Origin of the sequence: Streptomyces sp. NPDC046931, assembly GCF_040644655.1 — a bacterium.
Classification (GTDB): Bacteria; Actinomycetota; Actinomycetes; order Streptomycetales; family Streptomycetaceae; genus Streptomyces.
In genome coordinates, this window is the sequence record NZ_JBEYWX010000015.1 from 108,417 (window position 1) to 206,067 (window position 97,651).

The following is a 97,651-nucleotide window of genomic DNA, read 5'->3' on the forward strand; positions in this document are numbered from 1 at the left end:
GCCCTGATCGTCCTTGCGGTCTGCCTGGTGTGGTTCCCCACCGTCGCGCTGCTCGTGGACCGGCTGGGCCGGTGGCTGCGCCGCCCGGGGACGTCGCGGGCCCTGGAGGCGATCACCGGGGGCGCGCTGACCGGACTGGGTCTGCTGCTGGTTCTCGAGCCCGTCGCGAACTGAGGAGCGTGCGCCGCACCAGCAGCGGCAGGATGTGCCACAGGCCCACGCACACCAGGAGCGTCGCCACGGCGGCGGTGATGCCGGCGGTACGGCCGAGGGACACGTCCACCACCAGCAGGACCGCGCCGGTGAACGCCAGCGACAGCACCACCGTCCCGGTCCCGGCGAAACGGGACGAGATCCGTACGATGACGGGTTTGGCGTTCCGCTGGAAGAGCATCCGGTGCAATGCGGCCGGTGCCGTGAACAGGGCCGCGGCCACCACGGACAGCAGCAGGGTGACGACGTAGATGATGCGCTGACCCATGTCGAGGGACGGAAAGCGCTGGGTGAACGCAAGGGTCAGCAGGAACGCGAAGAGGATCTGCACCCCGGTCTGGGTGACGCGAAGTTCCTGCAGCAGCTCGGCGAAGTTGCGGTCGGCGCGCTCCAGCGGTGTCTCGTCCCGTGCCTGCGGGGGTGGTCGGTCGGCCATGGTGAACTAGTAACCGCTGATGTTCTCTTCACGCCCCCGAGGGGTGACGGCGCACCGACGCCGTCACCCCCGCCCTCCGGGTCAGCTCACCCGGCCGTACCAGACGCTCTTCGTCCAGATCTTCTCGAGCCGCACGACGGAACCGGTTTTGGGGGAGTGCCAGATCTTTCCCTTCCCGGCGTAGATGCCGACGTGGTAGACGTTCCGACCCGAGTGGAAGAACACCAGGTCGCCCGCCTTGCGGTGGGAGGCGGAGATGTGGTGCGTCTTGTTGTACTGAGCCGCTGCCGTACGGGGCAGGGGCTTGCCCGCCTTCTTGTACGCGTAGAGCGTGAGCCCGGAGCAGTCGAAGCGACGCGGCCCGGCGGCCCCCCACTTGTAGGGAGCCCCCTTCTTGGAGGCCGCGATCTGGAGCGCCTTCGTCGCCGGAGACGCGGCGGACGCGTCTGAGGCGACGCCGGGAACCACGATGCTGCCGCCGACGGCGGCGAGGGTGAGGGCCGAGGCCGTGCCGGCCCGGGTCAGCAGCGACGGGACACGATTGAGCGCAGTCATGCGCAACCCTTCGTCAGCCGCCTGTGAAGGATGACCTGTCGGATTCGGGCTGGCGAAGTAGCCCGGCCGCTTGCGCGGCTTCACCCCAAGGACCGTCCGGATCTCTCCGGTGGCCCGCCTTGCTGGGTCCTCCACTCCTGCCGATCCACTCCTGTCGACCGGTCATCCGGGCGGCGGCAGGATTCGGCGTCCGCCCGGACCGCCCCGCCGCGGTGGCGGGGGCTTGTCGTCAGGAAGGGATCTTCACTCAGGCGTGTCGGAAAATCACAATGGAATCGGGGGTTTGTGGCATTACTCACCACTCACCCGTTCGGCTGGACACCCTTGTGTTCGGGGGCCGTTGGAGGGAACGACGAGCCTCGGACCTGCGACGGAGCGCCTCCTTGCCCCTGGGCGGCAGGCGCTTTGACCGGCTGTTCCGGGCTCCCGGCCGGAGCGGGGTCTACGCCGACCAGGGGTACGCCATTTGGTCCGTTTCAACACGGGTCCAGGCGCACCGACGACCGCGCGGGCCGTCTGCGGGGGGTGACCGGACCGTGGTCAACTCCACACCCGGGGCCCGCCGGTCACTGCCTGTCAGTCCGGTCCCGGTGGCACCGCGATCCGGGCCGTGCGGCGCTCGCCGTCGAGGACGCGCAGGGCCCGGGCCAGCGTGGTGCCGTGCAGTTCGTGCTCCCCGCGCTGGTGCATGACCGTCAGCGCGTCGCGCAGGGCCACCGCCTTGGCCGCCAGGGCCTGGGCGGCGCGCAGTCCGCGGTAGGTGTCCCCGGAGTGCACCGGGTTGATGCGTCCGAGCAGATCGACGACGTCGAGGTATCGGTCGATCAGCTCGGCCTCGGCCCGGGTCAGCGCGGGCAGCGGGGGCAGTTCGGGCGGCAGCATCGGCGGCTCACCTCGCGTCGGACGCGGCGCGCGACGCCTTGCGACTGGGGATGATGCCGTCGATCAGTCCATACTCCACCGCGGCGGGCGCGTCGAGGATCGTGTCCCGCTCGATGTCGGCGGCGATCCGCTCGGGGCTCTGGCCCGTGTGGCGCACCAGCATCTCCTCCAGCCGCCCCCGGACGCGTGTCAGTTCCTCGGCCTGGATCGCCAGATCACTGGCCTGTCCGTGAACGGGTTCCGGCAGGGATGGCTGGTGGATCAGCACGCGTGCTCCGGGCAGTGCGTATCGCTTGCCCGGTGTGCCCCCCGCCAGCAGCACGGCGGCCGCGGACGCCGCCTGGCCGAGGCAGACCGTCTCCACGTCACAGCCGACGTACTGCATCGTGTCGTAGACGGCGGTCATCGCGCTGAACGAGCCACCCGGGGAGTTGATGTACAGCGAGATGTCGCGGTCCGGATCCAGGTACTCGAGATGCATGAACTGCGCCATCACATCGTTCGCCGACGTGTCGTCGACCGGCGTCCCCAGGAACACGATCCGCTCGTCCAGCAGTTTCGCGTAGGGATCGAGGGTCCGGTGCCCGTAGCCGGTCCGCTCGGTGAACTCGGGCAGCACATGACGGGCGGACGGTCGGTTCATGGCACGGCCTCCTCGGAATCGCTCTCCTGTTAAAAATGTACAGGACGTACATTACCTGGAGGGGTGCTGCACGCTGAGAGCGAAAAGGGCGGGTCGCAGGTCCGCGTGATCTTCGCCCCGGAGGCTTGCCGGGGCCTCGGTCTAAGCTGGACCTCATGGCCTACGAGATTCCGGTGACGCAAGCCAGGGCTGAGCTCGCCGATCTGATCAACCGCGTGGTGTACGGCGGCGAGCGTGTCGTCGTGACGCGGCACGGGAAGCCTCTCGTCGCCCTGGTCTCCGCCGCCGACCTCGAGCGGCTCGCCGCACTGGACGCAGCGGAGGAGCAGGTGATCAGCTCGGTCTCCGGCGTCCGCGAGGTCCCCACGGTCCCGCGTGAGCGCCACCGCTTCGGCATCACCGCGGAACACCGGGGGCCGAACGCCTCCTGACCATCGGCGGCGGGGCGAGGTCCTTCGCCCCGGCCCCGTACGGCGCCGGACCCCGGTGGCGCCGTCCGACGCGGCGGTCGGCGCCCAGTCGTCCCGCCGCAACCGGCGTCAGGCGACCCGGGTGCAGCGCTGCCGGGCCGGCCGCAGTGAACGGCCCAGCTCGCGCACCAGGTCGGCGGGACGTGCCGTGCCCGCCGGGAACCGGCGCCGGTCCAGCACCGTCAGCGCCGCGCACTCCAACAGAAGGGTGCGCACGAGAGTCTCGTGCGCCGCACCCAGCGGTCCCGGTCGAGCGGGCCGGTGAAGCCGCTCCCGCCGTGCCCGGCGGCGTACGCGGCGATGACGACGGCCCGCTGCCCTCCGCTCGCCTAGGGCCTCGATGGGCGCCACGACGTCGCCGAGGTGCGGGACCGTGTAATCCTCGATCCGCTCCGGGCGCGAGGTGCGGCCGTGGCCGCACCGGCCCGGTACGGCTCCGGTCGACGCGGCCGGAAGGCGCGGGCGGTCGGTGGTGTGGCGCGTCGAGGCTGATGCCCGCTCGGCAGCGGTCCCGGAGCGGGATGGATCGCGACGAGCACGTTAACGCGCTCGAAACGCGGTCCAACTAGCCTGCCCATCCATGCCACCAGGGACTTTGCCCTGTGGCTGCGGCAACCGGGCCCCGCACGGTCCGGAGCGAGGACGGTGAGTGGAGCATGCAACTGACCCCGCATGAGCAGGAGAGGCTCCTGATCCACGTGGCGGCCGACGTGGCCGAGAAGCGCCGCGCCCGCGGACTCAGGCTGAACCATCCCGAGGCGGTCGCACTCATCACGTCGCACATCCTCGAAGGCGCCCGGGACGGCCGTACGGTCGCCGAACTGATGGCTTCCGGGCGCAGGCTGCTCACCCGGGACGACGTCATGGAGGGGATCCCGGAGATGATCCGCGACGTCCAGGTCGAGGCCACCTTTCCGGACGGCACCAAGCTCGTCACCGTCCACGACCCGGTCGTCTGACGGGGAGCGGCCGCCATGATTCCCGGAGAGATCCTGTTCGCGCAGGAGCCCGTCGTCTGCAACGAGGGCCGCGAGGTCACCCGGCTGACCGTGCTCAACACCGCCGACCGGCCCGTCCAGGTCGGATCCCACTACCACTTCGCCGAGGCCAACCCGGGACTGGACTTCGACCGCGCGGCCGCACGCGGCAAGCGGCTGAACATCGCCGCGGGCACCGCCGTGCGCTTCGAGCCCGGCATCCCCGTGGAGGTGGAACTCCTCCCGCTCACCGGCGCCCGTGTCGTCCCCGGTCTGCGCGGGGAGACCGGAGGTGCGCTCGATGCCTGAGATCTCGCGCGCCGCGTACGCCGACCTGTTCGGGCCGACCACCGGCGACCGCATCCGGCTCGCCGACACCGATCTGCTCGTCGAGATCGAGGAAGACCGTTCCGGCGGTCCGGGCCTCTCCGGCGACGAGGCGGTGTTCGGCGGCGGCAAGGTCATCCGTGAGTCCATGGGCCAGTCGCGGGCGACACGTGCCGAGGGCACTCCCGACACCGTCATCACCGGTGCCGTCGTCATCGACCACTGGGGCGTCGTCAAGGCAGACATCGGCATCCGTGACGGCCGGATCTGCGCCCTGGGCAAGGCCGGCAACCCGGACACGATGGACGGCGTCCACCCCGACCTGGTGATCGGCCCGGAGACGGAGATCATCGCGGGCAACGGCCGCATCGTGACCGCCGGAGCCATCGACGCCCACGTCCACTTCATCTGCCCCCGGATCGCCGACGAGGCGCTCGCCGCGGGCATCACCACCCTGGTCGGCGGCGGCACCGGACCCGCCGAGGGCTCCAAGGCGACCACCGTCACCCCCGGACCCTGGCATCTGGCCAGGATGCTGGAGGCGATGGAGGCGTACCCGCTCAACCTCGGGCTCCTCGGCAAGGGCAACACCGTCTCGCACGACGCGATGCTCTCCCAGATCCGCGGCGGCGCCCTCGGCCTCAAACTGCACGAGGACTGGGGCTCCACACCCGCCGTCATCGACGCCGCACTGACCGTCGCCGACCGCACCGGCATCCAGGTCGCGATCCACACCGACACCCTCAACGAAGCCGGGTTCGTGGGCGACACACTCGCCGCCGTGGCCGGCCGCGGCATCCACGCCTACCACACCGAGGGAGCGGGCGGCGGGCACGCGCCGGACATCATGACCGTGGTGTCCGAGCCGCATGTGCTGCCCAGCTCCACCAACCCGACCCGTCCGTTCACCGTCAACACCGCCGAGGAGCACCTCGACATGCTGATGGTGTGCCACCACCTGAACGCTGCGGTGCCCGAGGACCTCGCCTTCGCGGAGTCACGGATCCGGCCCTCCACGATCGGCGCGGAGGACATCCTGCACGACCTGGGCGCGATCTCCATCATCTCCTCCGACTCCCAGGCGATGGGCCGCGTCGGCGAGGTCATCATGCGCACCTGGCAGACGGCCCATGTGATGAAACGGCGACGCGGGGCCCTGCCAGGCGACGGCCGCGCGGACAACCACCGCGCACGTCGCTATGTCGCCAAGTACACGATCAACCCGGCGCTCGCGCAGGGCCTCGCCCACGAGATCGGCTCCGTGGAGACCGGCAAGCTCGCCGACCTGGTGCTGTGGGAGCCCGCGTTCTTCGGCGTCAAGCCGCAGCTCGTGATCAAGGGAGGCCAGATCGCGTACGCGCAGATGGGCGACGCCAACGCCTCCATCCCGACCCCGCAGCCGATCCTGCCGCGCCCGATGTACGGGGCGATCGGGCGGGCACCGGCCTCCAACTCGGTCAACTTCGTGGCGCCTCTGGCCATCGAGGACGGGCTGCCGGAACGGCTCTCGCTCGGGAAGAGGTTCGTGGCCATCGAGTCCACACGCGGGGTCACCAAGGCGGACATGCGCGAGAACGACGCCCGGCCCCGGGTGCGGGTCGACCCCGACAGCTTCGCCGTACACATCGACGGGGAGCTGGTCGAGGCCACACCGGCCGCCGAACTGCCCATGGCCCAGCGGTACTTCCTCTTCTGATGCCAACGTCAGCACTTCTCGTCCTGGCCGACGGCCGCTTCCCCGCCGGAGGGCACGCACACTCCGGCGGGGCCGAGGCGGCCGTTCGTGCCGGGCGGATCACCGGGGCCGCAAGCCTGGAGGACTTCTGCCGCGGACGGCTGCACACCACCGGGCTGGTCTCGGCCTCCCTCGCCGCGGCGGCCGCGCTCGGTGCGGACCCGGTCACGCTGGACGCCGCAGCGGACGCCCGTACACCGTCGTCCGCGCTCCGCGTCGCCTCGCGCAGGCTGGGACGGCAGCTGATGCGGGCGGCGCGGGCCGCCTGGCCATCGGGGGAACTCGACGCCCTGGCGCGCCGGTTCCCCAAGGGCGCGCACCAGCCGGTGGTCCTGGGACTCGCGGCCCGGGCCGCGGGACTCGGGGCGCAGGACGCCGCGTACTGCTCCGCGTACGAGAGCGTGAGCGGACCCGCGACCGCGGTCGTACGGCTGCTGAGCCTGGACCCCTTCGACGCGTCGGCCGTGCTCGCGCGGCTGGCGCCCGAGCTGGACCGGGTGGCCGACCGCGCGGGCGAAGCGGCCCGCCGTGTGCCGTCCGACGGGGTCGAGGCACTGCCCGCCGCGTCCGCCCCCCTGCTGGAGATCACAGCGGAGGACCACGCCACGTGGCCTGTACGTCTGTTCGCGTCGTAGGGCCCTCCCGGCCCGTGCCCGGGGCTCCGACCCCGGACCCCCGTTCCCCTGAACGGCCTCGTCCCCTCTCGCCGGACGGGCCGGTTCGACCAGCCCCGGCTGAACTGGAGCCGCAATCATGCACCTCGACCACACCCACGACGGTCCCACCGCCGTCTCCGCCGACGCCCACCGCCCCGACGGCAGGCGCCGTGCCCTGCGGATCGGTCTCGGCGGGCCCGTCGGATCCGGCAAGACCGCCACCGTCGCCGCGCTCTGCCGGGCCTTGCGGGACGATGTGTCCCTCGCCGTCGTGACCAACGACATCTACACCCGGGAGGACGCCGAGTTCCTGCTGCGGGAGGCCGTGCTGCCGCCCGAGCGGATCACCGCCGTGGAGACGGGAGCCTGTCCGCACACCGCCATCCGGGACGACATCTCCGCCAACCTCGAAGCGGTGGAGGACCTGGAGGACGAGGCCGGGCCGCTCGACCTGATCCTCGTCGAGTCCGGCGGGGACAACCTCACCGCGACCTTCTCCAAGGGGCTCGTCGACGCGCAGATCTTCGTCATCGATGTCGCGGGCGGGGACGACATTCCGCGCAAGGGCGGCCCCGGTGTCACCACCGCGGACCTGCTCGTCGTCAACAAGACCGACCTCGCACCGTACGTCGGGTCCGATCTCGCCCGGATGGCCGCCGACGCGAAGGCCCAGCGGGCCGGACTGCCCGTCGTGTTCCAGTCCCTGCGGACCGAGACCGGCGTCGGCGAGGTGGCCGGCTGGGTGCGGGCGCGGCTCGCCGCGTGGACGGCGTGACGACGGGGGTACGGGCCACCGCGCGGATCGTGGCCCGGGACGACGGCCGGGGCGGCACGTCCCTGCCGGTGCTGGCGGGCGAGGGACCGCTCGCGCTCCGCCGGACGCGCGCGAGCGGGGACGAGGCGCGGGTCGTGCTCGTCGGCGCGATGAGCGGGCCGCTCGGCGGGGACCACTTCACCCTCGAGGCGGACGTGGGCGGCGGCGCCCTGCTCCACGTGGGGTCGGCCGCCGCCACCCTCGCGCTGCCCGGCCAGGCCAAGGGCGAGGCCCGCTACGACGTCCGGCTCGAGGTGGCCGCCGACGGCGAACTGCGCTGGCTGCCGCAGCAGTTGATCTCGGCCCGGGGCAGCGAGCTGTATGTCTCCTCGCGCATCGACCTCGCGCCGGGCGCCCGCCTGGTGTACCGCGAGGAGCAGGTCCTCGGGCGCGTCGAAGAGGAACCCGGACGGCTCACCAGCCGTCTGACCGTACGCCTGGCCGGGCGCCCGCTGCTCGACCAGGAGATGGCCTGCGGTCCGGGTGCCCCGGGCGGGTGGGACGGGCCCGCGGTCCTGGCGGGACATCGGGCACTGGGGCAACTCCTCGTCGTACGGCCCGAGTTCGGCGAGTCTCCGGCCAGGGCACGGATGCTGGGGGAGTGGGCCGCGCTCACTCCGCTCGCCGGGCCCGCCGTGCTCGTCACCGCGGTCGCGCCGGACGCGCTGCGGCTGCGCCGGCTACTGGACGAGGCGCTGGGGGCCATGCTCTGACCGGTGTTGCCCGCTGGGCGGAGCCCTGAGTACCGGTTATCGGATTGGTAAAGAAGCCCAACCCCCTCTGTTCTCAGGGAACTCAGAGCAGAAAGGATCCCGTACGAATCACAACCTTGTACGGGGAGGTCCCACTTGAGGGGAATCAGACCGACGAGACGAGCGACCGCGCTCGGCTCAGCGGGGGCGCTCGTCACGGCGACGCTCATAGCCGGTGCCGTGGCGGCACCGTCGGCCACCGCCGACTCGCGCCACGGCCAGGACCGGGAGGCCCGCGGCGTCGCCATCGCCGCCGCACGCGCCGCCAAGGCCGGGATCGACTGGCGTGACTGCCCGGCCGACTGGGGACTGGAGAAGCCCATCCAGTGCGGCTGGGTCAGCGTCCCGGTCGACTACGCCCACCCGAACGGCAAGCAGATCAAGCTCGCCGTCGACCGCATCGGGAACACGGGCACCAAGAAGGAGCGCCAGGGCGCCCTCGTGTACAACCCCGGCGGCCCCGGCGGCTCCGGGCTGCGCTTCCCGCGCCGGATCACCACCAAGAGCCCGCTGTGGGCAAATGTCTCGAAGGCGTACGACTTCGTCGGCTTCGACCCGCGCGGAGTCGGCCACTCGGCGCCCATCTCCTGCACGGACCCGCAGGAGTTCGTGAAGGCGCCCAAGGCGGACCCGGTCCCCGACTCCTACGCGGACAAGCTCGCCCAGCGCAAGCTCGCCCGTCAGTACGCGGAGGGCTGTGCCGAGCGCACCGGCCGGGCGATGCTCCAGCAGATGACCACGCCCAACACCGCGCGCGACCTGGACGTCATCCGGGCCGCTCTCGGCGAGAAGAAGCTCAACTACCTGGGCGTCTCGTACGGCACCTATCTCGGCGCCGTCTACGGCACCCTCTTCCCTGGCCACGTCCGCCGCATGATCGTCGACAGCGTGGTCAACCCGTCGCGGGAGAACATCTGGTACCAGGCCAACCTGGACCAGGACGTCGCCTTCGAGGGCCGCTGGAAGGACTGGGAGGACTGGGTCGCGGCGAACGACGCCTCCTTCCACCTGGGCGCCACCCGCGCCGCGGTGCAGGCGAAGTGGCTCGAGCTGCGTGCCACGGCGAAGAAGAACCCGATCGGCGGAGTCGTCGGCCCCGCCGAGCTGATCTCCTTCTTCCAGAGCGCCCCGTACTACGACTCCTCGTGGGTGCCGGTCGCCAGCGTCTTCAGCAAGTACGTCGCCGGTGACACCAAGGCACTCGTCGACGCGGCCGCACCCGACCTGTCGGACACGGCGGGCAACATCGCCTCCGAGAACGGCAACGCCGTCTACACGGCCGTCGAGTGCACCGACGCCAAGTGGCCCACCAGCTGGCGGAAGTGGGACCGCGACAACACCCGGCTCAACAAGGACTACCCGTTCATGACCTGGGCCAACGCCTGGATGAACCTGCCGTGCGCCACCTGGCCGGTCAAGCAGCGGACCCCGGTGGACGTCAAGACCGGCAAGGGTCTGCCCAGCGTCCTGATCGTGCAGTCCACGCGTGACGCCGCCACGCCGTTCGGCGGCGCCGTCGAACTGCACAAGCGCTTCAAGGGCTCCCGCCTGATCATCGAGAAGGACGCGGGCTCCCACGGCGTGACCGGTCTGGTCAACCCGTGCATCAACACCCGGGTGGACGCGTACCTGCTCACCGGCAGGACGGACCACGCGGACGTGACCTGCACGCCGCACGCCACGCCGAAGCCGTAGGCGTCATCCCGCGCACGCGACGTACGCGTACGTCGTAGGCACACGTCGTTCACACGCGACCTACGGGTATGTCGTGCGCAGGCGCGAAGGGGGCGGCCGGACACCGGCCGCCCCCTGATCGTGTCCGGGCTCGGTCCAGCGCCGGACTCAGCCCAGCGGCATCCGCGGCAACCTGGACGCCCTCTCGCCCGCCTTCCCGGCCTCCTCGGCCTTGACGACCGCCGCGTACCGGTCGACGTACTCCTGCTCGGAGAGGGACAGGATGGCGTACATGATCTCGTCGGTGACGGCGCGCAGCACGGCCTTCTCGTTCTCCAGGCCGGCGTAGCGGGAGAAGTCCAGGGGCTTGCCGAAGCGGATCGTCACGGGGTGGATACGGGGGAGGGTCCGGCCCGGCGGCTGGGCTTCGAACGTGCCGATCATCGCGCAGGGAACCACGGGGACCTGGGCCTTGAGAGCCATCACGGCGACCCCGACCTTGCCCTTGTACAGACGCCCGTCGTGGGAGCGGGTGCCCTCCGGGTAGATGCCCAGCAGCTCGCCCTTGCGCAGTACGCCGAGGCCCTCGCGGATCGCCGCCTGTCCGGCCTCCTTGCCGGTGCGGTCCACCGGGATCTGGCCGGCGCTGCGGAAGAACGCGGCGATCAGACGGCCCTTGATGCCGGGCCCCGTGAAGTACTCGGCCTTCGCGAGGAACGTGATGCGGCGTTTGAGGATCGCGGGCATCAGGAAGTGGTCCGAGAAGGAGAGGTGGTTGCCGGCCACGATGGCCGGCCCGTCGGCCGGCACATGTTCGAGGCCCTCGATCCTCGGCCGGAAGACCAGTCTCAGCAGGGGGCCGAGAATGACGTATTTGAGCAGGTAGTAGAACAAGGGCATCGCTCCTCACTCCGGCGGATCGGCTCGACCGCCGTGTTCCAGCAGCTCAACCGGCATGTGATGGGGAGTCAGTGTACGGTTGGGCGCGATCGGCGGGAACCGGGCGGACCGGACTCGCGCCGGGCCCCCGGGCGGGGGCCCGGGCCGGGGTGAGGGAACGGCGGTGGCCGAAGACACCGCGAAGGGAACGGCCGGCGCACATACCGATGGGCCGTGACCGATCACAGATAGTATTCGTCCTCCTGCTTCGGGTAGACGGACGACGACTCGCCGCTCCCGCGACGGCCGTGCTGCTGCTCTTCCAGCCGGTGCTGGCGTTCCTGGCGCGCCTGTTCCTGGGCGCCGAGGGTCTCCTCGGTCATGTCCCGAAGGTGACCCGACTCGTCCTCGAACGGGTGGCGTTCCCGGTCGGTCATGGCGGCTCACTCCTCGACGAGGTGAGACAAGGGGGTATGGCTCCGCCCCGATCAGCGTGGCATGAGTCGCAGGGCCCTGCATATCGGTCGGCGGGAAAGGCGATCGCGGCGGGCTTGCGCTGAATGGCGTGCTCCGACGCGGTCCCGCCCGCTAGGCCCTGCCATCCGCGTCCCGCCTGCCCCGCGCCGCCGGCCGCGCGACTTCGGGCGGACCGAACGCGGCTTCGGCCGGACCGAACAGCGCCCGGGTCTCGGTCAGCGCGAGCAGCCTCCGCACGGCCGGTCCCGTGGCGCCCAGGACGAGGGCCTTGCCGTCCTCCAGGGCCCGGCGCCGCACACAGAGCAGGACATTGAGGCCGGAGCAGTCACAGAAGTCCACGGCCCCCAGATCGAGATCGACACCGCTCACCGAACGGCGCAGGGCCTCCCGCAGGGCGCGGTGCAGCGCCCTCTCCGTGTCGAGGTCGACCTGGCCCGACACCACCGCGGCCACCCGGTCCCCCGCGTCATGCGTCTCCACGGTCAGGCCCGGCGACGTGCGCTCCGTCATGGCAGCCTCCCGAACCGGCCCGCACGAACTCCCAGCGGCTCCAGGCTCTGCCCGTCCCGAGTCGCATGTCAAGGCATACCGGAAATGCCTTTCGTCCTTTTGTATTCATGTACGGGGCCGCCTACCCTCGGGGCTATGGGTGGAGTGCCTGAACCGCACACCGGGTGGACGTTCCTCACCAACCACGCACGCGTTCTGGCCGCGATCGCCGACGACCGGACCAGCCGGATCCGTGACATCGCCGCCCACTGCCGGCTGACCGAACGCGCCGTCCAGAAGATCATTTCTGATCTGGAGCACGACGGCTATCTCACGCACACCCGCGAAGGGCGCTCCAACACCTACCGCATCCAGCCGGGCAAGCTCCTCAGGCACCCGGCCGAGGCGAGCCTGACCGTCTCCGACCTGCTCGCGCTGCTCGCCCGGCACGAAGCCCGGCACACCAGCAGGCAGCAGCACCAGCACCAGTGACGCCACGCGGGGTGTGCAGCTCCCGCGCGGACCGGGTACTCGCACGTCCCGGTCACGAGAGGAGCGCACAGTGAGCACCGCAACGGGTAAGAAGATCGTGGTCACGGGTGCCACCGGCAACGTGGGCACCAGCCTCGTACGCCTGCTCGCCGAGGACCCGGACGTGGACAGTGTGCGGGGCCTCGCGCGCCGCGTCCCCGACCTCGGCCCCGACCGGGTGCAGTGGTCGCAGGCCGACATCACGTCGAAGGCGGCCGACCTGGTGAAGGAGTTCGAGGGCGCCGACGCGGTCGTGCACCTGGCGTGGGCGTTCCAGCCGACGCACGATCCCGTCGCGACCTGGGAGACCAATGTGCTCGGCAGCATCCGGGTCTTCGAGGCCGTCGCCGCCGCCGCGGTGCCCACCCTGGTGTACGCCTCGTCCGTCGGCGCGTACTCCCCGGGTCCCAAGCATGACGCCGTCGACGAGTCCTGGCCGACGCACGGCTGGCCGGACGCCGCTTACACCCGCGAGAAGGCCTACCTCGAGCGGTTCCTCGACGGCTTCGAGCACGAGACCCCCTGGACCCGGATCGTCAGGATGCGGCCCGCCTTCCTTTTCAAACGGGAGTCGGCGAGCGAACAGCGGCGGATCTTCGGCGGACGGTTCCTGCCCGGACCGCTGGCCCGGCCCGAACTGCTGCCATTCCTGCCGGACATCGCCGGTCTGCGGGTGCAGGCCCTGCACACCGACGACGGGGCCCGCGCGTACCAGCTCGCGATCCACAGTGACGTGCGAGGGGCGTTCAACCTGGCCGCCGATCCGCCCCTCGACGCGGCCGTCCTGGGCGAGCTCCTGGGGTCCCGTCCCGTACGGCTGCCCCGCACCGCCGCACGGTCGGCGCTCGCCGCCGCGTGGGGACTGCGTCTGCTTCCCGCCTCACCGCATCTCTTCGACGCCGTACTGCGCCTGCCGCTCATGGACTGCGCCCGCGCGCACACCGAACTGGGCTGGCGGCCGCAGCGGACGGCGACCGAGGTGCTGGAGGAGTTCATTCAGGGGCTCCAGGAGGGCGCCGGCGCGCCGACCACACCGCTGCGCGGCCGCAAGGTCGGCTGAGGCGCCGTCCGGGCGGCGGGCCATGGCGTTGCAGGTGGCGGTGTGCGGGCCGGCGCGGTGCGGGGAGAGCGAGTGGGATCTCGCCCACGAACTGGGACGTCTGCTCGCGGAGCGCGGAGCCGTGGTGATCTGCGGAGGGCACGGCGGGGTGATGGCCGCCGTCGCGGCGGGCGCCCGGTCGCGCGACGGCGTGGTCGTCGGGATCCTGCCGGGGGCCGACCGCAGCGGGGCCGGGCCGGATCTGAGCGTTGCGATCGCCACCGGCCTCGGGCAGGCACGCAACAGCGTGATCGTCCACAGCGGGGACGCCGTCGTCGTGGTCGGGGGCTCCTGGGGCACGCTCTCCGAGCTGGCCCTGGCCATGCGCCGGGGCGGGGTGCCCGTGGTCCAGCTCGGCGACGGCTGGCGGCTCGTCGACGCCGAGGGACGCCAGGTGCCGGGCGTACGGCACGCGCGGACGCCCGCCGAGGCGCTCGACCTGACGGGGCTGTGGGCCTGACCGGCGCACGCCCGGCCGGGGCACGGGCGGGACAACGGCACCCGGAGCCCGTAGGGGCCGGGCTTCCGGGTGCCGTTGCCGGCGATCAGGCCGTCAGGACCCGCTCCAGCGCCTCCAGCGCCGATCCCAGCTCCTCGCCCGTGATCGTCAGCGGCGGGGCCAGGCGAATCGTCGAGCCGTGGGTGTCCTTGGCGAGGATGCCCTCCCGCATGAGGCGCTTGCTGATCTCACGGCCGGTGCCGATCGCGGGGTCGATGTCGACGCCCGCCCACAGCCCGCGCGAGCGGAAGCCCACGACGCCCTTGCCGAGGAGCGCGGTGAGACCGTCCCGCAGCACCACGCCCAGCTCGGCCGCCCTGCGCTGGAACTCGCCCGTCTCCAGGAGACCGACGACCGCCGAGCCGACGGCCGCGGCCAGCGGGTTGCCGCCGAACGTCGAACCGTGCTCGCCCGGCTTGAGCACGCCGAGCACCTCACGGCGTGCGACCACCGCGGACACCGGCACGATGCCACCGCCGAGCGCCTTGCCGAGCAGCAGCGCGTCCGGCACCACCCCTTCGTGGTCCACGGCCAGGGTGCTGCCCGTCCGGCCGAGGCCCGACTGGATCTCGTCGGCGATGAACAGGCAACCGGCGCGGTGGGTGAGGTCACGGACCCCGGCGAGATAGCCGTCGTCGGGGATGATCACACCCGCCTCGCCCTGGATGGGCTCGATCAGCACGGCCGCCGTCGTCTCGTCGACGGCCGCCTCCAACGCGGCCAGGTCGTTGTACGGGACGATCCGGAAGCCCGGGGTGAACGGGCCGAAGCCCGACCGCGCCGTCTCGTCCGTCGAGAAGCTGACGATCGTCGTCGTACGCCCGTGGAAGTTGCCGGCCGCCACCACGATCGTCGCCCGGTCGGCGGGCACGCCCTTGACCTCGTACGCCCACTTGCGGGCCACCTTCACGGCGCTCTCCACCGCCTCGGCGCCCGTGTTCATGGGCAGGACCATGTCCAGACCGGTCAGCGCGGCCAGGGACTCCGCGAACTCGGCGAGCTGGTCGTTGTGGAACGCGCGGGAGGTGAGCGTCAGGCGGTCCAGCTGGCGGTGCGCCGCCTCGATCAGCACCGGGTTGCGGTGCCCGAAGTTGAGGGCCGAGTAGCCGGCGAGCATGTCGAGGTAGCGACGGCCCTCGACGTCCTCCACCCAGGTGCCCTCGGCGCGCGCCACCACCACGGGCAGCGGGTGGTAGTTGTGCGCGAGGACCGGCTGCTCGGCGCTGATCAACTCGTCGGACGAACGCGTACGGGCGGGAGCGGTCATGAACGGATCTCCTGAGTGCAGCACTTGATGCCGCCGCCGGCCTTGTGGAACTCGGAGAGGTCGACGGGGACGGGGTCGTAGCCGTGGTCGGCGAGCCGGGCGGCGAGCGCCTCGGCGCGGGGGGCGATGAAGACGTGGCGTCCGTCGGAGACGGAGTTGAGGCCGAAGGCCATCGCGTCCTCGCGGGTCGCGAGCACCGCGTCCGGGTACAGCCGGGCGAGCACCTCGCGGCTGCCGGGTGAGAACGCCTCCGGATAGTACGTGATGTTGTCGTCGTCGAGGACGAACAGCGCCGTGTCCAGGTGGTAGAAGTACGGGTCCACCAGGGTCAGGCTGATGACCGGGTGACCGAAGAACTCCTGCACCTCGCGGTGCGCCTCCCGCGTCGTGCGGAAGCCGGTCCCGGCCAGGAGATACCGTCCCGTCCAGACCAGGTCGCCCTCGCCCTCGCAGACGGACTCGGAGCGGTGCACGTCATAGCCGGCCGCCTTGAACCACGTCTCGTAGTGCTCGGACTCGGGGCGCCGCTCGGGAGCGTGGAAGAGGGAGCCGAAGACACGGCCGTCGACGACGACCGCCGAGTTGGCGGCGAACACCATGTCCGGGAGGCCGGGGACCGGGTCCACGGCGTCGACGGCGTGTCCGTGGTCGTGGTAGGCGCGGATCAGCCCCTGCCACTGCTCCCGGGCGAGGTCCACGTCGACCTTCGTGTCGGGATGCATCCACGGATTGATCGCGTACTGCACGGCGAAATGTCTGGGTTCGCAGACGAGGAAGCGCCGCCGGCGCGGCACACGGGTGTCGGTCACAGAGGGGTTCCTCCGCTTCCTGGGATGTCGAGTGAGGGTTGACCTAAAGGTAGGAAGCCGCGGAGACGGCCGACAAGAAACGATGACTGCGTCTTCACGCAGCAACACTGCGTCTTCCGGCTGGTCAGCGCACGTCTGCTGCGCGGCCGGGCGCGGCCTGGCTCGCCGCCGCCTCCGGGCTCTCGGGGAGGAGGTGGGACAGCACCATCACACTGATGGTCTTCCGGATGAAAGGCTCCGCGCGGATGCGCTCCAGCACCTCCTCGAAGTGCTCGACGTCCCGGGCCCGCACATGCAGCAGCGCGTCCGCTCCGCCCGTCACCGTCATCGCCGCGGTGATCTCCGGATGGTTGCGCACGACCTCCGCCAGGCGCCGCGGCGGCGCCGCGCCCTCGCAGTACACCTCCACGTACGCCTCCGTGCGCCAGCCCAGCGCCGACGGCTTCACCGTGGCCGTGAACCCGGTGATCACCCCCGACTCGCGCAGCCGGTCCACCCGGCGCTTGACCGCCGTCGACGACAGGCCGATGGCCGCGCCGATCTCGGCGAAACTGGTCCTGGCGTTCGCCATCAGAGCGGTGATGATCTTCCGGTCGAGCTCGTCGAACGGCCCTGGCCTGCTGTTCATGCGGGCACTGTATCCAGCAGGAACGTCCATGTTCCGCACATGTCCAGGCGTACGGAATGCTCCTACACTCCACGTTCATGCTGCGCGCGCTCGCCGTCGACGACGAACTCCCCTCGCTGGAGGAGCTGCTCCACCTGCTGCACACGGATCCGCGGATCGGCAGCGCGGAGGGCGCGGGCGACGCGACCGAGGCGCTGCGGCGCATCAACCGCGCCCTGCAGTCCGGACCGGACGGCCCCGACGCGATCGACGTCGTCTTCCTCGACATCCACATGCCCGGGCTCGACGGCCTGGAGATGGCCCGGCTGCTGACCGGCCTCGCCGAGCCACCGCTCGTCGTGTTCGTCACCGCGCACGAGGGCTTCGCCGTGCAGGCCTTCGACCTGAAGGCCGTCGACTACGTCCTCAAGCCGGTGCGCCGCGAGCGGCTCGCGGAGGCGGTGCGCCGGGCCGCGCAGCTGCGCCGGACCACGCCTCCGATACCGGTCCACGAACCCGACCCCGACCACATCCCGGTCGAGCTCGGCGGGGTGACGCGGTTCGTGCCCGTCGAGGACATCACGCACGTCGAGGCGCACGGCGACTACGCCCGACTGCACACCCCGCAGGGCAGCCACCTCGTCCGCATCCCGCTGTCCACCCTGGAGGAGCGCTGGCGCACGCGAAGTTTCCTCCGTATCCACCGCCGCCACCTCGTCGCCCTGCGGCACATCGACGAACTCCGCCTCGGCGCGGGCACGGTCAGCGTTCTCGTCGGCTCCGTCGAACTCCAGGTCAGCCGCCGGCACACCCGCGAGCTGCGGGACCTGCTGATGCGCCGGACCAGCGGCCGGTGAGGAGGACGGCGTGCCCCAGGACCCCACCCAGCGCCGTGTCGTCGTCACCGGGGCGCCCCGGCACCCCCGCCGGGCCTCCGGCTACTACCGCCCACGGACCGAGATCGACGAGCAGACCACCCTCGGTCACACCTACGTCCGCTCGTTGATGCGCAGTCAGCTACGGGCCGCACTCGCCGTGTTCGCGGTCCTGGTGCTCCTCGTGGGGCCACTGCCCCTGCTCTTCGCCGCCACCCGGAACAGGGGCCTGGAGTGGGCCGTCCTCGGCTTCTGCCTCTACCCGCCGCTGGTCCTGCTCGCCCGCTGGTATGTGCGACGTGCCGAGCGCAACGAGAGGGACCTCGTCCGTCTCGTCGAGGACCGCTGAGGCGCGGCCGTGAACCAGAACTACGCGGTCCCCGCGGTCGCCCTGGTCGTCCTCGCGACCGTCCTCGTCGGCGCCTTCGGCCTGCGCGTCTCCCGCACCACCTCGGACTTCTACGTCGCCTCCCGCACCGTGGGCCCCCGCCTCAACGCGGCCGCCATCAGCGGCGAGTACCTCTCCGCCGCCTCCTTCCTGGGCATCGCCGGACTGGTCCTCGTCCAAGGCCCCGGCATGCTCTGGTACCCGGTCGGCTACACCGCCGGCTATCTCGTCCTGCTCCTGTTCGTGGCCGCACCGCTGCGCCGCTCGGGTGCCTACACCCTGCCCGACTTCGCGGAGGCCCGGCTCGCCTCGCAGCAGGTGCGCCGGCTCGCCGGCGGCTTCGTCGTCGGGGTCGGCTGGCTGTACCTGCTGCCCCAACTCCAGGGCGCGGGACTCACCCTGGCCGTGCTGACCGGCGCCCCCGAACCGCTCGGCGGGGTCCTCGTCGCGGTCGTGGTGGTCGCCACGGTCGCCGCGGGCGGCATGCGCAGCATCACCTTCGTCCAGGCCTTCCAGTACTGGCTGAAACTCACCGCCCTGCTCGTCCCAGCGCTGTTCCTGGCGGTGGCCTGGCAGGGCGACGGCGCGCCCCGCGCCGCGTTCGCCGAACCCCCGGCCTTCCGCGACCACCAGGTGGTACGGATCGACGACACCCTCGATCTGAGACTGGCCGGCCCCCTCGCCGTGACGGCCACGGGCACCGTCGACGGACGGCGCTACGCGGGCCGGCGCGTACGCCTCACCGCCGGTGTCCACCGCATCGGTCACGGCACCCGGCTGGCCTTCGACCGGGGCGACCGGGTCCCCGCGCCCGTCGTCGGCCGGGGCGGCGACGGAGGCATCACGGCCCCGGCGGCGTCGGGCCCCGAGGAGCGCCCGCTGTACGCCACCTACGGACTGATCCTCGCCACCTTCCTCGGCACCATGGGCCTGCCGCATGTCGTGGTCCGCTTCTACACCAGCCCGCACGGGGTCGCCGCGCGCCGCACCACCGTCGCGGTGCTCGCCCTGATCGGCGCCTTCTACCTGCTGCCGCCCGTCTACGGCGCGCTGGGGCGGCTCTACGCCCCCGAACTCACCCTGACCGGTAACGCCGACGCGGCCGTCCTGCTGCTGCCCGGCCGGATGACCGGCGGGCTCGGCGGGGACCTGCTGGGCGCCCTGGTCGCCGGCGGGGCCTTCGCCGCGTTCCTGTCCACCGCGTCGGGTCTGACCATGGCGGTCGCCGGAGTGCTCACCCAGGACGTCCTGCCGTCCCGGGGCGTGCGGCACTTCCGGCTCGGGACGCTGCTGGCGATGGCGGTGCCGCTCGCGGCCAGCGTCCTGGTCGGCGGACTGCCCGTGGCCGACGCGGTCGGTCTCGCGTTCGCCGTGTCCGCGTCGTCGTTCTGCCCGCTGCTCGTCCTCGGCATCTGGTGGCGGCGGCTGACCCCGCCGGGCGCGGCCACCGGAATGCTGGTCGGCGGCGGCTCCGCGTTCGCCGCGGTCGCGATGACCATGGCGGGCCACCCGGGCAACGGCACCCCGCACACGCTGCTCGCCTGGCCGGCGCTCTGGTCGGTGCCGCTGGGATTCCTCACCATGGTGCTGGTGTCCCTGGCGACGCCGGGCCGGGTTCCCGCGGGGACGGACGCGATCCTGGCGCGGTTCCATCTGCCCGAGGAACTGAGGACGGAGGCGGAGGCATGAGCGGATTCCTCGCCGGCCTGTGCGTGGCCGTGCTCCCGCTGCTCGCCGCCGGTTTCTGGCTCGGCCGGCGCACCGCGCGCCCCGAGAGGCTCGGGGGGCTCGGCACGCCCGTCGAGCACGCCACCTTCCAGACCCTGCACACCGCCTCCCTGGCCGCGCCGCCGCTGCGCGCGGGGCTCACCGAGGACACGGCCCGCAGGTCCGCGCGGCGGCTGCGCACCCTGCTCGGCACCGACGCCCTCTGCCTGACCGACCGGGAGGCCGTGCTGGCCTGGGACGGCGTGGGGGAGCACCACCGGGACGAGGTGCTCCGGCGGCTCGGCGGCCCGCTGGAGAACGGCCGCGGTGAGGCCTTCCGCCTCCGTTGCGAGGCCCCCGACTGCCCGCTGCGCTGGGCCGTCGTCGCTCCCCTCACCGTCGACGACCGGGTGCACGGGACGCTGGTGGCCTGCGCGCCCCGGGAGTCCGCGGTCCTCGTCCGGGCCGCCGGCGAAGTCGCCCGCTGGGTCTCCGTGCAACTGGAGCTGGCGGACCTCGACCGGTCCCGTACCCGGCTCATCGAGGCCGAGATCAAGGCGTTGCGCGCCCAGATCTCCCCGCACTTCGTCTTCAACTCGCTCGCGGTGATCGCTTCGTTCGTGCGCACCGACCCCGAGCGGGCCCGCGAACTCCTCCTGGAGTTCGCCGACTTCACCCGCTACTCGTTCCGCAGGCACGGCGACTTCACCACGCTCGCCGACGAACTCCACGCCATCGACCAGTACTTGGCGCTCGTCCGGGCCCGCTTCGGCGAACGGCTCTCCGTCACCCTCCAGATCGCCCCCGAGGTGCTGCCGGTCACCCTGCCGTTCCTGTGCCTCCAGCCGCTCGTCGAGAACGCCGTCAAACACGGCCTCGAGGGCACCACCGACAAACGCCACATCAGCATCACCGCCCGGGACGCGGGCGCCGAGGCCCTGGTCGTCATCGAGGACGACGGCGCCGGAATGGACCCCGGGCTGCTGCGCCGCATCCTCGCCGGAGAAGCCGGCCCCTCCGGCGGCATCGGCCTGTCCAACGTGGACGACCGGCTGCGCCAGGTCTACGGCGACGACCACGGGCTCGTCATCGAGACCGCCCCGGGAGCGGGCATGAAGATCACCGCCCGGTTGCCGAAGTACCAGCCGGGAGTGCACTCGGCCGGGCGGCCGCCCCGGCAGTGAGCCTCAGGTGTCCCGGGTGAGCACCATGGCGAAGGTGAGCAGGCCGAGCACCACCCAGCCGAACCACAGCCAGCCGCTGCTGCCGAGCGCCACCGTGTAGGCCGTCACCACGACGAGCCCACCTACGGTCAGCACCCCCATCGTCTTCGTGGAACCGGGCATCGCAACACCCTCCTCATGGTTCGTCCTTCCCCATGGTGCCCCCGTTCTGCTTGCGCACGGTGCATACGACCAGATGAGTTCCGGTCTTCCACGCGGCGTTTCCCGCCCATGACGCGGCCTCGTAGCGTGACGGGTCGTAGCCGTAGTCCTTCGGCGGGACGTCCCGCGCGCACGCCGTGTCCGACAGGCTCTTCGCCCGAGTCAGGGTGGTGTCCGGGGCCAGCCGGGTGAAGCCGAGCACCTGCTGGTCGTGGGGCCCGGCACAGGAGACCAGCCGTGCCGCCGTCGGTGACAACGCATCCAGACAGTCCCGTTTCTGCATGTTCGCCGTGTCGACGAACCTCAGCCCCGGCCTGCGGTGGTCGCCGAGCGGCCCGTACACCGGCCCGTGCGCGCCCAGCACCAGACACGCGGTGCGCCGCCCGGCCGCCGCGAAGCCCGAGCGGGTGGGGACCACGGCGTAACTGCGCACGTCCGCGAGTTTGTCGCGGACCTCCCGGGTGCGCTGCTCACACGCGGCGGGACCCCGCCGGCGCGCCTCGTCGGCGGACGCGCTGGGGACCAGGGCCATGACCTGCCCGTCCGGGTTCCCCTCGGCGCAGCTCGGATCCACGGTCAGCCGTGGAGGGGCGTCGTCGAACGCGCGCCCGGGCCAGACGGCGACGACGCAGTCGCCGTTCTGGAGCGGGCGGGTGAGCGCGACGTCCGCACCGTACGGCTGCGCCGTCCCGCCCGACGCCGGGCGGTGCACGGCGTACCAGACCCCGCCCAGGGCGAGGACCAGCCCGAGGAGGCAGGCGACGAGGGCCCGCAGGAGATGTGACCGCCTCGGATGCGGCTCGCTCCGGCCGAGCGGCGGGCCGAAACCCGCTCCTCCGAGCACGTCCGGCCCGTACGACGAGCCGGGCGCGGCCGGAGCACCTGTCCGTACCCAGCCGGGAGGCGCCGCTCCCGAGGCCGGTGGAGCCTGCCCGGAACCTCCGTATCCGGCGGTGGGGACGGCGTCCGGCAGCGGCCGGCGCCGCGAGGTCTGGGTCGTCGCGGCGAAGCCTTCCCACGCCGGATGCGACCTCGGGTCGACCCGGGTGCGCGTCCGTGACACCGGGGTGACGACCGCGGCCAGCGCGGGTGCGGTGTCGCCCGCCGTGATCCGCAGCGCCGGGTCCTTGACCAGCATCGCGGACAGCAGTGGCGCCAGCGCCCCAGCTTGCTCCGGGGGCCGGGGCTCCTCCAGGACCACCGCGGTGACCTCCGCGATCTGTGTGTCACGTTCGAAGGGCCCGCACCCCTCCACCGCGAAGTACAGCGTGCAGCCCAGCGAGAACAGGTCCGCGGCGGCGGTCGGGGGCCCGCCCGTCGCTCGCTCCGGCGCCAGATAGCCCGGCGTCCCGACCAGCGCGGACGTCAGCGTGTACCGGGTCTCGCCCGCGTCCGGCTGCACCGCGATGCCGTAGTCGGTGAGCAGGACACGGGCGTACGGCGTCCCGGAGCGGTCGGGCGCCAGCAGGATGTTCGCCGGCTTCACGTCCCGGTGCATGACGCCCCGCTCGTGGCCGGCGGTGAGCGCGTCCAGCACGGCCAGCCCGATACGCGCGCATTCGGCGGGGGCGAGGGGGCCCTGCCGGTGGACCCGCTCGCGCAGGTCCAGCGCGCCGGGCACGTACTCCATGACGATCCACGGCAGACCCTCGTGCTCCAGCACATCGTGCACGGTGACCACGTGCGGGTGGCCCCGCAGCCCGGCCGCGAGCCGGGCCTCCGCGCGGGCACGGGCGACCCGGGTCGCCCGTTCCTCGGTCGCCTCGACCGAATCGCGGAACACGATCTCCTTGAGGGCGACCTCGCAGGCCAGCCGCTCGTCGTGGGCGAGCCACACATGGCCCATCGCGCCGCCGCCGAGCTGGTTGAGCAGGCGGTAGCGGCCGGCGATGACCCGGCCCACTCCGGACTGCGGTGATCCTGATGCCATCGCTCGCTCCCGAATCCAGGTCGTGTCCAGGTGGTGCCTAGGGCGCGCCGGTGGTGGGCGAGCCCTTCACGGGGGCGCGCGTGACCGGCGGCTCACGGGTGGCCGGGGCGCCGGTGACAGGCGCGCCGGTCGCCGGCCCGCTGGTGGCCGGTCTGCCGGACGTCGGACTGCTGGAAACGGAGACCGAGCCACCGCGCGGAGCGGAGGGCGAGCTGCCGGCGGTTGTGGTGGGTGGGCTGCTGTGTGGTGGTTTGGGAGAGCTGCCGGCGGTTGTGGTGGGTGGGCTGCTGTGTGGTGGTTTGGGGGAGCTGCCGGCGGTTGTGGTGGGTGGGCTGCTATGTGGTGGTTTGGGGGAGCTGCCGGCGGTTGTGGTGGGTGGGCTGCTATGTGGTGGTTTGGGAGAGCTGCCCGCGGTTGTGGTGGGTGGGCTGCTGTGTGGTGGTTTGGGAGAGCTGCCCGCGGTCGTGGTGGGTGGGCTGCTGTGTGGTGGTTTGGGGGAGCTGCCCGCGGTCGTGGTGGGCGAGCTGCCCCGTGGTGCCGAGGGAGATCCGCTTCCGGCTGCCGAGGACGAGCCGCCCCGCGGCGTCGTGGAGGACTCCCTGCCGCCCGTCGGAGACGATCCGCTTCCGGCAGGCGAGGAGGAGCCGGCCGCGGCGGGTGACGACGAGCCGCCCGTGGTCTGCGGCGAGGAGGCCCTCCCGCTGTCACTCGGCGTGGCGGAAGAGCCACCCGTCTTCCCGGACGCCGAGCCGCCCGGCGACGGGGAAACGGACCTTCCGGTGTCCGGGCCCCGGCCCGTGGCGCCGTCGGTCCCTGGGACCGTCCCCGTCCTGGACGCGCCGGATCCGCCCGGCATCCCGGGTCCGTCCGTCCCGCCCGTGTTCACCGACAACGTCACATACTGCCCGAACGCCAGCTCGGTGCCGGGCGCAGGATCCGAGCCCGTGACCGCTGCCTCGTCGGGTGGCGCCCCCCGGCCGGCGTAGGCGACCGCCAGCCCCTGCGCCGCGAGCCGCCGACCGGCCTCGGCGAACCGCAGCCCCGTCACATCGGGCACCTTGTGCCGTGCCCGGGTGTCGAAGGGGGCGTCGTGCCGGCCGGTCGTGCCGACGGGCCGGTCGAGCCCCCGGTGCCTGTCGTCCACGTCGACGAGCGCGAGCCGGGTCAGCGGCTGCGGCGCGGGGCGGACCGCCACCACCGAGGAACGGTCGTACCCGGCCCATTTCTCGTTCCGGCCCTCGAACTTGACGGAAATCCGGGTCGCGTCACCCCGGAAGGGGCGCAGTGGATTTCCGCACGAGCACTTCACCGTCGGCTGCCCCTGCTCGTTCACCAGTACCGCGATTCCGGCCTGGAGCAAGGAGTCGAATGGTGCGGCCTCGCCCTTCTTGTAGTCGTGGTTCTGTACGAGGGTGTCGTGACGTAGAAGGACGGGTGTGAGCCGGTCCAGATAGTCAGGGATCTCTGTCTGGGCAATACCTTCGACCTGCGCCCAGACCTTGGCCTTTCGGTCGTTCCTCGGGTCCCTGAGGAATTCCTTCAGTCGTGTGACGTCACAGACCGTCGGTTTCCGCGAGCCCCCGTAGAGCCCCGGCGTATTGCCCGCCTGTAGGCCACCCGGCGTCCGGCCTGCCCGGATCGTGGTGTCGTGGCCGAGTCCGCTGCGCTCGCCGAAGAAGGGGGCGAGCGACGGAACTCCGGCGGCGACGGCCTTCACCGCGAACACCTGTGCGTTTCTGCTGCATCCGCTGAGGATCAGCACGGCGGCCAGCAGAAAGCCGATCCTCCGGATCGCTGATTTTCCGTTCCTTTGCAGGAATACATGACGTGTCATCACCGCTCCCCCCGGCGGTCCCCCCGCGCCCTGCCGAGCGGAGGCAGGGCGCCGGGCACCAGGTTACCGAATGCGGGAGCATTTCAGGTGCCTTGAAAGGACTTGAGAGGAAAGGGAATTCAGCGGTGTGGCGGAACTCAATTGCCGCGTGCGTTGAGTGAGGCCAGATAGGCGTTGTACGCCTCGAGTTCCTTGTCGCCGTCGCGGTCGGCGGCGCGGTCCTTCCGCTTGGCCTGCCGCTGTTCCGAGCCGTACCACTGGAACAGCAGCGCCAGGAGCACCAGCACGGAGGGCACCTCGCTGAACGCCCAGGCGATGCCGCCCGCCGAGGTCTGGTCCGCCAGGGCGTCGATGCCGAGCGAGGCCGGCGGATGCCGGTAGGCCTCGACCATAGGCGTGGACGCCATCATCAGCGCGATGCCGAAGAACGCGTGGAACGGCATACCCGCGAACAGCTCCAGCATCCGCATCAGGTAACCGGGCCGGTGCGGACCCGGGTCGACGCCCATGATCGGCCAGAAGAACACCACGCCGACGGCGAGGAAGTGCACCATCATCGCGAGGTGCCCGGCCCTGGACTCCATCAGGAAGTCGAAGAGCGGCGTGAAGTAGAGCCCGTACAGGCTGGCGATGAACAGGGGGATGGTGAACGCCGGGTGTGTGACGACCCGCACATAGCGGCTGTGCAGCAGCATCAACAGCAGTTCGCGCGGTCCCTTGCGGTCACGGCCCGCCGTGGGCAGCGCACGCAGCGCCAGCGTGATCGGGGCGCCGAGCAGCAGCAGGATCGGCGAGAGCATGCTGATCACCATGTGCTGCACCATGTGCGCGCTAAACATGACCATGCCGTAGTCGTTCAGCTTGGTGCACATGACCAGCATCACCGTCAGCACACCGATGACGTACGACACGGTCCGGCCCACCGGCCACTTGTCCCCGCGCCGCACGAGCCGGGCCACGCCCCACCCGTACAGTCCGAGCCCGACCAGGCAGGCGACGAGGAAGAACGGGTCGGCGGACCATTCCAGGCCCCGCCCCAGCGTGAACGGCGGCAGATCCATGGTCATGCCGTGCCCGCTGTGATCCATCCGCCGGCTCCTGTTTCGTGGGGGTTGTGCGCTGTCTGTCCGCACCAGAGTAGAACCGCCCCCGGTCGCAGCCGCGACCGGGGGCGGACTCCTGGACTCCGTACGTGATCAGTCCCGCACCGCAGGAGACCGGTCCCGTGCTACAGGACGCACTCGGCCTCGGCGTACCTCTCCTGCGGCACCGTCTTCAGCGTCTTGACGGCCTCCGCCAGCGGCACCGTCACGATGTCCGTGCCGCGCAGCGCGGTCATCATCCCGAACTCGCCGCGGTGCACGGCCTCCACGGCGTGCCAGCCGAAGCGGGTGGCGAGCACGCGGTCGTACGCCGTCGGCGTGCCGCCGCGCTGGACGTGCCCGAGGATCACCGGGCGGGCCTCCTTGCCGAGGCGCTGCTCCAGCTCGATCGAGAGCTGGCGGGCGATGCCGGCGAAGCGCTCGTGGCCGTAGATGTCCTTGCTGCCCTCGTCGAACTCCATGCTGCCCGGCTTCGGCTTGGCGCCCTCGGCCGCCACCACGATCGCGAACCGCTTGCCGGCGTCGAACCGCTCGCCCACCCGGGCCGCCAACTCCTCGATGTCGAAGGGGCGTTCCGGCACCACGATGGCGTGGGCGCCGGCGGCCATGCCGGAGTGCAGCGCGATCCAGCCGGTGTGGCGGCCCATGACCTCCACGATCAGGACGCGCTGGTGGGACTCGGCGGTGGTCTTCAGCCGGTCCAGGGCCTCGGTCGCCACGCCCACGGCCGTGTCGAAGCCGAAGGTGACGTCCGTGACCGCGATGTCGTTGTCGATGGTCTTGGGCACGCCGACGATCGGCAGCCCGTTGTCGGACAGCAGCCGGGCCGCCTTGAGCGTGCCCTCACCGCCGATCGGGATGATGGCGTCGATGCCCAGTTCCTCGACGTGGCCCCTGGCCCGCTCCACTCCGTCCCGCAGGTGCTCGGGGCGGACCCGGGAGGAGCCGAGGATGGTGCCGCCGCGAGCCAGGATGCCGCCCACCGCGTCGAGGTCGAGCTTGAGGTAGTCGCACTCCAGGAGGCCCTTCCAGCCGTCCCGGAAGCCGATGACCTCGTCGCCGTGGTCGACGACGGCGCGGTGCACGACGGACCGGATGACGGCGTTCAGGCCGGGGCAGTCGCCGCCGGACGTGAGGACACCAATGCGCATAGCCCGAAAAACCTTCTCCACATGAGCCGGGACCGGACCACGCTGTCCGGCTCGATCCCCGCCACCCTACCGGCGACGGGGGGCGGGGCAGCACCGTGCGTCCGCCAGCTGGACGTGCCCGCTCACCTGTGCGGACGGGCCGTCAGACGGGCTGGTGACGCCCGCGGGACCGCCAGGTGCACGGTCCGCCGGGCGGCTCCGCGGAATCGTTTCGGGCGGGCTTGGGGAGGGACCCTAGGCGGGCTGCTGCGCGGCCGTGATCCGCTCGTTGCGCAGCGCCTCGTACCAGCGGTCGTCGACCGGCGGAAGCGCGTTGACATCGAGCGCCAGCTTCAGCAGCAGGTCGGCGATCAGCGGGTTGCGCGCGAGCACGGGCCCGTGCATGTACGTACCGAAGACCGTCCCGTTGTACGCGCCCTCCGTGCCGTCACCCGTGCCGTTGCCCTTGCCGAGCCGCACCTGCGCGAGCGGGCGGGCGTTCGGTCCGACGTGCGTGACGCCCTGGTGGTTCTCGAAGCCGGTGAGCTGGGGCAGACCCAGCTGCGGGTCGACGTCCGCGAGAACGTCGCCGACGCACCGCTCGCCCTCGCCGCGCACCGAGACCACGTCCAGCAGGCCGAGGCCCGGCTCGCGCTGCCCGAGGTCGTTGATGAACTCGTGGCCGAGGATCTGGTACCCGGCACAGACGGAGAACACGATCGCGCCGTTCTCCACGGCCCGGTACAGACCGCCGTCACGGCGCAGCCGCTCGGCGGCGAGCCGCTGCGGACGGTCCTCGCCGCCGCCGATCAGGTAGATGTCGCCGGACGTCGGGATCGGCTGGTCGCTGCGCACGTCGAGCCGGGCCACGTCCAGGCCGCGCTGGCGGGCCCGGCGCTCCACGACGAGCGCGTTGCCCTGGTCGCCGTAGGTGCTCAGCAGGTCCGGGTAGATCCACACCAGACGGAGGCTGTTGTCACTCATCGATGATCGTCCTTCGTGGTCAGTTGCCGACGCGGCGGCGCAGGTCCTGGAACGCGGTGTAGTTCGCGATGACCTCGATCCGGCCCGGCGGAGCGAGCTGGACGGCCTGGTCGAGGTCGTCGCAGACCTGGAAGGACTGGTTCGCGACCTCCAGGCGCACGGCGAGGTCCAGCTTGCGGTCGCCGATGACGAAGATCGGGTGCCCGGTGAGCCGCGTGTAGTCGACGTCCCACAGCCAGGAGGTGTCGGTGCCGTCCGCGCCGCGCGCGTTCACCGAAAGGATCACCGGGGTCGGCGGCGGGTCGATCAGGGAGAACGTCTCCAGCCAGCCGGCCGGGTTCTTCGCGAGCAGCAGACGCAGGTCGCGGCCCTGGAACTGGACGACGTCGTAGCGTCCGGCCACCGCCTGCACCTGGTACATGCGCTCCAGGGCGACCTGCGGAGGCACGCCGAAGACGGCGGCGACGGCGGCCGAGCTGGCGGCGTTGGCCTTGTTGGCACGGCCCGGCAGCTGGAGGTGGATCGGCCAGGCGGAGCCGTGCGGGTCGAGGACATGGTCGCCCGACAGCACCCACGACGGGGTCGGCCGGCGGAAACCGCACTCGCCGCAGAACCAGTCGTCGCCGGGGCGCTGCATCACACCGCCGCAGGACGGGCAGGACCAGGCGTCGTCCTTCCACATCTGTCCGGCCGCGACCCAGATCACATTGGGCGACGACGAGGCGGCCCACACGACGAGCGGGTCGTCGGCGTTGGCGACGATCACGGCCTTGGAGCCGGAGAGGCCCTCACGCCAGTTCTCGGCGAGCATCCGGGTCTCGGCGGCGCGGTCGAGCTGGTCGCGGGAGAGGTTGAGCAGCGCGATGCACTTGGGGTCGGTGTCGCGGGCGACCCCGGCGAGGTACTTCTCGTCGACCTCGATGACACCGAACTTGGCGTCCGAGCCGCCGGCCAGCGCCGAGGTGATGCCGGCGGGCATGTTGGCGCCGAGCGCGTTGGAGACGACAGGGCCCGCGGCGCGCAGTGCCTCCGCGATCAGCCGGGTGGTCGTGGTCTTGCCGTTGGTCGCGGAGACCAGGATGACATCCAGGTTCTGGGCCAGCCGGCCGAGCAGGTCGGGGTCGAGCTTGAGCGCCACTCGGCCGCCGATCACCGATCCGCTGCCGCGCCCCGCGGCGCGCGATGCCGCAGCGACCGCCTTGCCCGCGGTCACGGCCAGCTTGGCCCGCGGCGTCAGCGGGTCCGAGTTGCCTGCCATCAGATCTCGATCCTCCTTGCATACGGCGCCGCGCCCTGTCCCGGCAACGTGTGGCCCCAGCCTATCCAGATCCCCTCACGCCCCCGAACCGCGGCACCACCCCGGCGCCCGCGCGGCCCTGACGACCGTACCCTTGCCGCCATGCGACACCGTTCCATCCCCGGCGTCAAAGGGCGCGTCCGGCCCATCACCGTGCTCGGCGACCCTGTGCTGCGCACCCCCGGCGCGGAGGTCACCGACTTCGGCCCCGAACTCGCCCGGCTCGTGGAGGACATGTTCGCCACGATGTACGCCGCGCAGGGCGTGGGACTGGCGGCGCACCAGATCGGCGAGGCGCTGCGGGTGTTCGTGTACGACTGCCCGGACGACGAGGAGGTGCGCCATCTGGGGCATGTGGTGAACCCACGGCTGGTCGAGGCGGACGGTGTGGTGCTCCGCGGACCGGAGGGGTGCCTGTCCCTGCCGGGCCTGGAGGCGGGCACGGAGCGGTACGACCGCGCGGTCGTCGAGGGCTTCACGGTGGACGGCGAGCCGGTGCGGGTGGAGGGCACCGGGTGGTTCGCCCGGTGCCTCCAGCACGAGTGCGACCACCTGGACGGTGGTCTGTATGTCGACCGGCTCAGCGGCCGGCGGCACCGCCGGGTGATGCGGCAGGCCGCGCGGGCGCCGTGGAGCGGATGAGCGTGGTGGTCCGGCACCGGGCCGGTCGTGGCCGCTCCCGCCCGCGCCGCGAGGCCGCGGAGCGACGGCGCGGCCCCGCACCCCGGGGGGCGCTTCAGAACCCGGGGCCTCCGACGCGATCCCCCGCCGCGGCCAGCCGGCCCCACAACAGGTCCGCCAGACTGCGCACCAACTCGGCCCGGGAGCAGGGCCGTTCGCCCAGCCACCAGTCACCGGCCGCGTGCATCATGCCGACGATGCCGTGTCCCCACACCCGGGCGAGCTGGTGGGTGCCCGGGCCGAGGTCCAGGCGCTCCTCGATGACCTGGGCCAGTTCCTCGCCCATGCGGCGCAGCAGCGGGATGGAGTGCCGGCCGGTGTCGAAGCCCTGGTCGTTCTGCGAGCCGCCCTCCTCCGGATGCATCAGAAAGCGGTAGACCTGCGGCCGGGCCTCGATGGCCGCGAGATAGGTGTCCAGGGTGGATTCCACGCGCTCCCGCCGGTCGGCCGGTGCGTCCAGCGCCGCCCGCAGCGAGTCGAGCAGCGCGTCCGTGTGGCGTTTGGCGAGTGCGGCGTACAGGCCGCCTTTGTCGCCGAAGTGGCGGTAGAGGATCGGCTTGGTGATACCGGCCTCGGCGGCGATGGCGTTCATCGACGCCCCGGGGCCGTCGCGCAGCACCACCCGGTCGGCGGCCTCCAGCAATTCGCGCCGTCGGCGGTCGGCGGACCGCTGCTGCTCGGCCCGCTGCGTGGTGTCCATGTTCTCTCCCCACCCGTGCTGTTTCGGTGACGCCTGCGCAAAGTAACACTGAAAGGCGGGTCGGTATCGAACGAGCTGCCGACCGCCCATGGCGGACGACCGTGCCGGCCCGGGAGTTGACTTCTCCTACTGGTGAGTAACACACTGCCGTTACCGCAAGTAACACGTTAGCGCAGTGCTGGAGGGGACATGGCCGAGTTCACCATGGAGCTCAACGACGAACAGAAGGAAGTCCGGGACTGGCTGCACGGCTTCGCCGCCGATGTGATCCGCCCCGCGGCCGCCGAATGGGACGAGCGTGAGGAGACTCCCTGGCCGGTCATCCAGGAGGCCGCCAAGGTCGGCATCTACTCCCTCGACTTCTACGCCCAGCAGTACTTCGACTCCACCGGCCTCGGCATCCCCATGGCGATGGAGGAGCTGTTCTGGGGCGACGCGGGCATCGCGCTGTCGATCGTGGGCACCGGACTCGCGGCCGTGGGTGTCCTCGCCAACGGCACCGAGGAGCAGATCGGCACCTGGATCCCCCAGATGTACGGCGACACCAACGATGTCAAGGTGGCCGCCTTCTGCTCCTCCGAGCCCGACGCCGGCTCCGATGTCGCCTCCATGCGCACCCGTGCCGTGTACGACGAGGCCAAGGACGAGTGGGTCATCAACGGCACCAAGACCTGGGCCACCAACGGCGGTATCGCCAACGTCCACGTCGTGGTCGCGGTCGTCGACCCGGCGCTGGGATCCAAAGGACATGCCTCCTTCATCGTCCCGCCGGACACCCCGGGCCTGTCGCAGGGCCAGAAGTTCAAGAAGCACGGCATCCGCGCCTCGCACACGGCCGAGGTGATCTTCGACAACGTCCGCGTCCCCGGCTCCTGCCTGCTCGGCGGCAAGGAGAAGCTGGACGAGCGGCTGGCCCGGGCCCGGGAGAAGGCGAAGGCGGGTGGGGAGAGGCTGAAGAACGCGGCCATGGCCACGTTCGAGGCGTCCCGCCCGGCCGTGGGCGCGATGGCCGTGGGCACGGCGCGTGCCGCCTACGAGGTCGCCCTCGACTACGCGCGGACACGTGAGCAGTTCGGCCGGCCGATCATCGACAACCAGGGCGTCGCCTTCCAGCTCGCGGACATGCGGACGCAGATCGACGCCGCCCGTCTGCTGGTGTGGCGGGCCTCGTGGATGGCGGTCACCGGCAAGCCGTTCACGGCGGCCGAGGGCTCCATGTCGAAGCTGTTCGCCAGCGAGACGGCCAAGAAGGTCACCGCGCAGGCGATCCAGATCCTCGGGGGCAACGGCTACACCCGGGAGTACCCGGTGGAGCGGATGCACCGCGACGCCGGCATCTACACCATCTTCGAGGGGACGAGCGAGATCCAGCGGCTGGTGATCGCACGGACCCTGTCGGGCATGCCGATCCGCTAGCCCGGCCGTCGGTCCCCGATCGCCGCCTGGTCGGCCGGGCCCCGTCCGCGAGGATCTCCGGCAGCTCCTCGAAGCAGCGTTCGTGGTCCGGCGGCGGAGACGCCTGGAAGAACATCTTCGCCGGGGTCTTTGCCGGGTTCGCGAACGCGCGGGGGCAGCCCGGCGGTACGACGGCGACCGGGGGCGCGTGAGCCGGTCGCCTTGAACGCCACATGCCCTGCCGGCGTCCGCACGACGCACCTATGGCCGGGCGGCAGGAACGCCCTCCGTCGCCGCCACCCCCTCGGTCGCCGTCCGGTTCCCGTCCGCGGGGACATGCCGGCGGCCCAGGGCCATTGCCGCAGTGATACCCGGTCCGAAGCCGGCCGGCAGCCCCCGTGCCGTGGGATGGGCGCCGCCCTCGTCGAGGAGCCGGCGCAGCCGCCTTCCTCCGCCTTGGCGGGGGGACTCCCCGCTCCCCGGCGGAAGGGTTCACCCGTATGAGGGCTTCACCCGCGATCGCCCGGCGGGGCTGCGATATCTCGGCCGGTTACTCCGCTTCAGTGATGCACACACAGTGACATTCCGGGCATGCTCGGTGAGCGACACAAGTCGGAGAAGGAGCGTCGATGACCCGCACGGCCAGGGGACTGCTGGAGGAGGCCACCCGGAAGCTCGCCCCGGATCCGCACGCCAACCGGCTGCTTCCGCTGATCGCCCGGGGCGCGGCCCGGCCCGCCACCCTCGCGGCACTCGCCCTCCAGCAGCGCGACGTGATGGCCTCGGACCGCCGGGCGTTCGAGTACCTGTCCGAGCGGTCGCGGGAGGAGCCCGCATCCGCGGCCTTCTTCACCGCCCTCGCGGACGGTGAATCCGTGGCCCAGGACCGTCTGCGGGCCTTTGCCGCGGTCTGCCGGGCCGACGAGACCGCGGACACCTACGAGCCGCCGGCGGACTGCCAGGGCTACCCGGCCTACGTGGCCTGGCTCGCCCTGAACGGGGAGCCGGCCGACGTCGCCCTGGCCCTGAGTGCCAACTTCGCGGCCTGGGGCGGTTACTGCGCGTCGATCGCGCAGGCGCTGCGCCACCACTACGGCTACGACGACGCGGCCTGCGGGTTCTTCGACTTCTTCGCCGTGCCGTCACCGGACCTGGAGGCCAAGGCCGAGGAGGCGGTGCAGGAGGGCCTGGACGCCGGCCGTCTGGACGAGGACCGCGCACACCGCTACGGCCGGCTGCTCCAGGGCTACGAGACGCAGTTCTGGCATGCCCTGTGGGAACTGGACGCGCGGGCTGACCGGCTTCCCTAGCGGAGCGAACCGCTGCTGTGCGCGATGCACGCGACGTCGATGCGGTCCGCCAGTTTGGCCAGCTCGATGGTCAGCGCGGCCACGGTGTCCTCGTCCAGCCCGTCCTCGCCGGCCTCGACCAGCCGCAGCCACCGGCCGCCCACCGTGCGCAGCAGCTTGCTGACATCCGCGGCCGCCACCTGCAACGTGCCGCGGTCGTCGACGATCAGAGGCAGGGTCACTTCGCGGTTCACAGCAGGGATCGTAGCTGCGGAACGCTCACGCCCCGTGCCATACGGTGGTGATGTTGCAGAACTCGCGGATTCCGTGCCCGGACAGCTCGCGGCCGTAGCCGGAGCGCTTGACCCCGCCGAACGGGAACGCGGGGTGGGACGCCGTCATACCGTTGATGTACACGCCGCCGGCCTCCAGGTCCAGGACGAACCGGTCCACCTCGGTACCGTTGTGTGTCCACACATTCGAACTGAGTGCGAACGGCGAGTCGTTCGCGATCGCCACCGCCTCGCCGATGTCGGCTGCCCGGTAGAGCGTGGCGACCGGGCCGAACGCCTCCTCGTGGTGGATGCGCATCCCGGGTGTGACCTCGGCGAGCACGGTCGGCGGGTAGTACCAGCCGGGACGGTCCGGGCGCTCGCCGCCGCACAGCACCCTCGCGCCCTTGCCGACCGCGTCCTCGACCAGTTCCTCCAGGTCGGCGCGGCCCTGTTCGCTGGAGAGCGGCCCGACCTCGGTCTCCTCCTCCATCGGGTCGCCGATCCTGAGGTCCTTCATCCGGGCGGTGAACCGTTCGGTGAACGCGTCGAACACACCGGCGTGCACGATGAACCGCTTGGCGGCGATGCACGACTGCCCGTTGTTCTGCACCCGGGCCGTCACCGCCACCTCGGCGGCCCGCTCCACATCCGCGGACGGCATCACGATGAACGGGTCGCTGCCGCCGAGCTCCAGGACCGTCTTCTTGATCTCGTCCCCGGCGACCGAGGCCACGGACCGGCCCGCCGGTTCGCTGCCGGTGAGCGTCGCCGCCTTCACCCTCGGGTCGCGCAGGATCCCCTCCACGGCTCCGGAGCCGATCAGCAGGGTCTGGAAGCAGCCCTCGGCGAAGCCCGCCCGGCGGAAGAGGTCCTCCAGGTAGAGCGCGGTCTGCGGGACGTTGGAGGCGTGCTTGAGCAGCCCCACGTTGCCGGCCATCAGCGCGGGCGCGGCGAAGCGGACCACCTGCCACAGCGGGAAGTTCCACGGCATCACGGCGAGGACCGGGCCGAGCGGCCGGTAGCGCACGATCACCCAGGAGGCGCCCGAGTCCTTCACGTCGTACTCGGCGGGCTCCTCGTCGGCGAGCAGCTCCTCGGCGTGCTCCGCGTACCAGCGCATCGCCTTGGCGCACTTCGCGGCCTCCGCACGGGCCTGCTTGACCGGCTTGCCCATCTCGGTGGTCATCACCCGGGCAATGCGCTCCTGATCCTCCTCGAGCAGGTCGGCCGCCTTGCGCATCCGCAGGGCCCGCTCGGCGAACGTGGTCGTGCGATGGGTACGGAACGCGGCCTCGGCGGCGGCGAGCCTGCGCTCGATCTCGTCCTCGCCCAGGGCGTCGTACGTCTTGAGCGTCTCGCCGGTCGCCGGATTGACGGTGGCGATGGGCATGGCTGACCTCCTGAGAACAGGCTCTGCTTCGACCTTCCCGCGCGGCGGCGGCCTCCGCAACGCGGCTCTTCCGTCAGCCCGAGTGCTCCGCCAGCCGATCGAGAAACGCCCTCTGCGCCTTCACGATCAGTTCGCGGGCCCGGTCGAGGCCGAGCCACTCGACACGGTCCAGCTCGGGAAACTCCGCAAGGCGCCCCGAGCGCGGTGGCCACTCCATCGTGAAGGTGCCCGGGACGACCGTCGCCGGGTCGAGGTCCGCCTCGACCGCCCAGGCCGTGACCACCTTGCCGCCCGTCTGCCGGACCTCGCCGAGCGGCACGGCCTCCCCGTCGGGCGGCGGCACCCCCAGCTCCTCCCGGAACTCGCGGCGGGCGGCCTCCCAGGAGGGCTCGTCCGGCTCGTACTCGCCCTTGGGCACGGTCCACGCCCCGGCCTCGCGGCGGGCGAAGAACGGGCCGCCCATATGGCCCAGCAGGACTTCCAGACCGTGATCGGTGTGCCGGAACAACAGCAGACCGGCGCTGCGCCTCGACCGCCCGCTCATGGCGCCACGTGGGGGTGCGCGGCCAGCAGCGTCTCCACCGTGTCAGCCTCCTCGGGCCGCTTGTCCTCGCGGTAGCGCACGACCCGGGCGAAGCGCAGGGTGATCCCGGCCGGGTAGCGGCTGGACCGCTGGAGTCCGTCGTAGGCGATCTCGACGACCAGTTCGGGGCGTACGGTCACCACCCAGCCGTCGTCCTCGACCGCCAGTTCCCTCAGCCGCTCGGTCTGCCAGGTGAGCATCGCGTCCGTCATGCCCTTGAACGTCTTGCCGAGCATCACGAAGGAGCCGTCCGGGGAGCGGGCGCCCAGGTGCAGGTTGGAGAGCTTGCCGGTGCGGCGGCCGTGGCCCCGCTCGGCGGCCAGCACCACGAGGTCGAGGGTGTGCACCGGCTTGACCTTGAGCCAGGAGGCGCCGCGCCGGCCGGCGCTGTAGGGGGCCTCGAGGGCCTTGACGACCACGCCCTCATGACCTCGGGCCAGGGTCTCGGCGAGGAAGTCCTCCGCGGCGGCCACGTCCTCGGGCCCCCGCACCACCGTGCGCCGCACCCGCATCGGCTCCGGTACGAGCCGGGCCAGCTCCGCGTGGCGGTCGCCGAAGGGCAGGTCCAGCAGGTCCCGGCCGTCCACCGACAGCGCGTCGAAGAAGACGGGGGAGACGGGTACGGCCGCGGCGGCGGTCGCCACGTCCAGCCGGGAGCCGACCCGCCCGGCGGTCTCCTGGAAGGACCGCGGCCGTCCGTTCTCGTCCAGCGCGATGACCTCGCCGTCCAGGATGAACCGCTCGCCCCCCAGCTCGAGCGCGGCGGCGGTGATCTCCGGCAGCCGGTGGGTGATGTCGTCGAGGGTGCGGGTGTGGATCCGTACCGCGTCGCCGTCCCGGTGGACCTGCACGCGGATGCCGTCGAGCTTCTCCTCGACGGCGCACGCGCCGAGCTTTTCGACGGCCTCGGCGACGGACGACGCGGTGTGCGCGAGCATCGGCAGAACGGGCCGGCCGAGCGTGAGCCGGAAGGCGCCGAGTGCCTCCGGGCCGTCGGCGAGCAGGGCCCGCGCCACGGTCTGGAGCGATCCGGCGAGCATGACGGCGCGCCGCACATCGGTCGACGCGGCCCCCGTCGCCTCGGCCAGTCCCTCCACGGCCAGGGCGTCCAGGGCTCCCTGACGCACCTCCCCGGTCAGCAGCCCGGTCAGGAACCGCTGTTCGTCCGCGGTGGCCGCCGCCAGCAACTCGCCCACCAGCCGCTTGCGTTCGGCCTGGGAGCCGGTGCCGGTGACGGCGCCGATCCGGCTCAGCCGGGCGTCCACGTCCCCCACGGTGAGCGTGGGCTCGGCGGCGGGCTCGATCCGCTGCCCGAGGAGCTTCCAGCCCACGCCGAGCCGTCCTTGCGGCAGCCGCCCGGCCAGATACGGGATGACGATCGGCACGTCGTCCGCGTCGGCGTCCCGGAACAGCCCGCCGAGCAGCGCGATCTTCCGGGACCGGGCCGATGTGGCGGCGACCTCCTGGGACACGCGGGCCAGCCGGGCGAAGAGCATGCAGTCATCGTGCACCGCCGGCGGCCGGTCCACACCTCTGCGGCCGCGTCCAGTTCGACCATGAGCAGCTCCGTGTTGATCGCGGCCCCGCCCGGTATACGTGGCTCGCGGCGTCCACCACCTGCTCCGCGGAACCGCCCGCGTTTCCCGCCGCCCACAGGCCGGGCACGGTCGTCAGCCGGCGCTCGTCGACCGCCGGGTACCGGCCGAACGGGGCGCCCAGCCGCTCCAACAGGGCGGGGCGAGACGAACGGCACGGAGCGGTCGTGGACCGTTGCGTCGGCGAGCCGGTCCCCCTCGGTCACCGGCCCCGCGACCTCGCCGGGCACCGCTCCCGCCCCGGCCGCCGCGAGCCTGCGCAGGTCCTGCGCGGACGGCTCCTCCTCGGCGACCGTGTGCAGGAACAGGGCCAAGTCCTTCGGCCACTGGGAGACCATCAGCGCCTGGTGCACGCCCAGCGGGCTCGTCGCGAGCACATCGAAGGGGCGGTCGCTCACCTCCCACCCGTGGCAGTACGGGCAGTGCAGCACATCGCGCCCGGACCTGCGACGAGGACGGCGTGCACGGCCCGGTCCCGGTCGTCGTCGGGGGCGGGGCGGCCGGACTGTCGGCATTGACAAACATGGTTGCCGAAACTGCAATAAGGCCATGGGTGAGGTCATGGGCACGGACGAGGTTCTCGCGGGCGTGGGCCCCCGGCTGCGGCGGCTGCGGAAAGAGCGGGAGGTGACGCTCGCGGGGCTGTCGGAGGCGACCGGCATCTCCGTCAGCACGCTCTCCCGCCTGGAGTCGGGCCTGCGCAAGCCCAGCCTGGAACTGCTGCTGCCGATCGCGCGGGCACACGAGGTGCCGCTGGACGAACTGGTCGGCGCCCCGCCGGTGCGGGACCCACGGGTGCGCGCCGAGCCGGTCGTCCGCCATGGCCGCACCCACTGGCCGCTCACGCGCCAGCCCGGCGGCCTGCAGGCCTTCAAGGTGCTCGAACCGCGCCGCAGGCTCGAACCGGATCCGCGGACGCACGAGGGCTACGAGTGGCTGTATGTGCTCTCCGGCCGGCTCCGGCTGGTGCTCGGCGAGCACGACGTGGTGCTGACTCCCGGCGAGGCCGCCGAGTTCGACACCCGGGTGCCGCACTGGTTCGGGTCGACCGGGGAAGGGCCGGTGGAGTTCCTGAGCCTGTTCGGCCCGCAGGGTGAGCGGATGCATGTACGGGCGCGGTCCCGCCGGTCGTGACGCATCCGACTGTTCCCTGATGGGCAAGCGACCGCTTAGTATGCGACCGACCCGGTCAGGCGAACACGACCAGCACAGCCCCTGGAGGCCGCCCATGCAGGCATGGCAAGTGCACGAGAACGGCGAACCGAGCGAGGTGATGCGGCTGACGGAGGTGGAGCAGCCCACACCCGGCGACGGCCAGGTCCTGCTGAAGGTGCGGGCCGCGAACATCAACTTCCCCGACGCGCTGCTGTGCCGCGGCCAGTACCAGATCAGGCCGCCGCTGCCGTTCACCCCGGGCGTGGAGATCTGCGGCGAGACCGAGGACGGCCGGCGGGTGATCGCCAACCCGGCGCTGCCGTACGGGGGCTTCGCCGAGTACGCCGTCGCCGATGCCGCCGCCGTCCTGCCCGCCCCCGAGGCCCTCGACGACGCCGAGGCCGCGGCCCTGCACATCGGCTACCAGACGGGCTGGTTCGGTCTGCACCGCCGTGCCGCGCTCCAGGCCGGGGAGACGCTGCTCGTGCACGCCGCCGCCGGAGGTGTCGGCAGCGCGGCCGTCCAGCTCGGCAAGGCCGCCGGCGCCACCGTCATCGGCGTCGTCGGCGGCGCCGGCAAGGCCGCCGTGGCCCGCGAGCTGGGCTGCGACGTAGTGATCGACCGCCGCGCCGAGGACGTCATCGCGGCCGTCAAGGAGGCCACCGGCGGCCGGGGCGCCGATGTGATCTACGACCCGGTGGGCGGGGAGGCCTACGCGCAGTCCGCGAAGACCGTCGCCTTCGAGGGCCGCATCGTCGTCGTCGGCTTCGCCAGCGGGTCCATCCCCAGCCCCGCGCTCAACCACGCCCTGGTCAAGAACTACGCGATCCTCGGCCTGCACTGGGGCCTGTACAACACCAAGAACCCCAAGCTGATCCAGCACTGCCACGAGCAGCTCACGGAACTGGCCGCCCAGGGCGCCATCAAGCCCCTCGTGAGCGAGCGGGTGCCGCTGGGCCGGGCCGCGGACGCCGTGCAGCGCGTCGCCGACGGCGTCACCACCGGCCGGATCGCCGTCGTGCCGGAGAACGGAGCCGTCGCATGACCGACGCAGCCGAACTGCGGGAGCGCACCCGCGCCTTGCTCGCCGGGCACCCTCCCGCCTCGACCGACCGCCTGGACTTCCTGCGGGCCCGCTTCGACGCCGGACTCGCCTGGGTGCACTATCCCGAGGGCCTCGGCGGCCTCGGCGCCCCGCGCGCGCTCCAGGCGGTCGTCGACGCCGAACTTCAGGCCGCGAAGGCACCCGACAACGACCCGCGGCGCATCGGCATCGGCCTCGGCATGGCCGCGCCGACGATCCTGCGCTACGGCACCGAAGAACAGAAGCGGCGCTACCTCAGGCCCCTGTGGACGGGCGAGGAGGTGTGGTGCCAGCTGTTCAGCGAGCCCGGCGCGGGCTCGGACCTCGCTGCGCTCGGCACCCGCGCAGTCCGGGACGACGGGGGAGACTGGGTGGTCAACGGGCAGAAGGTGTGGACCTCCAGCGCCCATGTCGCCCGCTGGGCCATCCTCATCGCCCGCACGGACCCGGACGCGCCCAAGCACCAGGGCATCACGTACTTCATCTGCGACATGACGGACCCCGGCGTCGAGGTCCGGCCCCTGCGGCAGATCACCGGCGAGGCGGAGTTCAACGAGGTGTTCCTCACCGACGTCCGCATCCCCGACGCCCGTCGCCTGGGCGGGGTCGGCGACGGCTGGCGCGTGGCGCAGACCACGCTGATGAACGAGCGTGTGTCCATCGGCGGTATGCGGATCCCGCGTGAGGGCGGCATGATCGGCCCGGTCGCGAGGACCTGGCGCGAGCGCCCCGAACTGCGCACCCACGACCTGCACCAGCGCCTGCTGACGCTGTGGGTCGAGGCCGAGGTCGTCCGGCTCACCGGCGAGCGGCTGCGCCAGCAGCTCTCCGCGGGCCAGCCCGGCCCGGAGGGCTCCGGCATGAAGCTCGCCTTCGCCCGCCTCAACCAGGAGATCAGCGGTCTGGAGGTCGAACTCCTCGGCGAGGAAGGTCTCTTCTACGACGACTGGACCCTGCGCAGGCCCGAACTCGTCGACTTCACCGGCCGAGATGCCGGCTACCGCTATCTGCGTGCCAAGGGCAACAGCATCGAGGGCGGGACCAGCGAGGTCCTGCTGAACATCGTCGCCGAGCGCGTCCTGGGCCTGCCGGCCGAGCCGCGCACCGACAAGGACGTCGCGTGGAAGGACCTCGCCCGATGACCGACCTGCTCTACTCGGAGGAGGAAGAGGCGCTGCGCGTCGCCGTCCGCGACCTCCTCACGGACCACTGCGACCCGGCAGGCGTGATCGCCCGCACCGAGTCGGACGCCCCGCACGACCTCGCCCTGTGGAAGTCGCTCGCCGACGCCATGGGCCTGGCCGGGCTGCTGGTGCCCGAGGAACTGGGCGGCCAGGGGGCCTCCCACCGCGAAGCCGCCGTGGTCCTGGAGGAACTGGGCCGCGCGGTCGCGCCCGTGCCGTATCTGAGCAGCGCGGTGGTGGCCACGGAGGCCCTGCTCGAGTGCGGGGACGACGAACTGCTGCCGCGGCTCGCCTCCGGGCGCGCCGTCGGCGTCCTCGCGGTCGGGCTGCACACCGCCCCGGGCGGCCCCTTCGCGGCCGTACGAAGTGAAGGCGGAGACCTGCACGGGACGTTGACCGGGATCGCGGATGCCGCTGCCGCGGACGTGCTGCTGGTGCCGGCGCAGGACGGCGGTCTCTACGCCGTCGACGCCGGTGCCGTGACCGTCACCCCGCAGGTGTCCCTGGACCAGACCCGGCCGGTCGCCACCGTCACCCTCGACGGGTCTCCGGGACGCCGCATCGGCGAGGCCGAACCCGCCGTGCGACGGGCCCTGCGCGCCGGCGCCGGGCTGCTCGCCTCCGAGCAACTCGGCCTGGCCGACTGGACACTGACCGAGACGGTCCGCTACCTCAAGGAACGCAAGCAGTTCAACCGGCCCGTCGGGGGCTTCCAGGCACTCAAGCACCGGCTCGCCCAGCTGTGGCTGGAGGTCGTCGGCCTGCGCGCCGCCGCCCGGGGCGCGGCCGACGCCCTGGCCACCGGTGAGGACGCCGACGTGACGGTCGCCGTCGCGGCGGCGTATGCGGCCCCCGTCGCCGTTCATGCCGCCGAGGAGGCCATCCAGTTGCACGGCGGGATCGGTATGACCTGGGAGCACCCGGCCCATCTGTATCTGAAGCGGGCGAAGGCGGATGCGATCGCGTACGGGACCGCCGGCCGTCACCGTGCGGCACTGGCCGAACTGGTCGACCTGCGGCCCCCGTTGTAGACCACCGGAGGCAGGAGCCCGTCGTCTCCCCGTGGGCGGCGGGCCCTTGACGTGCCCGCCGCGCGGAGAAGTGAACCCGCAGCGGCGGTCCGGCCAACTTCTCGTCCGGTGGGGCGCCTCGGCTCCGGGCGCGCCGCATACTCCCTGAGGTTCCCTACGGCCTTACAAGGGAGGCAGAGCATGGCCCTCACCACCCGTCGCAGAGCCCTCACCACCCTCGGCGCCGCCCTCGCGGGCTCCCTCGCCCTGCCCGCCACGCACGCGCGGACCGGCGAAGGCAGGCGTGGACCGCGCCCGCTGTGGCGTGCGCACGCGCACAACGACTACGAGCATCCGCGTCCCCTCTTCGACGCCCTCGGCCACCGTTTCGGCAGCGTCGAGGCCGACATCCACCTCGTCGGCGACCAGCTCCTCGTCGCCCACGACCCTTCCGCACTCGACCCCACGCGCACCCTGGAATCCCTCTACCTCGACCCGCTCGCCGCCCTGGTCAAGGCCCACCACGGGTCCGTGTACCGGGGATGGCGCAGGCCGTTGCAGCTCCTCATCGACATCAAGACCGAGGGCTCGTCGACCTACCTCGAACTCGACCGCCATCTGCGGCGGCACCGCAACCTGTTCGCCAGGTACGCGCACGGACGCGTCCACGCGGGGCCCGTCACCGCCGTCGTCTCGGGCGACCGCGCGGCCCGCGCGCCGATGGAGGCGCAGAGCACGCGTTACGCCTTCTGCGACGGCCGTCTCAGCGACCTCGGCGGCCCGGCGCCCGCCGCCTTCGTGCCGCTCATCAGCGACAACTGGACGGCCGGCTTCAGCTGGCTCGGCGACGGTCCGTTCCCGGACACCGAGCGGCGCAGACTGCGCGACATCGTCGACCGGGCGCACGCGCACCGGCAGAAGGTGCGCTTCTGGGCGACGCCCGACGCCGCGGGACCGGCCCGGGAAGCCCTGTGGAGCGAACTCGCGGACGCCGGCGTCGACTACCTCAACACGGACGACCTCGCGGGCCTGGAGACCTTCCTCGATTCCCACGAGCGGCCGTAGAACCACACGTTCGGGGGACACGTCAGCCGCCCGGACGGACCCTTCGCTACGCCACACTTGCGGCCGAAAGCCGCGAAGTGCGCGTGGCGAAGGAGGCTGACGATGGCCGTTTCCATCTCTGTGGTGCTGCTGCTCCTGATCATTGCGGTGATCTTCATCCGCAACGGCGCACTGAAGATCTCCCATGCCCTGATCTGCATACTGCTCGGCTTCTTCCTGGCCGGCTCCAGCATGGCCCCGACGCTCCACCAGGGCCTCGCGGCGACGGCGCAGATCGTCGGCGGCCTGCGTCCCTGACCGTCCGAGGACGAGCATCGGAAGGAGACCTCACGAGAGGACCTTCACGAGGCGGAGAAGACACCGATCCCGTTGGGTACCGGGCGTTCGGCGCCTGAGCTGGGATGGTTGCGCACCGTCACCACGCCCGCTCCCTCCCGCCGGGCGACCAGCGTCGAGGAGCCGCCACCGTCCAGGTTGAAGCCGTCGGTGGCGCCCAGCCTCCTTAGCTCGGAGGCGAGTTCGGCCAGCGTGAGACCGCTGCGGTAGGCGGCCGCACCGTCCAGCGCGAGGAGCAGCAGACGCCGACCGCCGTCCCCGACGCCCACCGCGGTGCGCACGGCGGACGTCGCGTTGTCGAGGCCGGCCGACGGCACGCCGCGCCGCAGCACCGGGAAGCCGCCGATGGCGAAGCGGTACGGGATCCGGGAGGAGGCGGCCACCAGACGCCGGCGCACCTGCACCCGCTCGCCCTGGTGCAGCATGCGCAGTTGCCGGGCCCCCGCCTCACGGCCGACCAGCACCGTGGTACCGACCGCGACGGGACCGCCGCCGGGCCGGCCGGCGGCGGCGACGACCCGGCCTTTGCGCACCGTCACCTCGTAGGTGTCCGTGCTGCACGGCGCGCCCCGGTCGGTGTCCGTCCCGCAGACCGCCCGCATCCGTGAGGCGCTGCCCCAGTCCGAGGTGTAGACCCCGATCGAACCCACCGGCAGGGCGTACTGGTTGAGTCCGCGCAGCGCCAGCCGCCCGTGGGGCGTGCGCACGGAGCCGCTCAGCGACAGCCGGTCCAGGCGGGCCCTGCGGTCGGTACCCACCCCGAGGACGTCCTCGCTGTCGGCACCCGGCGGCAGACGGGGCCCGAAGCGCTGCCCGTTCGGCACGGCGGCCTTGAGTACGCGCGCGCCCGCGATCGCCGGGCCGTCGCTGGAGCCGGTCGCCTCCACACCCGGGTGCTGGGCCTCGGAGATGTCGAAGAAGTCGCCGTTGATCCCCGCGACCGCGCCCCGGGCCCGGGCGAGCCGGGAGACGGTGGCCCGGGCGGCGACGGCGCCTGGGGTCAGCAGGTCGATCCGCACCCGGGGATCCCGCAGGTCGACGGTGACGACGTGGGCGTGGGTCACCCCGTGGGCCGCGGGGATGTCGAACTGGCTGTACAGGACACCGGGAGCGATCGTCCGGGCGTCCGGCACACCGGTGGCGGGTGCCGCCCCCACCAGGGCCGCACCGGCCAGCGCGCTCCATGCCGCAAGGGCCGTCAGTACCGTTCTGAGCCGTCTGTCGCGAGGAGTCACGCTTCCCCCTGATGTCTCGTCAACTGCACAGCACTCAGGGGGAAGTGCATCAGACGGCGATGTCGCGTACGGCGATCAGGCGCCTACGACGCGTGAACGGATGAGAAAACGCACTCCTTCGGGTGCTTCCAGGGAGAAGCCGCTGCCACGGCCGGCCACGACGTCGACGATCAGCCTGGTGTGGCTCCACACCTCGTACTGGCTTCTCGACATCCAGAAACCCACCGGCTCGTCGACTCCGTCCACCTCCAGTTCCGCGAGCAGCACATCGGAACCACCGGTGCGGAACTCGCCCTTCGGGTAGCACATCGGGGCACTGCCGTCACAGCAGCCGCCGGACTGGTGGAACATCAACGGCCCGTGGACCTCCCGCAGCCGCCGCACCAGCTCGGCGGCCGCGGGGGTCAGCTCCACGCGCGGGACCACGTCCATCGTCACGCGTCCATTACAGCGCGGGACACGTTGCAACGACGTTGCGCACGCGGTGGGACGCCGGGCCCCGGCCCGTCGCGGTCCCTGCGCCCCTGCCGCGATGCCTACCGGGACACCAGATCGCCTCGAAGGGCCGCCTCCACCATGGGGCGGGTTGCGGTGATGGTCATACCCCGCCGCTGGGGCGGGCACCGTCGGAAGGAGCCAGAGGGCATGTGCGGAATCGCCGGATGGGCCGACTTCGAGCGCGATATCTCCGCCGAGCGGCCGGTCGTACGAGCCATGACGGACACCCTGGCCTGCCGTGGCCCCGACGGGGACGGCGTCTGGGTGAGCGCCCACGCGGGCTTCGGGCACACCCGCAACGCGGTGATCGACATCCCCGGCGGCGGCCAGCCCATGGTCGTGGAGGAGGACGGGCGGCTGCTCGCCGCCGTCACCTACAACGGGGAGATCTACAACTTCCGTGAGCTGCGCACCGAACTGGAGGCGCGCGGCCACCGGTTCCGCACCCGCTGCGACACCGAGGTGGTGATCCGCGGCTACCTGGAGTGGGGCGAGAAGTGCGGCGAGCACTTCAACGGCATGTTCGCCTTCGGCGTGTGGGACGCCCGGCGCGAGGAACTCGTGCTGATCCGCGACCAGATGGGCATCAAGCCGCTGCTGTACAAGCTGACGCCCACCGGCATCGTCTTCGGCTCCGAGGCCAAGGCGCTGCTCGCCCACCCCGACATCGCCACCGTCGTGGACGGCGACGGGCTGCGCGAGCTGCTCGCGCAGACCAAGTCCCCGGGCACCTCGATCTACGCCGACATCCGCGAGGTGCTCCCGGGCAGCGTGCTCCGCTTCAGCCGCAAGGGAGTCAGCGAGCACCGCTACTGGGAGCTGACCGCGCGCCCGCACACCGACGACCTGCCCACCACCGTCGCGCAGATCCGCGAGCGCCTGGAGGCCGTCGTCGCCCGGCAGCTGGTCGCCGACGTGCCCCGCGGCATCCTGCTCTCCGGCGGCCTCGACTCCAGCGTGCTGACCGCGATCGCCGCCCGCTGGGTCGCCGAGCACGACGAGCCGCAGCTGCGCACGTTCTCCCTCACCCTCACCGGCGCGGACGGCTTCCGCGCCGACGAGATGCGCGGCACCTCGGACGCCCCGTTCGCGGCCGAGATGGCCCGGTACGTCGGCGCCCTGCACGAGGAGATCGCGCTGCCCGCCGCGGAACTCGCCGCGCCCGAGGTGAGGCTGGCCACCGTCGTCACCCAGGACATGCCGACGATGTTCGGCGACATGGACGCCTCCGCCTATCTGCTGTCGAAGGCCGTGCGCGAGAAGGCCACCATGGTGCTGTCCGGCGAGACCGCCGACGAGGTCTTCGGCGGCTTCCAGTGGGTGCACAACGAGCAGGTGGTCTCGGCCGAGACCTTCCCGTGGATGGCCATCATGCACGTCTTCGACCCCGCCCATCCCGGTCTCGGGCTCGGGCTGCTCGACCCGGGCCTGCTCCAGAAGCTCGACCTGCGCGGCTATGTGGCCCAGCGCTACCGGGAGGCCCTCGCGGACGTCCCCGTACTGCCCGGGGAGGACGCCCATGAGCGGCGCATGCGGGAGGTCATCCATCTGCATCTGACGCGCTGGCTGGGCGTGCTCCTGGACCGCAGCGACCGGCTCGGCATGGGTCCGGCCCTGGAGATGCGGGTGCCCTACTGCGACCACGAGTTCGTCGACTACGTCTTCAACACCCCCTGGGCGATGAAGAACCACGACGGCCGTGAGAAGAGCCTGCTGCGCTCGATCGCCCAGGACCTCGTCCCGGCCTCCGTCCTCGACCGGCAGAAGAGCCCCTACCCGGTCACCCAGGACATCGGCTATCTCACCGAACTGTGCCGCCAGCTGCGCGACGTTCTCGCCGACCCGAACGCCCCCGTGCGGCCCTTCGTCAACCTCCCCGCCGCACGCGCCGTCGCCGCCGACCCCCAGCGGGTCGCGGGCCGGCCCGGGGTGTGGGCGTGGATCTGCCGGCTGGACATCGAGATGCTCCTCAGCCTCAACATGTGGCTGGAGCACTACCGGGTGCAGGTGAACCTCTGATGTTCGGATACGGACACCCCGTCGTGCCCCGGTTGCCCGAACCGCCGCAAACGGCCGAGGACTTTCTGCACGCCGTAGCCCGCGACGGCATCGAGTTCGTCCTCGCCCTGTTCGTCAACATCGACGGCAAGCCGTGCTGCAAGCTCGTCCCCGCAGCGGCCGTCCCCGAGCTGCTCGACGAGGGCCTCGGCTTCGCGGGCCACGCCGTCGGCGCCATCGGCCAGTCCCCGGCCGACCCGGACCTGGTGGCCGTCCCGGACGTGTCCACCTACACCGTGCTGCCCTGGCGCACCGGCCTGGCCGCGGTCATGTGCGACCCGCACGTCGGCGGCACCCCCTGGCCGTACGCCCCACGGGTGATCCTCCGGCGCCGGCTCGCCGCGCTCGCGGAACGGGGCATGGACTTCAAGGTAGGTGCCGAACCGGAGTACTTCCTGGTCCGGCGCACCCCGGACGGCGGTATCGCGGTCGCCGACGACGAGGACACCGCGGAACTGCCGTGCTACGACGCCCGCGGACTCGGCCGCTCCCTCGACCACGTCGCCACCGTCAGCAAGGCGCTGACCGCGCTCGGCTGGGGCAACTACTCCAACGACCACGAGGACGCGAACGGCCAGTTCGAGCACGACTTCGCGTACGCCGACGCACTGGTCACCGCCGACCGCGTGATCCTCTTCCGCTACCTGGTGCAGATGCTGGCCCGGGAGTCGGGGCTGCTCGCCACCTTCATGCCGAAGCCCTTCGGCCATCTCACCGGCAGCGGACTGCACATGCACATGAGTCTGTGGGACCGCGCATCGGGCAGCGAACTCTTCCGCGGGGCCAACGACGCCCGGGGGCTCGGGCTGTCCGACCTCGGCTACTCGTTCATCGCCGGGGTGCTCGCGCACGCACCCGGGGTCGTCGCCTTCGGCTGCCCCACCGTCAACTCCTACAAGCGGCTCGCGGCACGCGACGCGACCACCTCCGGCTCCAGCTGGGCGCCCACCTGGGCGACGTACGGCGGGAACAACCGCACCCAGATGCTCCGGGTGCCCGCCCCGGGCCGGGTGGAGGCACGCTGCGTCGACTCCTCCGCCAACCCGTATCTGGCCATGACCGCACTGCTCGCGGCCGGACTCGACGGCATCGACCAGGCAATGGACCCGGGGGCGCCCAACGAGGCGAACCTGGAGCGCGAGGGGGGCTGGGACACCGCTCCCGCGCTCCCCGGCACCCTGGCCGAGGCGGCCGCCGCCGTCACCGCCGACCCCGTGCTGAGGGCTGCCTTCGGTAAGGTGACGAACGGCGAATTCGTCGACTACTACGCCCAGTTGAAGCAGAGCGAGTTCGCCGCGTACCACCGGCGGGTCGGAGACTGGGAGATCGAGCGGTACCTCACCGCGTTCTGACGGCACACCCGCCGTCCGTACGCCCTCCGGGTCACCCGATCCGTCCTGTGCGCCCCGGTCCCGCGCCGTCCGCGCGGAGCCGGGGCCACAACGCGTGAAGCCGGCCGCCCGCCCGCGCCGGCCCCTGAACGGCACCGACCACCGCAAGGAGTCACGCATGTCCGAAGGGTTCCAGCTGGACGCCGAGGGGAAGATCACCGCGGCGACGTCCTTCCTCATGATCCACCACGCGTTGCGACGCGACGCCGCCCGCTTCCCACACGCCCTGGCCGCACTGAACCCGCACGACACGGAGCAGGCGCGACGCCTGGCCGGACACTGGAAGCTGTACCACTGGGCGCTCGCCGACCACAGCGAGAACGAGGACGACAGCCTCTTCCCGCTGGTCACCTCGCGTGCCGGGGACCTCGCGTCCGTCATGGCCGAGCTGGAGGAGGACCACGCGGACCTCGACCGCGAACTGGACGAGATCACCAGGCAGATGGAGCGGCTGCCCGAGGCCGGCGCGATCGAGGCGGCCCGCGCCGCGACCGAGCGTCTTCAGGCGCATCTGGACCGGCACCTCGCGCAGGAGGAGAAGCACATCGTGCCGGTCCTGGTGGACCGGGTCCGGCCGGAGGAGATCGCCGGCGGCCAGGGCGGCGGAGGCCGCGGGCAGGGCGGCGGCCCCGGCGGGGGACCCCAGGGCCCGGGAGGTGCTCGGGGCGGCGACGGAGAGGCGTACCAGCCGCCGACCTGGCTGATCTCGGCCTGGACGGACGAGGGCCTGGACCCGGCCGTGACCGACGCCGCGCTCGCCGCGCTGCCTCCGAAGTTCCGGGAACAGATGGGCCCCGCCCTGGCCGGCTGGCGCGCCGACTACCACCGGCTGGTCGGCGAGGTCTGGCGGGACGTCCCGGCGCAGCTGGCGCCGAAGGCGCCCTGACCGCAGCGGAAAGGCGCGGGCCGGGCTGCCGTGGGCAGCCCGGCCCGCATCGTGCACGGCCGGACTCAGAACGCCAGGGAGCGGTGTACCGCGTCCAGGACCCGTTCCAGGTCCGGGAGGTAGGCGTTCTCCAGACGGGACGGCGGATACGGGGTGTCGTACCCGGTCACCCGGAGCGTCGGTGCCTGGAGGGAGTAGAAGCAGCGCTCGCCGATCGACGCGGCCAGCTCAGCGCCCGGGCCGAGGAAGCGCGGTGCCTCGTGCACCACGACCAGCCGGCCCGTCCTCGCCACGGACGCGGTGACCGTGTCCGTGTCCAGCGGGGAGAGCGAGCGCAGATCGATCACCTCCGCGCTGTGCCCCTCCTGCGCGGCGGCCGCCGCCGCGTCCAGGCAGACGCGGACGGTGGGACCGTAGCCGACGAGGGTGACGTCACGGCCCGGCCGGGCCACACGTGCCGCGTGCAGCGCGAGCGGGGCGCCGGCACCCGGCTCGAACTCCTCGCGGTCCCAGTAACGGCGCTTGGGCTCCAGGAAGATCACCGGGTCGTCGCAGGCGACGGACTGCTGGATCATCCAGTACGCGTCCGCCGGGCTCGCCGGCGAGACCACCCTGAGGCCCGCGGTGTGCGCGAAGTACGCCTCCGGGGACTCGCTGTGGTGCTCCACCGCGCCGATGCCGCCGCCGTACGGGATACGCACGACGACCGGCATCGCCACCCGCCCCCGCGTCCGGGTGCGGATCTTGGCGAGCTGGGAGACGATCTGGTCGAACGCGGGATACGCGAACCCGTCGAACTGGATCTCGCAGACCGGCCGGTAGCCCCGGAAGGCCAGGCCCACCGCGGTGCCGACGATGCCCGACTCGGCGAGCGGGGTGTCGACGACGCGGTCCTCCCCGAAGTCCTTGTGCAGCCCGTCGGTGATGCGGAAGACACCGCCGAGCCGCCCCACGTCCTCACCCATCACGAGGACCTTCCGATCGCCCTCGAGGGCCTTGCGCAGCCCCAGGTTCAGCGCCTGGGCCAGGGTCGTCGCTGCCATGCCGGTCCTCCGGTCGGTCAGGGTGCGTCCTCGAACTGGGCCTGGAAGGCGGTGAACTCCTCGCGCTGGGCGTCGAGGGAGGCATGCGGTCCGGCGTACACATGGTCGAAGATCGCGGTCGGGGGCGGGTCCGGCATCGCCCGGCAGCCGCCGCGCATCCGTACCGCCAGTGTCTCGGCCTCCTCGTCGACCTCCTTGAAGAAGCCGGTGTCGGCCCGCCCCGTGCGCTCCAGATACGCCCGCATCCGGGCCACGGGGTCCTTGGCCGCCCACTCCTCCGTCTCGTCGGCGGAGCGGTAGCGCGTCGCGTCGTCGGACGTGGTGTGCGGGGCCATCCGGTAGGTGACCGCCTCGACCAGCACCGGCCCCGCCCCCGAGCGGGCGTGCTCCAGCGCGCCCCGGGCCACCGCCAGACACGCCAGGACGTCGTTGCCGTCGACCTGGATCCCGGGAAAGCCGAAGCCCAGCGCCCGCCGGTACAGGGGCACCCGGGTCTGCCGCTCCAGGGGCTCGGAGATCGCCCACTGGTTGTTCTGGCAGTAGAAGACCACGGGGGCGCCGTAGACCGAGGCGAAGGTGAAGGCCTCGTTGACGTCGCCCTGGCTGGTCGCGCCGTCGCCGAAGCACACCAGGACCGCGCCGTCCGCCCCGTCCCGCTGCATGCCCAAGCCGTAGCCGACGCCGTGCAGGGCGTGCCCGCCCACCACCACCTGGTAGTTGGCCATGCCCGCGTGGTACGGGTCCCAGCAGCCGTGGGCGGTGCCCCGCCAGAAGCCGAGCATTCCGACCGGGTCCACGCCCCGGCACCAGGCGATGCCGTGCTCGCGGTAGCTGGAGAAGACGAAGTCCCGCAGATCCAGGGCCCGGCCCGCGCCGATCTGGGCGGCCTCCTGTCCCAGCAGTGATGCCCACAGGCCGAGTTCACCCTGTCGTTGCAGGGTCGTCGCCTCCGCGTCGAACCTCCGCACGAGCACCATGTCCCGGTACAGCGACCGTTCCTCCTCGGCGGAGAGGTCGAGGGCCCACCGGGGGTTCTCGACCCTGCGGCCCTCGGCGTCCAGGAGCCGCACCGGGGGCGGCTCCTCGGCCGGCCCGGGCAATCCTGTCGTGATCACGTTCCGTCCCTTCGGCTGGGGAAGGGCCCCGTCGGGGCCCTCACCGGTGAACGCGGCGGGCCGCGCTGACCATGGCGGCGAGCGAGGCACGCACGAGGTTCGCGTCGATGCCCACGCCCCACACCGTGCGCCCGTCCGCCTCGCACTCCACATACGCGGCGGCGCGCGCGTCACCGCCGGCCGCCAGCGCGTGCTCGGAGTAGTCCAGGACCCGCAGCGGCAGCCCGGCCCCGGCCAGTGCGCGGGCGAAGGCGTCGACCGGACCGGTGCCCGTGCCCGTCAACTCCCGTACGGCACCCGCGAGCCGCACCCGGACGGTGAGCGTCACCCGGCCGTCCGGCTCGCTGAGCAGATGGTGGGCGAGCAGTTCGAGGCCCGACGCGCCCCGGTCGGCGCCCGGCAGATACTCGGCGGTGAAGGCCGCCCAGATCTCGGCCGCGGTGACCTCGCCGCCCGCCACCTCGGTGTGCGACTGGATCACCCGGGAGAACTCGATCTGCAACCGCCGCGGCAGTTTCAGCCGGTGCTCGGTGCGCAGCACATGCGCCACACCGCCCTTGCCGGACTGGCTGTTGACCCGGATGACCGCCTCGTAGCTGCGGCCCACGTCCCGCGGGTCGATCGGCAGATACGGCACCGCCCACGGCAGCCGGTCCACCGGCGTGCCGGTCCCGGCGGCCGTGCGCTCCATCGCCGCGAATCCCTTGGCGATGGCGTCCTGGTGCGAGCCGGAGAACGACGTGTAGACGAGGTCGCCCGCGTACGGGTGGCGCGCCGGCACCGGCAGCTGGGTGCACTCCTCGGCGATGCGGCGGATCTCGTCGATACGGGAGAAGTCGATACGCGGGTCGATGCCGTGGCTGAAGAGATTCAGACCGAGCGTCACCAGGTCGACGTTGCCGGTGCGTTCGCCCTGCCCGAACAGACAGCCCTCCACCCGGTCCGCGCCGGCCAGCACCGCGAGCTCCGCCGCGGCGACCGCGGTGCCCCGGTCGTTGTGCGGGTGCACCGACAGGCACACCCACTCGCGCCGGGACAGGCTTCGGCTCATCCACTCGACCTGGTCGGCGTAGACGTTGGGGGTGGCGCGCTCGACGGTCGCGGGCAGGTTGAGGATGATCTCCCGGCCTGGGCCCGGCTGCCAGACCTCCATCACCGCCTCGCATACCGCGAGCGCGAAGTCGGGTTCGGTGTCGGTGAACAGCTCCGGCGAGTACTCGAAGCCCAGCTCGGTCTCCGGGCCCAGGATCTTGTCCGCGTACGCCATCACCTGCCGGGTGCCCTCCACGGCGATCGCGGCGCAGCCGGCCCGATCGGTACCGAAGACGACCTGTCGGAACAGCGGGGAGGTCGCGTTGTAGAGGTGCACGGTCGCCCGGTGCGCGCCGGCCACCGACTCCAGCGTGCGCGCGATCAGTTCGTCGCGGGCCTGGGTCAGGACGGACACGGTCACGTCCTCGGGTATCGCGTCGTTCTCGACGAGGGACCGGACGAAATCGAAGTCGGCGCGGCTGGCGGCCGGGAAGCCGACCTCGATCTCCTTGTAGCCCATCGCCACGAGCAGGTCGAACATCCGGCGCTTGCGGGTCGGGCCCATCGGGTCGATCAGCGCCTGATTGCCGTCGCGCAGGTCCGTGGAAAGCCAGCGCGGCGCGGCCAGGGCCGTCCGCGACGGCCAGGTGCGGTCCGGCAGCTCCATCGTGGCGGGCGGCCGGTAGCGGTGGGCCGGCAGGGGACCGGGCCGCTGTCGGTCGGTCATGTCAGTGCTCCTTCGGGGTCACACGGCCACCCAGGCCACCGCGATCGCGTTCAGGGCCAGTCCCAGCAGCGCCATCACCGTCCGCAGGTGGTGCCAGCCGCGCCACAGCGGCCGGGGGTCCTGCCAGCCCGCCGGGATGGTGCCGGCGTCGACGAGGGCGACCTGGCGGTTGATGGGGACGTTGCATGCGCGGGAGACGACGGAGACCCCGAGCAGCAGCACCGCGGACAGCGTGAACAGCACCCGGATCCAGGCCCGGTCCACCAGCACGGCCAGCACCAGGTCCCCGAGGATCGAACTGATCACGATGATCGGCATCATCGGGTCGTAGTTGCGGCCGAGAAGTTTGTGCACCTCCACATAGCGGTCGACGGGCAGGTCCATGGCCATCGGGATGACACTGACGGCCACGGCGAAGAAGACCCCGGAGACGATGCCGCTGCCCAACAGCACCAGCACGCTCAGTCCATGGGTGAAGAAGGTGCTCAACGCGTTCGCCTCCTGTGTCTTTCGCCCCCTTGGTGCGGCAAGTGCCAGCCACCCTGGCAACGCCCGCTGGTGGGTCTCTAGGACCCGCCTGAACGCCGCGTGTGCCCCGTCGCCGGGCCACGTCCGCGTTCCCCGGCCGTACCTGCGCTTCCTTCAGTCGTGCTCGATGTCCCGTAGAGCCGCTGCGGAGACCATCGCCGCACCGGCCCGCGTCCGCGGGCGCACCGGACCGCGGCAGCCCCTGGCCGGGGCCGCACCGGGCGGGGCCGATGTTCCCGAGGGAGAGGAAAGAGCGTGTTGCGAGCCAGTTGCCGCCAGGAGCCACGCTTCGGCCGCATCATCGGGGTCGGGGGCTACCGACCGCAGCGGGTCGTGGACAACGGTGAGATCTGCCGGTCCATCGACTCCAGCGAGGAGTGGATCGAGACCAGGTCGGGGATACGGCGCCGCCACTTCGCCACGCGCGAGGAGACGCACGCCGTGATGGGCGCGGCGGCGGCCGAGAAGGCCATCGCCGCGGCCGGCCTCGACCCGCTGGACATCGGCTGCGTCATCGTGGCCACCACGACCAACCTGGTCTCGCTGCCCGCCGTCGCGGTGGACGTCGCCCACCGGGTGGGCGCGCGCAGGGCGGGGGCGTTCGATCTGAACGCCGCCTGCGCCGGCTTCTGCTACGGGGTGGGCACCGCCTCGGCGATGATCCGCAGTGGGGAGGCGGACCACGTCCTCGTGGTCGGAGCCGAGCGGCTGACCGATCTGGTGGACCCGACGGACCGGCAGATCGCCTTCCTGCTCGCCGACGGCGCCGGCGCCGCCGTGATCGGGCCGTCCGAGGAGCCCGGGATCGGCCCGGTGGTCTGGGGAGCGGACGGCGACCAGCTGGAGGCCGTGGTCATGACCCGCTCCTGGGGCGACTACCGGCACGACGCGGCCGGCCCGCCGCCGGTGATGAGGATGGACGGGCGGCGGGTCTTCCGCTGGGCGGTGGACGCGATGGCCCAGACCGCCCGCGAGGCGATGAGTGCGGCCGGCGTGACCGTCGACGACCTCGCCGCGTTCATCCCGCACCAGGCCAACATGCGCATCACCGAGGTCCTCGCCAAGGAACTGGGGCTGCCCGCCCATGTCGTGGTGGCCGACGACATCGTCACCACCGGCAACACCAGTTCGGCGTCCATCCCGCTGGCCATGGAGCACATGCTCACCGGCGGCCAGGCCGCGAGCGGGGACCTCGCGCTGCTCATCGGCTTCGGCGCGGGCCTCACCTACGCGGCCCAAGTGGTGCGGCTGCCATGAGCGCACGCCCGCAGAAGACCCCCACCGCCGCCACCACCGACGCCGGGATCCCCGTGGACGCCGTCTACACACCCGAGCGGCATCCGGTGCGCACGCCGGAACCCCCGGGCGAGCCGCCGTTCACCCGGGGGGTACGCCCGCTGATGTACCGCGAACGGCCCTGGGCCGTGCGCCAGCTGGCCGGGTTCGGCACCCCGGAGGACACCAACCGACGGCTGCGCCTGCTCCTGGAGCACGGGGCCACGGCCGTCAACACCGTCTTCGACTTCCCCACCAACCGTGGCTACGACAGCGACGCGCCGCTGGCCCGCGCGGACGCGGGCCAGGGCGGGGTCGCCGTCGACAGCGTGGAGGACATGGTCGCGCTGTACGCCGGGATACCGCTGGACGAGGTGAGCGTCTCGATCGTGGTCTCCCACCCGGTCGCCGCCGGAGTAGTGCTCGCCATGTACCTGGTGGCCGCCGAACGCCGCGGCTACCGGCCGAAGGACCTCGCCGGCACCCTCCAGAACGACTTCATGATGGAGACGGTGGTCCTGACCGCGCCGAGCGTGCTGGAGCCCGCCTTCGCCTTCCGGCTGTCCACCGATGTCGTCGAGTACTGCCTGGAGCACGTGCCCCGCTGGAACGCGATCAGCTACACCGGCTACAACTACCGCGAGGCCGGCGCCGATGCCGTGCAGGAGGCCGCGCTGGTGGTGGCGCACGCGGTCGCCACCGCGGAGGAGATGGTCCGCCGCGGCCACCCCGTGGACGCCTTCGCGAGCCGTCTGACCGCGTTCTTCAGCGCGGACAACGATTTCTTCGAGGAGATCGCCAAGTACCGCGCGGCGCGGCGCGTCTACGCCCGGGTGTTCGCCGAGCGCCTCGGCGCCCGGGAGCCGCGCAGCCGCATGCTGCGCTACCACGTGCAGACCGCCGGGTCCGCGCTCACCGCGCAGCAGCCCCTCAACAACGTGACCCGGGCCGCGTACCACGCGCTCGCGGCCGTGCTCGGCGGTGCCCAGTCACTGCACGTCAGCGCGTACGACGAGGCCCTGTCCATTCCGTCCGAGAACGCGGCGCTGACCGCCCTGCACACCCAGCACATCCTGCGCCACGAGACCGGTGTCGACCGCACGGCCGACCCGCTGGCGGGCAGCCACTACGTGGAGAGCCTGACCGAGGCGATCGAGCAGCGGGTGTACGAACTGCTCGCGCGGATCGACGCCTTGGGCGGTCTGGTGGCCGCCGTGGAGCAGGGCTGGGTGCACAAGCACCTGCTCGCCAACGCCTACGAGCGCCAGCTCGCGATCGACGACGGCACCCGCACGGTGGTCGGGGTCAACCGTTTCCGCTCGGACGAGCCGCTGCACATCGACCCGTTCCGCGTGCCCGCGACCCTGGAGCCCCAGCAGGACAAGCTGCGGCGGCTGCGGGCCGGCCGGGACGGGGCGTGGGTCCGGGCGGCGCTGGACGCCCTGCGGGACACGGTGGTCTCCGACCGCAACACCATGCCGCCCCTGCTGGAGGCCGTTCGGGCCGGGGCGACGCTCGGGGAGTGCTCGGAGGTCTTCCGCGACCTCCACGGCGGCTGGCGGCAGCCGCTCATCTGACCGCGCCGGGCGGCGGCCGCAACCGCCGCCCGGAGTCCTCCCACCACCGTTGCGCAGCGACTGAAGGAGAGCAAAGTGAGTCAAGTGGACCGCATACGCGTCGTGATGGCCAAGCCCGGCCTCGACTCCCACTACCGCGGGACCATGGTCGTCAGCCGGTATCTGGTGCAGCAGGGCATGGAGGTCGTCTACGTCGGCAACCAGACGGCCGACCAGATCGTACGGACCGTACTGGCCGAGGACGCGGACGTGCTGGGGCTGTCCAGCCTCTCGGGCAACCATCTGGCGACCGTGCCGCCGATTCTGGCCGGACTGCGATCCTCCGGCCTGGGCGACGTCCTGGTGCTCCTTGGCGGAATTGTGCCGTCCGCTGATGCGGAGGTGTTGCGCGCGGCCGGTGTGCACGAGATCTTCGGACCCGGAAGTGAGCTGGTCACGATCGCGCGGACGATCAGGGAACGGGTCGCGCGGCGCGCGGCTCCGGTGGCTCCGGCGGTTACCGAAGGTATCGCGATGGCCTGAGATGGCCTTTAGAACGCTTCCAGACAGCGGTGTTTCGATCGAGCTGCCTGGCCGGTCCGGACCGGCCGGACGCCGGGATCGACGTGTACACCGACAGGAGGCACGGGCCAGATGAAGGACCTCGGGGGACGAGCGAAGCGTGGCACCGGCGCGGTGGAGCCCTCGGGCGCCGCCGAGCCACGGCTGTTCATCTGGTCGGCGCCCGACGAGAGAGGAGAAACGGTCCTCCGGGAAGAGCTCGGGACCTGGCTCCAGAAGACGGCGCCCGAGAAGTTCGGCGACACCGCGGACGCGACGGTCCGCCGCTTCGGCGGAGCCCGTACCTCGCACCACGCCGTGCGCGGCGCGGTGGTGGCGCGGGACGCCGGAAGCGCGGTCGCTCTGCTGCGCTCCGCCCGCACGGCGGTCCGCGCCCGCGGGGCCTCCGTGCCGCGCCCGGTGGCCCTCCTCTTCCCGGGCCACGGTTCCCAGCGGCCGCGCATGGGCGCCGGGTTGTACCGCCGGGACCCCGCCTTCACCGCGGCGATGGACGAGTTCTTCGCCGGGTACGAGGCCGCCGGGGGCAAGCCGCTGACGGAGGAGTGGCTCGCCGAGGAACCGAGCGCCTCCATCGACGCGGGTGAACTCGGCCAGCCCCTGCTGTACGCGGTCGGGCTCGCGCTGGCCCGGATGGTGGAGAGCTGGGGGCCGAGGCCGACGGCCGTCCTCGGGCACAGCGTCGGCGAACTGGTGGCGGCGACCGTCTCCGGTGTGCTCCGCCCGGCCGACGGGGCGCGGCTGATGGCCGCGCGGTCCCACACCTACGCGCCCGTTCCGGCGGGCGGTCTGCTCGCCGTCGCCGCCTCCGTCGAGGAACTCGCCCCCTACGCGGTCGACGGGGTGAGCGTGGCGGTGGTCAACGGGCCCCGGCAGACGGTGCTGGGCGCACCCGAGAGCCAACTGGCCGAAGTGGAACGCAGGCTGCGCGCGGACGGCTTCCTCGCGCGGCGCGCCCGCATTCCCCAGCCCTTCCACACGCCGCACGCCCTGGTCGCGGCCGAGCTGTTCGAACCGGCCTTCGCGGAGGTCCGGTTGACGCCGCCCGTCGTTCCGCTGTACTCGTCGGCCACCGGGGCCCGGGTGAGCGAGGAGGAGGCGGCCCGGCCGCGGTTCTGGGCGCGCCAGATGTCCGATCCGGTGCTCTTCGGGCCGGCGCTCGACACTTTGCTCGCCGACGATGACCTGCTGCTGGTCGAGGCGGGTCCCGGCCGGGCCCTGACGACCCTGGCCCTGCGTCATCCCGCGGTCGCTCAGGGCCGCAGCGACGCGGTGGCCCTGTTGCCGGCGAAGGCGGACGCGGCCGGAAGCGCGGACCGCGAGGAGGCGCTCTGGGCCGCGGCGCGGCTGTGGACCGAGGGACACTCCCTCGACTGGAACGCGGTTAATGCCATGGCAAAATCCCGACGTCCCGTTTGAAAGACTTCCTCCCTTTACTTGTGCCCTCTTGAGCCGTTGTTTTCCGTACGGATAGCCTGCGGAGTCAAATCACCCGTAGTTACTCGACGGTAGCGCTCATCTGTGCCGCCTTTTTCGTCAGGAAATATGGTTCAACGTTCATGAACCCCGTTACCGCTGCTGTGAACACGGCGCACTCTGCGGAAGTCGAGTGCGGCTGAGTGTCGGGAATGGATCATCCAATCCGGTTGGGGGAAACATGGAGTTCGCGGTGTTGGGTACGTTGATGGCCAGAGAAGGGGACCTTGACTGCACGCCCAGCGCACCCAAACTGCGCAGGGTGCTGGCGACTCTGCTGCTGCGCGCCAACAAGCTGGTCCTCACGGAGACCTTGGCCGAGGAGCTGTGGCAGCACAACCCTCCGCCCACCGCGATGGCTACCCTCCAGACGTACGTCTATCAGTTGCGCAAATCCCTGGGTGCCGACGGTCGCGATCGGGAAGGAATGATTCGTACCCGAACCGACCCCTCCGGTTATGTACTGAACGTCGACCCCCAAAAAGTCGACCTGGTCCGCTTCCGCAGCCTGCTCGGTGAAGGCAGGCGCGCCCTGGAAGAGCACCGTCCGGAAAGGGCTTCCGATCTTCTCCACCGGGCTCTGTCCCTGTGGCAGGGGCCGGTTTTCGGGGGCGTGCGCAGCGGTCCGGTGCTCGAAGGCCACGCCGCCTACCTGGAGGAGGAGCGAATGAACGCCCTGGAGCTGCGCATCGACGCCGACCTGCGGATCGGCCGGCACCGGGAACTCGTCTCCGAGCTGAAATCGCTCACCGTCACTCATCCGCTCCACGAGTGGTTCCAGAGCCGACTAATGATCGCTCTGCACCTGTCGTCCCGGCGGGGCGAGGCCCTCGAGACCTTCCACCGCTACCGTCACGTCCTCCAGGAGGAGCTGGGCCTTGAACCCAACCACGAGATACAGCAGGTGCAGAGGGACATACTGAACTGCGAGCCGACGAGCTGGTACGGGATAGACCGCGTGTACCCCTCCGTACGCTGACTCGCAGCACACCCGCTCATCCACGGTCCGCCGCAGCACGGCAACGTCCCCACGCCGCTCGTGCCTCGCACGACACAGACCACCACAGACGCGAAGGCCCGCCGCCGCCGAGGCGCGGGCCTTCTGGCGTCCACGGCACCTGGTCAGAACCGTTCCACCAGGCGCTCCCAAGCCCGGCGCTCGGCCTCGGTCAGCAGGGTGTCGGGCGGCGCTGCCCACGTCGGTGCGGGTGCCGGACGGGGCGGAGTGCGGCCGTCGCGGCGCCGGCGGGCACCCTTGCCGATCAGAGCCGCGAGATGCGCCGGCGGCACCGCGCCGTGGTACGCCCCGAGCATGATCAACCCGTCGACGGCGGTCCGCCACACGCTCCGCAGGGCGCGCAGCAGCCGGAGTGTGCCGGGGGTCGGCGGCATGGCAGGTCCTCCGATGGGCGTGCGGAAACCGGGGCGGAGTGATGGCTCATCACCTCCGCCCCGGAAGGGGGGAGTTCTCAGTAGGACGCGCGGACCGCGTACATGTCCCAGGGTCGGCGGGTACGGTCCTGGTAGGGCCGCAGACCCGCCGTCTGGCCCTTGTGCTCGGGCCCCTCGTCCCAGGCGTGGAAGGCCTCGAAGCTCTCCCACTCGCTCATCACCGCGAACGCGTCGTCCTCGATCAGCGAGTGCAGCAGCTCGTTGCCGAGCAGCCCCGGCGTGTCCGCGAGCGTCCTGCTGATCTCGTGGTATGCCCGCTCGATGACCTCCGGTCCCTCGGCGGGTGCCCGGCAGAACAGCAGGATGCGGATCCGGTCGCTCACCCGGCCACCGCCCGCGGCTTGTCCAGCGCGTGGACCACCGTCATGGTCCACATGGCACCGCCCGAACGGTACGGGTGCAGCTTGGTGCGGTGCTCCAGGTGCTGGTCGCTCTGCTCGAACTCGCGGAAGCTCGGCTCGTCCACCCACTCGCTCAGAATGTAGTAGACGTGCTCGTCCTCGTCGCTCCTCATCAGCCACTGGCCCAGATTGGCGGGGTGCCCGGTGACCCCGGTCCCCACCTCCAGCCAGGTGCGCTCGAAATCCTCCTCCATGCCGGGCTTGATCTCGGCCCGCAGCAGGACGCGGAAGCTGCCGGACGCCATGGTCAGATCCCCCCGTCGACGTGGAGCGTCTCGCCGGTGACGTACGCCGACAGATCGCTCGCCAGGAACAGCACGGCCCCGGCGACCTCGTCGGGACGGCCGAGCCGGCCCATGCCGGTCAGGCCCCGGTAGCGGGTCTGGACGCGCTCCAGCTCCTCCGGGGAGGCCTTCTCGAACTCCTCGGTCTCGATGACGCCGGGCGCCACGAGGTTGACCCGGATGCCCTTCGGGCCCAGCTCCTTCATCAGCGAGCGGGTCAGCCCGATCAGACCCGCCTTGGAGGCCGTGTAGTGGGCGCGCAGCGGGATGCCGACTACCGCGGCACGCGAACCGACGGTGATGATCGAGGAGCCCTCCCTCAGCAGCGGCAGCGCCTTCTGGATGACCAGGAAGGGCCCGGTCAGATTGGTGTCGATCACCCGCTGCCACTCGTCCAGCGGCAGCTCGGCGAACGGCACATGGCTGATCACACCGGCGTTGTTGACCAGCACGTCCAGGGCGCCGAGGCGTGCCTCCGTCTCGTCGACGAGCCGCGCCACGGCCTCCGGGTCGCTGATGTCGGCCTTGAGGACATGGTGGTCCCCGCCGATGGCCGCGAGTTCCTTGACCAGGCCCTCGACCGCCTCGCCGTCGCTGCGATAGCAGGTGACGACCTTGGCGCCGGCCCGGGCGAGCGCCAGGACGATGCCGCGGCCGATCCCGCGGGTGCCGCCGGTGACGAGCACCCTCTTTCCGGTCAGATCGACGTCCATGGTGATGCCTTTCTCGTGATGGTCGGTACGGGTCGGTGCGGGGTCGTCGGACGCCGTACGGCGCCCGGTCACGGGACGGGACGGCACTCCAGGACCGTCCACCGGCCCTGGACGGGCTCGTTGACCAGCTCGAAACCGGAGGCGGCGAGCAGCTCCCGCCATTCGGGCAGGGTCCGCTCGCGCCCGCCGAAGCGGAGCATCATGTCGAGGTCGAGGAACTTCCCCTGGTCCCACTGGTTCGGCGGCGCCAGCACATGGTCGAGGACGATCAGCCGTGCCTCCGGCCGTTCGCCGATCGCGGCACGGACGCCCCGCAGGATGCGTACGGCGTCCTCGGCGCCCCAGTCGTGCAGGACCTGCTTGAGCAGATACGCGTCGCAGCTGGCCGGGAGCGGCCCGAAGAAGTCCCCGGCCACCACCTCGACCCGGTCGGCGACCCCCGCCTCGGCGAGGTGCTCGTGCGCCCCGGCGACCACGGAGGGCTGGTCGAACAGCAGACCGCGGGCCCCCGGCACGTTCTGAAGGACGGCACCGAGGAAAAACCCGCGACCGCCCCCGATGTCCGCGATGCTGGCGAAGCGCGTGAAGTCGTACTGCGACAGGAACAGATGCGTGGTCGAGCGGCTCATCTGGGTCATCGCCCGGTCGAACAGGCCGCCCGCCTCGGGGTGCCCGGCGAGGTACTCGAAGAAGCCCTGCCCGAAGACGTGCTCGAACGACGGCTCCCCGGTGCGGACCGTGTGCAGGATGTCGCCGTACGGCAGGCGCACCGACTCGGCGCTGTTGTAGAGCACCAGGTCCCGCACGCTGAACGGGATGTCGCTGCGCAGGCCGACCGTGAGGTCCGTCTCGGCGAAGCGGCGGCCGGGCTCCTCGGAGACCACCCCGAACGCCGAGGCACAGCGCAGCACCCGGTAAAGGGAGTCGGCATGGGTGCCGGTCTTCTCGGCGAGCCGCTCCACCTCCAGCGGCCCGTCGGCCAGATGGTCGGCGATACGCAGTTCCGCCAGCACATACAGCACCTCGGAGACCCGCCGCCCATTGGTCAGCAGGACGAGCCGTACCGGTGCGGGCAGCGTCTCCGGGTCGGGAGGGCCGCCGGTCATGGGTGCCACGCTCATGGTCGATCAGCCCTTTCGGAAAGGCCGTTGGCGGACCCCGGGAGGTCCTTCGAGGAAGGAATCAGAGGAGGGTGCCGGTGACGGCGACCAGGACCGCGAGGGAGCACACCACCAGTGCGGTCCGCACCCGGTTCCAGTTGCTCCATCGCACCCGCGGGTCGAGCTGCTCCCAGTTCGCGGGCAGCCGGCCGGGATCGACCGTGGCGATCCACCGGTTGATCGGCACGTTCTTCGTCAGTGAGACGACGATCGCGCCGACCAGCAGAAGCGCCGACACCGTGAACAGGGCGCTCGCGCGCGCCGTCGGCGCGACGAAGGCCAGCACCACGTCGCACAGCAGCGCGGTGAGCATGCACGCCGGCATGAACGGATCGAACCGGGTCACCATGAACTGGTGCGTGGGCACATACCGTTCCGTCGGCAGGGACAGCAGCAGCGGCGCCCCGCCAAGCACCGCGATCATCAGACCGCCCGCCGCGAGGCCGTTGCCCATCAGCGCGAAGGGGAGCAGCACGCGTACGACGTCCACGGTCAGTCCCGGCGCCAGGTGTAGAACGGCTGCGCCATCGCGTCCTTGGGCTCCGCCCAGGCGGGGTCGTAGGGGCGCATGTACTGGGCCAGCTTCTCGTGGATGTCCTGGTAGAGCGGGTGACTGCGGGCCTTGTACAGGTCCGGCTGGATGTCCTGGTCCGACTCCACGAGGTGGAAGTACAGATCGTGGAACCGGAACAGAGTGCGCCGCTTGGCGCCGATGAGGTGCGGCAGATCCGACGCGTCCGACTCGGCGAATATCTTCGCCACCGCGGGGGCGTCGGCCGGGTCCATACGAGCGACGATGAGCGTCCGGTCGGTGTGTTCCATGGGCGATCTCCCTTTCCAGGCCCGCGGCGTCGGGCGGCTACCGGTCCTCGGGGCGCCGTGGCGCGCGGGCCGTACGGTCAAGGCGCGAGGCCCGGCTGCGGTCGGGCGCCATCGTGGCAACGGGAAGTCCAAGGGTTCTCAAGAGCGTCTGAAGCGACTTTGCCCTTCAGCCGTTTCCGATCGGGCGTGGACCGGGTGACTGCACGATCCGTCACAGACAAGCCCACCGGCGGACAGGGAGCGTCATGGCTTTCATCGCGATCAGCTACAAGGTCCGGACGGGCCACGAGGAGGAGATCGCCGACATCTTCTCCGAGCGGAACTTCAAGCGGGTCGACTCCGCCCAGTACCGCGACGACCAGGGCCGGGCGGCCGGCCGGAACGTCTCCACCGGGCTGTTCATCCGGGGTGAGTTCATGACCCGCGTGGTGCAGTTCGAGGGTGACCTGCGGCAGATCGGCCCGCACATGGGCGCCCAGGAGGGCGTGAAGGAGGCGGAGCGCCGGCTCTCGCCCTACCTCCAGGTGCCGCGCGACACACAGACCGTGGAAGGCTTCCGTGAGTACTTCCAGAACGCCCTGATGCAGTGCGTCTTCCAGGAGTCCCGCGCCGAGCGCTCGGCACAGCTGGCCGCCTGGACCTACCGGGTCACCCCCGGGCACGACGACGCACTCGGCGAGGTCTTCGAGAAGGCCCAGGGCGCGCTCTTCGACGGGCCCGCCGGCCCGCTGCTGGCCTCGGCCGCGTTCGTCAAGGACGACTATCTGGTGTGGGCCGTGCAGTACGACGGAGAACTCGACCCGGTGGTACGGCAGTTGACCGGGAGCGGTGTCGCCGCGCAGACGGAGGAGGGCCTGCTGCCGTACCTCGCCGACCGGCGGGAGGCGACGGGGCCCGAGGGGTTCGGCGCCGCAACCATGCGGCGCCTTCAGATGCTCTCCGCCGACGTCTCATAAGGACCCGCGGGCCGAGCGTCCCGACCGCCCGTCGCGCATACCCCTGCGACGGGCGGTCGGCCGTGCGCGGCCCACCGGCCGCCGGTGTCACAGAGCGAGGCGGACGCCGTACTCGGTCAGCCACAGATGCAGTTGCAGGACCATCTCGATGTTCGTGCGGGTCAGCCAGTGTGCCCCGCCCCGCGCCTCGGCGCCCGCCGCGCGGGCCGCCACCGGGTCGAGCAGCGGTGCCACCGGCGAGTCCGGATCGTCCAGCACCCGCATCAGCTCGCGGCGGAGCACATGGGTGTACGCGGGATCCTGGTTCACCGGGAACGGGCTCTTGCGACGCTCCACCACCGACCTGGGCAGCAGATAGCCCACCGCCGACCGCAGCAGGCTCTTCTCCCGCCCGCCACGGGTCTTCAGCTCCCACGGCACATTGAAGAGGTACTCCACCAGCCGGTGGTCGCAGAACGGCATCCGTACCTGGAGACCTGCCGCCCGGCTGAGGCGGTCGTCGCGGTCCAGGAGCCGCGGCAGCCAGCGCACGAGGTGCAGATGGCACACCTCCCGCAGGCGCCGGTCCCGGTCGCCCTCGCCGTCGAGCCGGGGCACTTCGGCGACGGCCTGCCGATAGCGGTCGGCCCCGTAGGCGGCCAGATCCAGCTTGCCCAGCAGCCCCCGGTCGAACAGACCGAGGCCCAGACCGTGCCGGGACGCCTCGTGGGAGCGCTCGTACGCCACCCACGGGAACTGCTCGGGGCCCGCCGCGTCCGGCTCGTACATCCCGGTGAAGCCGCCGAAGATCTCGTCGGCACCCTCGCCGGACAGCGCGACGGGCGAGTGCTCCCGGGCCGCCCGGAAGATGAGCAGTCCGGCCACGTCCATCTCCGCGAACGGGGTGGGCCGGTCCTGGGCCCGCAGCACCGCCCTGCGCAGCCGCGGTTCCAGCAGGTCCGCCGTGCCGAGCACGACATCGGTGTGGTCGGAGCCGATATGGCGGGCGACCTCGGCCGCGTACGGGGCGTCCGGGGTGGTGCGGACGTTGTCCGGGCGGAAGTTCTCCGCGTAGCCGATGAACGTCGCGGTGGCGGTGCACAGCCGGCCCCGGTCCTTCAGCGCGAGGGCGGCGAGCGCGGTGATCGCGCCTGAGTCCAGACCGCCGGAGAGCAGCGAGCACGGGAGGGTGCCGCCCTCGACGGCCCGGCCGACACTGTCGGCGAGCAGCGAGTGGACCGTGGCGACGGTGGTCTCCGGGTCGTCGGTGTGGGGACGGGCCTCGAGCGTCCAGTACTGCCGCTCGGCCACGCCGCCCTCCCCGGCGTCGAGCAGATGACCGGGCCGCACCTCGGCGATGCTGCGGAACACACTCGCGCCCGGCGTCTTGGCCTGGGTGAACAGCTCGCGCAGCCCGTCGGCGTCGAGGACCGGTTCCAGCAGGGAGCCGGCCAGCAGCGCCTTGGGCTCCGACGCGAAGTACACGGTGTCGTTCAGCCGGGCGTAGTGCAGCGGTCGTACGCCGAGCCGGTCGCGGACCAGCAGCAGCCGGCCCCGACGGGAGTCGAACACCGCGAACGCGAACGCTCCGTCGAGGTGTTCGGCACAGTCGGCGCCCCAGGCCAGATAGGCGTGCAGCGCGGCCTCCGCGTCGGTGCCGTGGCGGGCACGGTGGCCGCGGGCGGAGAGCGCGGCACGCAGCGGTGCGGTGTCATGGAGCACGCCGTCGAAGACGACGGACACGTCCTGCCCGTTTGCCGTCTGCTCCTCGGCGATGCCGCCCGGGGCGGCCGCGAGCGCCACACGCGCCTCGCGCCAGGCGTACACCTCGGCGGGGGCGTCCCGGCTCGTGGTGGCGGCCATCGCGTCCAGCACCGACCGTGTGTGTCCGGGTCCGGAGCCGAAGCCGATCCAGCCGGCGATACCGCTCATACGGAACTCCTTGTCGCGAAACGCCTGGTGGGATGCCCGGCACGGGGAGGCCCCGGCACACGGCCGGCCCTGCGACCCGAGGCGGGGCGATACCCGCACAGTGTGGATTCGGCCCCTGGGAGGAGAGTCGAGCACGTCTGAACGAGCGGGGTGCCTGTGAACGAGCCGAACAGCCTCGCCGGTGCGGAGCCGCCCGCTCTCAGACGTTCTCGATTCCTGCACCACCGGCCCCGGCCACGCTGTGGGCACATCGGTCCGTACGGAGAGGTGTCCGTCCATGGTGTCGACTTCCGCTCATGCGCCGAACCGCCCCGCGCCGCACGGCGTCCCGCACCACCGGGTCGCCGCGATCGGCGCCGGCCCGGCCAACCTGAGCCTCGCCGCCCTGGCCGAGGACGTCCTGCCCGAGGACGTGGTGCTCTTCGACCGGCGCCCGGCCCACGCCTGGCACCCCGGCCTGATGCATCCCGGGGTCCGTCTCCAGACCTCATGGATCAAGGACCTGGCCAGCCTGGTCGACCCCCGCAACCGGCTGTCGTTCCTGAACTACCTCGTCACCACCGGCCGCGTCTATGCCTTCCTGAACGCGCAGTTCGACGCCATCCCGCGCCTGGAGTACGACCGCTATCTGGCCTGGGCCGCCGAGCAGCTGACCACCATCCGCTACGGCGTGGACATCCGGGACGTCCGGTTCGCCGGGCCGGGCGAAGGGTTCGTGCTCCACGACGCCGACGGCCCGGTCGCCACGAGTGACCACCTGGTCGTCGGCACCGGCACCCGCCCCCATGTCCCCGACTGCTTCCGGGACCGCGGCATCCCCGGCGTGCTGCTCGCGGAGGAGATCGGCGAGCACTTCGAGACATGCCGCTGCGCGCCGTACGAGCCCGCGGTCGTCGTCGGCGGCGGCCAGACCGGTGCCGAGGCGGTCCTCGCGCTGCTCAGCTACGGACTGCGGGAGATCCGCTGGATCGGCCGCCGCCCCTGGTTCGCGCCGCTGGACGACTCACCGCCCGCCAACGACTTCTTCCGCCCGGCCTATCTGCGCCACTTCCAGACCCTGCCGGGCCAGGTCCGTGAGCGGTACGTCGCCGAGCAGATCCTGACCAGCGACGGCGTGTCGATGTCGACGCTGCAGGAGCTGTACCAGGCCAACTACGAGACCTGGCTGACCGAGGGCCGGGCCCCGGTGATGATGCTCCCCGGGCGGGACGTCGTCGAGGCCGGGCACCAGGACGACCTGGTGGTACTGCGCTGCCGCCGGGCGGCCGGGGGACACGAACGGCACACCGCCCGCCACGTCGTCCTCGCCACCGGACGCCGCCCCGCACCGCTGCCCCTCGCACCGGAGATCCTCGACCTGGAGCCGGGTGAGGAACCGTACGTGGAAGCCGACTACTCGCTGCGCTGGAAGCACTCCGACCGCCACAAGGTCTTCGTGCAGAACCGCGCCCAGTCGAGCCACGGAGTGGCCGACCCGAACCTCAGCCTGCTGTCGGTGCGCAGCGCGGCGATCCTCAACTCCCTGCTGGAGCGCGAGGTGTTCCCCATCCGCGACGAGCAGGTGCAGACGCTCTGGGCGTGAGGACCGCGCCCCGACGCCCGCGCACAAGACCTCCCGAGCCCTCGACACCCCTTGGAGGAACAGCAGATGCAGGACGAACGGACCCAGGTCCTCGTCGTCGGCGGAGGCATGGTCGGCCTGTCGGCCGCCGTGTTCCTGGCCTGGCACGGTGTGCGGCCGCTGCTCGTGGAGCGCCACGCCGAAACCCTGATCCACCCCCGGGCCCGCGGCATCAACGCACGCTCCGTCGAGCTGTTCCGCCAGGTGGGCCTGGAAGGCACCCTGTTCGCCGAGCGCGGCGAGGGCATCGTCGCCTCCGACGAGGACTCCTCCCGGATGCTCGTCGCCGAGTCCCTCGCCAGCCACGACCACGACTTCGTGGATCTGGCGACGGGTGAGGCGGAGGGCGCGAGCCCGTGCGAGTGGTGCCCCATCGACCAGGACCGGCTGGAGATCGCGCTGCGCGGCCGGGCCACCGAACTGGGCGCCGACATCCGCTTCAGCACCGAGTGCGAGGAACTGACCCAGGACGCCGACGGCGTCACGGCCGTACTGCGCGACCGCGGCACCGGCGAACGCCGTACCGTGCGGGCCTCCTACGCGATCGCCGCGGACGGACAGCGCAGCCCCCTGCGGCGTGCGCTCGGCATCCCCGTGGATGGCCCGGGCATCCTGCTGCACACCCTGTCCATGGTCGTCGAGGCCGACATCGACAGCGTCCTGGGCGGCCGCCGCTTCGGCTTCGCCTACCTCGACAGGCCCGAGAAGGGCTCGGTCATCTTCCCGCACGACGGCGCCAAGCGCTGGTGCTTCGGCGTGCCCTACCACCCCGACCGGGGGGAGGCCGTCGAGGACTATCCCGAGGAGCGCTGCCTGGAGCTGTTCCGCCAGGCCGTGGGAGTCCCGGACCTCACCGGCCGCCTCATTCCCCAACTGCCCAGCGACGGAACCACGGTGCTGCCCTTCGTCATCGGTGCGCACTGTGCCGAACGCTTCGCCGAGGGCCGGGTCTTCCTGGCCGGCGACGCCGCCCGGATCGTGCCCCCGACCGGCGCGTTCGGCGGCAGCACCGGCATCCAGGACGCCCACAACCTCGCCTGGAAGCTGGCCGCCGTGCTGCGCGGCGACGCGGGCGAGGACCTCCTCGCCACCTACGACGCCGAGCGCCGCCCCGTCTCGGAGTTCACGATGGAGCAGGCCATGGCGCAGATGGTGGGGCGCACCGGCAACCAGGCGGCCGACGTCGGCGGCGTGTACGTCCACGACTGGTGGTCGGTGATCCTCGGCTACCGGTACCGCTCGGCGGCCGTCCTGTCCGAGGACGACGACGACCGCCCCGCCTACCCGCCGCACCTGCTGACGGGCCTGCCCGGCACCCGCGCCCCCCATCTGCCGCTGGAGCGCGGGGGCGAGACCCTTTCCACCCTCGATCTGTACGGCCGGCGCTTCACCCTGGTCACCGGAGCGGCCGGCGAGGCCTGGGCGACCGCCGCGGCCCGGGCCCGCGAGACCCTCGGTGCGGGTCTCGACCTGTACCGGGTGGGCACGGACGTCCAGGACCCCTCGGGCCGCTGGGCCGACCGGCACGGCGTCAAGGACGACGGCGCCGTACTGGTGCGCCCCGACGGATTCGTCGCCTGGCGCGGCACGGACGCCACGGGCGCGGACGACCGGCTCACCGACGCGCTCGCCCAGGTGCTGGCCGTGAAGCGCTAGGCCCCGTCGGCACCGCGCCGAAGAGCACCTGCCTCACCCCCTTCACCCACCTCCCAAGGAGATTCGCCATGTCCGATCTCGCCACGCGGTTCGCGGAACTCGTCGTGTTCGTCGACGCCACCCCCAAGGACGACCTGGAGAAGCTGCTCGCCGAGCGCCCCGGTGGCGTCGAGGCGGTCCTGGACACCGTCTACGAGAAGCTGGCCTCCACCTTCAACCCGGCCAAGGCGGGCGGCGAGAAGGGCACCTTCCAGTACGAGGTCGCCACCGCCGAGGGCACCAAGGAGTACTACCTGCACGTCGAGAACGACACCTGCGTCGTCGGACACGGCACCCGGGAGGGCGCCGACGTCGTCATCGGCATCAAACTGGTCGACATGCTGCACCTGGCCACCGGGAAGCTCAGCGGCCAGAAGGCGTTCATCACCGGCAAGCTGAAGCTGCGCGGCAACGCGTTCTTCGGTATGAAGCAGGGCGAGTGGTTCGACTGATGCTGCGCACCCAACTCGAGTCCGCCGCCGCGCCCCTGCTGGAGAAGATCAAGGACCATCCCTTCTTCGCCGGGCTCCGGGACGGCACGCTGGACGGGGCCGCGCTGCTGCACTTCGCGCGCCAGGACGCCGACTTCCTGCTGCCCGCCTACGGCCGCGCGCTCGCCCGTACCGCCGCCCTCGCCCACGACAACGGGCATGCGATGGTGCTGGCCCGGATGGCGGTCGGCACCCTGGAGGCCCGGCAGGCCATGGCGATGGGCTACGACATCATGGCGGCACAGCTCGGCGACGGGGACGACTCCTGGCGCTCCACGCCGGCCGACCCGGTCACCCACGCGTACACCTCCTTCTTCTCGTCGGCCGCCGCCAGTTCGCTCGCCGAGGCGATCGGGGCCCTGCTGCCCTGCTCCTGGTTCTATCTGAGCATCGCCGACGACCTGCGGGAGCGGCACGACCCCACCGCCCGCTACGCGGACTGGGTCAAGGCCCTGCACCCCGGCGACGACTACCGCGACGTGCTGGGGGAGTTCCTGACCGTCGTCGACGAGGTGGGCGAGCGGGCCTCGGCGGACGACCGGGACCGGCTGACGCACACCTTCCTGACGGCCGCGCGCTACGAGTGGTCCTTCCTGGACGCGGCCCTGAACCGACTCGACTGGCCCGTCTGACCGTCCGGCTCCCGAACCGACTCGACTGGCCGTCCGACCGTCCGGCTTCCGAGCCGCCCTACTCGCCGATCGGAGGGGCGCATGCGCCTAGGACTCAATCTCACCCGCTTCAGCTGGCCCGGTTCGCCGGAGAACCTCGGACCGGTGCTCGGGCGGATCGCCCGCACCGCCGAGGAGGTCGGGTTCGACAGCTTCTGGGTGATGGACCACTTCTTCCAGACCCCGCTCAACCGCGGGCCCGAGGGCGCCTGTCCGGAGGCGTACGCGACTCTCGGCTTCGTCGCCGGGCAGACCTCCCGCATCCGCCTCGGCACTCTGGTGACGGGCGTTGTCAACCGGCACCCCGGGGTGCTCGTGAAGACCGTCAGCACGCTCGACGCACTCTCCGGCGGCCGGATGTACTTCGGCATCGGAGCCGCCTGGTTCGAGGAGGAGCAGCGCGGCCTCGGCATCCCCGTCGTACCGAAGGCGGAGCGCTTCGAACGCCTGGAGGAGGCCGTCCGGATCGCGAAGCACATGTGGGCGGGGAACACCGAGCCGTACGAGGGCCGGCACTACCGCCTGGAGCGGCCGCTCAACGAGCCGAACACCCCGCAGCGCCCGCACCCGCCGATCCTGATCGGCGGGCAGGGCCCGAAGAAGACCTTCGGGCTGGTGGCACGCTACGCCGACGCCTGCAACGTCTACGAGCTTCCCGACCCGGAGATGATCCGGGACAAGCTGGCCAAGCTGCCGCCGCAGCACCCGATGCGCCGCAACGCCCACATCAAGCCGACCGAGGTGATCCGCGGGCAGTTCGCGGTGCTGCGCGAACGGTGCGAGGAGGCGGGCCGGCCGTACGGCGAGATCGAGAAGACGACGCTGGGCACGGGCGCCCTGACCAGGGATGGCGCCGACGGCTCGTACACCGTCAAGGGCGCGATCGAACGGTTCCACCAGCTCGCGGAGCTGGGTGTGGACCACGCGATCGTGGAACCGCCGAATCCGGCGGAGGAGGGCGCGCTCGACCTGTGGGCCGAGGTGGCGCCCGAGGTCGCGAAGATCGTCCCGGCGGGGCGGTAGCGGCATCCGACGACGACTGGGGCCGGAGCGTGCGCCGCACGCTCCGGCCCCGGCCGTGTCAGGACTCCGGCATCCCTTCGGCGTCAGGACTCGGGAACCTCGCCGTCGGCGTCGGGACGGCGCCGGCCGACCCTGCGGCGGACCGCCGCACTCCACCGGTCCATCCGCTCCCGGCCCACACCCAGGTAGCGCAGCACTCCCAGCAACAGGAGCAGCAGAGCGAGTGTCACGGCACATGCCTCCCTCGAAGTCGCCGTCGTCAGAACTCGCCGCTGACCGTCGAGGCCAGATAGCCCGCCAGGTCCGGGGCCTCGGGCCGCACCACGTGCCGCACCCAGGCGTCCCGCTCGTGCGCCATCGCGACCATCTCCCAGATGCACGCGGTGGCGCCGTTCGGCGCCGGTTTCCAGTCGGCCGGGTCGTCCCAGGTCGACAGCCAGGTCCGCGTGTGCAGGATGACCCTGTTGCGGCTCCACCAGCCGACGACCGCGTAGCAGCCGTCCGGATCCTCGTGCAGCACGCTGTAGCCGTACGCGAGCGCGTCGCCGTACGCGTCGGGCAGCGTCCGCTCCACCGCGGCGCGTGCCGCCTGAACCACCTCCTCGGGCGGGGCCGGCCGGGTGGCCGAGATCCCGTAGCGCTTGACCGTCCAGCCCCGTACGCGATCGGGCGCGTAGGCCACCATGCGGCGGGGCGCGTACACCAGCGGAACTTCTCCCACAGCCATGCCCCGGAGGGTAGGCCGCGCTTCTGAGGGACCGCTGGTGACGGTCACAAGGCCCCTCGCCCCGACCATGAGCGGCCTTCGAGATGCCCACCAGCGCGCCGGGCCACGATGAGCGCGTCCACCGACAACGGGACGGCGCGTCCACCGACAAAGGGATGGTGCCAGGTGCGCAGGCTGAGCAGCGAATCCGCGGTTCTCACCGACGAGTACGCGATACGGATCGGACGGTGGAGCCAGTACCCGGGCAGCGACGCGCTGCCCTTCGACGCGATGTGGTGCGTCGTCCCGCCCGGCGGCAGCAGCGCCCTGGACCGCCATCCGGAGGTCGAACTCGCCGTCGTGGTGGGCGGGAAGGCGGCCTTCGCCGTCGAGGGCGGCGATCCCGAGCCCACACCGGTGGGCACCGCCGTCCTGCTCGACCCCGAGGAGCGGCACGTCATCCACAACCTGTCCGACACGGAGCCGGTGACGCTGCTGAGCATCTACTGGCTCCCCGGGGACGCCGCGGCCGGTACCGCCGGGGATGCCGAGGTGACCCGTGGCGGCCGCTGACGGCACGCAGGGGCCGGTCGTCGTCCTGAGCCCGCCGCCGACCCCGAACGGGCCGCTGCACCTCGGCCACCTCTCCGGGCCCTACCTCGCCGCCGACATCGCCACCCGGGCGGCCCGCGCCCGGGGCGAGCGGGTGCTCGCCGTGTGCGGGACCGACGACCACCAGAACTACGTCGTGACCAAGGGCGAGCAGCTGGGCCGCAAACCCGACGAAGTGGCCGACGAATACCGCGAGTTGATCCAGCAGGCGTTCTCCCTGGCCGGCATCGGCCACGACGTGTTCACCGCGCCGCGCACGGACGCCGGGTACCGCTCGGCGGTCCTGCGGTTCCTCGAGGAGATGCGCGAGGGCGGTCTCGTCCGGGACGGCTCGTGGACGATGGCGGTGTGCGAGACCTGCCGGCGCACCCTGCACCACGCCTATGCGACCGGCGGCTGCCCGGCCTGCGGCGCGTCCATGGGTGGCGGCACGTGTGAGGGCTGCGGCGGCTTCACGGCCGCCGCCGGACTCACCGATCTGCGCTGCGCCGGCTGCGGGGGCGTCCCGCGGCGGGTGCGGCACCACGGACCCGTGTTCGCCCTGGGCCCCCACCGGGAGGCGTTGACCGAGATCTGGTCCCGGGCGCACATCCCGCCCCGGGTGCGCGCCCTGCTGGCCCGGCTCCTCGAGCAGGGGCTGCCGGACGTCCCGGTCGCCTACCCCACGGACTGGGGTATCGAGACTTCCGACGGCGCCGAGCGGATCGACGTCTGGTTCGAAATGGGTCTGGCCTACCTGTATGTGATCGGACGTCACCTCGACCAGGAGGCCCGGACGCTGGCGGAGCACGCCCGGGCCTTCGCCGGGATCGGTGCCCTGTGGCCCTTCCTGGGCCTCGACAACGCCTTCTACTACGCCGTGCTGTTCCCGGCGCTGGCCGTGGCCGTCGGCGTGCCCCGCGACAAGGCGCTGACCGGGCTCGTGGTCAACGAGTTCTACCGGCTGGACGGACGGAAGTTCTCCACCAGCCGCGGCCACGCCCTCTGGGCGCACGAGACGCTCACCGAACGGGATCCGCGTGCCGTCCGCCTCTTCCTGTCCTGGGACCGCCCGGCCCCCTATGCCAGCAACTTCACCGCCGACGCCTTCGAGGCCAACGTACGGCGCTGGCCGCTGAGCACGACCGGGGCCGGGACCGGCGGTCCCCGCCAGGACCTCGCGATCGTGCACGCCGAACTGGACCGGGCCGAACACGCCCTGTCCTGGGAGTCCTTCGACCCGGCCCTCGCCGCCCGCTGCCTGCTGCCCGCAGCCCTGGACACCGGGCACGCACGGGCGCAGCAGCTGCTGGGTCTTCTCACCGGCCGCTCCGGCGGCCCCGGGCGCTGAAGGAGGGCCGATGCGGATCTGCGTCGTCGGCACAGGCATCGCCGGCACCCTGCTGGCCTGGCATCTGCTGCGGGCCGACCCGAAGACCGAGGTGGAACTGCTGGCCGCACCCGGCGAGCTGCCCGGCGAGGCCACGGCGGCCTCCGGCGGCCTGGTGCGCGGCTACGAACCCGATCCCGCCGCCTGCCGGCTCGCCTGCGAGAGCCTGGCCGAGCTGCGCTCGGACGCCCGGCTCGCCCAGTGGGCGCAGTACCGCGAGGGCGCCTCGGTGTACGCGCACGACGAACGGGAGACCCCGCAGCCCGTCGAGCAACTGGCCCTGATCGACAAGCATCTGACGGGCTCCGCGGACCTCGCCGACGCCGCGGCCCTGGGCCGGGATCACGGCATCACGGTTCCCGGCTACGCCTACGCGGTCGTCGAGCGGGCCGCCGGGCACATCCGGCCCGCCCGGCTGCGGGAGGCGGTCACCAAAGATGTGCTCGACCGGGGCGGCAGTCTCGTCAGCGGGCTCGTCCACCGCGTCCTCGCGTCCCCCGGCGGCGGGGCGTCCGTCGACTGCCCCGACGCCGAACGCCGCTACGACCTGGTCGTGCTGGCGACGGGCTGGCGGACCGGCGCCCTGCTGCGCCGCAGCGGACTGCCCGCCGACGCGCCACGGGTCAAGCTCATCCAGTACGACCTGTACACCGTCTCCGGCCGCCGGCCGCCGGGCTTCGTGGACGAGACGAGCGGCCTGTACGGGCGGCCGGAGGGCAGCGACGGCATGCTGCTCGGCGTGCCGAGCGACAGCTGGGGAGAGGCGGCTGAACGGCTGCGGGTCTCGCCCGAGCAGCGCGCCCGGGCCGAGGGTCACGCCGCCACCCGGCTGCCGGGCCTCGGGCTGGTCGCCCATCGGCGCACCGTCGTGGCGGCCGACGCCTACTCCGCCTCCGGGCTCCTGCGGCTGCGGCCCACCGGCCTGTCGTCGCTGTTCACCTTCACCGGCGGCAGCGGCGGAGCCGCCAAGTCCGCGCTCGCCGCGGGCAGACGGGCGGCCGGCCTGCTGCTCGGCGGCCCGCCCCACGACTGACCGCCCGCCCCGTCAGGACGCCAACCCCTGTGAGGAGTCGCCATGGCCCGCGCCGCGCGCCGCACCCTGGCCGGCATCTGCCCGGACCGGGTGATCACCCCGGACCATCCCCGTTACGACGCCACCCGTCTGCTCTTCAACGGCATGTACGACCACCATCCCGCGCTGATCGTGCTGCCCCGCACCCCCGGCGAGCTCCAGGACGTGGTGCGCGCCGCACGCGACACGGGGCTGCCCGTGGCGGTGCGCGGCGCCGGCCACAACATCGCAGGGTCCGGCGGGGTGGAGGACGGCCTGGTGATCGACCTGAGGCTGCTGGACCGGGTCGAACTCGACCCCGGTACCCGGACCGCGAAGGTCCAGGGCGGCGCCACCTGGGCGCAGTTCGACGCCACGGCCGCCCGGCACGGCCTCGCGGTCACCGGAGGCACCTTCGACACCACCGGCGTGGGCGGGCTCACCCTCGGCGGCGGCATCGGCCATCTGATGGGCAAGTACGGGCTGTCCTGCGACAACGTGCTGTCGTATTCCCTGACGACGGCCGAGGGCAGTCGGCTGGCCGTGGACACCGAGTCCGACCCCGAACTGGACTGGGCGCTGCGCGGCGCCGGCCACAACTTCGGCGTCGTCGACGAGTTCACCTTCCGGCTGCACCCCCTGGAGCGGGTGCACGGCGGTACCGTCGCCTACCCGCAGCACGAGATGGCCGCCGCGGTGCGGCTGTTCCGGGAGCTGATGACCGACGCGCCCGACGAACTGGTCTGCATCCTGCTGCTGGAACGGTACGGGCCCGCGCAGATCCCGGCCGCGGTGATGAGCGTCAGCTACTGCGGCACGGACACCGAGTACATCGCCTCGCTGGAGAAGAAACTGCGCGGCCCGGAGGTCCTCGACTGGCAGATACAGGAACGGCCGTACATCGCGATGCAGCAGATCCTGGGCCGGCTGCGCTACGGGCTGCGGCACTACTGGAGCGCGCGGTGCACCGCCGAGCTGCCGGACGAGCTGGTGGAGACGCTGGTCCAGCGGTTCAAGGCGGGCAAGTGGCGCGGAGACTTCAACGACACCGTCTACCTGGAGGCGTTCCACGGTGCCGTGCGCCGGGAGCCCGAGCGGCCCTCGGCGGTCCCGTTCCGCGCCGCGCGCTTCAATGTGACCGGCATGGCGATCTGGGAGCCGGCCTGGGCCGACGAGGAGCAGATCGCCTGGGCGAAGTCGGTGTCGGCCGCAGCGGAACCGTGGGCGGTGTCGGGCGACGGCTACATCAACTATGTGACGGACGGCGGTGCGGGCGGCGGCGGCGCCGCTCAGCGGGCGGTGCGGACGTACGGCGTCGAGGGCCACCGGCGGCTGACGGCGCTGAAGACGCGGCTGGACCCGGACAACTTCTTCCGGTCCAACTACAACATCGAGCCCGCCCGATGACCGCGCCGGCCGGGGGAGCCCCGGACTACAACAACCGGTTCTTCGTCTCCAGCGCGGCCGAGACGGCCGGCCCCGACCACGAGGTGCCGGTGGGCCACTACCACCAGGCCGGCCCGATCGTGTGGGCCGAGTTCCGCGGTGGGAAGGTGCTCATCGGCCGGCTCGTCGGCACCTGTGACCCGGACGGCACGCTCCATCTGGCGTACTGCCAGGCGCTGGACGGCGGCACGGTGGTGGCGGGGGAGTGCACCAGTACACCCGAGTTCCTCCCGGACGGCCGGATCCGGCTGCGGGAGGAGTGGCGGCGCCTCGATGCGGCGGGTTCGTCGGGCGTCTCGTACATCGAGGAAGTGGCCGCCGCGCGGAGGGCCGTCCTGGCGGAGGCGGTCCTCTCCCCGGAGGGCGCCTAGGGCGGGCGCGCCGGGCAGCAGGACGCGCCGCCGGGGATCTTCCTCCCCGGCGGCGCGTTCGTCCGTCCGGCCGGATCAGTTCCCGGTGTCCGCGCCCTCGCCGTCCCCGCCGTCCTCGCTCGGGTCGTACGCGTACTGGCTGCGGACGGGGACGCCCGCGAACTTGCTCAGCAGCCGGGCGAAGTCCTTGCGGTCCTTGGCGGACCAGTCCTGCATGATCTCGCCGAAGTACTCCTGACGCACCCGGTGCGAAAGGGAGGCCAGGTCCCGACCCGCCTCGGTCAGCTCCAGACAGGCGCGCCGGCTGTCCGCCTGGGACGGCACCCGCCGCACATAGCCCGCCTCGACGCTCGCCGCCACCAGCCGGCTCGCCCGTGAGGGGTCGACGGCGAGGCGCTCGGCGACCAGACCCACCGTCACCTCCTGGCCCGGCTCCTCGGGCTCCTCCTCGACGGCGTCGACCACAACGGTGTGCGTCAGGTCGATCGAGCGGTCGAGGCGGCTCGTCACAAACCGGCCCAGGGTCCGCTTCGTCTGGTTGCGCCGGATGCGCACCATGGCGCGCTCGACGGCGACCAGTGCCGGGTCCGGGGTGATTTCGGCGGTGAGAGGGGCCGTGGGTGCGGCCTCGGAGGCGTCGGAGGAGGCGGTCGTATCCACGGGCTTGGTCATGTCTCCCATGGTAGCCGTTGACGTGTGACTTTGGCAGTCCTATGCTGAACGCATGTAATTGACTTTGGCACGGATGTGCAATTGTCAAATAATCCTCGCTCATTCGTTTCAGGGGGCTGACCGTGTCCACCGCCCACGAGGCGCGCGACGGTGCCGTGACACCGCAGGCGACGCCGGCCATGAGTCACCAGCAGGTGATGCTCGTCTACTTCGGTCTGTTGTTCGCGATGCTGATGGCCACCCTCGACTCCTCCATCGTGGCCACCGCAGTGCCGACGATCGTCGGCGACCTGGGCGGCCTCGACCGCATCGGCTGGGTCGGCGCGGCGTACATCCTCGCCACCAGTGCGGTGATGCCCCTCGCCGGCAAGCTGGGCGACCTCCTCGGCCGCAAACCGGTGTTCCTCGTCTCCACCGTCGTCTTCCTCGCCGGGTCCGCGGCCTGCGGAGCGGCCCAGACGATGACCCAGCTCATCGTCTTCCGGGTGCTCCAGGGCATCGGCGGCGGCGGAGTGATGGCCGCGATGTTCGCCCTCACCGGCGATCTGTTCAGTCCCCGCGAACGCGCCAAGTACCAGGGGTACTCGGCAGGCGTCTTCGCCCTGTCCGCCATCGGAGGCCCCCTCGCGGGCGGCTTCTTCTCCGACCACCTCACCTGGCGCTGGGTCTTCTACATCAACCTGCCCATCGGCGCGGTGGCCCTCGCGCTCGTCGCCGTCTTCCTCAAGGGCCGTACGCGAGTGGAGCGTCCTCGCATCGACTACCTCGGCATGCTGCTGCTCTCCGGCGGACTCGTCGCCCTCGTCCTGGCCGCCAACTGGGCGGGCACCAAGTACGCCTGGAGCTCCCCGGTGGTCATCGGGCTCTTCGCCGGCGCCGTCGCACTGCTGGCCGCGTGGGTCCTCGCCGAACGCCGTGCCGCAGAGCCCGTCGTCCCCCTGCACCTGTTCCGGGACTCCACCTTCGACATCTGCAACCTCGTGTCCCTGATCGCGGGCCTGACCGGCTTCGGACTCGTCTTCTTCCTGCCGCTGTACCTCCAGATCTCCTCGGGCGCCACGGCCACCAACTCGGGCCTGCTGCTGCTCCCGATGATGTTCGGCCTGATGATCGCCTCCTTCGGGGTCGGCGGCGCCGTCGCCAAGAGCGGCCGCTACAAGTGGTTCCCGGTCGCCAGCATGGCCGTGTCCGGCATCTCCGCCTACCTGCTCTCCACCATGGACGCCGACACCGGCAGGCTCACCTCCGGCTTCTACATGTTCCTGCTCGGCGTGGGCGCGGGCCTGTCCCAGCAGGTGGTCGTCGTCGCCGTGCAGAACGCCGCACCGCCCCGCGACATGGGCGCCGCGACCTCCACGGTCACCTTCAGCCGCATGCTGGGCACCTCCTTCGGCGTCTCCGTGTTCGCCACGATCCTCAACCACCGGCTGGCGCACGAGATCCCCGCGTACCTCACACCGGGCGAGGCGCGGCGCCTGCCCGCTGGCGGCTCCATCGGCCCCGAGTGGCTCAAGCACCAGCCCCAGGGCCTGCGCGACGGACTGGCCCAGGCGTACGCGCACGCCCTCAGCCCGGTCTTCCTGACGGCCGCAGTGATCCTCGCCGTGGGCTTCGTCGCCTCCCTGTTCCTCAAGGACGTCGTGCTGGAACAGCGCGGCTGGGGCGGCGCCGACACCGATACCCCCGCCGAAGCCGCCGGCTGACCGGCGGGGGCTTCCCCCGTCGTCCCTTCCCCGCCGTCCCCCGGGCGGGGAAGGGACGGCCCCCTCCCCGGACGCATCTCCCGTCCCCGCCCTGCACCTCCGTACCTCCACAACCCCGCCTCACCGGGCGGGTCGGGAAAGGAAACACCATGCCGTTCTGGAAGCGACTCGCGGCCTGGCCCGCGGGCTCCCGCACCAAGTGGGCGGTCCTGCTCCTGTGGCTCTTACTCGCCTTCGTGGCGGGGCCGCTGGGGTCCAAGCTCACCTCGGCCCAGAGCAACGACGCCACCGCGTGGCTGCCCAAGAGCGCCGAATCGACCCTCGCCTTCGAGGCGGGCAAGCGCCACTTCGACGTCGGCAACACCCTGCCGGCGGTGGTGGTCTACTCCCGCGACGGCGCCGTCACCCCCGAGGACCAGGCGAAGGCCGACGCGGACCGCGCGCGCTTCGCCCGCTACAGCGACAGCGCCCTCGCACCGGTCGCCACCTCCCAGGACCACAAGGCGCTGCTGCTGACGGTCCCGCTGACCATGCACGGCGACGACGGCTTCAACAAACTCGTCGACCACGTCAAGGACATCCGCCACCAGGCCCGTGCGGGCGCCCCCGGCGGACTCGAGGTCAGCGTCACCGGACCCGGCGGCTCGGCCGCCGACCTCGCCGGCGTCTTCGGCGGCGTCGACGGACCGCTGCTGCTGGCCACCATCGCCGTCGTCGCCCTCGTCCTGCTGCTGACCTACCGCAGCCCCGTCCTCTGGCTCGTCCCGCTCCTCGCCGTCGGCCTGAGCGCGGCCCTGGCCAACGCCGTCGTCTATCTGCTGGCCACCCGCGCGGGACTCGTCGTCAACGGGCAGAGCGCCAGCGTGCTGACCGTGCTGGTCTTCGGCGCGGGCACCGACTACGCACTGCTGCTCATCGCCCGCTACCGCGAGGAACTGCGACACCACGCCGACCGTCACGAGGCGATGGCCCTCGCCCTGCGCCGGTCGCTGCCCGCGATCCTCGCCTCCGCCACCACCGTCACCCTCGGCCTGCTCTGCCTGCTGGCCGCGCGCATGAACTCCACCCGCGGTCTCGGCCCGGTGGCGGCCGTCGGCATCGTCGTGGCCTACCTCGCCATGACCACCCTGCTGCCCGCTCTGCTGGTGATCCTCGGCCGCTGGCTGTTCTGGCCGTTCGTGCCGCGCACGGGTGCCGACACGACACAGGACGCCGAACACGGCACCTGGGGACGCGTCGCCCGCTGGGTGGCCCGCCGTCCGCGCACCGTCTGGATCTTCGGCGCCGTGGCGCTGGCCGCCTGCGCCCTCGGCGGCCTCGGCCTGCGCACCGGACTGACCCAGGCGGACTCGTTCACCACCACCCAGGAGTCCGTCGTCGGCCAGACCACCGTGGCCCGTCACTTCCCGGCCGGCTCGGCCGCCCCCTTCGACGTCTACGCGGCAGCCGACCACACGAGCGAGGTCACTTCGGCCCTGGAGCACACCCGGGGCGTCGCCCGCGTCCTGGAACCGCAGCGCTCCGGCGACTGGGTGCACCTCAAGGCCGTGCTCGCCGACCCGCCCGACACCAAGGCCGCCGAGCGCACCGTCGAGCGCGTCAGGGACGCGGTGCACTCCGTGCCCGGCTCCTCGGCCCTCGTGGGCGGCGACACCGCGACCCGTCTCGACACCGCCCGCGCCTACACGCACGACGAACGGACCGTCATCCCGCTCGTCCTCGCCGTCGTCTTCCTGGTGCTCGTCGCACTGCTGCGGGCCCTGGTCGCGCCGGTACTGCTGCTCGCCAGCGTGGCGCTGTCCTTCCTCGCCGCCCTCGGCGTGTCCGTGCTGCTCTTCCGCGGTCTCGGGCATCCCCGTTCGGACGAGTCGCTCATCCTGATGGGCTTCCTGTTCCTCGTCGCCCTCGGCGTGGACTACACCATCTTCATGGTGACCCGGGCCCGGGAGGAGGCCGCCGTACGAGGCCATGCACCCGGTGTGGTGCGCGCGGTCGCGGTGACCGGCGGTGTCATCACCAGCGCTGGGCTGGTGCTGGCCGCCACGTTCTCCGTGCTCGGCGTACTGCCGGCGGTGAGCATGCTTCAGATGGGGCTGCTCGTCGCCGTAGGCGTCCTGTTCGACACGCTGCTGGTGCGCACCCTGCTGGTCCCCGCGCTCTCCCTGGACGTCGGTCCCCGGCTGTGGTGGCCGAGCGCGCTCGCCCGCCAGGCCGGCGCGCGCACAAAGGCCCGGCCCACGATCCCGGCACCGGGAGCGGCGCGGTACGGGGAGGCCGGAGAGCCCGGCTCATCCGAGTCCGCCGCCGTGCACCCGCGCCGCTGACCCCGCCACCGATCCCGCCGCCGACCACCACCCGACTCCCGTACGACATCGGGGACGACTGCCGAGGAGGCACGATCACCATGGCCGCACCCCACCACCACCGCATCGGCGATCAGGAGCGGGAGGCCGCCGCACGGCAGCTGGGCGAGCACTTCGCAAGCGGCCGTCTGACCAAGGGCCAGCTGGACGAACGGCTCGCGGTGGCCCTCACCGCCGAGACCGCACCGGCCCTGCACGAGGTGCTGCGGGACCTGCCGGATCCCTCCGACCCGTCGTCAGGCCCGCAGCGCCGGGGCCGATGGGCCGCTGTCACCGCCCGTCTGAAGGCGCGGCGGGGCCGCCGGGCCGTGGCCCTCACCCTCGCCGCCTGGGCGGCCGGCGGTGCCCTCTACGGAGCGGACTGGCTGCTGTCCTGGCCGGGCCGCCTGCTGCTCGTGGGCGGGATCGCGGTGGCGCTGCTGGGCGGCCGCCCCCACCGCACCGGCCACGAGGGCCGTCCGGGCCGCGTACGGGGCGGCCCGGGCGGCCACATCCCGGGCGCAGGCCGGTCGATGGGCCACGGCGGACCCTTCGGCCACGGCGGCGCGGGCCTCGGCCGGGGCGGCGGACGCCTGGGCCGAGGCGGCCGCGGCCATGGCTCGAACCCCCGACTCCCGTCAGTGTGACATCCCCCGCGCACTGACGGGCCACGTGGCCCGGGGAGCTCGTCCGACGGTGTCGGCCGCGACGTGCTCCCCGGGCCACACCCGTGCCGCCGACGCCCCGGCACGCCGGCCCGAACCGCCCGGACGGCACGCCCGGATGGAACCGCGCAACCGGAACGGCCCGGCCGGGACCCGCCCCCACGACGGGCCCGACCGGGCGCACCCCGCTGTCCCTCACCGCGTTCAGCCGGCCGGCGCCGCCTGCGCGCGAGCCACCCGCTCGATCCGCTCCTTGATGGCGCTCATCTGCACCTTCGTGTTCTTGAGCAGATGGTCGGCCATCTCCGGGTCACCGAAGGGCAGTTCGTCCCGCACGTGGAAGTCCTGCACCCACCGCATCTCGACCCCGCCGGACATGACCACCCGGTACTCCCAGAAGATGTTCATGTACGCGAAGGGCCCGGTCTCGATCCGGTGCGCCCGTACCGTGCGGGTCCGCACGTCGGTGGTGCGCTCCGACACCCACGACCGCTGGATGCCCTCCTCGTCCGGATGCATCGTCAGCCGGAACCGCACGGTGTCGCCGTCCCGGTCGAGGACCTGCACCGACGCATACTCGGTGAACAGATCCGGCCAGGACGCGACGTCGTTCGTCATCCCCCATACGAGGTCCATCGGGGCGTCGATCACCACCGAGGACTCGGTGTGCCCGGCCGCCACGGTCAGGCCCCCGCCTTCTGCGCGGCCACGTACTCGACCAACGCGCCCGGGGTCTCGATGTCGTTGAGCGCCTCGTCCGGGATGGTCACGCCCAGCCGCCCCTGCACCTGGGTCACCACCTCGAGGACGGCCAGCGAGTCGTACCCGAGGTCGGTGAACGCGGTGTCGCGGATGTCGCCGTCCAGGTTGATCGATTCACCCGTGCCCACGCAGTGCCGCATGATCTCGCGGAGGCCGTCGAGGGTCAGTTCGTCCATGTCTGTCTCCGTTCCATGACGAGTCGTTGAGGAGCTGAGCGCTTGCCGGGGCGCGAGGCGGGAGCCGTCGCCGGCTCCCGCCTCGCGCCCGCCGCCCGTTCCGGTCAGGCGACGGCCTTGACCACCACGGCCGCGTTGAACCCGTTGTAGCCACGGGCGATCACCAGCGCCGTACGCACCCGCGCCTCCCGGGGATCCCCGAGGACCAGATCGACCGGGCAGTCGGGCGAGACGTCGGTGACGTTGAGCGTCGAGGGGATGACCCCGTGCCGCAGGGACAGCAGGGCCGCGACGAGGTCGACGGTCGGCCCGGCCGCGTACATCCGGCCCGTGGCCGTCTTCGGGAGGGTCACCGCCACCCCGCGGGGCCCGAACACACCGGCCAGCGCCTCGCATTCCAGCCGGTCCAGGCGCGGCACGCCGTAACCGTCGGCGAACACCACGTCCACGTCCTGCGGAGCCGTCCGCGCGTCGGCGAGTGCACCCTCGATCGCACGCCGGAGGTTCGGTCCGCGTCCGGTGCGCGGGTGCGGGTCGAACGCGGTGGCGTACCCGGCGATCTCCCCGTACGGGCGCACCCCGCGGGCCTGTGCCGAGGCGGCCTCCTCGACCAGCAGGATCGCTCCGCCCTCGCCGGGCGTGTACCCGTGGGCCGCCACGTCGAAGGGAAGGTAGGCGCGGTCGGGGTCCGTGCTCAGGCTCACCAGCCCCGGCGGGATCTGCCCGACCAGACCGGAGGGGGAGAACGACGAGTCGGTGCCGCCCGACAGCGCGAACGTACTGCCGTTCCGGATCACCCGCCGTGCCTGCCCGACGCAGTCGAGACCGCCGGCCTGGTCGGTGATGAACACCCCGCTCGGCCCGCGCATCCCGTGCCGGATGGAGATCTGGCCGGAGTTGGCCGCGTAGAACCAGGCGATGGCCATGTACGCGCCGACCTGGGAGGGGCCCTTGGAGTACAGGTTCTGCATCTCCCGCTGGCCGAACTCGGCGCCGCCCGTCGCGTTGGCGGTGACGACGCTCATCTCGTACTCGGGCTGCTCAGCCGGGTCCAGTTCGCCGTCGCGCAACGCCTCGTCGGCGCAGACGAGTCCGTACTGGGTCATCAGCGCGGTCTCCACCACCACCCGGCTGGGCAGCAGATCGCCCGGGACGAAGTCCCGCACCTCGCCGATGACCTTGATGGGATAGCCGGAGGGGTCCATCCGCGTCATCGGGCCGAGCCCGCTGCGGCCGTCCAGCGCCGCCGCCCAGTAGGCCTTGGTCCCGATGCCGGTCGGCGCCAGCACGCCGAGACCCGTCACCACCGCTCGGCGTGTCATGCGTACGTCCTCTCCGGCGCGGCCACCACGATGGCGCTCTGGAAGCCGCCGAACCCGCTGCCGACGCTCAGCACGGCGTCGGTGCGCTGCTCGCGGGCGGTGACCGGCACATAGTCCAGATCGCACTCGGGGTCGGGCGTGGACAGATTCGCGGTCGGCGGGATCGCGTCGTTGTCGATCGCCAGGCAGCAGGCGGCGACCTCGATGGCGCCGATCGCGCCGAGCGAGTGCCCGATCATCGACTTGATGGAGCTGACCGGCGTTTCGTACGCGTGGTGGCCGAGGCTGGCCTTGAACGCCGCCGTCTCGTGCCGGTCGTTCTGCTTGGTACCGGAGCCGTGCGCGTTGATGTAGTCGATGTCCTCCGGGTTGAGGCGCGCCTGGTCCAGTGCGACCCGGATCGCCTCGGCCATCTCCCTCCCGTCGGGCTTGAGTCCGGTCATGTGGTAGCCGTTGGCCCGGCTCGCATAGCCGCGCACCTCGCAGTAGACACGGGCGCCGCGGCGGCGGGCGTGCTCCAGCTCCTCGAAGACCATCACGGCCGAACCCTCGCCGAGGATCAGCCCCTTGCGGTCGCGGTCGAAGGGCCGGCACGCGTGCTCGGGGTCGTCGTTGACGGTGGACTGGGCCCGCAGGGTGTCGAAGCACGCCACCGTGACGGGCGAGACCGGTGCGTCCGTGCCAGCGGCCAGCACCACGTCGGCGCTGCCCTCCCGGACCAGTTCGAAGCCGTGACCGAGCGCATCGATGCCCGAGGTGCAGCCGGTGGACACCAGCGCCACCGGGCCCTCGGCGCCGATGGTCCAGGCGACTTCGGCCGCCATCGAACTCGGCACCATCACGTCGTACAGCTGGGGCACCGCGTACTCGGGGTCCACCAGCCACTTGCGGCCGCCGTCGCTGAGGACGACGTATTCACGTTCCATCAGTTCGGTGCAGCCGATGGCGTTGCCGAGCGACACGCCCACCCGGGACGGGTCCAGCGCGTCCGCGCCCAGACCGCTGTCGGCCAGCGCCTCCCGCGAGGCGACCAGCGCCAGCTGGCCGGCCCGGTCCAGTCGGCGGGCCTCCTGCGGGGTGAGCCCGTTCGCCGCCGGGTCGAAGTCGATCTCGGCCGCGACCTGGCAGCGGAAATCGGACGGATCGAAGTGCGTGATCCGCCGGGTCATCGAGCGACCGGCCATCAGCGTGTCCCAGAACGCGGGAACGCCGAGGCCGCCGGGGGCGGCCACGCCGATACCGGTGACGACGACACGCCGCTCGCTCATGCGTGCCCCCCGACCTCGGGGAGGCCGCCCTCACCGGGCAGCTCCTCGGTGTCCACGTGCCCCAGTTCGGGGCGCGGGGCGAGCGGGCCGAGGAAGAAGACCGCGAACATGTCCTCCTCGCCGTCGTTGTCCATGCGGTGCCGCACGTTCTTCGGCACCATGAACGAGTCGCCGGCCGACAGTTTGATCGGCCGTCCGTCGAGGCGGAGCGTCATCTGCCCGCTCACGACGTAGAAGAACTCCTCGGAGTACGGGTGGTAGTGCTCGGAGACGAACTCCCCGGGCAGCAGGGTCCCCGCACCCATGAAGCCGGCGGTGGCGCCGCAGGTCTTCGGGCTCAGGAGGACGCGCAGGTCGCCGCCCCGGCGACGATTCGGCTCCACGTCGGCGAACGCGACCTTCCCGGGTTCTGTCCGCGGGGCTGGGGGCATGGCAATCTCCTTCTCCGACCAGGTGGGGCCCCGTCCACACAGCGGCACGCCAGGGCCGAGTCGAAGAATGTCAACGGGCCCTCCAAGGAGCCTGGGGAGCATCTGAAGGCCACCGGCCGGGAGCTCCCCGATGGCGGCTTCCCCGGCACCGCGCGAAGATCGGAGGGGGACGCCGCCGCGGGTCCGGCGCTGCCGCGGCCAGGCCTGCCGTGCGCCTGCGGGTGGGCGCGAGGGGGCGGGCGCCGCAGCCGAGACCGTGACGGCGGCAGTCTGCCGCGCTGCTCGCGCGGGCGCAGGGGCCGACGCACCGGGTGCCGACGCCGAGGTCCTGCGCCTCGTCCGCTCGGGGCCCGCGCCCTCGCGCGCCCCGAGCGATTGTGGCAGCCGCTCCCGGCCCGTCCGTGTCGGCCGAAGGTGCCGGTGACGGCGGCCGGGCGCCGGTGCGCGGGCGCTACGGCCCGCTGTGGGCACCCACGACATGCGGATTCCGCCATTCGGGCGCATCCTGAAACGGCCCACCAACCAGGCCGCACAGGCCGACCACCCACGGGAGGTCCTGTGATCCTGCTTGCTCTGCTCGCGCCGGTCCTGATGATGGCCTTTCTCTTCGGTATGTCCGCCCTCGAGGAATTCCTCTTTCTGCGCCCGACCTCCACGGACGAGGTCAGCCCTCCGGCCGACGAGGCGGAGACGCCCTCGCCCTGACGGCACGGAGGGGACGGGCGTACGGATGTGAACTGACGTTCGTATCCATTTGCCGGTGGATGCCGCTGCCGTCGGCCGTCCCCGGCGGGTCCCTCGGGAGTGTGCGGTAGGGTTTACCTGCGTGATCACGCGGTACACCGCGGAAGACGCACCGGGACGTGGCGCAGCTTGGTAGCGCACTTGACTGGGGGTCAAGGGGTCGCAGGTTCAAATCCTGTCGTCCCGACCAGCTTCACGGCAGGTCGGAGGCCGTTTTCTCAGCGATGGGAGGACGGCCTTTGCCGTGTTTTCGGGCAGGGCGGTCCCGGTGTGGTGGGGCCTGTACAGCGGCCGCTGTCAGTCCCCGCTGTCATCATCCCGCCATGTTCTACGACGCCTTGGTGGCCGCATCCCGCAGGAACGACCCGCTCGACGACGTCAGGTCAGCCGCGCTTCACCGCGTCCGCTGGCTCGTCGACCTTCTGGAACGCCAGCGCACGGAGTCCCGGCCGGGCGCCGTCATGTGGCAGAGCACGGAGGAGTACGAGCGATACCGGGCGATGTGCGCGGCGACCCAGGCAGAGATCGACGGGCGGCTGGCGGCATGCGGGGACGAGGAGGGCAGGGCCGCGGTCCTGTGCCTCCTGCTGGCCGCCTGCTTCGACGACACCTACCTGTGGCAGTACGGCACCGAGATCAAGCCCCTGATCTCACGCCTGCGCGGCTGGACGCCGGACGAGGTCACGGTGATGCTGCTCCGCGTCGCCGAGTACGACATGGGCTTCTGGTTCGCCGAAGCGCTGGGGATGGTGCTGAAGGCCGCCGAGGGACTCGGCGCCGACGGCCTCCGTGCGATCGCGCCGTGGGTACGCCGTGCCCACGCGGACCTGATGACCACCGATGTGGGCACAAGCCGGCGCGGACCGCTCGCCAAACGCCTCCATGCGCTGCTCGCCCGCGTGGACGAGGCGCACATACCCGAGGGGCTGATCCCCGCGTACGCCCCCTGGGCCGCCGCACTGCGCGACCGTGCGAACGCATCGCCGACGCCGGAACTGGCGCGACTCGTGCGGCATCTGGCGGCTCTGTCCGGGCCGCGTCCCGCCCAGCGGTGGCGGCGGACCTGCATCGAGCTCGCCGACGCGGCGTCGGCGCGCGATGTCATGGCCGCCGCCCTTCGGGAGCTGGCCGAGGGCCAGGCCCAGTGCAGCAGGCAGCACGGTTCGGGTACGGGCTGGGTCGACGGCGACGCATTCCACCACCACTACGTCGTTCATCACCACGACGGTGACCTGGCACGCGGCATCGTCTGGGCGGCCGCGCTGGCCGGCGGCCCGGCCGCGGTGCCGTACCTCGCCGCGCTCGCCCTGCGCACCGGCGGCCCCGGGACCGGCGTGATCGAGGACCTCAAGCTCGCGGGGGCGGCGATCAACGCGCTGGCCGAGATCGGTGATCCGGCCGCCCTGGAGGCCCTGTGGCGGCTCCAGACGCAGATCAAGCACCGGGCACTGCGCAAGCAGCTCGACACCGCGCTGGTGACGGCCGCCGGGAGACAGGGCATCACGGCGGAACAGCTCATCGAGCGCAGTGTGCCCGGCCACGGCCTGGCACCAGACGGCTCGCTGGAACGCGACCTCGGCGCACACCGAGCCCGGGTGGCGATCGAGGACGCGGTGACGGTGCGGCTGACCTTCACCGGTCCCGACGGGCGGACGTCCCGTACCGCCCCGGCGGCGGTGAAGGACGGATGCCCGGACCAGCTCAAGGAGCTGAAGGCGCTGGCCAAGGAGGTGCGCGGCACGTTGTCGGGCGAGCGGTCCCGGATCGAGGCGCTGATGTCGGCCGGGCGCAGCTGGCCGTACGACGAGTGGTGCCGCCACTATCGCGACCATCCGGTCACCGGCGCCCTCGTCCGAGGCCTGATCTGGGAGTTCCAGGGTGCGGACGGTCCCTGGCGCGCGGTGGCACCGATGAGCGAACCGCCCGGCGAGCCCGAGCGCGTCCGGTTGTGGCATCCGATCCGGGCATCGGCGGACGAGATCAGGAAGTGGCGGGCGAGGATCGTCGCGGAGCGGTTGCGGCAGCCGTTCAAACAGGCCTTCAGGGAGATCTACCTGCTCACGCCGGCGGAGGAGGAGACCGGCGTCTACTCCAACCGGTTCGCGGCCCATATCGTCCACTACCGGCGGCTCTACGCGCTGTTCAAGGAACGCGGATGGCAGGCCAACTTCCTCGGCCGGTACGACGGCGGCTACGAGGGACGGGCACGGGCCGAGTTCGGCGACGGCCAGTGGCGGGCGTGCTTCTACCACGAGCCCGCGGCGGAGGACTACGGCGATTACGCGCCCGACCACGCCGCGACGGACCAGGTCCGCTTCGAGCGGCGGGACGGCAGGCGCTGGCGGGAGACCCCGCTGGCCGAGGTGGAGCCGCTGGTGTTCAGCGAGGCGATGCGCGATGTGGACCTCTTCGTCGGCGTCACCTCGATCGCCGCCGATCCCGACTGGACCGACCGGGGTGAGAACCGTTATGCCGCGTACTGGCGGACAGCCACGTTCGGCGAGCTGACGGCGAGCGCCGAGGTCCGCCGTGAGGCGCTGGAAAGGATTCTGCCACGCCTGAAGATCGCCGACCGGTGCTCCCTCGAGGGCCGGTATCTGGTGGTCCGGGGCGGCCTGGCCACCTACAAGATCCACCTCGGCTCGTCCAACATCCTGATGGAGCCGGACGACGCCTACCTCTGTATCGTCCCGTCGCGCCGCCCGGGCGGCGGCACGGTGTTCCTGCCGTTCGAGGACGACCGGCTCTCCCTGATCCTCAGCAAGGCGTTCCTGCTCGCCGCCGACACGAAGATCACCGACGCGACCATCCTCCGCCAGATCAAGCGAGGTGCCTGATGAGCACCGTGACCTTCCGGGACGAGACCGCAACCGGCAAGCCGGTCGGCGAGTTCGAGGTCGCCGGGCTGCCGGAACGGATGACCGTACGGGAGCTGATCAGGCTCCGGGTCCGCGAGGAGGTCGCCCGGCACAACGCCCGCCCGAGCGACCGGTTCAACGGCCTCGTCCGCCCCGACGACGCCGAGAGGGAGCTGAACGGCTACCGTCTCCGCGAGCCCCGCCGCATCGACTGGGAGCACCAGGCCGAGATCGCAGAGCGCGCCTTTCTCTCCAACGGCTTCTTCGTGCTGGCAGGGGACCGCCAGGTCGAGGACCTCGACGAAGTCGTGGATCTGACCGCCGATCCCGATCTGGTCTTCATCAGGCTCGTCGCTCTGGCCGGAGGCTGAGAGACGGGGCGCACCCCGGCCGGTACCACGAGCCCGTGTGGCTCGGCGGCGCATCCGGCCGGGTGCTCAGCCGTGGGCCGCCCACAGACCGCGCACATGACCCAGATGCCGTGTCATCACCTTCCGTACGGCCTCCTCGTCTCCGTCCAGCAGGGCGTCCAGGAGTTCGAGGTGCTCCTGTGCCGAGGCGAGCAGGCGGCCGGTCTCCACGAGGGCGGTCAGCCCGTACAGGCGTGATCGCTTGCGCAGGTCGCCGACGACCTCGACGAGGTGGGCGTTGCCGGCGAGGGCGAGCAGGCCGAGGTGGAAGCGGGTGTCGGCCTCGACATAGGCGATGAGGTCCCCGGCGGCCGCCGCGGAGACGATCTCCCGCGCGGCCGGCCGGAGGGCCTCCAGCGAGATGCGGTCCGCGGTCCCGGCCAACGCGACCGTGGTCGGGATCTCGATGAGCGAGCGGATGTGGGTGTACTCGTCCAGCTGCTTCTCGGAGACGGCGGTGACACGGAAGCCCTTGTTGGGGACGGTGTCGACCAGGCCCTCCTTGACCAGGTCGAGCATGGCCTCGCGCACGGGGGTCGCCGAGACGCCGAAGCGGGCGGCGAGCGTCGGCGCGGAGTACACCTCGCCGGGGCGCAACTCGCCCGCCACGAGGGCGGCGCGCAGCGCGTCGGCGACCCGCTCGCGGTAGCTGCTCTTCTTGCCGCCCAGCGTGGGCAGGGCGGGAGCGGCGGACGGCGAGCCGGTGCGCGGGGCGTCCATGGGGGTGTCTCCTCGTATGGGCACGTTCCGGGGCTACGGACCGGCACCGGACCGTCCCGTTTCGGCGGCTGGTGCAATGTCACGCACCACGAGTATCCCAGGCGGGGAGCGGCGGTGTGGCCGCAGGCGGGAGTCCGACGACGGGGCCTAGAGGACGAACCCCGCCGGGAAGGGGTCCTCCGGGTCCAGGAGGTACTGCGCCGTGCCGGTCACCCACGCCCGTCCGGTGAAACTGGGCAGCACCGCCGGGAGGCCGCCCACCCGAGTCGTGCCGAGCAGCCGCCCCGTGAAACGCGTCCCGATGAAGGACTCGTTCACGAACTCGGTGTGCAGGGGGAGTTGGCCGCGCGCGTGCAGCTGTGCCATGCGGGCGCTGGTGCCCGTACCGCAGGGGGAGCGGTCGAACCAGCCGGGGTGGATGACCATCGCATGCCGGGACAGCCGCGCGGTGGCACCCGGCGCGTACAGGTGGACGTGGTGGCAGCCACGGATCGTGGGGTCCTCGGGATGGACCGGCTCCGCCCCGGCGTTGACCGCGTCCATCAGCGACAGTCCCGCCGCGAGGATGTCGTCCTTGCGGGAGCGGTCGAAGGGCAGCCCGAACTCCTCCAGCGGCAGGATCGCGTAGAAGTTGCCGCCGTAGGCGAGGTCGTACGTCACCGTGCGCCCGCCCGGCAGGGTGGCCTTGCGGTCGAGGCCGACGGAGAAGGACGGCACGTTCCTGAGGGTGACCGCCTTCGCGGCGCCGCCCTCGACTACGGCCTCGGCGACGACGAGGCCCGCCGGGGTGTCCAGGCGGATGGTGGTCACCGGTTCGGTGACCTCGACCATGCCCGTCTCCACGAGCACGGTCGCCACACCGATCGTGCCGTGACCGCACATCGGCAGACAGCCCGAGACCTCGATGTAGACCACACCCCAGTCGCAGTCCGGGCGGGTGGGCGGCTGGAGGATCGCGCCGCTCATCGCCGCATGCCCGCGCGGCTCGTTCATCAGCAACTGCTTGACGCCGTCGCGGTGTTCACGGAACCACAGACGCCGTTCGTTCATCGTGGCGCCGGGGATCGTGCCGATGCCGCCGGTGACCACCCGGGTCGGCATCCCCTCGGTGTGGGAGTCGACGGCGTGCAGGACGAGCTTGCTGCGCATGACCGTTCTCCTTCCGCTCGGTGCGCCGGTTCAGGCCAGTCCCGCGGCCACGGCCTTCTCCGTGGCGGCGCGGACGGCGCTCTCCTGCTCGGGCAGCAGCGGGACCCGCGGAGGGCGTACGGGGCCGCCGTAGCGTCCGACGACGTCCATCGACAGCTTGATGGCCTGGACGAACTCCACCCGGGAGTCCCAGCGCAGCAACGGGTGCAGCTGCCGGTACAGCGGCAGCGCGGTCTCCAGGTCGCCCGCGACCGCCGCCCGGTACAACAGCACCGACGCCCGGGGCAGTGCGTTCGGGTAGCCGGCCACCCAGCCCTTCGCGCCCGCGACCGCGAGCTCCAGCAGGACATCGTCGGCGCCGATCAACAGGTCGAGCTCCGGGGCCAGTTCGGCGATGCGCCAGGCGCGCCGGGGGTCGCCCGAGAACTCCTTGACGGCCTGGACGTAACCCTCGCCGTGCAGCTTCGCGAGCAGCTCTGGGACCAGGTCGACCTTGGTGTCGACGGGGTTGTTGTACGCCACGACCGGCACGCCCGCCTTCGCGGCCTCCGCGTAGTGGGCGAGCACGGACCGCTCGTCGGCGCGGTAGGAGTTCGGCGGCAGCAGCATCACCGACGCACAGCCGGCGTCGCGTGCCTGCTCGGTCCAGCGGCGGGCCTCCGCCGATCCGTAGGCCGAGACCCCGGGCATCACCCGCGCCCCGCCGACCGCGGACACCGCCGTCTGCACGACCTCGGCGCGTTCCTCGGGGGTGAGGACCTGGTACTCGCCGAGCGAGCCGTTCGGTACGACGCCGTCGCAGCCGTTCTCCACAAGCCAGGCGCAGTGCTCGGCGAACCGGTCGTGGTCGACGGTGAGCCGGTCGGTGAGCGGCAGCGCGGTGGCCACGAGGACGCCGCGCCAGGGACGGTGCTGCGGGACAGTCATACGCGATACCCCACTCTCGATGGTGTGTGACATATTACTGACTCTCGGTGTCTTACTGGCAGATCACCGGCGGTCTCGCCGGGTCCTCGCTCTGCCTCACGGGAGCCGTTCCCCGGGCTCCCGGGCGAGCACGCCCAGCGGCACCGGCCGGGCGAAAGGCCTGCGTGCCACCGCCTCCGGGCACCCGGCGAGCCCCGCGACCGCAGGCCCGCACATCCGGCCCTGGCACCAGCCCATCCCGGCCCGGGTGAGCAGTTTGACGGTACGTGCATCGCCGGCCCCCAGGTCACGGACAGCCTCCCGTACGGCCCCCGCCCGCACTTCCTCGCAGCGGCACACCACCGTGTCGTCGGTGACCTGCTCGGCCCAGTGGGCGCGAGGCGTGTAGGCGTGGTCCAGCGCGGCGGCGAACCTGCGCAGCGCGGCCCGGCTCGCGGCGGCGCGCTCCCCGCCACGCGCATCGGGCGGGACGCCGGTGAGCCGGGCCGCGATCGACCGCCCGGCGAGGTGCCCTTCGGCGAGCGCGAGCCCGGCGCCGCCGACACCGGTGGCCTCGCCCGCGGCCCAGACGCCCGGGACGTCGGTGCGCTGCTCGTCGTCGACATGCACGCGCCCGCCGTCGACGCGGCAGCCGAGGGTCTCGGCGAGGTCGGTGTGCGGAAGCATGCCGTGCCCGACGGCGAGCGAGTCACAGGGGATGCGGCGGCCGGTGCCGGGCCGCACGCGTCCGTCGGCGTCGAGCGCGGCCACCGTCACCGCCGCCAGCCGCTCTGAGCCGTGGGCCTCGACCACGGTGTGGCGGACGAGGAACCGTACCCGGTGGCGCAGCAGTCGCACCCCGTACCCGGCCGCCTCGACGGCCTTCCCGGGCTCCGCGGCCAGGGCCCGGGCCTGCCGGGCGAGGAACCTCGGGTCGGCGGACTCCACCAGCGCGGCGACCGTCGTCCCCGCCGCGGCGAGCCCGGTCGCCACCGGCAGCAGCAGAGGCCCGGTGCCCGCCACGACCACGCGGTGCCCGGGCACCACGAGCCCACCCTTGAACATGGCCTGGGCGCCCCCCGCGGTGACGACCCCGGGCAGGGTCCAGCCGGGGAAGGGCAGCACCCTCTCGTAGCCGCCCGTGGCCAGCAGCACGGCCGTGGCCCGCACGACGACCGGCTCCTCCTGCTCCGGCCCGAGCAGCGCGTGCACGGCGAAGCCGCCCGGCGTAGGTGCGGACTCCCGCTCCACACACCACACGTGGTGGTCCGTCAGGTGGGCGATACGCCCGGCTGCGATGTGCCGGTCGAGCCCCTCGCGCAGCCGCCTCCAGGTACGCCACTGGTGGTGCAGGGCCCGTGGGCGCCGTGCCCCGAGTCCGGCGGGTGGCTGCCGGTAGAACTGCCCGCCCACCTCGGGCCCGGCGTCGACGAGCGTGACGCGTACGCCCCGAGCCGACGCCGCGAGGGACGCGGCCAGCCCTGCCGGGCCCGCCCCGATCACCGCGAGGTCATTCCGCATGCCCGGTCCCCTCCTGTGAGCGGATCACATCGCCGGGACGTGCCGGCACCAGACAAGCACGCTGGTTCGGAACGCCGTTGACGGTCACCAGGCAGTCGTAGCAGACGCCGATCCCGCAGAGGATCCCGCGTGGCCGCCCCTCGTGCCGGGTGGTGCGCCAGGACGTGACACCCGCCGCCCACAGCGCGGCGGCGACCGTCCGGCCGGGCAGTGCCTCGATCTCGCGGCCGTCGAAGGTGACCGTGAAGGCCGGGCCCGGCCGGGACCGCGTCAGTCTCAGGGGATTCACCGGGCCTCCCGCTCGAAACGCTCCGGCCGGAAGGGCGCGAGGTCGAGTTCCGGCACTCCGCCGCTCAGCAGCCGCGCGATCAGATGCCCGGTGCCGGGGGCGAGTCCGATCCCGGCGCCTTCGTGGCCGCAGGCGTGGAAGAGGCCCGGGACCCGTGGGTCCGAGCCGATCGCGGGCAGATGGTCGGGCATATACGGCCGGAACCCGAGGTAGGAGCGCATCGCCCGCACCCGCTCCAGGAAGGGGAAGAGCCGGGTCGCTCCCGCCGCGAGCGCTCGCACCGCCGGCAGGGAGAACGACCGGTCGAACCCAACTCGTTCGCGGCTCGCGCCGATCAGGACGGGCCCGGCGGCGGTGCCCTCGACGACGGGTGAGGTGTGCAGGGCCACGGAGTCGCTGGCCACGTCCGCGACATAGTCGGCCGCGTACACCTTGTGCCGGACCCGGCGCGGCAACGGCTCGGTGACGAGGACGAATCCGCGGCGCGGCAGCACCGGCAGGCGCACGCCCGCCAGCGCGGCCAGCTCGCCGCCCCGGCTCCCCGCCGCATTGACGACCGCCGGAGCGTGGATCACCCCCCGGTCCGTCCGCACCCCGCGCACGGTTCCCCGGGGGGTGCGCAGCACCTCGGTCACCGTCCGGCCGGTCAGGAGGCGGGCGCCGGAGGCCCGTACCAGATGTGCGGCGGCGAGTGCCGGCATCACCTGGCAGTCCTGTGGGTAGAGCACACCGCCCGCGAGTCCCGGGGCCAGGTGCGGCTCCACGTCGTGGAGCCGGTCGGCGGTGATCTCGACCGTCGTCACCCCCGCCGCCCGCTGCCCGGCGGCGAAGTCCGTGAGGGCGCCGAGTCCTTGGGGGGTCGCGGCGACGACCACCCCGCCCTTGGCCTCGTACTCGACGGCCGGACCCAGCTCCTTGGCCAGGTCGGTCCACAAGCCCAGGGAGAACCGGGCGAGTTCCAGCTCTGGTCCGGGTTCCTTGTCGGAGACGAGCAGGTTCCCCTCGCCCGCCCCGGTCGTGCCGCCGGCCACGGACCCGCGGTCCACGAGCGCGACGTCCAGCCCGGCCCGGGCGGCATACAGGGCGCAGGACGCGCCCACCATGCCGGCGCCGACGACCACGACATCACAGGTCAGTCGCTCGCTCACATCAGTACTATGTCACATGGCTCATGGGTAAAGGCAACCCTTGCCTTGCATCGCCCGCCAACACCCGTGCCCGGCGAACTACGCGCCCGACGCCGCCGCCCACTACCGCGATCCCTCCCTCGACCCCGAGCGCTTGGCCCGCAGCAAGGCGCGGGACGCGGCGGCGCACTCCGCGGACACCCTGCTGCGCACCCATGTCACCGGCTACCGGGCGCCGTTCGGGCAACTGGACGTCCGGCTCGGCACATCCGGACAGGGCGCCGGACTGGTCCGCGGCAGCAACCGGCGGCTCACCTTCGGCGGCGGGTCCTCCGTGACCGTGCCCGCGGGCGCCACGGCGTACAGCGACCCGCTGCCCGGCCGGCTGCCCGCCGCGACCGACCTGGTGGTCAGCCTCCACTCCCCGGACGCGGCGGGTCCGGCCACCGGGCACGGGATGGCGATGCAGACGTCTTACACGGCCGGGGGCGATCACACCGCCGGGGAGACCGCGGCCGGCTGGAGGCAGACCACCGGTTCCTGGTTCTACCTCGACGCCGTCACCGTACGGACGGACGCCGCCACCGGCGCGCTGGTCGCACTCGGCGACTCCATCACGGACGGCTGGGCGTCCACGTCCGACACCAACCGCCGCTGGCCCGACTATCTGGCCCGCCGGCTCCGGCAGGCCGGCACGGCGCTCAAGGGGGTGGCCGACGAGGGGATCTCCGGAAACAAGGTCCTCGCGGACGGGGCGGGCCCGAGCGCCCGGAACCGGTTGGGGCGCGACGTCCTCTCCCACCCGGGCGTCCGCACGGTCTTTCTCTTCGAGGGCGTCAACGACATCAAGGCCCACACCGGCGTCACGGCACCGGACCTGATCGCGGGCTACCGGCAGATCCTCGCCCGCGCGCACGCCGCCGGGAAGTGCGTGGTCGGAGCCACCGTCACCCCCTTCAAGGGCTGGCCGGAGTGGGACCCCGCCGCCGAGGCCGTACGCCGGGAGGTCAACGCGTTCATCAGGGACAGCGGGGAGTTCGACGCGGTCACCGACTTCGACCGTGTCCTGCGCAGTCCCTACGACCCCGAACGGATCCTGCCCTCCTTCGACGGCGGCGACCATCTGCACCCCAATGACAAGGGCATGCAGGCGATGGCCGACGCGGTCGACCTCACCGGCCTCGACTGCCGCCCCTGACCCGGAGCGCGCCCCGGGCCCGCCCCTCCCGTCCGGTCCCGCACCCGCGGGTGCGGGACCGGACTGGG

At 72.1% G+C, this 97,651-nt stretch carries 102 protein-coding genes, 1 tRNA gene, 4 pseudogenes and 1 riboswitch (1 of these 108 running past the window's edge); of the genes and pseudogenes, 53 read left to right on the plus strand and 54 right to left on the minus strand.

Annotation, left to right across the window (positions count from 1 at the left end):
• Positions 1-174: pseudogene (locus ABZ876_RS24770) on the plus strand (LysE family transporter); its annotated part reaches 126 nt to the left of the window's first position; the annotation flags it as partial.
• Here ABZ876_RS24770 and ABZ876_RS24775 read toward each other — a convergent pair.
• From ABZ876_RS24775 to ABZ876_RS24790, 4 genes are all read right to left on the minus strand, one after another.
• Positions 113-649 (minus strand): DUF6328 family protein, encoded by a 537-nt coding sequence (locus ABZ876_RS24775; RefSeq protein ID WP_361785143.1) that lies wholly within the window; start codon positions 647-649, stop codon positions 113-115. The pseudogene ABZ876_RS24770 and the gene ABZ876_RS24775 overlap by 62 nt on opposite strands.
• Positions 650-730: 81 nt before the next feature.
• Positions 731-1,204, minus strand: coding sequence for a C40 family peptidase (locus ABZ876_RS24780; RefSeq protein WP_361785146.1), 474 nt, complete (start codon positions 1,202-1,204; stop codon positions 731-733).
• Between the two features lie 3 nt (positions 1,205-1,207).
• Positions 1,208-1,403, minus strand: a riboswitch (cyclic di-AMP (ydaO/yuaA leader).
• 377 nt (positions 1,404-1,780) lie between these two features.
• A complete protein-coding gene (locus tag ABZ876_RS24785; RefSeq protein ID WP_234518088.1) occupies positions 1,781-2,086 on the minus strand; it encodes a hypothetical protein in 306 nt (101 codons plus the stop codon).
• 7 nt (positions 2,087-2,093) lie between these two features.
• Positions 2,094-2,729: an ATP-dependent Clp protease proteolytic subunit gene (locus tag ABZ876_RS24790; RefSeq protein ID WP_361785149.1), complete on the minus strand. Its 636-nt coding sequence runs from the start codon at positions 2,727-2,729 to the stop codon at positions 2,094-2,096.
• Positions 2,730-2,884: 155 nt separating this feature from the next.
• Between ABZ876_RS24790 and ABZ876_RS24795 the strand changes: the two genes are divergently transcribed.
• Entirely contained in the window at positions 2,885-3,160 is a 276-nt protein-coding gene (locus ABZ876_RS24795; RefSeq protein WP_361785152.1) for a type II toxin-antitoxin system Phd/YefM family antitoxin, read from the plus strand.
• A gap of 108 nt (positions 3,161-3,268) precedes the next feature.
• Here ABZ876_RS24795 and ABZ876_RS24800 read toward each other — a convergent pair whose 3' ends face one another.
• Positions 3,269-3,415, minus strand: a complete 147-nt coding sequence (locus ABZ876_RS24800) for a hypothetical protein (protein ID WP_361785155.1) — start codon at positions 3,413-3,415, stop codon at positions 3,269-3,271.
• Positions 3,416-3,855: 440 nt separating this feature from the next.
• On the opposite strand from ABZ876_RS24800, the gene ABZ876_RS24805 reads away from it, so the two are divergent.
• The 7 genes from ABZ876_RS24805 (at position 3,856) to ABZ876_RS24835 (ending at position 10,155) form a co-directional block, all read left to right on the plus strand.
• Entirely contained in the window at positions 3,856-4,158 is a 303-nt protein-coding gene (locus ABZ876_RS24805; protein WP_361785158.1) for an urease subunit gamma, read from the plus strand.
• 15 nt (positions 4,159-4,173) lie between these two features.
• Positions 4,174-4,485: an urease subunit beta gene (locus ABZ876_RS24810; RefSeq protein WP_361785161.1), complete on the plus strand. Its 312-nt coding sequence runs from the start codon at positions 4,174-4,176 to the stop codon at positions 4,483-4,485.
• Positions 4,478-6,199 carry an urease subunit alpha gene (locus tag ABZ876_RS24815; RefSeq protein ID WP_361785164.1) on the plus strand — a complete coding sequence of 574 codons (1,722 nt, stop codon included), beginning with the start codon at positions 4,478-4,480 and terminating at the stop codon, positions 6,197-6,199. Before ABZ876_RS24810 ends, ABZ876_RS24815 begins: the two co-directional genes overlap by 8 nt.
• Entirely contained in the window at positions 6,199-6,873 is a 675-nt protein-coding gene (locus ABZ876_RS24820; RefSeq protein ID WP_361785167.1) for an urease accessory UreF family protein, read from the plus strand. The genes ABZ876_RS24815 and ABZ876_RS24820 overlap by 1 nt, the downstream gene beginning before the upstream one ends.
• A gap of 118 nt (positions 6,874-6,991) precedes the next feature.
• The gene (gene ureG / locus ABZ876_RS24825; RefSeq protein WP_361785170.1) at positions 6,992-7,669 is read left to right on the plus strand and encodes an urease accessory protein UreG; all 678 of its coding nucleotides are present in this window, start codon (positions 6,992-6,994) and stop codon (positions 7,667-7,669) included.
• The gene (locus ABZ876_RS24830; protein WP_361785172.1) at positions 7,657-8,421 is read left to right on the plus strand and encodes an urease accessory protein UreD; all 765 of its coding nucleotides are present in this window, start codon (positions 7,657-7,659) and stop codon (positions 8,419-8,421) included. The genes ureG and ABZ876_RS24830 overlap by 13 nt, the downstream gene beginning before the upstream one ends.
• 135 nt (positions 8,422-8,556) lie before the next feature.
• The gene (locus tag ABZ876_RS24835; RefSeq protein ID WP_361785175.1) at positions 8,557-10,155 is read left to right on the plus strand and encodes an alpha/beta hydrolase; all 1,599 of its coding nucleotides are present in this window, start codon (positions 8,557-8,559) and stop codon (positions 10,153-10,155) included.
• A 147-nt stretch (positions 10,156-10,302) separates the two neighbouring features.
• On the opposite strand, the gene ABZ876_RS24840 is transcribed toward ABZ876_RS24835, so the two are convergent.
• The 3 genes from ABZ876_RS24840 to ABZ876_RS24850 form a co-directional block, all read right to left on the minus strand.
• Positions 10,303-11,028, minus strand: coding sequence for a lysophospholipid acyltransferase family protein (locus ABZ876_RS24840; RefSeq protein WP_361785425.1), 726 nt, complete (start codon positions 11,026-11,028; stop codon positions 10,303-10,305).
• Positions 11,029-11,255: 227 nt separating this feature from the next.
• Positions 11,256-11,450: a hypothetical protein gene (locus ABZ876_RS24845; protein ID WP_361785178.1), complete on the minus strand. Its 195-nt coding sequence runs from the start codon at positions 11,448-11,450 to the stop codon at positions 11,256-11,258.
• Between the two features lie 151 nt (positions 11,451-11,601).
• The gene (locus ABZ876_RS24850) at positions 11,602-12,000 is read right to left on the minus strand and encodes an STAS domain-containing protein (protein WP_361785181.1); all 399 of its coding nucleotides are present in this window, start codon (positions 11,998-12,000) and stop codon (positions 11,602-11,604) included.
• A 135-nt stretch (positions 12,001-12,135) separates the two neighbouring features.
• On the opposite strand from ABZ876_RS24850, the gene ABZ876_RS24855 reads away from it, so the two are divergent.
• From ABZ876_RS24855 to ABZ876_RS24865, 3 genes are all read left to right on the plus strand, one after another.
• A complete protein-coding gene (locus ABZ876_RS24855; protein WP_361785184.1) occupies positions 12,136-12,471 on the plus strand; it encodes an ArsR family transcriptional regulator in 336 nt (111 codons plus the stop codon).
• 70 nt (positions 12,472-12,541) lie between these two features.
• Positions 12,542-13,570, plus strand: a complete 1,029-nt coding sequence (locus tag ABZ876_RS24860) for an SDR family oxidoreductase (RefSeq protein WP_361785187.1) — start codon at positions 12,542-12,544, stop codon at positions 13,568-13,570.
• A 22-nt stretch (positions 13,571-13,592) separates the two neighbouring features.
• Complete coding sequence (locus ABZ876_RS24865; protein ID WP_361785190.1) at positions 13,593-14,069, plus strand: TIGR00725 family protein; 477 nt, start codon at positions 13,593-13,595, stop codon at positions 14,067-14,069.
• A gap of 85 nt (positions 14,070-14,154) precedes the next feature.
• On the opposite strand, the gene rocD is transcribed toward ABZ876_RS24865, so the two are convergent.
• The 3 genes from rocD to ABZ876_RS24880 are packed head-to-tail and all read right to left on the minus strand — an operon-like array spanning position 14,155 to position 16,812.
• Positions 14,155-15,375 (minus strand): ornithine--oxo-acid transaminase, encoded by a 1,221-nt coding sequence (rocD, locus tag ABZ876_RS24870; RefSeq protein ID WP_361785193.1) that lies wholly within the window; start codon positions 15,373-15,375, stop codon positions 14,155-14,157.
• Entirely contained in the window at positions 15,372-16,286 is a 915-nt protein-coding gene (gene ddaH, locus ABZ876_RS24875) for a dimethylargininase (RefSeq protein WP_361785428.1), read from the minus strand. The genes rocD and ddaH overlap by 4 nt, the downstream gene beginning before the upstream one ends.
• Positions 16,287-16,308: 22 nt before the next feature.
• A complete protein-coding gene (locus ABZ876_RS24880) occupies positions 16,309-16,812 on the minus strand; it encodes an Lrp/AsnC family transcriptional regulator (protein ID WP_361785196.1) in 504 nt (167 codons plus the stop codon).
• A 77-nt stretch (positions 16,813-16,889) separates the two neighbouring features.
• Between ABZ876_RS24880 and ABZ876_RS24885 the strand changes: the two genes are divergently transcribed.
• Genes ABZ876_RS24885 through ABZ876_RS24900 form a run of 4 tightly spaced genes read left to right on the plus strand, consistent with a single transcriptional unit; the run spans position 16,890 to position 20,945 of the window.
• Positions 16,890-17,648: a LytTR family DNA-binding domain-containing protein gene (locus ABZ876_RS24885; RefSeq protein ID WP_361785199.1), complete on the plus strand. Its 759-nt coding sequence runs from the start codon at positions 16,890-16,892 to the stop codon at positions 17,646-17,648.
• Positions 17,649-17,658: 10 nt separating this feature from the next.
• Entirely contained in the window at positions 17,659-18,015 is a 357-nt protein-coding gene (locus tag ABZ876_RS24890) for a hypothetical protein (RefSeq protein WP_361785202.1), read from the plus strand.
• Between the two features lie 9 nt (positions 18,016-18,024).
• Positions 18,025-19,743 carry a cation acetate symporter gene (locus tag ABZ876_RS24895; RefSeq protein ID WP_361785205.1) on the plus strand — a complete coding sequence of 573 codons (1,719 nt, stop codon included), beginning with the start codon at positions 18,025-18,027 and terminating at the stop codon, positions 19,741-19,743.
• The gene (locus tag ABZ876_RS24900; protein ID WP_361785207.1) at positions 19,740-20,945 is read left to right on the plus strand and encodes a histidine kinase; all 1,206 of its coding nucleotides are present in this window, start codon (positions 19,740-19,742) and stop codon (positions 20,943-20,945) included. Before ABZ876_RS24895 ends, ABZ876_RS24900 begins: the two co-directional genes overlap by 4 nt.
• Before the next feature lie 3 nt (positions 20,946-20,948).
• Here the strand turns inward: ABZ876_RS24900 and ABZ876_RS24905 are convergent, their stop codons facing one another.
• Genes ABZ876_RS24905 through ABZ876_RS24915 form a run of 3 tightly spaced genes read right to left on the minus strand, consistent with a single transcriptional unit; the run spans position 20,949 to position 24,793 of the window.
• Entirely contained in the window at positions 20,949-21,107 is a 159-nt protein-coding gene (locus ABZ876_RS24905) for a hypothetical protein (protein WP_234518109.1), read from the minus strand.
• 13 nt (positions 21,108-21,120) lie between these two features.
• The gene (locus tag ABZ876_RS24910; RefSeq protein ID WP_361785211.1) at positions 21,121-23,076 is read right to left on the minus strand and encodes a protein kinase; all 1,956 of its coding nucleotides are present in this window, start codon (positions 23,074-23,076) and stop codon (positions 21,121-21,123) included.
• 37 nt (positions 23,077-23,113) lie between these two features.
• Positions 23,114-24,793: a PASTA domain-containing protein gene (locus tag ABZ876_RS24915; RefSeq protein ID WP_361785431.1), complete on the minus strand. Its 1,680-nt coding sequence runs from the start codon at positions 24,791-24,793 to the stop codon at positions 23,114-23,116.
• On the opposite strand from ABZ876_RS24915, the gene ABZ876_RS24920 reads away from it, so the two are divergent.
• Positions 24,725-24,874, plus strand: coding sequence for a hypothetical protein (locus tag ABZ876_RS24920; RefSeq protein ID WP_361785443.1), 150 nt, complete (start codon positions 24,725-24,727; stop codon positions 24,872-24,874). The genes ABZ876_RS24915 and ABZ876_RS24920 overlap by 69 nt on opposite strands.
• A 173-nt stretch (positions 24,875-25,047) precedes the next feature.
• Here the strand turns inward: ABZ876_RS24920 and ABZ876_RS24925 are convergent, their stop codons facing one another.
• The 4 genes from ABZ876_RS24925 to ABZ876_RS24940 all read right to left on the minus strand — a co-directional run bounded on the left by ABZ876_RS24925 (position 25,048) and on the right by ABZ876_RS24940 (position 29,385).
• Positions 25,048-25,998, minus strand: coding sequence for a cytochrome c oxidase assembly protein (locus tag ABZ876_RS24925; RefSeq protein WP_361785214.1), 951 nt, complete (start codon positions 25,996-25,998; stop codon positions 25,048-25,050).
• Between the two features lie 140 nt (positions 25,999-26,138).
• Positions 26,139-27,164 carry a 6-phosphofructokinase gene (locus ABZ876_RS24930; RefSeq protein ID WP_361785216.1) on the minus strand — a complete coding sequence of 342 codons (1,026 nt, stop codon included), beginning with the start codon at positions 27,162-27,164 and terminating at the stop codon, positions 26,139-26,141.
• Positions 27,165-27,398: 234 nt separating this feature from the next.
• Positions 27,399-28,127, minus strand: coding sequence for a glutamine amidotransferase (locus tag ABZ876_RS24935; protein ID WP_361785219.1), 729 nt, complete (start codon positions 28,125-28,127; stop codon positions 27,399-27,401).
• Between the two features lie 19 nt (positions 28,128-28,146).
• A complete protein-coding gene (locus ABZ876_RS24940) occupies positions 28,147-29,385 on the minus strand; it encodes a MurT ligase domain-containing protein (RefSeq protein ID WP_361785222.1) in 1,239 nt (412 codons plus the stop codon).
• A 141-nt stretch (positions 29,386-29,526) separates the two neighbouring features.
• Between ABZ876_RS24940 and def the strand changes: the two genes are divergently transcribed.
• Positions 29,527-30,066: a peptide deformylase gene (gene def, locus ABZ876_RS24945; protein ID WP_361785225.1), complete on the plus strand. Its 540-nt coding sequence runs from the start codon at positions 29,527-29,529 to the stop codon at positions 30,064-30,066.
• 94 nt (positions 30,067-30,160) lie between these two features.
• On the opposite strand, the gene ABZ876_RS24950 is transcribed toward def, so the two are convergent.
• Positions 30,161-30,805, minus strand: a complete 645-nt coding sequence (locus tag ABZ876_RS24950; protein ID WP_361785228.1) for a TetR family transcriptional regulator — start codon at positions 30,803-30,805, stop codon at positions 30,161-30,163.
• Between the two features lie 189 nt (positions 30,806-30,994).
• On the opposite strand from ABZ876_RS24950, the gene ABZ876_RS24955 reads away from it, so the two are divergent.
• A complete protein-coding gene (locus tag ABZ876_RS24955) occupies positions 30,995-32,221 on the plus strand; it encodes an acyl-CoA dehydrogenase family protein (protein ID WP_361785231.1) in 1,227 nt (408 codons plus the stop codon).
• A gap of 49 nt (positions 32,222-32,270) precedes the next feature.
• Here ABZ876_RS24955 and ABZ876_RS24960 read toward each other — a convergent pair.
• Together ABZ876_RS24960 and ABZ876_RS24965 are read right to left on the minus strand one after the other, a co-directional pair.
• Positions 32,271-32,399 (minus strand): annotated as a pseudogene (locus ABZ876_RS24960) (cupin); the annotation flags it as partial.
• 62 nt (positions 32,400-32,461) lie between these two features.
• Positions 32,462-32,641, minus strand: a pseudogene (locus tag ABZ876_RS24965) (type III polyketide synthase); the annotation flags it as partial.
• A 188-nt stretch (positions 32,642-32,829) separates the two neighbouring features.
• Here ABZ876_RS24965 and ABZ876_RS24970 point away from each other — a divergent pair.
• Positions 32,830-33,510: a transcriptional regulator gene (locus ABZ876_RS24970; RefSeq protein WP_361785234.1), complete on the plus strand. Its 681-nt coding sequence runs from the start codon at positions 32,830-32,832 to the stop codon at positions 33,508-33,510.
• Here ABZ876_RS24970 and ABZ876_RS24975 read toward each other — a convergent pair.
• The 5 genes and pseudogenes from ABZ876_RS24975 to ABZ876_RS24995 form a co-directional block, all read right to left on the minus strand.
• Positions 33,507-33,743: a DUF6213 family protein gene (locus tag ABZ876_RS24975; protein ID WP_234516374.1), complete on the minus strand. Its 237-nt coding sequence runs from the start codon at positions 33,741-33,743 to the stop codon at positions 33,507-33,509. The genes ABZ876_RS24970 and ABZ876_RS24975 overlap by 4 nt on opposite strands.
• Before the next feature lie 25 nt (positions 33,744-33,768).
• On the minus strand, positions 33,769-35,154 hold the full coding sequence (locus ABZ876_RS24980) for an NADP-dependent succinic semialdehyde dehydrogenase (protein WP_361785238.1): 1,386 nt from the start codon (positions 35,152-35,154) through the stop codon (positions 33,769-33,771).
• Positions 35,155-35,227: 73 nt separating this feature from the next.
• Entirely contained in the window at positions 35,228-35,698 is a 471-nt protein-coding gene (locus tag ABZ876_RS24985; protein ID WP_361785241.1) for an NUDIX domain-containing protein, read from the minus strand.
• Positions 35,695-37,233 carry an ATP-dependent DNA ligase gene (locus tag ABZ876_RS24990; RefSeq protein ID WP_361785244.1) on the minus strand — a complete coding sequence of 513 codons (1,539 nt, stop codon included), beginning with the start codon at positions 37,231-37,233 and terminating at the stop codon, positions 35,695-35,697. Before ABZ876_RS24990 ends, ABZ876_RS24985 begins: the two co-directional genes overlap by 4 nt.
• A 41-nt stretch (positions 37,234-37,274) precedes the next feature.
• Positions 37,275-37,778: pseudogene (locus ABZ876_RS24995) on the minus strand (thioredoxin reductase); the annotation flags it as partial.
• 115 nt (positions 37,779-37,893) lie between these two features.
• On the opposite strand from ABZ876_RS24995, the gene ABZ876_RS25000 reads away from it, so the two are divergent.
• The 6 genes from ABZ876_RS25000 to ABZ876_RS25025 all read left to right on the plus strand — a co-directional run bounded on the left by ABZ876_RS25000 (position 37,894) and on the right by ABZ876_RS25025 (position 43,127).
• Positions 37,894-38,466: an XRE family transcriptional regulator gene (locus ABZ876_RS25000; protein ID WP_361785434.1), complete on the plus strand. Its 573-nt coding sequence runs from the start codon at positions 37,894-37,896 to the stop codon at positions 38,464-38,466.
• Positions 38,467-38,560: 94 nt separating this feature from the next.
• A complete protein-coding gene (locus ABZ876_RS25005; RefSeq protein WP_361785247.1) occupies positions 38,561-39,532 on the plus strand; it encodes an NADPH:quinone oxidoreductase family protein in 972 nt (323 codons plus the stop codon).
• Positions 39,529-40,713 carry an acyl-CoA dehydrogenase family protein gene (locus ABZ876_RS25010; RefSeq protein WP_361785250.1) on the plus strand — a complete coding sequence of 395 codons (1,185 nt, stop codon included), beginning with the start codon at positions 39,529-39,531 and terminating at the stop codon, positions 40,711-40,713. Before ABZ876_RS25005 ends, ABZ876_RS25010 begins: the two co-directional genes overlap by 4 nt.
• The gene (locus ABZ876_RS25015) at positions 40,710-41,786 is read left to right on the plus strand and encodes an acyl-CoA dehydrogenase family protein (RefSeq protein WP_361785253.1); all 1,077 of its coding nucleotides are present in this window, start codon (positions 40,710-40,712) and stop codon (positions 41,784-41,786) included. The genes ABZ876_RS25010 and ABZ876_RS25015 overlap by 4 nt, the downstream gene beginning before the upstream one ends.
• A gap of 180 nt (positions 41,787-41,966) precedes the next feature.
• Positions 41,967-42,830 carry a phosphatidylinositol-specific phospholipase C/glycerophosphodiester phosphodiesterase family protein gene (locus ABZ876_RS25020; protein WP_361785256.1) on the plus strand — a complete coding sequence of 288 codons (864 nt, stop codon included), beginning with the start codon at positions 41,967-41,969 and terminating at the stop codon, positions 42,828-42,830.
• Positions 42,831-42,932: 102 nt separating this feature from the next.
• Positions 42,933-43,127 (plus strand): hypothetical protein, encoded by a 195-nt coding sequence (locus ABZ876_RS25025; protein ID WP_361785259.1) that lies wholly within the window; start codon positions 42,933-42,935, stop codon positions 43,125-43,127.
• Positions 43,128-43,171: 44 nt separating this feature from the next.
• Here ABZ876_RS25025 and ABZ876_RS25030 read toward each other — a convergent pair whose 3' ends face one another.
• On the minus strand, positions 43,172-44,401 hold the full coding sequence (locus ABZ876_RS25030) for a phosphodiester glycosidase family protein (RefSeq protein WP_361785262.1): 1,230 nt from the start codon (positions 44,399-44,401) through the stop codon (positions 43,172-43,174).
• Positions 44,402-44,476: 75 nt separating this feature from the next.
• Entirely contained in the window at positions 44,477-44,833 is a 357-nt protein-coding gene (locus ABZ876_RS25035) for a DUF779 domain-containing protein (RefSeq protein ID WP_234516578.1), read from the minus strand.
• Positions 44,834-45,046: 213 nt separating this feature from the next.
• Between ABZ876_RS25035 and asnB (ABZ876_RS25040) the strand changes: the two genes are divergently transcribed.
• The 3 genes from asnB (ABZ876_RS25040) to ABZ876_RS25050 all read left to right on the plus strand — a co-directional run bounded on the left by asnB (ABZ876_RS25040) (position 45,047) and on the right by ABZ876_RS25050 (position 49,234).
• The gene (gene asnB / locus ABZ876_RS25040) at positions 45,047-46,918 is read left to right on the plus strand and encodes an asparagine synthase (glutamine-hydrolyzing) (protein ID WP_361785265.1); all 1,872 of its coding nucleotides are present in this window, start codon (positions 45,047-45,049) and stop codon (positions 46,916-46,918) included.
• Positions 46,918-48,309, plus strand: a complete 1,392-nt coding sequence (glnT, locus tag ABZ876_RS25045) for a type III glutamate--ammonia ligase (RefSeq protein ID WP_361785268.1) — start codon at positions 46,918-46,920, stop codon at positions 48,307-48,309. The genes asnB (ABZ876_RS25040) and glnT overlap by 1 nt, the downstream gene beginning before the upstream one ends.
• Before the next feature lie 157 nt (positions 48,310-48,466).
• Complete coding sequence (locus ABZ876_RS25050) at positions 48,467-49,234, plus strand: hemerythrin domain-containing protein (protein WP_361785271.1); 768 nt, start codon at positions 48,467-48,469, stop codon at positions 49,232-49,234.
• A gap of 65 nt (positions 49,235-49,299) precedes the next feature.
• Here the strand turns inward: ABZ876_RS25050 and ABZ876_RS25055 are convergent, their stop codons facing one another.
• The 4 genes from ABZ876_RS25055 to ABZ876_RS25070 are packed head-to-tail and all read right to left on the minus strand — an operon-like array spanning position 49,300 to position 53,640.
• Positions 49,300-50,277 carry an alpha-ketoacid dehydrogenase subunit beta gene (locus ABZ876_RS25055; RefSeq protein WP_361785274.1) on the minus strand — a complete coding sequence of 326 codons (978 nt, stop codon included), beginning with the start codon at positions 50,275-50,277 and terminating at the stop codon, positions 49,300-49,302.
• Positions 50,278-50,294: 17 nt separating this feature from the next.
• On the minus strand, positions 50,295-51,392 hold the full coding sequence (gene pdhA / locus ABZ876_RS25060) for a pyruvate dehydrogenase (acetyl-transferring) E1 component subunit alpha (protein WP_361785277.1): 1,098 nt from the start codon (positions 51,390-51,392) through the stop codon (positions 50,295-50,297).
• A 40-nt stretch (positions 51,393-51,432) separates the two neighbouring features.
• Positions 51,433-53,151: a 2-isopropylmalate synthase gene (leuA, locus tag ABZ876_RS25065; RefSeq protein ID WP_361785280.1), complete on the minus strand. Its 1,719-nt coding sequence runs from the start codon at positions 53,149-53,151 to the stop codon at positions 51,433-51,435.
• 18 nt (positions 53,152-53,169) lie between these two features.
• Complete coding sequence (locus tag ABZ876_RS25070) at positions 53,170-53,640, minus strand: DUF1772 domain-containing protein (RefSeq protein ID WP_361785283.1); 471 nt, start codon at positions 53,638-53,640, stop codon at positions 53,170-53,172.
• A gap of 294 nt (positions 53,641-53,934) precedes the next feature.
• Here ABZ876_RS25070 and ABZ876_RS25075 point away from each other — a divergent pair, with 294 nt between their 5' ends.
• The 5 genes from ABZ876_RS25075 (at position 53,935) to ABZ876_RS25095 (ending at position 59,544) form a co-directional block, all read left to right on the plus strand.
• Positions 53,935-54,936, plus strand: coding sequence for a beta-ketoacyl-ACP synthase III (locus ABZ876_RS25075; protein ID WP_361785286.1), 1,002 nt, complete (start codon positions 53,935-53,937; stop codon positions 54,934-54,936).
• Positions 54,933-56,531: a methylmalonyl-CoA mutase family protein gene (locus tag ABZ876_RS25080; RefSeq protein ID WP_361785289.1), complete on the plus strand. Its 1,599-nt coding sequence runs from the start codon at positions 54,933-54,935 to the stop codon at positions 56,529-56,531. The genes ABZ876_RS25075 and ABZ876_RS25080 overlap by 4 nt, the downstream gene beginning before the upstream one ends.
• A gap of 84 nt (positions 56,532-56,615) precedes the next feature.
• Positions 56,616-57,053 (plus strand): cobalamin-dependent protein, encoded by a 438-nt coding sequence (locus ABZ876_RS25085; protein WP_361785292.1) that lies wholly within the window; start codon positions 56,616-56,618, stop codon positions 57,051-57,053.
• 111 nt (positions 57,054-57,164) lie between these two features.
• The gene (locus ABZ876_RS25090; RefSeq protein ID WP_361785295.1) at positions 57,165-58,508 is read left to right on the plus strand and encodes an acyltransferase domain-containing protein; all 1,344 of its coding nucleotides are present in this window, start codon (positions 57,165-57,167) and stop codon (positions 58,506-58,508) included.
• A 265-nt stretch (positions 58,509-58,773) separates the two neighbouring features.
• Positions 58,774-59,544, plus strand: a complete 771-nt coding sequence (locus ABZ876_RS25095; RefSeq protein ID WP_361785298.1) for an AfsR/SARP family transcriptional regulator — start codon at positions 58,774-58,776, stop codon at positions 59,542-59,544.
• Between the two features lie 143 nt (positions 59,545-59,687).
• Here the strand turns inward: ABZ876_RS25095 and ABZ876_RS25100 are convergent, their stop codons facing one another.
• From ABZ876_RS25100 to ABZ876_RS25130, 7 genes are all read right to left on the minus strand, one after another.
• Complete coding sequence (locus ABZ876_RS25100; protein WP_361785301.1) at positions 59,688-59,957, minus strand: hypothetical protein; 270 nt, start codon at positions 59,955-59,957, stop codon at positions 59,688-59,690.
• Between the two features lie 77 nt (positions 59,958-60,034).
• On the minus strand, positions 60,035-60,340 hold the full coding sequence (locus tag ABZ876_RS25105; protein WP_361785304.1) for an antibiotic biosynthesis monooxygenase: 306 nt from the start codon (positions 60,338-60,340) through the stop codon (positions 60,035-60,037).
• A complete protein-coding gene (locus ABZ876_RS25110; RefSeq protein ID WP_361785307.1) occupies positions 60,337-60,663 on the minus strand; it encodes an antibiotic biosynthesis monooxygenase family protein in 327 nt (108 codons plus the stop codon). Before ABZ876_RS25110 ends, ABZ876_RS25105 begins: the two co-directional genes overlap by 4 nt.
• A 2-nt stretch (positions 60,664-60,665) precedes the next feature.
• Positions 60,666-61,415, minus strand: a complete 750-nt coding sequence (locus ABZ876_RS25115) for an SDR family NAD(P)-dependent oxidoreductase (protein ID WP_361785437.1) — start codon at positions 61,413-61,415, stop codon at positions 60,666-60,668.
• 68 nt (positions 61,416-61,483) lie between these two features.
• Positions 61,484-62,536 (minus strand): methyltransferase, encoded by a 1,053-nt coding sequence (locus tag ABZ876_RS25120; protein ID WP_361785310.1) that lies wholly within the window; start codon positions 62,534-62,536, stop codon positions 61,484-61,486.
• 61 nt (positions 62,537-62,597) lie between these two features.
• Positions 62,598-63,065 carry a DUF1772 domain-containing protein gene (locus ABZ876_RS25125; RefSeq protein ID WP_361785313.1) on the minus strand — a complete coding sequence of 156 codons (468 nt, stop codon included), beginning with the start codon at positions 63,063-63,065 and terminating at the stop codon, positions 62,598-62,600.
• A gap of 2 nt (positions 63,066-63,067) precedes the next feature.
• A complete protein-coding gene (locus tag ABZ876_RS25130) occupies positions 63,068-63,397 on the minus strand; it encodes a TcmI family type II polyketide cyclase (RefSeq protein ID WP_361785316.1) in 330 nt (109 codons plus the stop codon).
• 245 nt (positions 63,398-63,642) lie between these two features.
• Between ABZ876_RS25130 and ABZ876_RS25135 the strand changes: the two genes are divergently transcribed.
• The gene (locus ABZ876_RS25135) at positions 63,643-64,353 is read left to right on the plus strand and encodes a SchA/CurD-like domain-containing protein (protein WP_361785319.1); all 711 of its coding nucleotides are present in this window, start codon (positions 63,643-63,645) and stop codon (positions 64,351-64,353) included.
• 87 nt (positions 64,354-64,440) lie between these two features.
• Here ABZ876_RS25135 and asnB (ABZ876_RS25140) read toward each other — a convergent pair whose 3' ends face one another.
• Positions 64,441-66,264 (minus strand): asparagine synthase (glutamine-hydrolyzing), encoded by a 1,824-nt coding sequence (gene asnB / locus ABZ876_RS25140; RefSeq protein ID WP_361785322.1) that lies wholly within the window; start codon positions 66,262-66,264, stop codon positions 64,441-64,443.
• 277 nt (positions 66,265-66,541) lie between these two features.
• Between asnB (ABZ876_RS25140) and ABZ876_RS25145 the strand changes: the two genes are divergently transcribed.
• The 5 genes from ABZ876_RS25145 to ABZ876_RS25165 all read left to right on the plus strand — a co-directional run bounded on the left by ABZ876_RS25145 (position 66,542) and on the right by ABZ876_RS25165 (position 71,765).
• On the plus strand, positions 66,542-67,846 hold the full coding sequence (locus ABZ876_RS25145) for a SidA/IucD/PvdA family monooxygenase (protein WP_361785325.1): 1,305 nt from the start codon (positions 66,542-66,544) through the stop codon (positions 67,844-67,846).
• Positions 67,847-67,912: 66 nt separating this feature from the next.
• Positions 67,913-69,541, plus strand: a complete 1,629-nt coding sequence (locus ABZ876_RS25150) for an FAD-dependent oxidoreductase (protein WP_361785328.1) — start codon at positions 67,913-67,915, stop codon at positions 69,539-69,541.
• Positions 69,542-69,609: 68 nt separating this feature from the next.
• Positions 69,610-70,032 carry an SCP2 sterol-binding domain-containing protein gene (locus ABZ876_RS25155; protein ID WP_361785331.1) on the plus strand — a complete coding sequence of 141 codons (423 nt, stop codon included), beginning with the start codon at positions 69,610-69,612 and terminating at the stop codon, positions 70,030-70,032.
• Entirely contained in the window at positions 70,020-70,703 is a 684-nt protein-coding gene (locus ABZ876_RS25160) for a TenA family transcriptional regulator (protein ID WP_361785334.1), read from the plus strand. The genes ABZ876_RS25155 and ABZ876_RS25160 overlap by 13 nt, the downstream gene beginning before the upstream one ends.
• An 81-nt stretch (positions 70,704-70,784) precedes the next feature.
• On the plus strand, positions 70,785-71,765 hold the full coding sequence (locus ABZ876_RS25165; protein ID WP_361785337.1) for an LLM class F420-dependent oxidoreductase: 981 nt from the start codon (positions 70,785-70,787) through the stop codon (positions 71,763-71,765).
• A gap of 83 nt (positions 71,766-71,848) precedes the next feature.
• Here ABZ876_RS25165 and ABZ876_RS25170 read toward each other — a convergent pair whose 3' ends face one another.
• Together ABZ876_RS25170 and ABZ876_RS25175 are read right to left on the minus strand one after the other, a co-directional pair.
• Positions 71,849-71,995 carry a hypothetical protein gene (locus ABZ876_RS25170; RefSeq protein ID WP_361785340.1) on the minus strand — a complete coding sequence of 49 codons (147 nt, stop codon included), beginning with the start codon at positions 71,993-71,995 and terminating at the stop codon, positions 71,849-71,851.
• A 29-nt stretch (positions 71,996-72,024) separates the two neighbouring features.
• Complete coding sequence (locus ABZ876_RS25175) at positions 72,025-72,492, minus strand: hypothetical protein (protein ID WP_361785343.1); 468 nt, start codon at positions 72,490-72,492, stop codon at positions 72,025-72,027.
• A gap of 165 nt (positions 72,493-72,657) precedes the next feature.
• Between ABZ876_RS25175 and ABZ876_RS25180 the strand changes: the two genes are divergently transcribed.
• The 5 genes from ABZ876_RS25180 to ABZ876_RS25200 are packed head-to-tail and all read left to right on the plus strand — an operon-like array spanning position 72,658 to position 77,320.
• Positions 72,658-73,044, plus strand: a complete 387-nt coding sequence (locus ABZ876_RS25180) for a cupin domain-containing protein (protein WP_361785345.1) — start codon at positions 72,658-72,660, stop codon at positions 73,042-73,044.
• The gene (locus ABZ876_RS25185; protein WP_361785348.1) at positions 73,031-74,413 is read left to right on the plus strand and encodes a class I tRNA ligase family protein; all 1,383 of its coding nucleotides are present in this window, start codon (positions 73,031-73,033) and stop codon (positions 74,411-74,413) included. The genes ABZ876_RS25180 and ABZ876_RS25185 overlap by 14 nt, the downstream gene beginning before the upstream one ends.
• Positions 74,414-74,423: 10 nt before the next feature.
• Positions 74,424-75,485, plus strand: a complete 1,062-nt coding sequence (locus ABZ876_RS25190; protein ID WP_361785351.1) for an FAD-dependent oxidoreductase — start codon at positions 74,424-74,426, stop codon at positions 75,483-75,485.
• Between the two features lie 42 nt (positions 75,486-75,527).
• Positions 75,528-76,910, plus strand: a complete 1,383-nt coding sequence (locus ABZ876_RS25195; RefSeq protein ID WP_361785354.1) for an FAD-binding oxidoreductase — start codon at positions 75,528-75,530, stop codon at positions 76,908-76,910.
• Positions 76,907-77,320, plus strand: coding sequence for a hypothetical protein (locus tag ABZ876_RS25200; RefSeq protein ID WP_361785357.1), 414 nt, complete (start codon positions 76,907-76,909; stop codon positions 77,318-77,320). Before ABZ876_RS25195 ends, ABZ876_RS25200 begins: the two co-directional genes overlap by 4 nt.
• A 75-nt stretch (positions 77,321-77,395) precedes the next feature.
• Here the strand turns inward: ABZ876_RS25200 and ABZ876_RS25205 are convergent, their stop codons facing one another.
• On the minus strand, positions 77,396-77,992 hold the full coding sequence (locus tag ABZ876_RS25205) for a MarR family transcriptional regulator (protein ID WP_361785360.1): 597 nt from the start codon (positions 77,990-77,992) through the stop codon (positions 77,396-77,398).
• A 122-nt stretch (positions 77,993-78,114) separates the two neighbouring features.
• Between ABZ876_RS25205 and ABZ876_RS25210 the strand changes: the two genes are divergently transcribed.
• The 3 genes from ABZ876_RS25210 to ABZ876_RS25220 all read left to right on the plus strand — a co-directional run bounded on the left by ABZ876_RS25210 (position 78,115) and on the right by ABZ876_RS25220 (position 82,684).
• The gene (locus tag ABZ876_RS25210; RefSeq protein WP_361785363.1) at positions 78,115-79,695 is read left to right on the plus strand and encodes an MDR family MFS transporter; all 1,581 of its coding nucleotides are present in this window, start codon (positions 78,115-78,117) and stop codon (positions 79,693-79,695) included.
• A 149-nt stretch (positions 79,696-79,844) separates the two neighbouring features.
• Positions 79,845-82,019 (plus strand): MMPL family transporter, encoded by a 2,175-nt coding sequence (locus ABZ876_RS25215; RefSeq protein ID WP_361785366.1) that lies wholly within the window; start codon positions 79,845-79,847, stop codon positions 82,017-82,019.
• An 80-nt stretch (positions 82,020-82,099) separates the two neighbouring features.
• Positions 82,100-82,684: a DUF1707 domain-containing protein gene (locus ABZ876_RS25220; protein ID WP_361785369.1), complete on the plus strand. Its 585-nt coding sequence runs from the start codon at positions 82,100-82,102 to the stop codon at positions 82,682-82,684.
• Between the two features lie 222 nt (positions 82,685-82,906).
• On the opposite strand, the gene ABZ876_RS25225 is transcribed toward ABZ876_RS25220, so the two are convergent.
• The 5 genes from ABZ876_RS25225 to ABZ876_RS25245 all read right to left on the minus strand — a co-directional run bounded on the left by ABZ876_RS25225 (position 82,907) and on the right by ABZ876_RS25245 (position 86,661).
• A complete protein-coding gene (locus ABZ876_RS25225; protein ID WP_361785440.1) occupies positions 82,907-83,338 on the minus strand; it encodes an SRPBCC family protein in 432 nt (143 codons plus the stop codon).
• Between the two features lie 47 nt (positions 83,339-83,385).
• Positions 83,386-83,640, minus strand: coding sequence for an acyl carrier protein (locus ABZ876_RS25230; RefSeq protein WP_361785372.1), 255 nt, complete (start codon positions 83,638-83,640; stop codon positions 83,386-83,388).
• A gap of 104 nt (positions 83,641-83,744) precedes the next feature.
• Positions 83,745-84,962, minus strand: coding sequence for a ketosynthase chain-length factor (locus ABZ876_RS25235; protein WP_361785375.1), 1,218 nt, complete (start codon positions 84,960-84,962; stop codon positions 83,745-83,747).
• A complete protein-coding gene (locus ABZ876_RS25240; protein WP_361785378.1) occupies positions 84,959-86,230 on the minus strand; it encodes a beta-ketoacyl-[acyl-carrier-protein] synthase family protein in 1,272 nt (423 codons plus the stop codon). Before ABZ876_RS25240 ends, ABZ876_RS25235 begins: the two co-directional genes overlap by 4 nt.
• The gene (locus ABZ876_RS25245; protein WP_361785381.1) at positions 86,227-86,661 is read right to left on the minus strand and encodes a cupin domain-containing protein; all 435 of its coding nucleotides are present in this window, start codon (positions 86,659-86,661) and stop codon (positions 86,227-86,229) included. The genes ABZ876_RS25240 and ABZ876_RS25245 overlap by 4 nt, the downstream gene beginning before the upstream one ends.
• 558 nt (positions 86,662-87,219) lie before the next feature.
• Here ABZ876_RS25245 and ABZ876_RS25250 point away from each other — a divergent pair.
• The 4 genes from ABZ876_RS25250 to ABZ876_RS25265 all read left to right on the plus strand — a co-directional run bounded on the left by ABZ876_RS25250 (position 87,220) and on the right by ABZ876_RS25265 (position 90,634).
• Positions 87,220-87,366 (plus strand): hypothetical protein, encoded by a 147-nt coding sequence (locus ABZ876_RS25250; protein WP_361785384.1) that lies wholly within the window; start codon positions 87,220-87,222, stop codon positions 87,364-87,366.
• A gap of 152 nt (positions 87,367-87,518) precedes the next feature.
• Positions 87,519-87,595 (plus strand) — tRNA-Pro (locus ABZ876_RS25255).
• 133 nt (positions 87,596-87,728) lie between these two features.
• A complete protein-coding gene (locus ABZ876_RS25260; protein ID WP_361785387.1) occupies positions 87,729-90,242 on the plus strand; it encodes a DUF4132 domain-containing protein in 2,514 nt (837 codons plus the stop codon).
• Complete coding sequence (locus ABZ876_RS25265; RefSeq protein WP_361785390.1) at positions 90,242-90,634, plus strand: hypothetical protein; 393 nt, start codon at positions 90,242-90,244, stop codon at positions 90,632-90,634. Before ABZ876_RS25260 ends, ABZ876_RS25265 begins: the two co-directional genes overlap by 1 nt.
• Before the next feature lie 66 nt (positions 90,635-90,700).
• On the opposite strand, the gene ABZ876_RS25270 is transcribed toward ABZ876_RS25265, so the two are convergent.
• The 6 genes from ABZ876_RS25270 to ABZ876_RS25295 form a co-directional block, all read right to left on the minus strand.
• Positions 90,701-91,393: a GntR family transcriptional regulator gene (locus ABZ876_RS25270; RefSeq protein WP_361785393.1), complete on the minus strand. Its 693-nt coding sequence runs from the start codon at positions 91,391-91,393 to the stop codon at positions 90,701-90,703.
• A 147-nt stretch (positions 91,394-91,540) separates the two neighbouring features.
• Positions 91,541-92,542, minus strand: a complete 1,002-nt coding sequence (locus ABZ876_RS25275; protein ID WP_361785396.1) for a proline racemase family protein — start codon at positions 92,540-92,542, stop codon at positions 91,541-91,543.
• A 30-nt stretch (positions 92,543-92,572) separates the two neighbouring features.
• On the minus strand, positions 92,573-93,469 hold the full coding sequence (locus tag ABZ876_RS25280; RefSeq protein ID WP_361785399.1) for a dihydrodipicolinate synthase family protein: 897 nt from the start codon (positions 93,467-93,469) through the stop codon (positions 92,573-92,575).
• A 96-nt stretch (positions 93,470-93,565) separates the two neighbouring features.
• A complete protein-coding gene (locus tag ABZ876_RS25285; RefSeq protein WP_361785402.1) occupies positions 93,566-94,969 on the minus strand; it encodes an FAD-dependent oxidoreductase in 1,404 nt (467 codons plus the stop codon).
• Entirely contained in the window at positions 94,959-95,258 is a 300-nt protein-coding gene (locus ABZ876_RS25290; protein ID WP_361785405.1) for a (2Fe-2S)-binding protein, read from the minus strand. The genes ABZ876_RS25285 and ABZ876_RS25290 overlap by 11 nt, the downstream gene beginning before the upstream one ends.
• The gene (locus ABZ876_RS25295) at positions 95,255-96,406 is read right to left on the minus strand and encodes an FAD-binding oxidoreductase (protein ID WP_361785408.1); all 1,152 of its coding nucleotides are present in this window, start codon (positions 96,404-96,406) and stop codon (positions 95,255-95,257) included. The genes ABZ876_RS25290 and ABZ876_RS25295 overlap by 4 nt, the downstream gene beginning before the upstream one ends.
• A gap of 40 nt (positions 96,407-96,446) precedes the next feature.
• On the opposite strand from ABZ876_RS25295, the gene ABZ876_RS25300 reads away from it, so the two are divergent.
• Complete coding sequence (locus ABZ876_RS25300) at positions 96,447-97,583, plus strand: SGNH/GDSL hydrolase family protein (RefSeq protein WP_361785411.1); 1,137 nt, start codon at positions 96,447-96,449, stop codon at positions 97,581-97,583.
• Positions 97,584-97,651: the final 68 nt, after the last annotated feature.

Excerpts from the sequence above, each read along its gene's own strand:
- ABZ876_RS24775 (WP_361785143.1), bottom strand. The coding sequence starts at position 649 with ATGGCCGACCGACCACCCCCGCAGGCACGGGACGAGACACCGCTGGAG.
- ABZ876_RS24780 (WP_361785146.1), bottom strand. The coding sequence starts at position 1,204 with ATGACTGCGCTCAATCGTGTCCCGTCGCTGCTGACCCGGGCCGGCACG.
- ABZ876_RS24785 (WP_234518088.1), bottom strand. The coding sequence starts at position 2,086 with ATGCTGCCGCCCGAACTGCCCCCGCTGCCCGCGCTGACCCGGGCCGAG.
- ABZ876_RS24790 (WP_361785149.1), bottom strand. The coding sequence starts at position 2,729 with ATGAACCGACCGTCCGCCCGTCATGTGCTGCCCGAGTTCACCGAGCGG.
- ABZ876_RS24795 (WP_361785152.1), top strand. The coding sequence starts at position 2,885 with ATGGCCTACGAGATTCCGGTGACGCAAGCCAGGGCTGAGCTCGCCGAT.
- ABZ876_RS24805 (WP_361785158.1), top strand. The coding sequence starts at position 3,856 with ATGCAACTGACCCCGCATGAGCAGGAGAGGCTCCTGATCCACGTGGCG.
- ABZ876_RS24810 (WP_361785161.1), top strand. The coding sequence starts at position 4,174 with ATGATTCCCGGAGAGATCCTGTTCGCGCAGGAGCCCGTCGTCTGCAAC.
- ABZ876_RS24815 (WP_361785164.1), top strand. The coding sequence starts at position 4,478 with ATGCCTGAGATCTCGCGCGCCGCGTACGCCGACCTGTTCGGGCCGACC.
- ABZ876_RS24820 (WP_361785167.1), top strand. The coding sequence starts at position 6,199 with ATGCCAACGTCAGCACTTCTCGTCCTGGCCGACGGCCGCTTCCCCGCC.
- ureG (WP_361785170.1), top strand. The coding sequence starts at position 6,992 with ATGCACCTCGACCACACCCACGACGGTCCCACCGCCGTCTCCGCCGAC.
- ABZ876_RS24845 (WP_361785178.1), bottom strand. The coding sequence starts at position 11,450 with ATGACCGACCGGGAACGCCACCCGTTCGAGGACGAGTCGGGTCACCTT.
- ABZ876_RS24850 (WP_361785181.1), bottom strand. The coding sequence starts at position 12,000 with ATGACGGAGCGCACGTCGCCGGGCCTGACCGTGGAGACGCATGACGCG.
- ABZ876_RS24855 (WP_361785184.1), top strand. The coding sequence starts at position 12,136 with ATGGGTGGAGTGCCTGAACCGCACACCGGGTGGACGTTCCTCACCAAC.
- ABZ876_RS24865 (WP_361785190.1), top strand. The coding sequence starts at position 13,593 with ATGGCGTTGCAGGTGGCGGTGTGCGGGCCGGCGCGGTGCGGGGAGAGC.
- rocD (WP_361785193.1), bottom strand. The coding sequence starts at position 15,375 with ATGACCGCTCCCGCCCGTACGCGTTCGTCCGACGAGTTGATCAGCGCC.
- ABZ876_RS24880 (WP_361785196.1), bottom strand. The coding sequence starts at position 16,812 with ATGAACAGCAGGCCAGGGCCGTTCGACGAGCTCGACCGGAAGATCATC.
- ABZ876_RS24885 (WP_361785199.1), top strand. The coding sequence starts at position 16,890 with ATGCTGCGCGCGCTCGCCGTCGACGACGAACTCCCCTCGCTGGAGGAG.
- ABZ876_RS24900 (WP_361785207.1), top strand. The coding sequence starts at position 19,740 with ATGAGCGGATTCCTCGCCGGCCTGTGCGTGGCCGTGCTCCCGCTGCTC.
- ABZ876_RS24905 (WP_234518109.1), bottom strand. The coding sequence starts at position 21,107 with ATGCCCGGTTCCACGAAGACGATGGGGGTGCTGACCGTAGGTGGGCTC.
- ABZ876_RS24910 (WP_361785211.1), bottom strand. The coding sequence starts at position 23,076 with ATGGCATCAGGATCACCGCAGTCCGGAGTGGGCCGGGTCATCGCCGGC.
- ABZ876_RS24925 (WP_361785214.1), bottom strand. The coding sequence starts at position 25,998 with ATGGATCACAGCGGGCACGGCATGACCATGGATCTGCCGCCGTTCACG.
- ABZ876_RS24930 (WP_361785216.1), bottom strand. The coding sequence starts at position 27,164 with ATGCGCATTGGTGTCCTCACGTCCGGCGGCGACTGCCCCGGCCTGAAC.
- ABZ876_RS24935 (WP_361785219.1), bottom strand. The coding sequence starts at position 28,127 with ATGAGTGACAACAGCCTCCGTCTGGTGTGGATCTACCCGGACCTGCTG.
- ABZ876_RS24940 (WP_361785222.1), bottom strand. The coding sequence starts at position 29,385 with ATGGCAGGCAACTCGGACCCGCTGACGCCGCGGGCCAAGCTGGCCGTG.
- def (WP_361785225.1), top strand. The coding sequence starts at position 29,527 with ATGCGACACCGTTCCATCCCCGGCGTCAAAGGGCGCGTCCGGCCCATC.
- ABZ876_RS24950 (WP_361785228.1), bottom strand. The coding sequence starts at position 30,805 with ATGGACACCACGCAGCGGGCCGAGCAGCAGCGGTCCGCCGACCGCCGA.
- ABZ876_RS24955 (WP_361785231.1), top strand. The coding sequence starts at position 30,995 with ATGGCCGAGTTCACCATGGAGCTCAACGACGAACAGAAGGAAGTCCGG.
- ABZ876_RS24970 (WP_361785234.1), top strand. The coding sequence starts at position 32,830 with ATGACCCGCACGGCCAGGGGACTGCTGGAGGAGGCCACCCGGAAGCTC.
- ABZ876_RS24980 (WP_361785238.1), bottom strand. The coding sequence starts at position 35,154 with ATGCCCATCGCCACCGTCAATCCGGCGACCGGCGAGACGCTCAAGACG.
- ABZ876_RS24985 (WP_361785241.1), bottom strand. The coding sequence starts at position 35,698 with ATGAGCGGGCGGTCGAGGCGCAGCGCCGGTCTGCTGTTGTTCCGGCAC.
- ABZ876_RS24990 (WP_361785244.1), bottom strand. The coding sequence starts at position 37,233 with ATGCTCTTCGCCCGGCTGGCCCGCGTGTCCCAGGAGGTCGCCGCCACA.
- ABZ876_RS25000 (WP_361785434.1), top strand. The coding sequence starts at position 37,894 with ATGGGCACGGACGAGGTTCTCGCGGGCGTGGGCCCCCGGCTGCGGCGG.
- ABZ876_RS25005 (WP_361785247.1), top strand. The coding sequence starts at position 38,561 with ATGCAGGCATGGCAAGTGCACGAGAACGGCGAACCGAGCGAGGTGATG.
- ABZ876_RS25010 (WP_361785250.1), top strand. The coding sequence starts at position 39,529 with ATGACCGACGCAGCCGAACTGCGGGAGCGCACCCGCGCCTTGCTCGCC.
- ABZ876_RS25015 (WP_361785253.1), top strand. The coding sequence starts at position 40,710 with ATGACCGACCTGCTCTACTCGGAGGAGGAAGAGGCGCTGCGCGTCGCC.
- ABZ876_RS25020 (WP_361785256.1), top strand. The coding sequence starts at position 41,967 with ATGGCCCTCACCACCCGTCGCAGAGCCCTCACCACCCTCGGCGCCGCC.
- ABZ876_RS25025 (WP_361785259.1), top strand. The coding sequence starts at position 42,933 with ATGGCCGTTTCCATCTCTGTGGTGCTGCTGCTCCTGATCATTGCGGTG.
- ABZ876_RS25035 (WP_234516578.1), bottom strand. The coding sequence starts at position 44,833 with ATGGACGTGGTCCCGCGCGTGGAGCTGACCCCCGCGGCCGCCGAGCTG.
- asnB (WP_361785265.1), top strand. The coding sequence starts at position 45,047 with ATGTGCGGAATCGCCGGATGGGCCGACTTCGAGCGCGATATCTCCGCC.
- glnT (WP_361785268.1), top strand. The coding sequence starts at position 46,918 with ATGTTCGGATACGGACACCCCGTCGTGCCCCGGTTGCCCGAACCGCCG.
- ABZ876_RS25050 (WP_361785271.1), top strand. The coding sequence starts at position 48,467 with ATGTCCGAAGGGTTCCAGCTGGACGCCGAGGGGAAGATCACCGCGGCG.
- ABZ876_RS25055 (WP_361785274.1), bottom strand. The coding sequence starts at position 50,277 with ATGGCAGCGACGACCCTGGCCCAGGCGCTGAACCTGGGGCTGCGCAAG.
- leuA (WP_361785280.1), bottom strand. The coding sequence starts at position 53,151 with ATGACCGACCGACAGCGGCCCGGTCCCCTGCCGGCCCACCGCTACCGG.
- ABZ876_RS25080 (WP_361785289.1), top strand. The coding sequence starts at position 54,933 with ATGAGCGCACGCCCGCAGAAGACCCCCACCGCCGCCACCACCGACGCC.
- ABZ876_RS25090 (WP_361785295.1), top strand. The coding sequence starts at position 57,165 with ATGAAGGACCTCGGGGGACGAGCGAAGCGTGGCACCGGCGCGGTGGAG.
- ABZ876_RS25095 (WP_361785298.1), top strand. The coding sequence starts at position 58,774 with ATGGCCAGAGAAGGGGACCTTGACTGCACGCCCAGCGCACCCAAACTG.
- ABZ876_RS25100 (WP_361785301.1), bottom strand. The coding sequence starts at position 59,957 with ATGCCGCCGACCCCCGGCACACTCCGGCTGCTGCGCGCCCTGCGGAGC.
- ABZ876_RS25110 (WP_361785307.1), bottom strand. The coding sequence starts at position 60,663 with ATGGCGTCCGGCAGCTTCCGCGTCCTGCTGCGGGCCGAGATCAAGCCC.
- ABZ876_RS25115 (WP_361785437.1), bottom strand. The coding sequence starts at position 61,415 with ATGGACGTCGATCTGACCGGAAAGAGGGTGCTCGTCACCGGCGGCACC.
- ABZ876_RS25120 (WP_361785310.1), bottom strand. The coding sequence starts at position 62,536 with ATGAGCGTGGCACCCATGACCGGCGGCCCTCCCGACCCGGAGACGCTG.
- ABZ876_RS25130 (WP_361785316.1), bottom strand. The coding sequence starts at position 63,397 with ATGGAACACACCGACCGGACGCTCATCGTCGCTCGTATGGACCCGGCC.
- ABZ876_RS25135 (WP_361785319.1), top strand. The coding sequence starts at position 63,643 with ATGGCTTTCATCGCGATCAGCTACAAGGTCCGGACGGGCCACGAGGAG.
- asnB (WP_361785322.1), bottom strand. The coding sequence starts at position 66,264 with ATGAGCGGTATCGCCGGCTGGATCGGCTTCGGCTCCGGACCCGGACAC.
- ABZ876_RS25145 (WP_361785325.1), top strand. The coding sequence starts at position 66,542 with ATGGTGTCGACTTCCGCTCATGCGCCGAACCGCCCCGCGCCGCACGGC.
- ABZ876_RS25150 (WP_361785328.1), top strand. The coding sequence starts at position 67,913 with ATGCAGGACGAACGGACCCAGGTCCTCGTCGTCGGCGGAGGCATGGTC.
- ABZ876_RS25155 (WP_361785331.1), top strand. The coding sequence starts at position 69,610 with ATGTCCGATCTCGCCACGCGGTTCGCGGAACTCGTCGTGTTCGTCGAC.
- ABZ876_RS25165 (WP_361785337.1), top strand. The coding sequence starts at position 70,785 with ATGCGCCTAGGACTCAATCTCACCCGCTTCAGCTGGCCCGGTTCGCCG.
- ABZ876_RS25175 (WP_361785343.1), bottom strand. The coding sequence starts at position 72,492 with ATGGCTGTGGGAGAAGTTCCGCTGGTGTACGCGCCCCGCCGCATGGTG.
- ABZ876_RS25190 (WP_361785351.1), top strand. The coding sequence starts at position 74,424 with ATGCGGATCTGCGTCGTCGGCACAGGCATCGCCGGCACCCTGCTGGCC.
- ABZ876_RS25195 (WP_361785354.1), top strand. The coding sequence starts at position 75,528 with ATGGCCCGCGCCGCGCGCCGCACCCTGGCCGGCATCTGCCCGGACCGG.
- ABZ876_RS25200 (WP_361785357.1), top strand. The coding sequence starts at position 76,907 with ATGACCGCGCCGGCCGGGGGAGCCCCGGACTACAACAACCGGTTCTTC.
- ABZ876_RS25205 (WP_361785360.1), bottom strand. The coding sequence starts at position 77,992 with ATGACCAAGCCCGTGGATACGACCGCCTCCTCCGACGCCTCCGAGGCC.
- ABZ876_RS25215 (WP_361785366.1), top strand. The coding sequence starts at position 79,845 with ATGCCGTTCTGGAAGCGACTCGCGGCCTGGCCCGCGGGCTCCCGCACC.
- ABZ876_RS25220 (WP_361785369.1), top strand. The coding sequence starts at position 82,100 with ATGGCCGCACCCCACCACCACCGCATCGGCGATCAGGAGCGGGAGGCC.
- ABZ876_RS25225 (WP_361785440.1), bottom strand. The coding sequence starts at position 83,338 with ATGGACCTCGTATGGGGGATGACGAACGACGTCGCGTCCTGGCCGGAT.
- ABZ876_RS25230 (WP_361785372.1), bottom strand. The coding sequence starts at position 83,640 with ATGGACGAACTGACCCTCGACGGCCTCCGCGAGATCATGCGGCACTGC.
- ABZ876_RS25235 (WP_361785375.1), bottom strand. The coding sequence starts at position 84,962 with ATGACACGCCGAGCGGTGGTGACGGGTCTCGGCGTGCTGGCGCCGACC.
- ABZ876_RS25240 (WP_361785378.1), bottom strand. The coding sequence starts at position 86,230 with ATGAGCGAGCGGCGTGTCGTCGTCACCGGTATCGGCGTGGCCGCCCCC.
- ABZ876_RS25245 (WP_361785381.1), bottom strand. The coding sequence starts at position 86,661 with ATGCCCCCAGCCCCGCGGACAGAACCCGGGAAGGTCGCGTTCGCCGAC.
- ABZ876_RS25260 (WP_361785387.1), top strand. The coding sequence starts at position 87,729 with ATGTTCTACGACGCCTTGGTGGCCGCATCCCGCAGGAACGACCCGCTC.
- ABZ876_RS25265 (WP_361785390.1), top strand. The coding sequence starts at position 90,242 with ATGAGCACCGTGACCTTCCGGGACGAGACCGCAACCGGCAAGCCGGTC.
- ABZ876_RS25270 (WP_361785393.1), bottom strand. The coding sequence starts at position 91,393 with ATGGACGCCCCGCGCACCGGCTCGCCGTCCGCCGCTCCCGCCCTGCCC.
- ABZ876_RS25275 (WP_361785396.1), bottom strand. The coding sequence starts at position 92,542 with ATGCGCAGCAAGCTCGTCCTGCACGCCGTCGACTCCCACACCGAGGGG.
- ABZ876_RS25280 (WP_361785399.1), bottom strand. The coding sequence starts at position 93,469 with ATGACTGTCCCGCAGCACCGTCCCTGGCGCGGCGTCCTCGTGGCCACC.
- ABZ876_RS25285 (WP_361785402.1), bottom strand. The coding sequence starts at position 94,969 with ATGCGGAATGACCTCGCGGTGATCGGGGCGGGCCCGGCAGGGCTGGCC.